Here is a 111,320-nt window from a genome sequence, read left to right as displayed (position 1 = left end):
GCGACGGCGGTGAGCGCGATCTTGCGCTTTCCGTTACGGATCATTCTTCTGTTTCCTCTCGGTGCTGCACTGCAGGAGGGATTTCTCCGGATGGAGCTGAACCCCGACGTGGGGTCCGGGCAAACCCGGGAAGAATCGGTGGCCGACCTCGCAGGGTTTGTTAGGACAGTAACCTAACAAACCCCGTCGCGGTGAACAACCCTCCTCGAGGCCGCGAGATAACGTTTCGGACTCGGCGAGAGAAAACGTCATCTGCGCGCACTAAGGGTCAGGAGGACACTAAGATCGATCTCGGAGGTTAAGGTACTCATGACTCGAAGCAGTGGCATCCGGGTGGCCGTCTCGACGGCGATCCTCACGCTGCGCCGCGGAGACGACGGCGACGCGGGTCTCGCCCTGCCTCTGGTACGGCGCACCCGCGAGCCCTTCGCCGATCAATGGGCGCTCCCCGGCGGCTGGCTTACCGAGACCGAATCACCCGTCGACGCCGCCGCCCGTACGCTCGCCGAGACGACCGGTCTCGCGCCCAGCTACCTCGAGCAGCTGTACGCCTTCGGCGCCGTCGACCGCTCCCCCACGCGCGTCGTCTCGATCGTCTACTGGGCGCTGCTGCGTCAGGACGACGTCATGGCGCAGAGCGCCGCGCACCTGGCATCCGGCCACGCGCCCGAGAACGTGCAGTGGTTCGACATCGATGCGCTTCCGGCACTCGCCTTCGACCACGCGAAGATCATCGAGTACGCGCTCTGGCGGCTGCGGAACAAGGTCGGCTACAGCCGCGTCGCACACGGCTTCCTCCCCGCCGAGTTCACGCTCGCCGACCTCCGCGAGGCGTACGAGGCGATCCTCGCCAAGCACCTCGACCCCGCCAACTTCCGACGTCAGGTCGAGGCGACGGGAAACCTCCTCCCCACCGAGCGCTTCCGCACCGGAAACCACCGACCTGCACGTCTGTACCGCTACAACACCGATGTCGAGTTGGCCGACCGCGGCCCGCTCGGTTCCGAAGAAACGAGCATCCGATGAGCACCACCTTCGTCCCCACCCCCGCGGTTCCGTCGCTGGACCCGTCGGTCGATCACGCGATCCAGGCGATCGTCGGCGGTACGTCGACCGACGCCACCTGCGCGACCGATCTCGCGGCCGGCCCCTGGGATTTCGACACCCGCCCGGGCTACGGTCCCGGGTCGTCGATGGGCGACGTCATCCCGACCGGCGCTCCGCGTCAGGGCGAGCTCCCGGCCGCGTACCGCGAAGCCGATGAGGACGAACTGCACGCGCGCATCATCGCCGCGAAGGCCGCTCTCGGCGACCGCGTCGTCATCCTCGGCCACTTCTACCAGCGCGAAGAGGTCGTGCGGCACGCGGACTACGTCGGCGACTCCTTCCAGCTCGCGACGGCGGCCAAGGGACGGACGGATGCCGAGGCGATCGTGTTCTGCGGCGTGCACTTCATGGCCGAGACCGCCGATCTGCTCTCCCAGCCGGAGCAGGCAGTGATCCTCCCGAACCTCGCCGCCGGATGCTCGATGGCCGACATGGCCGACATCGATCAGGTCGAGGAGTGCTGGGAACAGCTCGCGGATGTCCTGGGCGACCTCGACACACCGGATGCCGACGGCCGAGTGCCCGTCATCCCGGTCACCTATATGAACTCGTCCGCGGCGATCAAGGGTTTCGTCGGGCGACACGGCGGCATCGTCTGCACGTCCTCGAACGCCGAGACCGTGCTCGAGTGGGCGTTCGAGCGCGGGCAGCGCGTGCTCTTCTTCCCCGATCAGCACCTCGGCCGCAACACGGCGAAGGCGATGGGCGTGCCGCTGGAGCAGATGCCGATGTGGAACCCTCGCCGTCCGCTCGGCGGTTCCTCCGAGGCGGAACTCGTCGACTCCCGTGTGATCCTGTGGCACGGGTTCTGCTCGGTGCACCGGCGCTTCACGGTCGCGCAGATCGATCAGGCGCGCGCCGAGCACCCCGGCGTGCGCGTCATCGTGCACCCGGAGTGCCCGATGGAGGTCGTGGATGCCGCGGACGAGGCCGGCTCGACCGAGTACATCCGTCGCGCGATCGACTCGGCCGCGGAGCCCACGACGTTCGCGATCGGCACCGAGATCAACCTGGTCCGCCGGCTTGCGGCCCAGTACCCGCAGCACGAGATCTTCTGTCTCGACCCGGTCGTGTGCCCCTGCTCCACCATGTACCGCATCCACCCCGGATACCTGGCCTGGGTGCTCGAAGAGCTCGTGGTGGGGCGCACGCCCAACCGGATCACGGTCTCCGACGATGTCGCCGAGCCCGCGCGCCTGGCACTGGAGCGGATGCTGGCGACGAAGCCGCCGGTGAGGGCCGGAGCGCGATGAACGTCCTCGTGGTCGGCTCGGGCATCGCCGGGCTCACCGCCGCTCTCCACGCGCACGAGGCCGGGCACGCGGTCACGGTCGTCACGAAGGGCGAGCTCGGCGACGGCAGCACGGGATACGCGCAGGGCGGCGTCGCCGGGATGTACGGCATCGGCGATTCGAAGGAGCAGCACGCGGCCGACACGCTGACCGCGGGCGCCGGTCTGTCCGAAGCCGACGCCGTCGACGCCCTCGTCACGGACGGCGTCGACCGCATCGCCGAGCTGATCGCGCGCGGCGTCGCCTTCGACCGCGACGCCGAGGGCTCGCTGCTGCTCGGTCGTGAGGCAGCGCACAGCCACGCCCGCATCGTGCATGCCGGCGGAGACGCGACGGGCGCCGCGATCGCCCGTGCTCTCGTCGCGGCGGTGCGTCGGGCATCGATCGAGGTCATCGACCATGCGCTGCTCACCGACCTCGTGGTGGTCGAGGGCGCGGTGCGCGGCATCCGCCTGCTGCGCGGGGACCACGTGTCGGAACTCTCCGCGGATGCCGTCATTCTCGCGACCGGCGGCGCAGGGCACCTGTACGCGCACACGACCAATCCGGCGGGGACGACCGGAGACGGGATCGCCGCCGCCCTTCGCGCGGGCGCAGCCGTCGCGGACCTGGAGTTCGTCCAGTTCCACCCGACGATCCTCTCGGCCGGTCCCGCCTTCCTGATCTCGGAAGCCGTGCGCGGAGAGGGCGCCACTCTGCTCGATGAGCAAGGCCGACGCTTCGTGTTCGACAGCCACCCCGACGGCGAGCTCGCGCCGCGCGACGTCGTCTCCCGAGCGATCGTCCGACGAGCAGCGGTGCAGGGAACGCCCGCGCGCCTGGATGCCACGATGCTGGGGCGGACGACGCTGACGAGGCGATTCCCGACCATCGACCGGGTCACACGCGAACGCGGCTTCGACTGGTCGACCGAGCCCATCCCGGTGACACCTGCTGCGCACTATCTGATGGGCGGCATCGTCACCGACCTGCACGGCCGCAGCACGATCCCCGGGCTCTTCGCGGTCGGCGAGGTCGCACGCACCGGCGTGCACGGCGCCAATCGGCTCGCCTCGAACTCCCTGCTCGAGGGTGCGGTCTTCGGGGCAAGGGCGGCCGCGGCGCTCGGTGAGCCCTGGCGTTTCGTCTCGCTCCGCTCGCTCAACGAACGAGCTGCCCCGGTCGTTGAGCGAGGAGCGCACCGACGAGGTGAAACGCCTCGCCTCTCCTCGCACTTCTCACGCGCGGCCCTGCAGCAGCTGATGTGGGACCACGTCGGGCTGCTGCGTTCCGAGGAGGGCCTGCGGCACGCGCTGCGGACCGTACGAGCCTGGCGCGCACGCGCCGTGGCACCGGCGACGCTCGCTGAGCATGAAGACGCGAACCTGCTGCTGCTGGCCGAGGCGACGGCATCCGCCGCCCTCGCCCGCCCGGGTTCCGTCGGCGCGCACTACCGCCTCTCGGATGCCGAGACCCGCACCCCTGCACCGATCCTGGAGACCGTCTGATGCTCACCCCCGCCATCCTCACGCGTGTCGTCGGCGCGGCCCTGGAGGAGGACGCTCCCTGGGGAGACCTCACCAGCACGACCCTGCTTCCCGTCGAGGCGACGGCCACTGCCGACCTCGTCGCGAGGGAACCCGGCGTGTTCAGCGGCGGCGAGGTCTTCGCCACCGCGTTCGCCCTCACCGACGCCGCCCTCATCGTCGACCTGCACGTCGGCGACGGCGATGAGTTCTCCCCCGGCGACGTGCTCGCCTCGGTCTCAGGCTCGGCGCGCAGCATCCTCACCGCCGAGCGCGTAGCCCTGAACTTCACGCAGCGGATGAGCGGGATCGCAACACTGACCGCCGCCTATGTGCACGCGGTCGAGGGCACGGGCGCGCGCATCGCCGACACCCGCAAGACGACCCCCGGCCTGCGGGCGTTCGAGCGGCACGCCGTGGCATCCGGCGGGGCGCGCAACCACCGGTACTCCCTGTCCGATGCGGTGATGGCAAAGGACAACCATCTCGCCGTGCTGAAGCGCTCGGGCGCCGACCTCGCCACCGCGCTCCGCGACGCGCTCTCGCTCCTGCCGCACACCACCCACGTCGTGGTCGAGGTCGATCGCCTCGATCAGATCCCCGCCGTGCTCGACGGGGGCGCCCACACCGTGCTGCTCGACAACTTCTCGCTCGATGAGCTGCGGGAGGGCGTCGCCCTGATCGGGGACCGTGCGACAGTCGAGGCCTCCGGCGGGGTGAACCTCGACACGGTGCGCCACATCGCGGAGACCGGTGTCGACGTGATCTCCGTCGGCGCTCTCACCCACTCCGCTCGCGCTCTCGACCTGGGCCTCGATCTGCGGATCGACTAAACGCCGTGCTCTACCTCGACCACGCGGCCACATCTCCCGTCCGACCGGAGGCGCTCGAGGCGATGCGCCCCTACCTCACCGGAGTCTTCGGCAACCCCTCCAGCCACCACACGGCGGGTGAGGCTGCGGCGAGCGCTCTCGACGACGCCCGCACGCGGGTCGCGTCTGTGCTCGGTATGCGCCGAAGCGACGTGGTGTTCGCGGCCGGGGGCACGGAGGCGAACAACCTCGCGGTCAAGGGCATCGTTCTCGCCGCTCTCGAACGGGACAGACGTCATCTCGTCGTGTCGCCCATCGAGCATGAGTCGATCCTCGAGTCAGCCAGGTACCTGCGGCGCTTCCACGGCGTCTCGGTGACCATGCTGGTGGTCGACGCCGCAGGGCGCATCGATCCGGCTGCCCTGGCCGAGGCGCTCCGCGGCGATACGGCCCTCGTCTCCGTCGGGCACGCGAACAACGAGATCGGCACGATCCAGGACGCCGCCGCGCTGGCCGAGGTCGCCCACGCGGCCGGAGTTCCCCTGCACCTCGATGCGGTGCAGTCCGCAGGTTGGCTGCCGCTGCGCGATCTCGGCGCCGACGCCATCTCGATCGCCGGACACAAACTCGGCGCCCCGAAGGGGATCGGTGCGCTCGCGGTGCGCGGACGCGTGCCACTCGAACCTCTCCTGCACGGCGGCGGCCAGGAACGCGGACGCCGCTCGGGTACCGAGAACGTCGCGGGTGCGGTGGCCCTGGCGACGGCGCTGGAACTCGCCGAGGCGGCGCGGCAGGCCACGTTCGCCGGCGTCGGTGACGCGACAGCCCGCTTCATCGCCGCCGTGCTGCGGGCCGTCCCTGTGGCCGCACTCACCGGCGACCCCGTGCATCGCCTCCCCGGGACCGCGAGCTTCACCTTCGCCGGTACGAGCGGCGAGTCGGTGCTGCTGGAACTCGAGCGCAGGGGCGTCATCTCGTCGAGCGGCTCAGCCTGCGCGGCCGGCAGCGATGAGCCGTCCCACGTGCTCCTCGCCTGCGGAGTGCCGCCCGAGGTCGCACAGACGTCGGTGCGCTTCACGTTCGGCAGGGAGCCGCTGTCGGATCAAGCGCCGGAGCATCTCGCCCGGCTGGTCGCGGACGCGGTGCGGGCGATCTCCGGCTGACGGCTGCAGAGCGGCGGGGCTCAGCGACAGACGTGGCGCTGCCTACGGCTCCTCCGACTGCATGGCGAGCCCGGCGAGCGTGTGCCCGGCACCCTCATAGATGTTGAGCACCCCGTTCACGCCGTTGGCGGCGAGGTGTTCCACCTGATCCGGATGCTGCGCCACGGCGACCACCCGACCGTCGAAGCCCGCCTCGTGCAGTCGGTCTAGCGCGTAGGTGTTGGAGCCGTGGAATGCCATCGCCAGCACGACGGTCTTGACGAACCCGCCGGAGACCAAGCGGCTCCAGAAGTCTAGGTCGGTCGCGTCGCCCTCCACGACGTGGAGCCCCTGCGCTTCCAGCCGAGAGATGACCGCATGGTCGTTGTCGATGCCGAGTACCCGCATCCCTCCCTCATTCACGAGCCGCTCGTACGCGGCACGGCCGACGCGCCCCATCCCGAGCACGACGACATCCGAGCCACTGGTGTCGATCGGCCGGTCGGCGGGGCGCAGCCGCGAGGGCTCGCGCTGCGGGAGCCACTTCCGCATGGAGGTGACGAGAACCGAGGCGTAGGTGTTGGCCACAGAGGAGATGACCATGCTCAGGGCCACGGCGATCGTGATGATCGTGAGCCAGCGATCGCTCAGCAGGCCGGACGTGACGCCGAAGGCCGCCACGATGATCGAGAACTCCGAGAAATTGCTCAGCACGAGTGCGGTTCTGATCGCCGTGCGGTTGCGGAGCCCGAAGAGTCGGCAGAGCCAGACGAACCCGATGAAGGTGAGCGGCAGCAGGACGACGCAGAGCCCCAGGGCGAGACCCGCGTCCGACCAGGTCGGAGAGGCGCTCATGCCGATCACCAGGAAGAATCCGACGAGGAAGAGCTCCTTGACGCTGAACAGCGACTTCGACATCTCGATCGCTCGGGGATGACCGGCGAAGAGGAGTCCCAGCACCAGGGCCCCCAGGTCGCCCTTGATCCCCACTGCCTCGAACGCGAAGTAACCGGGGCCCAGTGCCATCACCACGCCGAAGAGCACGAGCAGTTCGCCGTGCCCGATCAGTGCCAGCAACTTGCGCAGCAGCCACACGAGTGGGAGCACGAGCACCAGCGCGAACGCCCACGGACTCGGAGGCTCGTCCTCGCTGACCGTGATGAAGACGACAGCCGCGAGATCCTGGATGACGAGGATCGCGATCGCCGTCTGCCCGTACAGCGACCCGTCGTCCGAACGCCCCTCCAGCACCTTGACGCACAGGACGGTCGAGGAGAACGACAGAGCGAATCCGACCAGTGCCAGAGTGCGCCATCCTTCGATAGAGGCGAGGCCGATCACGCCGGCCAGTCCGACCGTTCCCGCGATGACCAGCACGCTGAGCACCATGTGGATGACGGCGGTTCCGTACGCCTCCCGTCGCAGCAGGGCACGCATGTCGAACTTCAGCCCGATCGTGAACAGCAGCAGGGTCACGCCGATGCTGGCGATGCGCTCGAGGCCGGTGAAGGGTTCGACCTGCAGGGCGCCGAGAACGAAGCCTGCGCCGAGGAAGCCCACCAGCGCGGGAACGCGCAGCAGATGCGCGACCGTTCCGAAACCGGCGGCGACCATCAGAGTCAGCGCGATGTCGTCCATGGCACCTCATCTCGCGGTCTGAGACAACTCTACTGAGGCCGGATCCTCGGTCACCCGGGTGTGCAGACGCCGATCGGTCTGCGACGCCGCAACGCGCATTCACGGCCATAGACTCGGCTGGTGCCCGCCCCCGCCCCGATCGTGACCATGATCGTTCCCGGACGCGACATCGCCGCGTTCGCCCCGGCCGCCCTCGACTCCCTCCGCGCGCAGACCGAGTCGCGCTGGCGGGCGATCCTCATCGACGACGGCTCGACCGATGCGACCGGCGCGATCTTCGCCGAGGCCGCTGCGGGCGACCCGAGGTTCACGGTGATCCGGCACGAGGCCTCGCGCGGGCTGGGCGCTGCACGCAACATCGGCGTTGCGCTGGTCGACACGCCCTTCCTGGGCTTTCTCGACGGCGACGACGAGCTCTCCCCCGAAGCGCTCGCCCGCCTGACCGCGACCCTCATCGAGACCGGGAGCGATTTCGCCGCGGGTGCCTACGTCCGTCTGCGCCCGCATGGTCACTCCTACAACGCGGGACGGGTGCAGCCGTGGATCGCTGCAGCCACGGATCCGGCACGGCTCGGCACGACGCTCGATCAGCATCCACGTGTGGTGTCGAACATCGTCGCCTGGTCGAAGATCAGTCGCACCGGCTTCTGGACCGACCTCCGGTTCCCGGAGGGCGTCGCCTACGAGGACCAGATCGTCGCTCAGCAGATGTACACGCGAACGCAGGCGTTCGACGTGATCCCCGACGTCATCGTGCGCTGGCGCGTCCGCCCCGACGGAACCTCCATCACGCAGGGCAAGTCGCAGCTGCCGGTGCTGCGGGATTACCTCTCCGCCCTGCGTGGCGGCATCCGCGTTCTGCAGGATGCCGGGGCGCGCGCCGCCGTCACCGCTCGGCTCGATCTGATCCTGGCGATGGACATGCCCTCGCTCCTCGACATCGCCGCGACCCACGACGACCCCGCCTACGCCGCAGAGGTTGCAGCGTTCATCGCCGAGCTGCGTGCGCTTCCCGAGTTCGCGGACGCCTCCCCCGACGAGGCCATCGCGGCCGCTCTCTCCTGGTGATCGACACAGATGGGTGAATCCATGACCGACTACCTCGCCTCGCTGTTCTCGCTCGAGGGCCGCACGGCCGTCGTGACCGGCGGGAGTTCCGGTATCGGTCGCGGTATCGCGACCGCGCTCGCCCATGCCGGGGCGTCGACCGTCATCGTCGCGCGCGGCGCCGACCGCATCGACGAGACGGTGCAGGACCTGAAGGACAGCGGATGCCGCGCCGCCGGCGTCGTCGGAGATCTCGGCACCCGGGACGGCATCCACGCCCTCGTGGAGGCGGCGGCCGAACCCTTCGGCCAGCCCGACATCCTGGTGAACTCGGCCGGCATCAACATCCGTCCGCCCTATGCCGACATCACCGAGGCGGACTGGGACGCCACCATGACGGTGAACGCGCTCGCCCCGTTCCTGCTCGGACAGCGGTATGCGCAGGGCATGGCCCGGCGCGGGTACGGCCGGCTCATCCACGTCAGCTCGCAGCAGGCGCACCGTGCCTTCGTCGGCAGCGGAATCTACGGTGCATCCAAGGGAGCCGTGGAGTCCCTGATGCGGTCAGAGGCCGAGGCCTGGGGCGGGACCGGTGTGACGAGCAACACGCTCGTTCCGGGATTCGTGCTCACCCCGCTCAACGCTCGACTGCAGCAGGATCCGGAGAAGGTCGCAGAGCTGGCCGCGCGCACGATGATCGGACGCAACGGACTGCCGAGCGACTTCGCCGGTGCCGCGGTGTTCCTCGCGGGAGCAGGCTCGGGGTACATCACCGGTCAATCGCTCTTCGTCGACGGCGGCCTCTCGGTCCACTGAGCCGCGACCAATCGATGCCGAACCGGCCCCTTCTGCGCGAGCCACCCTTCGAGATCGATCAAACAGGGGCGGCTCGCGCAGAGAGGGGCCGGTCGGCGGAGAAAGATCAGGTCTCGGGCGGATACACCCGCTCGTCGACCCGCTGCTCGGCCAGCAGCGGCACCGCCGCGGTGAGCGCGGCGACAGCGTCCGCGCCGGCGGAGTCGACCGGCGCACGGTCGGCACGACGATCGGCGAGCGCCGCCCCGACGCCGCCGGTGACCGCTTCCTCGACGACCGCCTCGGTCGCCAGCACGCGCGAGGCGGCGACCTGCTGAGCGGCGAGTTCGGCGTAGAGGCCGTCGTGGGCGAGCAGTTCGGCGTGCGTGCCCGATTCGACGATCTTGCCGGCCTCGACCACGTGGATCACGTCGGCACCCATGACGGTCGAGAGGCGGTGGGCGATCGACAGGGTCGTCCGGCCCTTCGCCGCCTCGTCGAGCGCCTCCTGCACGACACGCTCCGACACCGTGTCGAGGGCGGAAGTCGCCTCGTCGAGCAGCAGCACCGGCGGATCCTTCAGCAGCACGCGCGCGATCGCGATGCGCTGCTTCTCGCCCCCGGAGAGGCGATAGCCGCGCTCGCCGACCACTGTGTCGTAGCCGTTCTCGAATCCCTCGATGATGTGATGGATGTTCGCGGCCTTGCAGGCCTCGATCACCTCCTCCGCCGAGGCGTCGGGCCGTGCGTACAGCAGGTTGTCGCGGATCGTCGCGTGAAACAGATATGTCTCCTGGGAGACGATGCCGACGTGGTCGATGATCGACTCCTGCGTCAGCGTGCGCACGTCCGCACCGGCGAACAGCACAGCCCCTTCCTTCGCTTCGTAAAGCCGCGGCGCCAGGTAGAGGATCGTCGTCTTGCCAGCTCCGGACGGCCCCACGAAGGCGACGTGCTGCCCTGGCTCGGCGACGAATGACACGCCGTCGAGCGTCGGCCGGGCATCCGTCGACGCGTCGGGGTAGCGGAAGACGACGTCGGCGAACTCGATGCGTCCGCGCGGACCCGGTGCCTGATCGACCGAGATCGCATCCGGAGCATCCGCGATCTCGGGAACCAGGTCGAGATACTCGAAGATGCGCGCGAACAGCGCGGAAGATGTCTGCAGGTCGAGGGAGACCCGCATGAGTCCCATCAGCGGCATCAGCAGTCGCGCCTGGACCGTCGTGAACGCCACGACCGTGCCCGCCGTGATCGCATCCGTGCCGCCCGTGATCAGGTAGCCGGAGACGAGGTAGATGACCGCGGGGACACTCGCCATGAGCACCTGCACCACGGCGAAGAACCCCTGCCCGCTCATGGCCCTGCGCACCTGCAGCATGACCTGGTTGCGGTTCTCGGCCTGATAGCGCGCCGACTCGGTGCGCTGCCGGTTGAAGGCTTTGGACAGCAGCATCCCCGACACGCTCAGCGTCTCCTGAGTGATCGACGTCAGCTCCGACAGCGATTCCTGGGTCTCTCCCGCGATGCGGGCGCGCACCTGCCCCACGCGTCGCTGCACGAAGATCAGGAACGGCATCAGGACCACCGCGATGAGGGTCAGCCGCCAGTCGATGATGATCATCGCGACGAGTGAGGCGACGACCGTCACCACGTTGCCCAGGATGCTGGTGACCGTGTTGGTCAGGACGCCCGAGACGCCACCGACGTCGTTCTGCAGCCGCGACTGGATGACACCGGTCTTGGTGCGGGTGAAGAATCCGAGCTCCATCGCCTGCAGATGCTCGAACAGGCGCACCCTCAGGTCGCCGGTCACGCTGTTGCCCACCGTCGCCGTCAGCCAGGTCTGTGCCACGCCCAGCACGGCGGAGAACAGGAACAGCGCAACCATGACGCCCACGAGCCAGGCGAGCAGCTCGAGCCGAGGGCTGCCGCCGTCGACCGGGAAGAGGGCGTCGTCGAAGATGCGCTGCACGATCAGCGGCGGGATCACGGCGATGCCGGCGCCCGCCACCACGAGGATGCCGGTGAAGAAGATGCGCCATCGGTACGGCCGGAACAGGGCGACCACTCGCGCGCCGAGCCCGGTGATCCGAGGCGCCTCGGCGTTCTGCCGACGCTGCGCGTCTTCGTCGACACCGCGGAACCCGCCGCCGCGGTGTCCGCCGCTCATCCCACCGCCCATGCTCATGGCGCCAGCGTACCCAGCGCAGCCGACACCGAGGGCCGGGGCATCCGCTCTCGGCGGATTTCCGATCGGTTCGGAATGAAATGTCGGATGCTGTGGTTACGCTGAGAGACTCGCGCGATCTCTCGCACATCCCCCCATCTCATCGCCCAGGAGGCCGCCCATGTCTGCCGTCGATACCGGCTCCATCCGGACAACCGATTCCGCGCCCGCACTCGCGCCCGGCGAGATCTCGCGCAGCGACATGCGCGTGATCTGGCTGCTTCTCGTCGCCGCCTTCGTCGCCATCCTCAACGAGACGACGATGGGGATCGCGATCCCGCATCTGAACGCCGACCTGGGCATCCCGCCGGAGCTCGGTCAGTGGCTGACCAGCGCGTTCATGCTCACCATGGCCGTCGTCATCCCGACGACGGGCTTCATCCTGCAGCGCTTCACCACGCGCCAGGTCTTCATCGCGGCGATGGTCGCCTTCTCGCTCGGCACCCTCGTCGCACTCGTCGCGCCCGGGTTCGGCGTACTGCTGATCGGCCGCGTGATCCAGGCCGCAGGTACCGGCATCATGATGCCGCTGCTGATGACGACCATCATGAACGTCGTCCCGCCGCAGTCCCGCGGTCGCATGATGGGCCGCGTCGGCATGGTGATCTCACTCGCGCCGGCTATCGGACCGACGATCGCCGGTGCCCTCCTCGAGGCCTTCAGCTGGCGCGCGCTGTTCGCGGTCGTCCTCCCGATCGCGCTCATCGCCCTCGGCATGGGCGCCAAGTGGATGACCAACCTCGGCGAGACGCGTCGCGTTCCGCTGGACGTTCTCTCGATCCCGCTCGCCGCGCTCGGCTTCGGCGGCATCGTGTTCGGCCTCAGCCAGTTCGGCGGCGAAGGCGGCTCCGGCGAGACGACGGGCATCATCGCCCTGGTCGTCGGCGCAGTGACGCTCGGCCTGTTCGTCTGGCGGCAGCTCCTCCTGCAGCGCGTCGATGACGCACTGCTCGATCTGCGCGTCTTCCGGGCCGGCAACTTCACCTTCTCGGTCATCATCATGACGATCCTGGCGCTGTCGATGTTCGGCACGCTGACGCTGCTGCCTCAGTACCTGCAGAACGTCGCAGGACTGAACGCGCTGCAGGCTGGGCTGATCCTGCTGCCCGGCTCCGTGCTGATGGGTCTTCTCGGCCCGATCATGGGCCGCGTCTACGACGCCCGCGGCACGCGCCCGCTGCTGATCCCCGGCACGATCCTCGTCTCCGCCGCACTGTTCTACTACTCGACAGTCGGCGAGCACACCGTGTGGTGGGTCCTGATCATCGTGCAGGCCGCGATGTCGGTCGGACTCGCGATGTCGTTCACGCCGCTGTTCTCGGCGTCGCTCGGGTCGCTCCACCGCTCGCTGTACTCGCACGGCTCCGCCGTCTTGAACACGCTGCAGCAGGTCGGCGGCGCTGCGGGAGTCGCGCTCCTCACCGTCACCTACTCGGCGATCCTGCACGCCGGCGAGACCGAGGGTCTGACGACGGCTGCCGCCGGGGCACCGGGCGCGCGGATGGCCTTCCTCATCGCCGCGATCATCTCGCTCGCCGCGGTGGCGCTCAGCCCGTTCGTGCGCAAGCCCGCCGACGACGCAGGAGGAGATTTCCACGGCGGTCACTGACCGTCGGGAATCGACCTCGGTGGCGTCTGCCCGCTACTGCGTCTTTGTCGCAGGAATGTGGCAGACGCCACCACTGCAGTAGCCGGCGGCATCCGCCTCGAGCAGGTTCAGGCCGTCCGCGAGCGGCAGCGGCGCGAGGGACGCATCCTGCTCTGTGGAGTCCTGCTGCGTTTTCGTCATCCTTCGATCGTACGCCTGCCGGATGCCGGTGGCGCCGCTTGCTCTTTCCCGCGTGATCGTCGCGGCGTATCGTTCCCGCATGATCATCACTCCCCCGGATCCGAACGGTGCAGAGGGCCACGTCGCTGAGATCTACGCGGACGACATCGACCATGACGGCTTCGTCTTCGCCCACACGCAGGCGATGGCGGTGAACCCCGAAGCCCATGCTGCCTTCGAGTCCCTGATCCGAGCGATCGTCCCCTCGATCGGCCTCCGCGTGTACGAGGCCGCGACGCTCGGCGCGGCCCGCGCGCTGGGTTCGACCCACTGCCTGCTCGCGCACGGCAGGAAGTCCCTGCGGGCGGGCGTTCTCGACGACGACGGCCTCCGAGCTTTCGCCGAGGGAGACGACCACGGATTCACGTCTGCAGAGCAGGCCGTGGTCGACTACGCGGCCCGGATGTCGAGCGATCCCGGTTCGATGACCGACGACCACGCACGGTCGCTGCGCGATGCGGGATACTCCGACCGGCAGATCGTCGACATCACGCTCGCGGCTGCGGCGAGGAACTACTTCAGTCGAGCCCTCCTGGCTCTCGCAGTACCGGTGGACGTCATGCCCGGACTCGACCCGGCCATCGCCGCGGCGCTGATGCACGCAGGCTCGGGCGGATCGCACCCCACACCGGATCGACAGCGCACTCCCCTACGGTTGAGCCATGCTCAAACGACTCCTCGCCCGCACGTTCTGGGCGCTCAGCCGCTGGAAGCTCGTGAGCGAACCGGCGCCGACACGACCGACCGTGCTCGTCGGGGCACCGCACACGTCCAACTGGGACTTCGTCCTGATGCTCGCCATCGCGTGGCGACTGGGGATCGACGTGCATTGGCTCGGGAAGAACAGCCTCTTCCGAGGATGGCGGGGGCCGATCATGCGCCGTATCGGGGGCATTCCTGTCGACCGTGCCGATCCTGCCCGGGTGGTGAACGACGTCGTCGGGCAGGTGCACGCCGGGAAGGTCTTCGGCCTGGTCGTCACTCCTGACGGGACCCGCGGCGGAAACGAGTACTGGAAGTCGGGCTTCTACCGGATCGCCCGCGAGACCGGGATGCCGGTGACTCTCGGATACGTGGACCGCACGACCATGACCTCGGGTCTCGGACCCACGCTCGACCTGACCGGAGACGTGGCGGCGGACATGGACCGGATCAGGGCGTTCTACGCCGACAAGTCCGGTGCCCGACCGGAGCGACGCACGGAGCCGCGTCTGCGCGAAGAGATCCCCTCTCCCGACGCCGTCTGACGGGCACGCCGCCGCTCAGTCGTCGTCCGACGGCGGATGTGCCCGCGCGTACTTCAGGTCCTTGTCGGAGAGCGTCTCGATCATCCCGACCACGGCACCCGTGATCTCTCGGATCTCCTCCCGCACGCTCTCGTCGAGATGATGAGAGTCGCTGTCCAGCACGGCGCGCTGCGCGTCGTCGGACAATTCCGACCACCAGTCGCCTATCGGGGGAAGAGTCATCGTCACCTTCTTTCGAACAGGCCGGGCCTGATGCTGGACAGCACCGGATCACGGGCAGGACACTGAGATCATGACAGCGGATCTGCCCGAGGACGAGCCCCACGTCGACGATCGCGCCGACGGACGCGACGAGACGCGGAACGAGCGGGCGGACCGGAACTGGCTCGAACTCCTTCAGGAGCTTCGGGTAATGCAGACGGGCACCCAGATCCTCACGGGTTTCCTTCTCGCAGTGGCGTTTCAGCCGCGGTTCACCGACATGGACCAATTCCAGCGCGACCTCTATGTGATCCTGGTAGCGCTCTCGGCGATCGCCACGATTCTGGCGCTCGCCCCCGTCGGGATGCACCGGGCACTCTTCGGCCACCAGCGCAAACCCGAATTGGTGCGCATGGCCGCCCGGATCGTGCGGATCAACCTCGCGGTGATCGGAGCGCTGACCATCGGCGTGACGACCTTGATCGTCGACTTCACCGTCAATCGGACGGCGGGGGTCATCGCGCTGATCGCGGCGCTGATCCTCGTCGTGGTCCTGTGGCTCGCCCTGCCCCGACTGATCCGTGGTCGTCCCCGGTTCGGTGGAGCCGGGGACGGCCAGGAGCGGATCAGCGACCCGCAGGGCTCCGGTTCTCCGCGCTGACCATCCAGGCGAACTGCTCGAGCCGTTCGATCACCGCGTGCAGGATGTCCGCCGACGTCGGGTCTTCCTCGTCGACCTCGTCGTGCACATCCCGCATGGTCGAGACGACATCTTCGAGCCGCTCGGTGATGAGATCGATCGTCTCCGACGTCGACACCTCGCCGGCCGGGAAGTTCGGCAGCGAGGTCGATTCCGCGATCGTGGCGCTGCGTCCGTCGGGCACAGCGTGCAGGGCGCGCATCCGCTCGGCGACCGTGTCGCTGAACGCCCGCGTCTCATCGATGATCTCGTCGAGCTGCCGGTGCGTGTCGCGGAAGTTGCGTCCGACGACGTTCCAGTGCGCCTGCTTGCCCTGAAGAGCCAGCTCGAGCAGGTCGACGAGCACCTTCTGCAGGTTCGCGGCGAGCGTCGGGGACGCTGTGAAGCCCTTCTCAGCATTCTGCCGCCGAGTGGTCTTCGCGCCGCGACTCGTCGTGCTTGCGGTCTTCTTCGTGGTCTTGCTTTCAGCCATGGTGTGACCTCCTCGCGCCGACCATAGTCCGCCGCGACCCCGGCGCCCGAGGGGGTTGACAGCAGTCGGGCCGAACCCCGAATGTGACGGGAGAACGAGAGGGGCGACATGGTGTCGGAAGACCAGCAGGAGCGACGGACAGAGATGGAGATCAGCCCGATCAGTGACAGCGACGCGGGCGAGGTGCTGACCGTGCAGCGAGCCGCCTTCGTGTCCGAGGCGGCGATCTACGGGAGCGTCGACATGCCGCCGCTCACCCAGACGCTGAGCGAGCTGGAGGCCGAGCTCCGCTCCGAGTCCGGATTCACCGCACGGATCGGGGGGCGCCTGGTCGGGGCGATCCGCTTCGTCGAGCACGACGAGCTGCTGCTGATCGGCCGGATCGCCATCGCTCCGGACATGCAGGGGGAAGGGATCGGACGGATGCTGCTCGACGCGGCGGAGGAAGCCTCCTCAGCCGACGTTGCCGAGCTGTTCACGGGGAGTCTCAGCGAGGCCAACCTGCGGCTCTACGAGTCCTGCGGATACGTAGAGCACGAGCGGGTTCCCGACGGCGACGGGACGGCGCAGGTCTTCATGCGCAAGAAGCTGCGACCTTGAGAGCCTCCTGACAATCGCCGCCCGGGGGTTGAGTCGACAGCCGAGGTTCGGCATCGTGGCCCGGACGTGTCGCGACCGCGGCATGCCCCGAACGGAAGGAGAGTCTCGTGCTCACCCTCACCGACAACGCCACCGCCATCGTCTCGACCCTTGTGAGTCGTCAGACCGAAGCGCCCGATGCGGGTCTCCGCATCCACTCCACCGCCACCCCGGACGCGGACGGCGGTGCTCGCCTCGCGGTGCTCGTGACCGCCGACCCGGAGCCGCAGGACCAGGTCGTGGAGGTCTCCGGCACCCGTCTGTTCCTCGACGAGGAAGCCGCAACGGCCCTCGACGACAAGGTGCTCGACGCCGGTGTCGACGAGGAGGGCGCGGTGTCCTTCGCCGTGATGCCCCAGGCTCAGGTCGCCTGACGACCTCACCGGAACACAGGACTCCCGGATGCCGCGGCCCTCAGGGTCGCGGCATCCGCCGTTTCCGACGCAGTGACATCAGAGCTCGGTCACCCGACCGGCATCCACTCGCCAGCGCCGGTCGGTCGTCACCGTGTCGAGCATCCGTCGATCGTGCGTCACCAGCAGCAGCGTCCCGTCGTACGATTCGAGCGCCTGCTCCAGCTGCTCGATGGCGGCGAGATCGAGGTGGTTCGTCGGCTCGTCGAGCACGAGCACGTTCGTGCCACGGGCCTGCAGGAGCGCCAGCCCCGCGCGGGTCCGTTCACCGGGCGAGAGCTCGTCCACCGGGCGGCTCACATGGTCGGCCTTGAGTCCGAACTTGGCCAGGAGCGTACGCACCTCGGCGCTCGCCATCTCCGGAACGAGCTCCTCGAAGGATGCCGCGAGCGGCCGCGGGCCGGCGAGCAGAGAGCGCGCCTGGTCGATCTCGCCGATCTGCACGCTGGCCCCCAGAGCCGCCGTTCCCTCGTCCGGATGCTGCTGCCCGAGCAGCGCTCGCAGGAGGGTGGACTTGCCGGCGCCGTTGGGACCGGTGATACCGATGCGCTCGCCCGCGTTCACCTGCAGAGACACAGGCCCGAGGGTGAACGAGCCCTGGCGGAAGACGGCGGAGCTCAGGGTCGAGACGACGGAGCTGGATCGCGGTGCGGAGGCGATGGTGAACTCGAGCTGCCACTCCTTGCGCGGCTCATCGACCTCTTCGAGCCGCGCGATGCGACTCTCCATCTGACGCACTTTCTGCGCCTGCTTCTCACTCGACTCGGTCGATGCCTTGCGCCGGATCTTGTCGTTGTCCGGCGCCTTCTTCATCGCGTTGCGGACGCCCTGGCTCGACCATTCCCGCTGGGTGCGGGCCCGACCGACGAGATCGGCCTTCTTCTCGGCGAACTCGTCGTACTTCTCGCGCTGCTGGCGTCGCACCGTTGCCCGTTCTTCCAGGTAGGCGTCGTATCCCCCGCCGAAGACGCGGTTCGACCCCTGTGCCAGGTCGAGCGCCAGCACGCGGGTCACACAGCGAGCGAGGAACTCGCGATCATGGCTGACCAGCACCACGCCGCCGCGGAGCCCTCGCACGAACGCCTCCAATCGCTCGAGCCCGTCGAGGTCGAGGTCGTTGGTCGGCTCGTCCAGCAGCACGATGTCGAAGCGTGAGAGCAGCAGAGCTGCCAGCCCGACGCGTGCCGCCTGTCCGCCCGAAAGCGAGGTCATGAGGATCTCGTCGGCGTGGCCGCCGAGCTCGAGCCCCAGGTCGGCGAGCACGGACGGGAGTCTCTCGTCCAGATCGGCGGCACCGCTGGCGAGCCAACGATCGAGGGCAGTCGAGTAGGTGTCGGCAGGATCGACACCGGGGATCGCGAGCGAGGGGTCGCCGAGTGCGGATGCCGCGGCATCCATCTCGGCAGTTGCGGCGCCGCACCCCGTGCGGCGGGCGATGTAAGCGGTGATCGTCTCGCCGTCGACACTCTCGTGTTCCTGCGGGAGCCAGCCGACGAAGGCGTCAGCGGGCGCCAGAGCGATCGTCCCGGCCTGCGGCTCGTCGATGCCGGCGAGCAGCCGGAGCAGCGTGGACTTCCCCGCACCGTTCGCGCCGACCACGCCGACGACATCGCCCGGCGTGACGGTCAGGTCGAGTGAATCGAAGAGGGTGCGGTGACCGTACCCTCCGGCCAGACCCTGGGCCACGAGTGTTGCGGTCACGAGTCGTGGCTGCTGTGGTCGCCCAGATCGGGCTCCGCGCGGAGGACGTCGGCGATCTCCTCCTCCGGTCGCGGAGCGATCGTCTCGTCGGCTTCGAGCTCCGGAACAGACGCCTCATCCGGTCCGGGGATGTGCTCCGGAGTGGACTGGTCGTGGTGGTCGGACACGGTGAACCCTTCGATCGGTGTCCCGCCAGCGTACGCTGAACAGGTGCCGCAATCCGTGCGGGAAAGGACGGCTCCACCCGTGAAGATCTCGTTGCTCCGCCGTTTCATCGTCGTCGCGGAGGAACTGCACTTCCCCCGGGCAGCCGAGACCCTGGGCATCCCGCTGGCGTCGCTGTACACCTCGATCGAGAAGCTCGAGGACGAGGTCGGGCAGCCGCTGATCCATCGCGGTGATCCGACGCGCCTTACCTCGGTCGGCGAACAGTTCCTCGCCGTGGCTCGGCAAGAGGTCGCTGCGGCCCCGGCGCCCGTGAAGAACGCACCCGCGCCGCGAGGCGGCAAGGCGAAGGCGTCCAAGGGCAAGGGACGCACACCGGCGGTCAAGGGGCAGCCGAAGCCGTACAAGAAGCGGCAGGGGCGCTAGGAGCGCGGAGCGGCGCGCGTCAATCCCAGTCGAGGTACTCCTCGATGTCGACCGCTGTCTCGATCGGATGCGTCATCGGGAACAGGTGGTCTCCCCCGGCGATGCTCTTCACACTCGCGCGCTCGGGCGCGGTGGCCTGAAGACGCTCTCCGTTGACCGGCGGCGTCGAGGCGTCGTCCGAGCCCTGGATGATGAGCACGGGGATCACGGGCGCGAGCGGAGTCTCGTCTTCCTCGACGCCGAGCAGGAGCAGACCGTTCACGCGCTCGTGGTGAGATGCGGCGAGCGCACGGGCGATGGTGCCGCCGAAACCGTGTCCGCCGATCCAGGTGTCCGACAGACCGACGTGCTCGATCACCGCGAGGACATCGTCGACGCGGTCTTCCACCGAGACATCCGCGTCGCCGGCGCGATAGCCGACCCGCAGCACGTGGAATCCGGCCTCCTCTGCGAGGTAGTGCCCGACGACTCCCAGCACATCCGCCGGGAGACCCTGCTCCTGGATCAGTACCAGCTTGACCGGACCGTCGCCCTCGTCGACGAAGGGGACAGCGCGTCCCTCGGGCTCGAAAATCTGGGTGTCGGTCATCGGCGTCGTCTCCTCGTGCCGTCGGTGTCGGATGCACAGGCGGAACGAACTCGGCGGACGCCTGTGGCCGGACCGCGGCTCGCGCCGCCTCCGTCCAGCGTATCTAGTCCTGGTCGTTCCCGGGACCGGCGCCGGCGACCGCGGAGAGCGAGGAAAAGTATCGAAGGCCGACCTCGACGCTGGTGACGGCCTTCACGCGATATCCCAACGGCGCAGGATGCCACGTGCCATTCGTCTCCTCTGGACTCTCGAGATTCACGCCACGCGCAACGGCGTGATGGCGTCGATCTGATCGGCTGTCCGATCCGCGGCGACGTCGAGGTCGAACTGCGTCTGAAGGTTGAGCCAGAACTGAGCCGTCGTCCCGAAGTACTTGGCGAGACGGAGCGCGGTGTCAGCGGTCACGGCCCGCTTGCGGTGCACAATCTCGTTGATGCGCCGCGGCGGCACGCCGATCGAAACCGCGAGCTTGTTCTGAGTGATCCCGAATCCCTGGATGAAGTCCTCCATGAGAACCTCCCCGGGGTGAATAGGCTCGAGGCTGTCAGTGATAGTCAATGATCTCCACCTCCTCTGGTCCTGCGTCGGTCCACACGAAGCAGATCCGCCACTGGCCGTTGATCCTGATGCGGTACTGCCCGGCTCGATCGCCTCTCAGCGCTTCCAACCGGTTGCCTGGGGGCACTCGAAGGTCATCGAGCGCCTCCGCCGAACCCACTTGGCGGAGTTTCCGCAAGGCGGTGCGGAGGATCCGCGGATCGATCGATCGGACTCGTTCACGACGGCACAAACGCTCGGTCTCCTTGTTGCCGAACGATCGGATCACCTTCCGAGTGTATAACGCGAAGCGTTAATAACGCCAGCCGTTATCCTGAATTCGCCACGGCGCGAACTCAGCTCCTGGTGTTCCCTGACAACGATGGGACGCTCGGAACGATCATCGTTCGTTCTTCGCTGGCACCTCGTCACGCATCGGCGAACAGGGAGTGGATGGTCCCTTCGGGATCGGCGAAGAAGCCGGCGAACTGCCCCCATTCTCGAAGCTCCGGCCGTCCTGCCGGCGTGGCCCCGGCAGCGATGACCTCGTCGTACCGACGCGCGACCTCGACAGGATCGTCACACTGGAAGTTCAGCTCGAACGCCTGACCGGTGAATCGAGTTCGGTATGACGAATGATCGTCGGTGTTGCCGCTCATGAGCTGCCGGGAGAAGATCGCAAGCCGAATGCCTTCATCACCGAAGGCGACGTACGCCTCTTCGCGCGTGACGACCCGCAGGCCGAGCGCTCGTTCGTAGAATGCGACGAGCGCGGCGACGTCATCAGCGAGCACCGTTATTCCTTCGAGGCGAACAGTCACATCGTCAGGTTACAGACGAGGGACAAGCGCGCTCGTGATCATGACGAGAGCGGCGAGGGCCGGCGCCGTCAGATCTGCCGTTTCAATCCCACGTGGGCGGTTCTATATCCGAGTCGCGTGTAGAAGACGCGAGTCCGGTCCCGCGCCTCGTCGGTCGTCACCTGTGCCAGTTGCGCACCCCGCGCACGACCGAAATCGTGTGCCCACTCGAGCATCGCTGCGCCCAGGCCCTGTGACCGCTCCCCCGACGCGACTCGCAGTCCCTCGATCTGCAATCGGCTGGAACCACCGCGGGAAAGACCCGGGATGACGGTCAATTGCATCGTGGCGACGATGCGGTCGGCAGTGTCGCGGACAACCCCCAGATAGTTGGAACTGTCGCGAGCGACCGCACCGAAGGCTGCCTCGTATCGCTCGAGGCCGACGCTCTCACGGTCCGGGCCGAATTGATCGTCGTGCAGCAACGCTGCGATCGCTTCGATGTCATCGCGGCTCGCACGCTCGAGCCGGAACGTTCGGCCTGCCACCTGCAACCGACCACGAACCGAGGACCGCGCGTCCGTCTGCAACCTCGCGACGAGAAGGTCCAGCCATCCGCCGACGCTTGCGCGAGCCTCAGCGGTGTCGGGATAGCGGCATCTCAGATGCAGACCCGACTCATCCAGGATGAACCAGAGCATGACGGCGTCGGTGTCGGTCGCCGCGCTGACATACTGCGCGTCGAGACCGACGGAGTCGATGCGCACGGGTAACCTGCGCAGGTCCAGCCAGGAGATCGCGAACATCCCGGGCGCCACGGGCATGCCGCCCCACGGAGCGAGGACGTCCGCCAGCGGCCACGAGCCGAGTTGTACCGCCTCTCTCACCGCTGCCGCCGCCGCGTGCGGTTCGGCGACGTCCGACTCGAGGACGGAGTTGGTGATGAACCAGCCCACCGAGTCATGCCAGTTGTCTTCGAAGCGGCTGTGCACCGGAAAGACGGCTCGCAGCGCGGTACCCGCCAGTTCGCGGGTCACCGCGGTCATCGCCACCACCGCGCGCGCGAGAGTCGAGACGCCGTCGTCACGGGCCTGTGCAGCGAATGCGGCAGCATCGTCGACGTCGAACACATCGCGCACTTCCACGCGCTCCCGATGCGGCTCTGGCGTGCCGAGGGGCAGCGGGAACTGCGGCATCACACCGCCGCTGTCCTCGATGATCGTTTCCCATCGCTGACGGACGTGGTCCGGTGCAGCATCCCGATCCAGCAGCGCCTGCGTGTGCTCGACGAAAGCCGGCGCCGGCCCCGGCAACGATTTCGAGCCTGCGCTCCCTGCATCGAGCGCACTCAGCAGGTCGCGCGCGATCACCAGCATCGACCACATGTCGACGTGCGCATGATCCGCGGCGATCACGACCGTGTGCCCGGCAGCGGTCTCCAACACGCACAACCGGTGAGAAGGATGCCGGTACGGCGAACACGCCGCATCGAGGATGTCCCGCAACGCGTCGTTGACAGCCTGACCCGGAGCAACCTGATGCTCGACCCAGCTTCCGGGCCCGATCTCGATCTCGTGAAGCACCGGATCACCATCGGGGCCGGGTGCGAAAGCCGATCGCAGCGTTCCATGGCGAGCGATCACAGCCAGCCAGGCATCCGCGATCGACTCCCGACGGGTCGATGTAGGCAGCCGGAAGGACAGCGCCATCCAGGAGCCGGGACGATCGCCCACCCCGACATGGAGTCGCTGATCGAATGACACGGGAAGGCGTCGCCCGAGCGCGGACGCACTGACGTCATAACCCCAGAGCCGTCCGAACGGGAGGCGGAGGTGCGTGACGTTGGTCAGTCGCATGGGCAGTACCTTATCGCCACGGATAATCTGAAACTCAACGTGACTGCCCGACCCGACGCGGTCAGCCACCGATCGAGGAGCCTGATGCCCACTTTCGAGGTACCCGGAGCGGAGCTGGCTGTCGCCCTGAGCGATGAAGGCGGACACCCGGTCGTCCAGCTGCATGGCCTCACGTCGAGCCGCGCCCGCGATCGGGTGCTCAATCTCGACCTCGGCCGAGGGCTCAGCGGAACACGACTGCTGCGCTACGACGCGCGCGGCCATGGCAGGTCGACCGGGCGAAAGGTGCCCGAGGACTATCGCTGGCAGAACCTTGCCGAGGATCTCCTGCGGTTGCTCGACCACTGGTTCCCGGGCGAACGCGTCCACGGAGTCGGTCCTTCCATGGGTGCCGCCACTCTTCTGCACGCTGCGTCGCTCGAGCCGGACCGCTTCACCGGGCTCACGCTCATGGTGCCACCCACCGCGTGGAAGACCAGACCGGCACAGGCCACGAACTACCGAGCTGCGGCGGCGCTCATCGAATCCGACGGTGTCGAGGCGTTCCTCGCTGCCACGAGCGAATCACCGCCGCCCCCGGCCACCGTCGGCGCGCCCGAGACGTCGCCCGACGTCGCCGACGCTCTCCTGCCGTCGTTGCTGCGTGGCGCGGCGCTCAGCGACCTGCCTGCTCCGGAGGCCGTCGCCCGGGTCGAGGTGCAGACGACGATCTTGGCGTGGGTGGACGATCCGGGCCATCCACTGTCGACCGCGGAATCTCTCGCCGTGTTGCTTCCGCATTCAACACTGACGGTCGCGCACACCCCGGAAGATGTCCAAGCATGGCCAGAGGTGTTGAGCGGGGACGTCGACCGGCGGGGATAGACGTCACGCCGCCCACGGGTTGATCAGGTCGACTCCGGTGTGCAAGAAGTCGCTGGTGTTGCGAGTGGCGCACGTCGCTTCATTCGCGAGGCAGATGGCAGCGATCTGCGCGTCCGCCGTACTGATCGGAAGCCCGGCGGATTCTCGCGCGAGCAGGACATCCGCGTAGTGAGTCGCGGCGATGTCATCGAAGGCCAGAATCGAACGGCCGCCACGGAAAGGCTCAATCGCCTCTGCAATGCGAGCGGACAACTCGTCCTTTCGCCGACCATCAGGGAGTCGGCCCACTCCCGCCAGTAGCTCGGCCAGGGTCACCGCGGTGATCGCGACGTCGCCGGCGAGTGATTCAAGCCAAGCCAGAACCCCGCCGTTCGGGGTCGACCGAAAGACTTCAGAGATGACGTTCGTGTCGAGGACTATCACTCGAAGGCAACCGCTCGCGCGCTGTCACTGCGCTCCGGGATCGTGAGATCTCCAGCGCCGCCCACCTGTTGAGCAGCCCGCGCGAGTGCCAAGCCGATGTGCGGTCCGGTCGCTGCCTTGGTCAGAATGTCACGAACCTCGGCCTCCATGGAACGCCCGTGGCTCCGTGCCTTCGCGGCGAGCTGTTCCTTGACCGAGTCGTCGAGTCCGCGGACGATGATGGACGCCATCGCCTGATCACCTCCTCGCGTGATATCAAGCACGATATCACGCGATCGTTGTCGAGGTTCAGCATCTCGGTCTGACGTCCCCGCCCGCTCAGTTGTTGAAGCGGAACTCCACGACATCGCCGTCTTTCATGACGTAGTCCTTGCCTTCGAGGCGCGCCTTGCCCTTGGCACGGGCCTCGACGACGGAACCCGTCTCGACGAGATCCTCGAAGGAGACGATCTCCGCCTTGATGAAGCCCTTCTCGAAGTCGGTGTGGATGACGCCGGCGGCCTGCGGTGCCTTCGATCCCTGGGGGATCGTCCACGCGCGGGCCTCCTTGGGCCCTGCGGTCAGGTACGTCTGCAGTCCCAGCGTGTCGAAGCCGATTCGCGCGAGCTGATCGAGGCCCGACTCATCCTGGCCGGTCGATGCCAGCAGCTCCGCGGCATCCTCCGGGTCGAGGTCGATCAGTTCGGACTCGATCTTCGCGTCGAGGAAGATCGCCTTCGCGGGCGCGACGAGAGCAGCGAGCTCCGCCTTGCGCGCAGCATCCGTCAGCACGCCCTCATCGACGTTGAAGACGAAGATGACGGGCTTGGCGGTGAGCAATCCGAGCTCGCGGATCGGCGTGAGGTCGATGCCGGCGACCGAGAGCAGCACACCGCGCTCCAGAGCATCCTTCGCGGCGATCGCCGTCTCGAGCACGACCGGCTCGATCTTCTTGCCGCGCACTTCCTTCTCGTAACGGCTGATCGCCTTCTCGACGGTCTCGAGGTCGGCGAGCATGAGCTCGGCGTTGATCGTCTCCATGTCGGACGCCGGATTCACCGCGCCGTCCACGTGCACCACGTCGTCGTCGGAGAAACCGCGGACGACCTGCGCGATGGCATCCGCTTCACGAATGTTCGCGAGGAACTTGTTGCCCAGCCCCTCGCCCTCGCTCGCGCCGCGGACGATGCCGGCGATGTCGACGAAGGAGACCGCCGCGGGGAGGATCCGCTCACTGCCGAAGATCTCCGCGAGCGTGTCGAGACGCGGATCGGGCAGGTTCACCACGCCGACGTTCGGCTCGATCGTCGCGAACGGATAGTTCGCCGCGAGCACGTCGTTCTTGGTGAGTGCGTTGAAGAGGGTGGACTTGCCGACGTTGGGCAGGCCGACGATGCCGATAGTGAGAGCCACGGAGGACGAGTCTACCTGTCGCGCGCTGCCCGGAACCGTGGGCGGTTCAGTCGCGCACCGCGCGGAACGCGCGCGTCACGTACGGCAGGTCGATGGTGTCGTCGCCGTGCAGGCCGAGATCGTCGAAGAGCGCGTCCATGTCGCGTCGGATGCGCGCCTTCTCTTCATGGGATGCCGTGATCACGTAGCTCCGCGACGCCGCCATGACGTGCAGCAGCTCGCGGGTGATCGGACGCACCCACTCCCAGCGCTCCTGCGCGAGCGGGCCGAACGGCGCCGAGACGACGGGATCGCCCGCGGCGAGCATGACCTCGGCATTGCTGCCGTGCATGATCTCGGTCAGCTTCTTCACCCAGTCGATCCGCTCGTCGCGGATGTTCCAGATCAGTCCGAGCACTCCCCCGTGCCGGACGACTCGTCCGATCTCCGCGGATGCCGCGACCGGCTCGACCCAGTGCCACGCCTGCCCGAGCACGACGGCGTCGACGCTGTCATCCGGCAGCGGGAGGCGCTCTGCCGTCCCCACGAACGCGGGGACCCCGGGAACAGCGGTGCGCAGGGTCGCGAGCATGGCGGGGTCGGGGTCGACCGCGACGACCTCGGCATCCGGGGCGCCGAGCAGCGTGCGCGTGAGCTTGCCGGTTCCGGCGCCTACGTCCGCGATGCGGCGGGATCCGTGCGGCAGGGCGTCGAGCATCCAGGCCACCGCGTCGAACGGGTACTCGGGCCGTCCGACCTCGTAGCTGTGAGCCTGCACGCCGAAGGATGTCGCCTGCTCGTCCGTCATATCGCCAGCCTACGGCGAGCCTGAGATCCGATGACGAGATCGCGAGGGACAGTGGACCCGTGCCACTGGACTTCACTGCGATCGACTTCGAGACCGCGAACTCCAGCCCTGCTTCTGCCTGTTCCGTCGGACTCGTCCGCGTGCGCGGCGGGGAGGTCGTCGCCACGGCCGGCTGGCTGATCCAGCCGCCGCCCGGCCACGACGAGTTCCAGGAGTGGAACGTGCGGATCCACGGCATCCGTCCGACCGATGTGCTGTCTGCTGCGACCTGGGTGGACCAGTTCGACCGGCTGTGCGGCTTCGCCGGCGCCGACGTCCTCGTCGCGCACAACGCGGGATTCGACCTGAACGTGCTCCGTCGGGCTGCCGAAGCCACCGGCCTGCTGTGCCCGCCATACCGGTCGCTGTGCAGCCTGCAGGTCGCGCGCAAGACCTATCAGCTCGACTCGTACCGCCTGCCAATGGCAGCGGCCGCTGCGGGCTTCGCGGAGTTCTCGCACCACGATGCCCTCGCCGATGCCCGCGCGTGCGCGCAGATCGTCATCGATGCGGCACGCCGCTTCGAGGCGTCCGACGTGTTCGCCCTGGCCGACGCCCTCAGCGTGCGCGTGACGGAACCCGCCGTCCCCGGGCTGGAACGCGCCGTCGCCTGACCGGGATCGCCCCGTTCGAGCGGGGCGGCATCGCAATGTCGGATGCCGGCCGCATCATGAGACACATGGATGCACTCTCGCTCGTTCTGATCCTCGTCGCTCTTGCGGTGGGTGCGGCCGTGGGCTGGTTCCTGCGGGCAGGCCGCGGGGCAGCAGATCTCGCGCGCGCCGAGGCAGAGCTCGCCGCGGCCCGCGACGACCGCGACCGCCAGTACGACCTCTACCGGGACGCGGTCGAGCACGCCCGCACCGAACAGCGCGCCGAGGCCTTGCGGGTACAGCAGCAGAACGCCGTACTCACGGCACTCGCTCCGGTCCGCGAGAGCCTGCAACAGATGCAGTCGAAGGTCACGGCGATCGAGCAGGAGCGGCAGGCGCAGTTCGGAACGCTCGCCGAGCAGCTGCGGCGGGCACAGGAATCCGACGAGGCGCTGCGCACGACGACCGAGACGCTGGCCGGCGCCCTCCGCTCCACCGCGACACGCGGCGTCTGGGGTGAGACGCAGCTGCGTCGGGTGGTCGAGGCCGCAGGTCTCACGCGGCACGTCGATTTCGACCTCCAGTCGACCATCTCGTCGGACCACGGCATCGGGCGTCCCGACATGGTCGTGCGGCTGGCGGGCGGGACTTCGATCGCGGTCGACGCCAAGGTTCCGCTCGATGCGTACCTCGAGGCGTCCGCTCTGCCCACCGGCGACGCGCACGAACTGCAACGGCGTGCCCACATGCAGAAGCACGTCAGGGCCGTCCGCGCTCATATCGACGCACTCGCCAAGAAGTCCTACTGGTCGGGTCTCGACGCCAGCCCCGAATTCGTGATCTGCTTCCTGCCGAGCGAATCGCTGCTGGCCGCGGCGCTCGACGAAGACCCCACGCTGCTCGACTACGCCTTCACTCGCCGTGTCGCGCTGGCGTCACCGGTGAACCTCTTCGCTGTGCTGAAGACCGTCGCCTACACCTGGACTCAGCAGGAGGTGTCGACCGAGGCTCGTGCGCTCCTCAATCTCGGAACGCAGCTCTACGAGCGACTCGGCACCCTCGCCGGACACGCCGACGATCTGCGACGTGCGCTCGAGCGCACGGTCGACAGCTACAACAAGTTCGCCGGCTCCCTCGAGAACCGCGTGCTCGTGACAGCGCGGCAGTTCCCGGGGATCGACGCGGCTGGTCTCGCGACCGCGCCCGCAGTGACTGCAGGGACCACCCGTCGGTTCAGCGCACCGGAGCTCATCAGCGTCGACGACGAACGGCCCGTCCACGAAGAATTCACACTCGACGAGAAGTCAGAGATCACCGTGCGCGCCGATGTCGGCAACGTGCGCGCACGACTGGACGACGGGCAGATCAGGCGAGACGCGTAGGCCAGTCGAGAAGCAGCGCAGGCGAAGAAAGTTCAGGCAGCGCCCGGGACGCCGCTCAGCAGCACGATGACGAGGCCGCTCGTCGCGAGGAAGGCCCCGATCATCCACCAGGCGCTGATCTCGTGGCCGGCATCACGCCGAACGCGGAAGAGAACATCGGCTCGTCGGGCCGGGTCACTGACCGAAGTCTGAGGCGGAGCGCTCGGAGCCGGAGCGACGACCTCGGAATCAGCGCTCACTCGAAGGATGCGCCCCGTGTTCGTCGTCACGATCTTCGTCGGAGCGGCCTTGGAGCCACTCGTGTGCTGCGTCGTCATCTGTTCGCCCTCCTGTGCCTGCGGTGCCTGGCGGCTCCGTCGACGGCGACAAACCCAGTGACAATTGTGACACGGCACTCACCGGAACCGGGGATCACGACGTCATCGACCCGGTACCGGGTCGATAACGATGACTTTCGCGTCAGGGGTTCAGAGCCACTTGGAGACGAGGTGCTCCGAGGCGATACGGCGGAGTGTGCCCGAGGCCCCGCGCAGCACGACGCTCTCGGTGTAGACGAAGCCGCGCTCACGACGCACGCCCGCGACGAGCTGGCCGTCGGTGACGCCGGTCGCCACGAAGATCGTGTTCTTGCCCTGCACCAGGTCGTCGGCCTCATAGACCTTGTCCATGTCGAGACCGGCGTCGATCCCCCGCTGGCGCTCGTCATCGTCGCGCGGCCAGAGGCGACCCTGAATGTGCCCCCCGAGCGCCTTGATAGCGCATGCGGTCACAATGCCCTCGGGGCTGCCGCCGACGCCCACGCACATGTCGGTGCGCGCATCGTGACGCGCCGCATTGATCCCGCCGGCGACGTCGCCATCGCTCATCAGACGTGTGCCGGCACCGGCATCCCGGATCTCCTGGATGAGCTTCTCGTGACGCGGACGGTTGAGCACCGAGACGACGATCTCGTCGACCGGCTTGCCGAGTGCGCCCGCGAGCTTGCGGATGTTCTCTCCGATGGGAAGGCGGATGTCGACGACTCCGACGCCCGCAGGCCCGGTGACGAGCTTGTCCATGTAGAACACGGAGGATGCGTCGAGCATCGTGCCGCGGTCAGAGACGGCGATCACCGAGAGCGCGTTCTGGCGACCCGCCGCGGTGAGAGAGGTGCCGTCGATGGGATCCACAGCGATGTCGCACAGCGGTCCGCGTCCCGTGCCCACGATCTCACCGTTGAAGAGCATCGGGGCGTTGTCCTTCTCGCCCTCGCCGATGACGACGCGCCCTTGGAAGTCGACCGTGCCGAGGAACGCCCTCATCGCGTCGACCGCGGCTCCGTCCGCCGCCTCCTTCGCGCCACGACCGATGAACGGCACGGCACGGATGGCCGCAGCCTCCGTGGAGCGCACCAGCTCCATCGCGAGGTTACGGTCGGGATGAAGAGGGCTCAGATCCGCTGTCAGACTCACCATGCGGCCAGCCTAGCCAGCGTCCGTCGCGAACAGCCGGGCTTTACGGTCATTCCGTGCGAAGGAATCGCGATTCTTAACCGATTCGTAGGGGAAGCGTGCTCCGGGCGACCACGAGCCGGCGGCATCCGCTCACGCACCCCGATAGAGTGACAGCTGTCCCGGCTTCCCCTATCGCAGGAGTTCTCATGCCCGTCGCCACCCCGGATCAGTACGCCGAAATGCTCGACCGCGCGAAGGCCGGCGGCTTCGCGTACCCCGCTTTCAACGTCTCCAGCTCGCAGACGATCAACTCCGTCCTGCAGGGTCTCACCGAGGCCGGCTCCGACGGCATCATCCAGGTGACGACCGGTGGCGCCGACTACTTCGCCGGTCACACCGTCAAGGCGCGCGCCACCGGTGCCCTCGCCTTCGCCCGCTACGCCACCGAGGTCGCCAAGAACTACCCGGTCACCGTCGCGCTGCACACGGACCACTGCCCGAAGGACGCGCTGGCCGGGTTCGTCGAGCCGCTGATCGCCGCCTCCGAAGAAGAGGTCAAGGCCGGTCGCAACCCGATCTTCCAGTCCCACATGTGGGACGGCTCGGCTGTTCCCCTCGCAGAGAACATCGAGATCGCCAAGGACATCCTGCCCCGCATGAAGGCCATCAACGCCATCCTCGAGGTCGAGATCGGCGTCGTCGGCGGCGAAGAGGACGGCGTCCAGCACGAGGGCTCGAACGAAGCGCTCTACACGACGTTCGCCGATGTCGACCAGGCCGTCCAGGCGCTCGGTCTCGGTGAGCAGGGCCGCTACATCGCCGCCCTGACCTTCGGCAACGTGCACGGTGTGTACAAGCCGGGCGGCGTGAAGCTGCGTCCGGAACTGCTGGGCGAGATCCAGCAGCAGGTCGCCGCGAAGTACAACACGGGTGCCAAGCCGCTCGACCTCGTCTTCCACGGCGGCTCCGGCTCGACCGACGACGAGATCGCGGTCGCGGTCGCGAACGGCGTCATCAAGATGAACATCGACACCGACACACAGTACGCCTACACGCGTGCGATCGCCGACTACATGTTCAAGAACTACGACGGCGTCCTGAAGGTCGACGGGGAGGTCGGCAACAAGAAGCAGTACGACCCCCGCGCCTGGGGCAAGGTCGCGGAGACGGCGATGGCCGCCCGCGTCGTCCAGTCCACCCGCCAGCTCGGATCGTACGGCCAGTCCCAGAGCTGACCCACTCCAGCTGACACAGAAGAAGCCCCGCCATTCGGCGGGGCTTCTTCTGTGTCACGGCTCCGGATCTCAGCTGCCGCTCATGCCGCCGACGTAGGCCATGAAGGCGGGATCGCCGAACATCGGCACCGCCAGGCACATCGACGCGATCAGCATCGTCACGGCAGCGCCGACCAGCGGCACCCACCACGCGATCTTCGCCCTGCGAAGTCGCCGGATCGACACCCATGCGGTGAGCGACCAGCCGACGACGAGCACGACGGCGGCGATGGCGCCCCACAGCCTCCCCTGCGCGAAGTTCGTGAACTCGCCCTCGATCCCGAGGATCTTCATGCTCTCGTTCATCACGCGCGTGAGGTCCAGGTAGGACAGAGCCGTCACGATCACGTTGATCAGGCCGTAAGCCAGCAACCCGATCGTCACGAAACGATCGGCGGGGTGCGGCCGCCGAGGAGCGGCATCCGCCACTGGCTCCGGAGCGGGAGCCGTGATGACCGGCTCTGCCACCATTTCACCGAGCGGCGGAAGACCTGCCGCCCGTCGCTGCTCCTCGGGGGTCGCGAGTTCGCCGTACTGAGGACGCTGATCGGTCATCCCGCCATGCTAATCGCCCAGGCTAGGGGCGGCTCACAGCCGAAGGGGCCCGGAAACGATGGCGGCCCCGGAGAAGTGGGGACTCCTCGGGGCCGCGGATTCGGAACGCTGGGGACGCTCGTCATCCAAGTCAGTCCACGCAGAGCTGGGGACCCTCCGCGAACCAGTAGGGCCGTTTGCACAGACGCCTACTTTTCCGATCGTAGGGAAGCCTCCGTCGACACGCCAGAGCGAAGACTTCAGATAGTGAACCCGCCGGCCGACTACGCCCCACCGAACGAATCCGCGCCGAGCTGCAGGGACAGCCTCCGTGCGATCCCCTGAAGCCGCGTCACGAGCTCCCGATCCACGACAGCCCGCTCGGACGGCAACGAAATCGCCAGCGAAGCGGTGAGGTTCGGAGCGATCACCGGCACGGCGACACAGGTGGCGCCGATGACGTACTCCTCCTGATCGACGACCCAGCCGGGAGCATGCTCGAGCTGGGTCAGCAGCGTCTGCCGATCACTGATCGTGCGGGGCGTCAACTCCTCGAGGCGATGCCGGGAGAGGTAGTCGAGGCGGTCCTCGTCGGAGAGCTCCGCGAGGATCTGCTTGCCCAGCGCGGTGGCATGAGCGCTCGACTGCAACCCCACCCAGAGTTCCACTCGCGGATTGCTCACGGCATCGACGATGTCGACGAGGTGCATCTCCCCGTCGTCGAAGCGCGAGAGGTAGGCCGTCGCGCCGATCTCCTCGGTGACGTCACGCAGGGCGGAGCGCACCCGGGCGAGGAACACGCCCCGGGAATCGATCTCCTGCTGGAACGACGGGAACCGGGAGCCGAGCACCAGGCCGTCCGGCTCAGAGGCCAGATATCCCTCGTGGATGAGGGTGCGGACCAGGTTGTAGGTGGTCCCCGGAGTGAGTCCGGTGGTCGCCGCCAGCATCTTGGCGGGCAGTGGCCGTGGAGAGTTCGCGACGATGTCGACGAGGCGGAGCGCGCGCTGCACCGACCCGATGAGGGTGGGCTCGCCCTCCGCAGGGCTCACCGCTACGCGCCTCCTCCTGTGGCACGGCCGCCGAGCGCCCGCGCATCGCGCTGGCCGGCGGAATCCTGGCGCAGCTCCTTGGGAAGAGAGAACATCAGATCCTCCTCGGCCGTCTTGACCTCTTCGACGTCGCGGTAGCCCGCGTCGCTCAGCGCATCGAGGACCTCACGGACCAGCACTTCGGGAACGGATGCTCCGCTGGTCACACCGACGGTCTCCACGCCGTCGAGCCATTCCTGCTGGACCTCTTCGGCGTAGTCGACACGATACGCCGCCTTCGCGCCGTATTCGAGGGCGACTTCGACGAGGCGGACGGAGTTGGAGGAGTTCGAGGAGCCGACCACGATCACGAGGTCGGCGTTGGTCGCCACCTTCTTGATCGCGACCTGGCGGTTCTGCGTGGCGTAGCAGATGTCATCGGAGGGCGGGCTGTGGAGTTCGGGGAACCGCAGCCGCAGCCGGTTGACGGTCTCCATGGTCTCGTCGACCGAGAGCGTGGTCTGCGAGAGCCAGACGACCTTCGACGGATCCTTCACCTGGACGGTGTCGGCTTCCTCCGGCGAGTTGACGACGGTCACGTGATCGGGCGCCTCACCGGCCGTTCCCTCGACCTCTTCGTGACCCTCGTGACCGATGAGGAGGATCTCGAAATCGTCGCGTGCGAATCGCACGGCCTCGCGGTGCACCTTCGTGACCAGAGGACAGGTCGCGTCGATGGCGTGCAGCCCTCGATCGGATGCCGCGTTCACCACCGCCGGCGAGACACCGTGGGCGCTGAACACGACGTGTGCTCCCTCGGGGACCTCGTCGACCTCCTCGACGAAGATCGCGCCCTTGGCCTCGAGCTCGGTGACGACGTGGATGTTGTGCACGATCTGCTTGCGCACGTAGACCGGTGCGCCGTAGCGCTCCAGCGCCTTCTCGACGGCGACCACGGCACGGTCGACGCCGGCGCAGTAGCCGCGGGGTGCGGCCAGCAGAATCCGCTTGTGTCCGACGATCGGGTTATCCTGAAGCCGCCCGGCCGCGGCACGCACTCGTGGGACGCGCGGGACAGGGAGATGAACGGCAGTCGAAGTCACCCCTCGATTCTACCGGCGCCTGCCTGTGGAAGGCCGGGATGCCGCCATCCGGTGAGACGCCACGGAACGGGAGCACATGACAGTCTTCGAAGCGACGGCAGGCCCCGGCGAGACACCACCGGCAGACGCCGTCGCCCCACGCGATTCGACCTCCGACGCACCGACCTCGGTCGCACGACTGAATGCGACGATCCGCGACTTCATCGCGCGCTGGAACACGGTGTGGGTCGAGGGTGAGATCACCTCCTGGAACGTTCGGGCGGGCAACATCTTCGCGAGGCTGAAGGACACGCAGTCCGACGCGCAGATCTCCATCCGGATCTGGTCGAGCGTCCGTGGTCGCATCCCCGCAGATCTGGCGGTCGGGGATCATGTGGTCGCCGCGGTCAAGGCCGATTACTTCGTCAAGTCCGGCGATTTCAGCTTCGCGGTGTCGGCGATGAAGCACGTGGGCCTCGGCGACCAGCTCGAGCGCCTGGAGAAGCTGCGCATCCAGCTGCGTCAGGAGGGGCTGTTCGACTCGTCGCGCAAGAGGCGCCTGCCGTTCCTCCCCCACGTGATCGGCCTGATCACCGGCGAGAAGTCGGATGCCGAGAAAGACGTGCATCGGAACGCCGAACTGCGCTGGCCCCAGGTGCGATTCCGCACCGAATATGCGGCCGTGCAGGGCGATCGATGCGTTCCGGAGACCCTGGCCGCCCTGAAGCGACTCGACGCCGATCCCGAGGTCGACGTCATCATCATCGCCCGCGGCGGTGGCGATCCGCAGACTCTGCTCGGGTTCAGCGACGAGCGGCTCGTGCGGGCCGTGGCCGCGGCCACCACCCCGATCGTGAGCGCGATCGGCCATGAGAACGACCACCCGCTCCTCGACGATGTCGCGGACCTCCGAGCGTCGACCCCGACGGATGCCGCCAAGCGCGTCGTGCCCGATGTCGGCGAGCAGCGCGCGCTGATCGCGCAACTCCGGTCGCGGGCGACGACGCGCCTCACGCAGCGGCTCTCCCACGACATCGCCCAGCTCGAGCAGTTGCGTTCCCGCCCCGTGCTGCGCTCCCCCGCCCCCATCATCGATTCGCGCGCGCAGGAGCTCTTCCTGCTGCAGTCCCGCGGCCGCGACACGCTCACGCGACAGCTGGATACGGCCGGCCGCCGCACGAGCGAGCTGCGCGCGTCGTTGCGTGCCCTGTCACCGGCGGCGACCCTGGCCCGCGGCTACGCGATCGCCCACCTCGAAGGCGGCGTGATCCTGCGTGATGCGGCGGATGCTCCGGCCGGAAGCGCCCTCACGATCACGGTCGACCGGGGCTCGGTCGCGGCCCGGTCTGAGGGCGAGATCGAGGAAGGCTCCTGAGCGGAGCACCCGCATCGCACGCCGTAAGATGGAGGAGTGAGCGCTCTGAACGAGATCCCGGTCGAGACGCTGTCGTTCGAGGCAGCCCGCGATGAACTCGTCACCGTGGTCGCCGAACTCGAGCAGGGGTCCCCCACGCTCGAGCACTCGCTCGCACTGTGGGAGCGCGGCGAAGCACTCGCGGCCCGCTGCGAGGAGTGGCTGCTCGGCGCGAAGCGCCGCCTCGATGCCGCCCGGAACGCGGCATCCGACTCCGCCGGCGGCGCGTCGTGAGCAAGCAGGCGCCGATCGTCGCCGAGCTCGGTCGACCTGAGACTCCCGACGAGACCGCGGCGCGCAAGGCGGCTTCCAGCAAGGCGTACCGCGGCAGCCAGACCTTCCGGAACCTCGTCGCCGCGCTCCTGGTCACCGTCGCCGTCGTCGCCGTGATCATCTTCGCCGTGCCGCGTGGTGAGCCCGTGACCGCGGAGAAGATCGACGTGGCAGGCATCGCCGCCGGCGTCGAGTCCACCATGGATAGCCCTGCGATCGTCCCGGAGCTCGACGGATTCTGGCGTGTGAACGACGCGGAGCTGCAGAGCGGTGCGACCGTCGTCTGGGAGATCACTCTGGCTCCGGCCGCTGACGACGAGCGCGGCTTCATCAAGCTCGCTCAGGCGTTCGACGCCGACTCCTCGTGGGCCCCGCAGCGGCTCAACGGCAATGCCCCGACCGACGAGACGCGTATCGGCGGACTCGACTGGGACGTGTACGAGCTCGGCGACGCGACTGCGAACGCCAACATCAGCTACGCCATCGGCACGCAGGCCGGCGATGATTACGTGCTCCTCTACGGCTCTCGCTCGGCGGACTCGACCGCCGAGCTCGCCGAATCCCTCGTCCCGCAGATCCGTGCCCTCTCGGAGGCTCCATGACGAACACCCTCACCCCCGCCGCAGCCTGGCAGCAGATGCGCGAGGGGAACGCCCGTTTCGTGCACGATGAGCCCCAGCATCCCAACCAGGACGGTGCCCGCCGGCAGAACCTCGCAGCGGCGCAGCATCCGGTCGCCACGCTGTTCGGATGCTCCGACTCGCGCCTGGCCGCCGAGATCATCTTCGACCTCGGGCTGGGCGATCTGTTCGTCGTCCGCAACGCCGGTCAGGTGCTGGGCGAGTCGATCGTCGCGAGTCTCGAGTACGCCGTCGCCGTCCTGGAGGTTCCGCTCATCGTCGTGCTCGCGCATGACTCCTGCGGCGCCGTGCGCGCGGCGATCGACGGCACCGCCATCGATGCCGCCCCGCTTCCGCCGCACATCTGGCGACTGATCGCGCCGATCGTCCCCGCGGCGCGGAAGGTGCTGGCTGAGAACGGCGGCACCACCGTCGCGGAGATCGACGCCGAACTCGTCGGCGAAGAGCACCTGCGCAACACCGTGCGCGATCTGCTGCAGTCGTCCGAACTGATCAGCAGCGCCGTCGCCGAGGGCCGACTGGGCATCGTCGGCGCCAACTACCGTCTGGCCGAGGGCACCGCGACGCCGGTGATCACGGTCGGGATCGACACCGAGGACGACGCCATCGAGGGGTCCGCCCCCGCAACCAAGGAAGGTTCGGAATGACCGAGACTGAGTACCGCATCGAGCACGACACCATGGGCGAGGTGCGGGTGCCCGTGAACGCGCTCTACGGCGCGCAGACGCAGCGCGCGGTGGAGAACTTCCCGATCTCGGGCAAGGGGCTGGAGTCGACGCAGATCGCCGCCCTCGCACGCATCAAGAAGGCCGCCGCGCTCGCTAACAAGGAACTCGGCACCCTCGACGGCGCCATCGCCGACGCCATCGCCCAGGCCGCCGACCAGGTCGCTTCCGGCGCGCACGACGGCGAGTTCCCGGTCGACACGTACCAGACCGGCTCCGGCACGTCATCGAACATGAACATGAACGAGGTGCTCGCGACGCTCGCGACCCGCATCCTCGGTGCGAACGTGCATCCGAACGACCACGTGAACGCGTCGCAGTCGTCGAACGACGTGTTCCCGACCTCGGTGCACATCGCTGTCACCCAGGCCCTCATCGACACCCTGATCCCCGCGCTCGACCACCTCGCCGTCGCCCTCGAGGCGAAGGCGGAGCTCTGGAAAGACGCCGTCAAGTCCGGCCGCACCCACCTCATGGACGCGACGCCGGTGACGCTCGGACAGGAGTTCGGCGGCTACGCCCGCCAGATCCGTCTGGGCATCGAGCGTGTGCAGTCGGCCCTCCCCCGGGTCGCCGAGGTCCCGCTGGGCGGCACCGCCGTCGGCACCGGCATCAACACCCCGCTCGGCTTCCCCCAGAAGGTCATCGCGCTGCTCGCGGCCGAGACCGAGCTGCCCATCACCGAGGCGAAGGATCATTTCGAGGCGCAGGCCAACCGCGACGGACTCGTCGAGGCCTCTGGCGCGCTGCGCACGATCGCGGTCTCGCTGACCAAGATCAACAACGACCTGCGCTGGATGGGCTCCGGTCCGAACACGGGCCTCGGCGAGCTGCACATCCCCGACCTGCAGCCCGGTTCGTCGATCATGCCCGGCAAGGTCAACCCGGTCGTCCCCGAAGCCGTGTTGATGGTGTGCGCGCGCGTGATCGGCAACGACGCGACGGTCGCCTGGGCCGGAGCATCCGGTTCCTTCGAGCTGAACGTCGCGATCCCGGTGATGGGCACCGCACTGCTGGAGTCGATTCGCCTGCTGTCGAACGCCTCGCGAGTCCTGGCCGACAAGACCATCGACGGCCTGCGGGCGAACGTCGAGCGCGCCGCGGCCTTCGCCGGCATGAGCCCGTCGATCGTGACCCCGCTCAACAAGCTCATCGGCTACGAGGCTGCGGCGAAGATCGCCAAGCACTCGGTCGCCAAGGGCATCACCGTGCGCGACGCCGTGATCGACCTCGGCTACGTCGAGCGCGGAGACCTCACGCTCGAGCAGCTCGACGAGAAGCTCGACCTGCTCTCGATGACGCACCCCGGCTGAGCCCGGACACAGTACGGCGGATGCCGCGGGGCCCTGGGCCTCGCGGCATCCGCCATTCTTCTGTCGTGGCGGCGTCCTCATCTGCAGGATGGATCGACAGTTGCAGGTCGATTCCGCCGATATCGACCTGCAGACCGCATTCGCGCCTGCAGAACGTGCCGAGACCCGCGCGCGGTACGCAAGAGAGCGGATGCCGGTGCGAACCGGCATCCGCTCCTTTGCAACTCGTCAGCTGAGCTCTCCGCCCTCCAGGAGCTCGGTGACGAGAGCTGCGATCGCCGATCGCTCGGAGCGCATCAGGGTCACGTGTCCGAACAGGTCGTGCCCCTTCAGCGTCTCGATCACGCTGGCGATGCCGTCGTGCCGCCCCACGCGGAGGTTGTCGCGCTGGCCGACGTCGTGCGTCAGGATCACCCGGGAGTTCTGACCCATGCGGCTGAGCACGGTCAGCAGCACGTTGCGCTCCAGCGACTGCGCCTCGTCGACGATCACGAACGCGTCGTGCAGGGAGCGGCCGCGGATGTGCGTCAGCGGAAGCACCTCGAGCAGTCCGCGCTCGATGACCTCTTCGACGACGTTGCCCGACACGACCGAGCCGAGCGTGTCGAACACGGCCTGACCCCACGGGCCCATCTTCTCGCCCTGGTCGCCGGGAAGGTAGCCGAGCTCCTGCCCGCCGACCGCGAACAGCGGGCGGAACACGATGATCTTCTTCTGCTGCTGCCGTTCGAGCACCGCTTCGAGTCCGGCGCACAGCGCGAGCGCCGACTTCCCGGTGCCGGCGCGGCCGCCGAGCGAGACGATCCCGACCTCCTGGTCGAGCAGCAGATCGATCGCGATGCGCTGCTCGGCGGAACGTCCGTGCATGCCGAAGATGTCTCGGTCACCGCGGACGAGGCGGTACTCGCCGTCACCGGTGATCCTGCCGAGCGCCGAACCGCGCTCCGAATGGATGATGAGTCCGGTGTTCACCGGGATTCCCCTGGCATCCTCGCTGATCCCGACTTCGCTCTCGTAGAGATCGCTGATGTCATCGCCCGAGAGATCGAGGGTCGAGATACCGGTCCACCCGGAGTCCACGGCCTGCTCGGCGAGATACTCCTCGGCACGGATGCCCAGGGATGCCGCCTTCACGCGCATCGGGAGGTCCTTCGAGACGATCGTGACGTCCTGTCCGTCCTGCGCGAGGTGCATGGCGACCGAGAGGATGCGGGTGTCGTTGTCGCTCAGCCGGATCCCGGCCGGCAGCACCGACGGATCGGTGTTGGCGAGTTCGACGCGAAGCGTTCCACCCTCGCCGACCTCCACCGGGAAGTCGAGACGGCCGTGCTCGATGCGCAGGTCGTCGAGGTGCCGCAGCGCCTGGCGGGCGAAGTAGCCGATCTCGGGATCGTGGCGCTTGCCCTCGAGTTCGGTGATCACGACCACGGGCACCACCACCGAGTGCTCGGCGAACCGGAAGAACGCCTGCGGATCACTCAGCAGCACCGAGGTGTCGAGCACATAGGTGCGCAGGTCCTGGTCCGGTTCGAGGGACGAGGCACCCCTCGTCGTCTTGCGCGTGGACTGCTGCGCGGTGCTGATGGACTGCTGCGCTGTACGTGTGGTCACGACCCACTCCCGACCCGGGGATGATCCCCGCCAGAGTACGAGTCGACCTGGGGCCACGAGTCGTCAACCGGAAGGCCGACTCGACCGGGCTCCTTGCCCGATGCCTAGAACGTACGACCACGCGGCGACTTAAGCGTGCGTCGACACGCGGACGATTCTTACGCGTTGATGAACGTCTCGTTTCCGAATGCGCCGAGCGCATCGTCCAGCTGCTGGAGTGTGGCGTCATCCGTCCCGGCATGAGCCGCGACCCGCACGGCGGAACCCCGCGCCGTCACGACGACTCCGGCGTTCGCGAGCGCCGCCGCCAGGCGGGCGGGCTCCTCCGGCGAGAGCGCGACGATGCCCGCCCTGGACGCGTGCTCGCGCGGCGAGCTCACCGCGATCGCGTGGCGGTCGGCGATCTCGAGGATTGTGTCGACGTGCTCGGCGATCCGCCCTTCGATGTGCGCGACGCCGGCGTCGCGCACATCGCGCACGCCGATCGCGAGCCGCCCGGCGGCGAGCGTGTCGGGCTGGCTCACGGTGAACGCCTGAGCGGATGCCGTCGGCACCTGCAGCTCGTCGATGGAAAGCGCCCGGGTCCCGGCGATGCCGGACAGCACCGGCACGATCCGCTCCCTGGCCCGCGGCGCGAACCACGCGAACGCACTGCCGCGGCCGGCCCGCAGCCACTTGTACCCGTGACCGACCACGATGTCGGCCGCGGTGTAGTCCTCGTCGACGACGCCGAACGACTGCACCGCGTCGACGATGAGCAGCCGATCGGGTCCGATCAGCTCGCGCAGGGCCGCGAGGTCCGCACGGAAGCCGGTGCGGAAGTCGACGTGGCTGACGACGAGCGCCGTGACCTCGTCGTCGAGGGCCCCGGCGACGGCATCCGGGGTCATGCGGCCATCGGCGGGGGTCACCCATCGCGGAGTCAGCGCGCGGTTCGACGCCGCCGCCGCACGGTCGAGGGTCAGGCTCACACTCGGGAACTCAGCGGCGCTCGCGATGACCGTGCCCGACAACCCGTAGAACGCGTGCATGAGCCCCTGCGTGGAAGAAGGCTGCAGGGTGACATCCGCCGCCTCGGCGCCGAGCAGCTCTCCGACGAGCTCCTGCGCCTGCCCGACCCGCTCCCGCACCAGAGACAGGGATGAGGGCCGCCCGCTGCCCAGCAGGTCGGCGTCGGCGAAGACCTCTGCACGCACGGAGGGCGAGAGCGGACCGAATGCGGCCCAGTTCAAGTAGCCGGATTCATTGTCGAACGTGGCGACGTAGTCCTCGAAAGTGCTCACCGCGTCATTGTGGCACGGGCCAAGACGGCGCGGCGGCGCCCGACCGCGAGGTCAGCGGCCGAAGCGGCGGTCGCGATCCGCGAAGTCGCGGATGGCGCGAAGGAAGTCGACCTGACGGAGGTCCGGCCCGAGGGCCTCGACGAAGTAGAACTCGCTGTGCGCGCTCTGCCACAGCAGGAAATCGCTGAGCCGCTGCTCACCGCTGGTACGGATCACGAGGTCGGGGTCCGGCTGGCCCCCGGTGTAGAGGTGCTCGCCGATCATCTCCGGCGTCAGGTGTGCCGCGAGGTCTTCCAGCGTGCCGCCGGAGGCCTCGTGCTTCGCGACGATGCTGCGCACGGCGTCGACGATCTCGTGGCGCCCGCCGTAACCGACAGCCAGGTTCACGTGGAGTCCGGTGTGGCTCCGGGTGCGCTCCTCGGCATCCGCGAGCACACGGGCGAGCTCCTGCGGCAGGATGTCGGATCGCCCCACGTGCTGCACGCGCCAGTTCTCCTCGCGCGACACCGCCTCCGCGAGCTCGGCGATGATCTCGATGAGGTCGGCGAGCTCCGCCGAGTCGCGCTTGCGCAGATTGTCGCTGGACAGCAGATAGAGCGACACGACCCGCACGCCCAGCTCGTCGCACCAGCCGAGGAACTCGCGCATCTTGGCGGCGCCTGCTCGGTGCCCCTCTGCGGGCGTCTCGTAGCCGAGCTGCCGTGCCCACCGCCGGTTGCCGTCGATCATCATCGCCACATGGTGCGGCACGGACGCCGGATCCAGATGGCGTCGCAGCCGGCTGGTGTAGAGCCGATACAGCGGTCCGCGCCCCGGGCTCTCGCGTGACATCACTCACCTACGCTACAGCGTCGGACCCTCGCGCACGGTGTGGGGCGGCTGAGCGTATGTGCCCGTCACAGCATGCGCGCGCGTTTAGAGTGAGCACGTGAGCACTTCCGACCCTTCCGAAGACGACCTCCCCCAGCTGCCGCTCCTCGACGAGGCGGAATCAGAGGCGGGCGCCGAGATCCGGCCGACCTGGCGTGGATGGATCCACGCCGGCATCTTCCCGGTGGCGCTGGTCGCGGGAATCGTGCTGATCCTCGTCGCGCAGGGCGGGGCGGCGAAGTGGGCGGCGGCGGTGTTCATGACGAGCTCCCTGCTGCTGTTCGGCAATTCCGCGCTCTACCACCGCTTCGACTGGTCGCCGAAGGTCAAGCTCACCCTGAAGCGCATCGACCACGCCAACATCTTCCTGCTGATCGCCGGAACCTACACGCCGCTCGCGGTACTGGCGCTCCCGCCCGCGAAGGGCAGTCTGCTGCTCGCGCTGGTCTGGGGTGGGACCGTGGTCGGGATCCTGTTCCGCGTCTTCTGGATCCATGCCCCGCGCTGGCTCTACGTCGCGCTGTACCTGCTGATGGGGTGGGCGGCCGTGATGTTCATGGCGGATCTGTTCGTGGCGAACGCCACGATGATGGTCCTCGTGATCGTCGGCGGCCTGCTGTACACGGGCGGGGCCATCGTCTACGCCATGAAGAAGCCCAATCCGTGGCCGGGCCGTTTCGGCTTCCATGAGATCTTCCACGCGTGCACGGTGCTCGCGTTCCTGAGCCACTGGTTCGCCTGCCTGCTGATCACGCTCGAGCCGCTCAGCCCTTCGCTGGGCGCCTGACCAGCGCTCAGGTCGGGCGCGGGTCGTCGTCGCCTTCGCGGGTGATCGGCAGATCGGCGTCGGCCTCCGTCGCCTGGTCAGCGGCACGCGCGGCCTCTTCGGCATCCAGTTCGTCGCGCACCTCTTCGCGGTAGCGGACGCGACGAATGCGGCGGTTCATGTCCCAGATGAGGAGGATCACCGCGATGACGATGACGATGATCACGGCGAAGCCGATGAAGCCGGGAGACACGGCCTCGGGCGCCACCGTCATGGTGGGCGTCGGCATCGGAGTCTCGGACAGAGAACGCATGTGTCGGCCTTTCCTACGCAGGTCGCATAACCTGGTAGCACCAGCCTAACGACCGGAAGACCGCCCCGTGACGACAGCAGAAGAGCTCGACGAACGTTATGGACGAACGCGCACGCGCCGGACGCCGTGGATCATCGCGGGTGTCGTCGCGCTGCTCGCCGTCGGGGCGTTCGGCTGGATGATCGCCGCTCAGTCGATGAACTCGGCGGGCGCCGACGATCTGGGATTCGTGCTCGTCGACGAGCACACCGTCGACGTCCGATTCCAGGTCAGCGGCGTGCAGGGCAAGGACGTCGTGTGCGTGGTCGAGGCGCTCGATGAGGAGTTCGGCGTCGTGGGTTGGAAGGTCGTCGAGATCCCCGCCGGAGACAGCCACGCGCAGGCGCTTTCCGTTTCTGTTCCCACGGTCGCCGCCGCCACCACAGGTTTGGTGAACACCTGCTGGGTCGCCTAGACTCGTCGCAGACAGACGACGCCCTGGCAACGTGCCGGGGCGTCTTGGCATATCCCCCGCAGTACGCCGGTGGGACCGAAAGAAGGAGCTTCGTCATGTCCACCGACGCTCAGGTTCCCTTCCTCACGCAGGAAGCATATGACCGGCTCGTCGCCGAGCTGGAGCACCTGTCCACCACCGGCCGCGATGAGATCGCCAAACGCATCGAGGCCGCCCGTGAAGAGGGCGACCTCAAGGAGAACGGCGGCTATCACGCCGCCAAAGACGAGCAGGGCAAGCAGGAGGCTCGCATCCGCACCCTCGAAGGTCTGCTGAAGACCGCGAAGGTCGGCGAGGCCCCCGCGAGCCGCGGCATCGTCGAGCCCGGCACGGTCGTGACGGCGCTCGTCGCCGGCGGCGAAGAGGTCTTCCTCCTCGGCAGCCGCGAGATCGCGGCAGGCGGCAGCGACCTCGACGTGTACAGCGAAGCGAGCCCCCTCGGCCAGGCCATCCTCGGACTCAAAGTCGGCGAGAAGTCGTCCTACGAGGCGCCCAACGGCCGCTCCATCGCCGTGGAGATCGTGAACGTCGAGACGTACACGGGCTGACCCTCCCGACACCTGAAGCGCCCCGGTATCCGAGGAGCGGATGCCGGGGCGCTTCAGGTGTGCCCGAGTCAGTCGGGAACGACGAGGGGTTCGAAGCCCGCGCGACGCAGGGTGTCGAGGGTGTGCTCCGAGTGCTCCGGGCCGCGGGTCTCGACGCTCAGCTCGAGGATGACCTCGCTGATCTGCAGTCCATGACCGTGCCGGGTGTGCATCGCTTCGATGACGTTGGCACCGGCCTCGGCGATGAGCTCGGAGACGCGGGCGAGCTGGCCCGGCCGGTCGGGCAGCGGCACGCGGATCGTGAGATAGCGTCCGGAGGCCGCGAGCCCGTGCGAGACGACGCGCTGCAGCAGGAGCGGGTCGATGTTCCCGCCGGACAGGACCGCCATGGTCGTTCCGGTTCCCGTGATCTTGCCGGCGAGGATCGCGGCCACGCCGGCGGCACCCGCAGGCTCCACGACGACCTTCGCCTGCTCGAGCAGCACGAGGATCGCCCGGGCGAGGTCGTCGTCGGACACCGTGACAACCTCGTCGACCAGGTCCTTGATGATGTCGAACGGGATGGCGCCGGGGCGCGCGACGAGGATGCCGTCGGCGATGGTCGGGCGGGTCACGATGTCGACGGGCTCACCTGCAGCGAGCGACGGCGGCATCGCAGCGGCATTCTCGGCCTGCACCCCGACGACCCGGACCGTGCGTCCGAGTTCGGCGGCCCGTGCCTTGACCGCGGCAGCGACGCCGGCGATGAGGCCTCCCCCGCCGATGCCGAGGACGATCGTGTCGACATCCGGTGCGTCCTCGAGCAGCTCGAGACCCAGCGTGCCCTGCCCGATGATGACGTCGCGGTGGTCGAACGGGTGGATCAGCATCGCACCCGTGCGCTCCGAGAACTCCGCCGCGAGGCGCAGTGAGGTCGCGACCGTCTCGCCTTCCAGGACGACCTCGGCGCCGTACCCGCGAGTGGCGAGGAGCTTCGGCACCGGTACGCCCAGCGGCATGAAGATGGTGGCCGGGATGCCGAGCGCCTGAGCGGCGAGCGCGACGCCCTGGGCGTGGTTCCCGGCGGATGCCGCCACGACGCCGCGAGACCGCTCCTCGGCGCTGAGCTTCGAGAGCCGGTAGGCCGCGCCGCGGATCTTGAACGAGCCGGTCCGCTGCAGGTTCTCCATCTTCAGCAGCACGGGGGCGCCGAGCACGTCGGACAGTGCGCGTGAAGGCAGCGTCGGCGTGTGGGAGATCACCTCAGCCAGGCTCTGAGCCGCGTCCTCGAACTCGGAAAGGCTGGGGACTGTGCTCATCGATTCCTCCGCTGCCGCTCGCGCGGCACTGTGCTCCAGATCAAGTCTCCGCGTGGGACGTCGCCCGTGCGCCACGATCCCGAACTCAGGGTCACGGCGGCCACGTTCACGAACGCCGCCAGCGGCACGGCGAAGAGCGCACCGGGGATGCCGGCGATCATCGCGCCACCGGCGACGACCAGCACGACGGCCAGCGGGTGGACCTTCACGGCCGAGCCCATCATGATCGGCTGGAGGATGTGGCCCTCGATCTGCTGCACGGCCAGCACGACGAGAAGCATGAACAGCGCGATCAGCGGCCCGTTGTAGACGAGCGCGAGGAAGACGGCGACGGCGCCCGTGGCGACCGCACCGACGATCGGGATGAACGAGCCGAGGAAGACGAGAACAGCGACCGGGAGGGCGAGCGGCACCTGCAGCAGGAAGGCGCCGAGCCCGATGCCGATGGCGTCGATGGTCGCGACGAACAGTTGCGTCCTGGCGTAGTTGACGATCGTCCGCCAGCCGTTGCGGGCTGCGCCGTCGACGGCCGGCCGCGCGTCGCGCGGGAACAGCTTGACCGTCCAGCGCCAGATACCTCCGCCGTCCGCCAGCAGGCAGATGAGGCTGAACAGCGCGAGGAGGGCTCCGGTCAGGACATGACCCAGGGTGGTGCCGATCGCCAGCGCTCCGGAGAGCAGCGCCTGCGTCTGCTCTTCGATCATGGCGAGACCCTGATCGATGTAGTCGGCGATCTGCTTGTCGGACAGCTGCAGGGGACCTTCGTGGAGCCAGACCTGGAAGTCATCGATGGCGGTGGCGGTGCTCGCCTGCACGGCAGGCAGCTCCAACCGGACCTGCCAGACCACGAGCCAGACGAGCCCGGCGACGATCGCGGCGGTGCCGATGAGAGACAGGGCGATCGCTGACCAGCGCGGGAACCGGTGGCGCAGCATCCACTCGAACGCCGGCCACAGCAGCGCCGTGATGAGGATGGCTACCATGAGCGGGATCACGAGCAGCTTCAGCAGCATCACCAGCCAGATGAAGACGCCGATGGCCGCCGCGATGAGGAGCAGACGCCACGCGTATGCGGCGGTGATCCGGAGTCGGGGAGGCACGGCTTCGTCGGCCTGGGTCGTGACGGTGCGGTCGGTGGAGACCGGGCGCGGGCGGAACAGGTCTCGCAGCCGGGGTCGCTGGTCCTCGCTCATCGCCCAAGTCTATTGCGGTCGCCGGTCTCCTCTCGACGCGATGTCGTAGGCCGGGGATACGCTGACGACGTGACAGACACCCTCAGTCCCGCCCAGGCACGCCGCATCGCCCTGGCCGCTCAGGGGTTCGGTCGTGCACGCCCGACAACCGTGTCCTCACGCCATGTCCATCGGGTGATGGAGCGCCTCGGCGTGCTGCAGATCGACTCGGTCAACGTGTTCGCGCGCTCGCACTATCTCCCACTGTTCTCGCGGCTCGGCGCCTACGAGCCCGCTCTGCTCGATCGCGTCTTCCTCGCACGCACCACGCATTATGTCGAGTACCTCGCCCACGAGGCCACGTTCATCCCGATCGAGGACTGGCCGCTGTGGCGGTTCCGCATGGACGACTTCCGTCGCCGGTGGGCCGGCCCCGATTCCTGGCTGAGTTCCAACGCCCGCACCGTCCAGTGGGTGCAAGACGAGTTGCGCACCCGCGGCCCGCTCCGCCCGGCCGATCTGCGGGCGGACGCACCGAGAGAGCGCGGCACCTGGTGGGACTGGGACGAGGTCAAGCTGGCACTCGAACATCTCTGGAGGATCGGCGATGTGGCGGTGAGCGGCCGCCGACGTTTCGAGCGGTCGTATGCGCTCGCCGAGCACGTGATCCCCGAAGCGATCCTGTCTCGAGAGGTCTCGCGGACAGATGCGATCCGCGAGCTCACGCGGCGTGCGGCGCGGTCGAGCGGCGTCGCGACGCAGTCCGACCTCGCCGACTACTACCGCATCAGGGATCGCGGCGCCGTCGCGCAGTCGATCGCCGACCTCGCCGATGCGGGGGAGCTCGAACCTGTACAGGTCCGCGGGTGGGAGCGCGGCGGTCGCCCGATACCCGCCTGGCGGCACCGCGATGCCGTCCTCCCCCGGAAGATCGATGCCGCCGCGATCCTGACGCCGTTCGATCCGGTGGTCTGGTTCCGTGATCGCGCCCTCCGCGCCTTCGACCTGGACTACCGCATCGAGATCTACGTTCCCGCGGAGAAGCGCCGGTTCGGGTACTACTCGCTTCCGGTCCTGGTCGGCGACCGCATCGTCGCACGAGTCGACCTGAAGGCGGAGCGCGTGACGTCCACGTTGCAGGTGCAGTCGGCGTGGTGGGAGCCGCAGGCGCGGCCCGACGACGCCGAGAGGATCGCGGCCGAACTCGCTCTCGCCGCGTCGTGGCAGGGACTGCAGCGCATCTCGGTCTCGGGATGGGGAGACGCGACCGGTGCGATCCATGACGCCCTGCGCGCTCGCGCCGATTCGTCGACCCTCCGCCACCTGCACGCCAGAGAGACCGTGACATGACACGGCGGCGATGGTGGCTGATCGGAGTGACCGCGGCGCTCGTGGTCGCTGCGGTCATCGGAGTGGTGATCTGGCAGACCGCGAGCCGCCCGGCCACGGCGGAAGACGCGGTGGTCGCCTACCTTCGCGCGCTCGCCTCCGGCGATGCCGCGGCTGTCGAGGCCACGCGAATGGAGGTGTCGGCGACAGCGCTCGACGCGTTCACGGCGGCGAGCGAGCTCATCGAAGATCCCGAGGTCACCTCCGTGCGCGAGGTCACCCCCGGCGAGGCGACCGCCGACGTCTCGTTCACACTCGGCGAGGAAGAACGGACGGCGGAACTCGCGCTCGAGCGCGTCGACGGACGGTGGATCGTCGATCCTTCCGCGCTCGGCACGATGACGGCGACGGCCGCGATCGGGTCGTTCGTCGGCATCGGCGCAGCGACGTTCGCCGTCGGCGAGGCGACGTCGCTCCTCCCCGCCGAGTATGCGGTGACCGCGGCCCCCTCCTCGATCCTCGATGGAAAGAGCACGCTGCTTGTCCTTCCCGGCGAGAGCGCCGAGATCACCGTCGACGCCACGCTTGGACCTGAGGCGACGGACGCCGCGCAGCAGCAGCTCGACGAGCACCTCGAAGCCTGCACGGCTCCGGCGAGCACGATGCCCGATACGTGCGGCATCCGGATCCCCTGGGGCACGGAGTTCCGCGCGGTTTCCGACATCCGCTACCGCATCGAGCAGACGCCCTCGATCGCTCTCACCGCAGATGCGTTCATGGCCGCAGGGGGCGTGCTCGTCGCCACGGTGACCGGAACCGGGCAGGACGGATCAGCGCGGACGACGACTTACCGCACGGAAGACTGGGGACTGCGAGGTGATGTCCGGTTCACGGAAGACGGGCTGACGCTCTCGGTGTGGTGAGGGCGGAGTCCGTGTCAGGTTTCGACTCGCTGCTCTCGCTCGACCCTGATGCGCAGAGCGCATCAGAACTGGACGCGCGGCGGTTCGGAGATGGCGCCGCTGTCGGCGACCTCGAAGAACTCGCGCTCGGTGAAACCGAGGCCCTTGGCGAAGAGGTTGTTCGGGAACACCTTGATCTTGGTGTTCAGCTCGCGCACGCCACCGTTGTAGAAACGGCGCGCAGCCTGGATCTTGTCTTCGGTGTCGACGATCGACTGCTGCAGCTGAAGGAAGTTCTGGCTCGCCTGCAACTGGGGATACGCCTCGGCCACGGCGAAGAGGCTGCGCAGCGCCTGCTGCAGGTGCCCTTCCGCAATACCCGCCTCGCCAGGGCCGCCCGCAGACAGGGTCTCCGCGCGCGCACGGGTGACGTTCTCGAACACGGCCTTCTCATGTGAGGCGTAGCCCTTGACCGTCTCGATGAGGTTGGGAATGAGGTCGGCTCGTCGCTTGAGCTGCACCGTGATGCCGCTCCATGCCTCATCGACGCGGACGTTCAGCTGCACCAGTGAGTTGTACGTGGCCCAGAGATAGATGCCGACGAGCAGGATCACTCCGACGACGATCAGCACTGGCACGAGCCATTCCATCAGAGGCCCACCCTTCCTCGTGTTTCTCTCATCCTAGACGGGCTGTCTGCACGTGTACTGGGGATGGCGCGGGTTCGCGCACGCCGATCCGGTCTCAGTCGCCGAGGACGCGCTCGAGGTAGCGGTTGCCGAACCGGCGGTCGGGGTCGAGCCGGTCGCGCACGGCGAGGAAGTCGTCGAATCGCGGGTACCGCTCACGCAGCGTCTCCGCGCTCTGAGTGTGCAGCTTCCCCCAGTGCGGGCGCCCGTAGTGCTCGCGCATGATCGCCTCGACTGCCTCGAAGTACTCCGTCGGGTCGGCGCGCCAGTAACGGTGCACGGCGATGTACGCGCTGTCTCGACCGTGGGCGGTGGACAGCCAACGGTCGTCTGCGGCAGCGAAGCGCACCTCGACGGGGAACTCGATGCGCCAGCCGCGCCGATCGATGAGCGCGCGCACGGCTCGGAAGGCCGCGACGGCGTTCTCGGCGGGGATCGCGTACTCCGACTCACGGAAGCGCACCGTGCGGCTCTGGGTGAGCACGCGATGCGACCGGTCCGTGTACTCGCGGTCACCCGTGAGCTTGACCGCCAATCTGCTGAAGGGCGGAGTGACGGCAGGAACGATCTGCCCGGCGGCGCACACGGCCCGGTAGACGCCGTTGGAGAGCAGTGTCTCGTCGATCCACTTCCCCAACAACGGCAGCGGCTTGCGCACGGCCGACTCCGGCAGCCGCGTCTGTCTTTTCGTGAGGGCGACCTCGGTGTGCGGGAACCAGTAGAACTCGAAATGATCGGATGCCGCGACGTGATCTTCGATGCCCTCCAGCACGTCCTCCAGCGGCAGCGGCTCGTCGACGGCATGCATGACGAATGCGGGGACGCACTGGAGGGTGACCTCGACGATGATGCCGAGGGCGCCGAGCCCGAGCGCCGCGGCAGGCAGGAGTTCGCTGTTCTGGTGCTCATCGATGCGCAGGAACTCGCCGGCTGCAGTGACCATCGTGACTCCGACGACCTGGGTCGCGAGGCCCCCGAAGCCCGCACCAGTACCGTGTGTCCCCGTGGAGATCGCACCGGAGATCGACTGCCGATCGATGTCTCCGAGGTTCTGCATCGCGAGCCCGTAGGGGGCGAGGAGCGCCGGAATCCGATGCAGCCGGGTGCCGGCGAGCAGGTTGGCGCGTCCGGTGACGGCATCCGCGGAGATCAGCCCCTGCATGTCGTCGAGTTCCAGCAGCACGCCGGGCGCGACCGCGATGCCGGTGAAGCTGTGCCCGGCCCCGACGGCTTTCACCGTGAGTCCGTGCGTCACAGCGGCGATGACCGCGCGCTGCACGCCCTCCGGACTTCGAGGACGCTCCACGCGCACGGGACGGACGGATGCCGAGCGCGCCCAGTTCTGCCAGGTGCCGCCGATCCTCGTCACAGGAAGGCCTTCCCCTCGCCGCGGTAGGTCGGCAGCTCGTCGACGATCTCGTCTCCGGACACCAGGTGATACCTCTCGATACGCTCCGCCGGCTCGCCGCTCTTCGCGTGCCGGAACCAGACCCGGTCCCCCACCCCGAGACTGGCCGCCGCCGATCCCTGCAAGGGTGTCTGCACCTCGCCGGCGGCTTCGCGCGGCAGCGTGTGCAGGCCCTGTGGCCACACGGGCTTCGGCTGCCGCAAGGCCACGGCAGGACCGGAGGCGATCCAGCCGCCGCCGAGCACGGTCGCGATATCCGCAGCGGGCCGCCGCACGACGTCGAACGCGAAAGCCGACGCCGGAGCCGGCTGGAAGGATCGGTACCCGTCGAACAGGTGCCCGCCGAGGAGTCCGCTGCCCGCGCTCGCCTCGGTGAGGGATTCGTCGCTTCCGGTGAACTCGAGCGATCCGGTGCCGCCGCCGTTGAGGAACTCCATCGGTGCGAGCGCCGTGACCGCATCGACGATCGCCGCCCGGCGTTCCCGCAGTTCGGTGCGCGAGCGCGCCTGCACCATGCGGATGAGGGGCGCGTCGGAGCCGGCGTCGTCGCCCTGCCCGGCGATCTGCGCGTCATACATCTGCAAGCCGACGAGCCGGAAGCCGGGTCGCGAGATGACCTTGCGGGCGAAGGCCGCGACCTCGCCCGCGGTGTAGAGCGCGGAGCGACGAACACCGATGTGGCCGAGGAGTGAGGACTTCCACGACGCGTCCACGTCGATGGCGACACGGATCTCCGGTCGGCGCCCGGGCGCGGTCACACTGTCGATCAGGTCGAGGTGCGCGAGATCGTCGACCATGAGCGTGATGCGCCCTGCTGCCTGCTCGTCCGCGAACAGCGCCTCGAGGCTGGCCCTGTCGACGGTCGGGTAGGCGAGGACGATGTCGTCGTGGGCCTCGGCCAGCCAGAGCGCTTCCGCCAGCGTGAAGGCCAGGATGCCGCGATACCCCGGGAGTTCGAGCACGGCATCCAGCACCGCGCGCACGCGCAACGACTTCGAGGCGACCCGGATGGGCAGACCGCCCGAGCGCACCAGCATGTCCATGGCGTTGTACCGCAGCGCCTCCAGGTCGATCACCGCGACCGGGGCAGAAAGATGTTGCGTGGCAGCCGACAGCCTCGGCCAGTACCGAGCCGGATCCTGCCACTCGGGAGCGACCGCGGGGGCACCCGCAACGGGGCTCAGTTCTTCAGTGAGGTCGAGCACTCCCCCACCTTAGAGCTTCGATGCACTCAGGATCACGCCCGACGGCACCCCGTCGCACGAGTCGGTCTCGGTAGGCTGACAACCAGGGCCCCCGTAGCCCAATGGCAGAGGCAGGCGACTTAAAATCGCTTCAGTCTGGGTTCGAGTCCCAGCGGGGGCACCACGACGCGCCGGATGCCGTCGGCTCACCCCTCCTGCTCGTCGGGCGAGCGCCGGGCACCCGCCGCCTCGCGCACCCGCCGCACGATCAGCACCGCGAGCGCGACGGCGATGGCGGTGTAGACCACGTAGTCGAGGTAGCCGAGGTACTGCTCCAACCGCTCGTGCTGGGTACCGAGTGCGGCGCCGACACCGAGCAGCAGGGTGTTCCAGAGGCCGCTTCCGATGATCGTGCAGATGCTGAACCTCAGGATGCCCATGCGCGACGCACCGGCCGGGATCGAGATGAGGCTGCGCACCCCCGGCACCATCCGCCCGACGAGCACCGTCCAGCCACCGCTCCGCGCGAACCAGGCAGAACCGCGTTCCAGATCAATCCGGCTGACCAGCCTCGTCGCGGCGAGCAGACGGATGGCCCGCTCCATGCCGATCGCCGCACCCAGCCAGTAGAGCAGCATCGCGCCGAGCCACGACGCCAGCGTGCTCCAGAAGACGAGCCAACCGAGCGTGAGCTCGCCGCTCTGACTGAGGTATCCCGCGAACGGCAGGATCACTTCGCTCGGGATCGGAGGTACGAGCACCTCGAGGAAGACGAGCACGCCGACCCCGATGTCGCCGAGAGAAGTGAGGAGATCGGCGGCGAAGCCGGTGAGGCCGCTGAAGCCGCTGTCTGAAGCCATCCGCACGCCTTGCTCAGCGCCCGAAGATGTCGCCGAGTCCCGGGATGCCGAGATCGCCGAGCTGCTCTCCCCAGCCGGTGGCGGTCTCGCCGACTCCGGACACCGTCTCGCCGGCTGATCCGAGCAACTCCTCCGCACCGCCCGAGATGCCCTCGACGTCCACACCCGAGGCGATGGCCTCGAGGTCCACGCCTTCGGCCAGCGCGGTGAAGTCGACCCCGAGCCCCGCAGCCTGTTCCAGCAGCGGGCCGGCCACCGTGCTGAGCACCGCTCCCCCGGCGACCGCACCGAGGACGCCGACGGCGGCGCCTCCGGCCATGACCGCCGCGCCGCCGGCACCGCCGCCCCGCACGCGCGAGAGCAGTCCGCGCATCCGTCCAGGGCGCATCGCCTCGGCACGCCCGGCCGCCCGCGCGAGGTCGTCCGGCGACGACGAACGCGGGCGCTCCCCCGGCTCGAGCTCGGCGCGCATCCGCTCTTCCACCAGCGTCCGCTGCGTAGGCGTCAGACGCGCGAAGGCGTCGCGGTGGATCTGCTCGACGCGCTGCGGGTCCGCGGTCTTCAGCAGGTAGTCGTAGCGGGCGATCGCGGCGCGATCCGCGTCGCTCGTTGCGGTTCGAGCAGACGATCCGGCCTGCGATCCCGACCCGGGAGGGGGCGGCGGCGCGTACGGATCCGCGGCATCTGACGGCGACGCGGGAACGGTCGCGGGTGCCCCGGTGGCGCGAGGCGCAGCATCCGACGGTCCTCTGACAGCGCCGACGGCACCCCGCAGCATTCCGCTCCAGTCGGTCGACCCCTGGCGGTCGGAAGGACGGTCGGCGGGGCGATCGCCGCGCCCTGACCCGGCGTTCTTCTCGAGAGCGTCGGACGCGATGCTGATCAGGCGGGAGAGCTTTCCCATGGGTGGTCCTTTCGTGGAGCGGTGCGGACCACCCGGGTTCCACGACGTCGGACGACGGCAAGGACGAGGCAGCCCGCGGAGCGGGCGCCAAGGTCTCCTCCACCCTCACGGGCCGACGGGCCGGGACACGACTTCATATCCGTAATGACGACACCGCCGCAGACGGGAGTACTCCCCTTGCGCGCTCGACACTATCGACCGCGCCTATGCGTCCCCTCCATGCGAACAGCCCTCCCGGGAAACGGAAGGGCTGTTCGATGCGGCGGGCACGACGCGTTACTTGGCGGCGACCTTCTCAGCGGTCGGCTTCTTCGCGGCAGGCTTCTTCGCGGCGGGCTTCTTCGCGGGAGCGTCGTCCGTGACCGGCTCGTCAGCATCCGGGGTCTTCTCGGCGGCGGCGATCGTCGTCGCCGGCTCCGACGAGTGGGATCCGGGCAAGGCGGGAGCAGCGGGTGCCGCAGGGGCTGCGGCGCGCGGACGAGCGGCGAACTCCTCGAAGACGTAGCGCGGGTTCTGCACCGTCTCGAGGTTCACCAGGTCGCGGCCGAGCCACAGGTTGTTCCACCAGCCCCAGACGACGCGGAACTTGCGCTCCCACGTCGGCATCGCGAGGCCGTGGTAACCGCGGTGAGCCACCCAGGCCACGAAGCCCTTGAGCGCGATCTTGCCGGACTGGAAGACGCCGTTGTAGAGGCCGAGACCGGCTACGGCGCCCAGGTTCTTGTGGAAGTATTCGCGGGGCTCCTCGCCGCGGAGCACCGCGACGATGTTCTTCGCGAGCAGCTTCGCCTGGCGCACGGCGTGCTGTGCGTTCGGCACGCAGAAGCCGCCGACACCGCCACCGGAGAGGTCGGGCACGGCGGAGACGTCGCCGGCCGCCCAGGCGCCCTCGACGAAGGCCTCGGGGGTGCCGACGCGCAGGTCGGCGCGGGTCTGGATGCGACCGCGCTCCTCGACGGGCAGGTCACCGCCGCGGACGACGGTCGGGTTGGCCATGACACCGGCGGTCCACACGATCAGGTCGGTCGGGAGGACCTCGCCGCTCGAGAGCTCGACGTTGCCGTCGACCGCGCTGGTCAGCTGCGTGTCGAGGTGCACGAAGGCACCGCGCTTGGCGAGATCCTTCAGAACCCACTCGCTGGTCTTCAGCGACACCTCGGGCATGATGCGGCCCATCGCCTCGATGAGGTGGAAGTGCGTGTCGTCGAACGTCAGCTGCGGGTACTTCGAGACCAGCGACGAGGCGAGCGAGCGCAGCTCGGCGAACACCTCGATGCCGGCGAAGCCGCCGCCGACCACGATGACCGTGAGCAGGCGGTCGCGCTCGGGGCCGGCCGGCAGGGACGCCGCCTTGTCGAAGTTCGACATGAGACGGTCGCGGATCGCGACGGCCTCTTCGATGGTCTTGAGCCCGATGGCGTTGTCGGCGATGCCCGGGATCGGGAAGGTGCGCGACACGGCGCCTGCGGTCACGACGATCTGGTCGTACGCGAACTCGTACGGCTCGCCGAGCGGCGGGGTGATGGTCGCGGTCTTCTGCGCGTGGTTGATGTTGGTCACCTTCGCGGTGACCACGTTCGTGCGCTTCAGATGGCGGCGGTGCGCGACCACGGAGTGGCGTGCCTCGATCGAGCCGGCGGCGACCTCGGGGAGGAACGGCTGGTACGTCATGTACGGCAGCGGGTCGACCATGGTCACCTCGGCCTCGCCCTTGCGCAGGTGCTTTTCGAGCTTCCACGCGCTGTAGAAGCCCGCGTAACCTCCACCGACGATCAGGATCTTGGGCACAGTGGTGTTCTGAGGCACAGGGGAACTACTCCTCGGAGTCAGGAATTTGGCGTACGAGATACGCGCGCCGATCGGATGCGCCGGGCAGCTGCGGTGACGCCAAGCGCTATCAGGATACCAGGGACCGTGAGCGCGATCAGCGGAAGGGTACCGTAGCGCAGTGAATCAGCGCTGGGAAGCAGCGGGGAACCGGCTTCGGTCGGCGCATCGGCATCCGGAAGCGGCGGAACGGCCACCGGAGTCAGGGTCGGCTCGGGCTGCGGCTCGCTCTTCGCGCGACGGAAGTAGTGGATCCACTCGGCCAGGTCGCCCATGGGATTCTTGTCCACCGATGGGATGTCGGCGGAGATCGCCGCAGCCGCGTCGATGAGCCCATAGCCGTAGAGAGGGTCCTTCGGCTTCACTGCGTCCTGCACCGGAATCGCGGTCTTGATGATGCGGTTGATCACGTCGATCGCCTTGATGTCCGGGTGGGCGGACCGGATGAGGGCCGCGACACCCGCGACGATCGGGGCCGCGCCGCTCGTCCCGCTCCACGAGACGACCTCGCCGTCGGCGGAGACGCCGAGCAGTCCCTCGCTGGGCGCCGAGATGCCGATCGTGATGCCCTGCGTCGAGGCTTCGATGCTCGCCGTGCCGGTCTGGTCGACGCCGCCCACGGTCAGAACACCCGGAATGGTGGCAGGGGCGCCGATGATGTTCGTCCCGCTCCCCCGGTTGCCCGCAGCCACCACGACCACGACGTCGTTCTCGAAGGCGTAGAGGAACGCGTCGTCCCAGCTCTCGTCCCAGTCGAGGGTGTTGGTGGTGAAGGAGAGGTTGATGACATCGGCGCCGTTGTCGACCGCCCAGCGCATCGCCTTCGCGACCTGCTCCGTGAACGGCACCGCGGCGGCCGCGCCGAAGCCCACCGAGATCGAGAGAAGGTTCGCCTCGGGGGCGACGCCGATCATGCCCGTCCCGTCCGGCGCTCCTCGTCCCGCGGCGAGCGACGCCACCCAGGAGCCGTGGTTGCCGTCGACCGCGCCGACCGGCGTGCGTCCGTCGGAGGTACCTGTTCCGGAGACGTCCGTTCCCCCGACGACGGCATCGCCGAACGTCTGCGGCACCTTCCCGATGCCGGTGTCGATCACGGCGATCGTGACGCCGTCGCCGCGCGTCGTCTGCCAGGCATCGCGGATGCGGGCGCCGTCGAGCCAGTACTCCGACGCGCGCACCGGATCGGACGGATCATCCGGAACCGGAACCGGCGCCGGCGGCGCCGTCGCCCCCAGGAGCAGGACGGATGCCGCCACCACCGCGAGTGCGGTGACGCTCCGCAGCATCCGACGCGTGGTCATGCCGATCGCGTCGCCTCTTCGCGGGTCGCCGCGCCGGGGTCTTCGCAGCGACAGACCGACGGCGTCCAGGTCGACCGCTCGAGAGCCGCGTCCCCGATCGGATTCACCCCGGGACCGGCGGCGAGCGCGTGACCGGCGAGCGCATGCAGGCACTTGACGCGCGTGGGCATGCCGCCGGCCGAGATGCCGTCGATCTCCGGCACTTCGCCGAACAGACCGCGATCGGCCAGGTAGGCCTCATGCGCTGCGAGGTAGGCGGCGGCCACGTCGTCGTCGTCAGCGAGGAGACCAGCCAGCTCCGGCATCACCTGGGTGGCCTCGAGCGTAGACATCGCCGCCGTCGCTGCCGGGTGCGTCAGGTAGTAGAAGGTCGGGAAGGGCGTGCCGTCCGCAAGGCGCGGCGTCGTGGCGACCACCGTGGGATTGCCGCACGCGCACCGGGCTGCGATGCCGACCACTCCGCGTGCGGGCCGGCCGAGCTGAGCCGACACGACGGCGAGCTCGGCGGGCGTGGGAGCGGGGAACGGCGGCGTGGTCACCCCACCAGCGTAGGGGAGCCGCCAGGGAGGATGCTCGGAGCGATCACTCCGGAACGACGGCCGCCGTGTCGCTCAGGCCTGCCGAGACGATGGTGCGCAGCAGCTGCGGCATCCAATCCGCCGGCTTCTCCTCGAGCGTGTCGCTGACTGGCTCCTGCTCCCGCGGAAGCGCCGAGGGGTCGAGGTCGTTGTCGATCAGGTACACGACCTCGCCCGGCTTCACGTAGTACAGGCGCTCGCGGGCTTGCGTGGTGATGTAGGCCGGGTCGCTCCAGCGTTCACGTTCGGCGATGAGCGCATCGATCTCGTCTTCGCTGACCTGCACCGACGCCTCCAGCGCGGCGATCTTCTGGCGCTGGTCGATGAAGGTCCCGAGCGTCGGGACGAGCACCCAGGCACCCAGCACGACGAGCGACAACATGATGACGGAGAAGGCGGAGAGACGGATGCCGGTGGCCCACTCGCGCACATCGACGCGCTGTGCGCTTCCTCGGGTCCCGGCCGGAGCCGCGGCGCCCGCGGGCTTCGTCTTCGCGCGCCCCTTCTTCGACGCCGCAGGCGGAGGCGCCGTCGGCTTCCGAGACGCCGAAGGAGGAGCCGGTCGTCGTGCCACGGCTCCTCCTTCGGTCACCGCTCGGAGGCGGTGAGAATCTGTCTCTGCGTGTCTCAGCCCTGGTAGCGCGGGAAGGCCGAACGGCCGGCGAAGACTGCAGCGTCGCCCAGTTCTTCCTCGATGCGCAGAAGCTGATTGTACTTCGCGACGCGCTCGCTGCGAGCAGGCGCACCCGCCTTGATCTGACCCGAGTTCGTCGCGACGACGAGGTCGGCGATCGTGGTGTCCTCGGTCTCACCCGAACGGTGCGACAGCATCGCGGTGTAGCCCGAGCGCTGCGCCAGGCTGACCGCGTCGAAGGTCTCGGTGAGCGTGCCGATCTGGTTGACCTTCACCAGCAGCGAGTTCGCGACGCCGCGCTTGATGCCGTCGGCCAGACGCGCCGGGTTGGTGACGAACAGGTCGTCGCCGACGAGCTGGACACGCGTGCCGAGGGCGTCGGTGAGGTGCTTCCAGTTGTCCCAGTCGTCCTCGGCGAGAGCGTCCTCGATCGTGACGATCGGGAAGTCGTTCACGAGGCCGACGTAGTACTCGGTCAGCGCGGCGGCATCCCAGTCCTTGTTGTCGAGACGGTAGACGCCGTCCGTGAAGAACTCGGTGGCGGCGACGTCGAGGCCGAGTGCGATGTCGGTTCCCGGCGTGAAGCCGGCCTTCTCGATCGCCTTCACCAGGAAGTCGAGGCCCTCGCGGTTGCTGGGCAGGTCGGGAGCGAAGCCGCCCTCGTCGCCGAGCCCCGTCGCGTAGCCGGCGGCCTTCAGCTCGGCGCGCAGCACGTGGTAGGTCTCGACACCCCAGCGCAGCGCCTCCGAGTAGGACTCGGCACCGATCGGCGCGAGGAAGAACTCCTGCATGTCGATGCCGTTGTCGGCGTGCTCTCCGCCGTTGATGACGTTGAACAGCGGAACGGGCAGCAGGTGCGCGTTCGGACCGCCGAGGTAGCGGAACAGGGGCAGGTCTGCCGAATCGGCAGCGGCCTTGGCGGTCGCGAGGCTGACGCCGAGGATCGCGTTCGCGCCGACGCGCTTCTTGTTCTCGGTGCCGTCGACCTCGATGAGGATCTCGTCGACGATGCGCTGCTCGCTCGCCTCGATACCCTCGAGGGCCGGGCCCAGCTCGTCGATGACGGCCTCGACGGCCTTGCGGACACCCTTGCCGCCGTAGCGGCTCTTGTCTCCGTCGCGGAGCTCGTACGCCTCGAATGCACCCGTGGATGCACCGGAGGGGACGGCCGCCCGCTGGACGATGCCGTCGTCGAGGAGGACCTCCACCTCGACGGTCGGGTTTCCGCGCGAGTCGAGAATCTCGCGTGCGCCTACAGCCTCGATCAGTGCCACTGATGTGCTCCTTGTTCAGAGAGAAGGTGTGTGTGGAGCGTCGTCGGTCCGCGCTCAGTCTAGCCCGGGGGTGGTGTCACACCACGAGGGCGAGCGCGACGCCGTCCCAGCCCTTCGCGCCGACCGTCTGCAGCGCTGTCGCGTCGAACCGCGGGTCGTCGCCGAGCATCCGCAGCCCGTCCCGGGTGCCGTCGACCTTGGAATCGGTCGAGTCCTCGCGCACGATCTCACCCTCGCGTCCGATGTTGTCAAGGACGATCACGGTGCCGGGACGCCCGAGCCTCGCCGCCCAGTCGAGATAGATCGTGTTGGACTCCTTGTCGGCGTCGATGAAGACCAGGTCGAACTCGCCGTCCAGGGTGGGGAGCACGTCGGCACCGCGGCCGACGCGGATGTCGACGCGGTCACCCACGCCGGCTGCGTCGATGCTGGCGCGGGCGACTGCAGCGTTGTCCGCTTCGGCCTCGATCGTGACGACCCGACCGTGCGGCCCGACGGCGCGGGCCATCCAGATCGTGGAGTACCCGCCGAGCGTGCCGATCTCGAGCACCCGGCGGGCGCCGCTGATGCGCACGAGCAGGTCGAGCAGCTTGCCCGCCACGGGCGCGACCTCGATCTCGGGGAGTCCGGCCTCGCGCTGCGCGGTGAGTGCCGCCTCCAGCGCGGGGTCGTGCCCGACGAGGGTCTCGGCGAGGAAGGCGTCGGTCTGCGACCAGGCTGCGGGGGTGGATTCCATGACCTCAGCCAACCCTCGCCCCGCCAGCGCGTCAAGAGCGCGTCAGGAGCGCGGTGCGGACAGCAGTCTGCCGGATGCTCCGGCGAGCTCCGGCTGCTGACGGAACTGCCCCGTGAGCGCGAGGACCGCGATGACGACGGCGAGGACGATCCAGCCCGCCACTCCGAGCGGACCGGCGAGCCCCAGGTCGGGCTTCGCCGCAGCGAAGAGGACGATGAGCCCGCCGGCGGCATTGAGTGAGCCGTGCGCGATGACCGCCGGCCAGACGGATGCCGAGCGCAGGCGCAGCCAACCGAGCAGGATGCCCCAGGCGATGCATCCGCCGATCATCAGCAGCACGCCGCTGATGTCGGTGCGGCCGAAGTTGTACCCGAGCAGGATGATCGGGCTGTGCCAGAACCCCCAGATCGCGCCGCTGATCAGCAGCGCCGGCCAGGTGCCGAGCGGCCGGAGAGCGGGGACGAGCCATCCCCGCCAGCCCAGCTCCTCGCCGAACGCCGGGATCGCGTTGATGAGGGCCCCGAGCGGGATCATCGCGATCTGGGCGAAGACGACGACCTCGACCGGCGGAACCGGAGTTCCTGCGGGCAGCGCTTTCTGAAGTTCGACGGCGAAGGCCGCGAACGTGAGGTCGAGCTGCACGAATCCGAGCGCGGCGGAGAGCAGGATGCTCAGCGCGACGAGCACCGGGGGAACCAGCCAGGCGGCGACCATCAGCCAGACGATCCGCTTCGCGGGACGCAGCGGCCACAGCCCGAGGAAGCGAACCCGCTCTCCCCGCGCCGGGACCCGGAGGACGAAGGTCACGATGAGCGCCGCGATCGCCGGGGTGAGCATCATCACCGGCAGCAGCACGCCCGCGAACGGCTCTGCGAGCCCCTCGCCCAGCCAGAGCGGCAGGGCGACGAGCCAGGCCAGCGCACAGGCGAGCACCCAGAACACGATCACGGCTACCCAGGGCACCCGTCGTGCGGAGGAAGAGCGGAAGTCGGTCATGAGCTTGCCTTTCTGGTGTCGACGAAGGCTTGCAGCAGGGCCGCTGCTTCCTCCGCCCCGTCGATCGTGACGATGAACGGACGCCGGGTGCTGTGGGAGATCTCGACGGCGGCGCCGCGGCGCATGATGATCCCGCTCCGGCCGTCCGGGGCGATGCGCCATCCCCAGCCGCCGAACTCGCCGAACGGCGAGATGTCGACGGCCCGCACCGACTCGATCTCGTCGAGCGGAATCGTGATGCGCGGCCAGCCCAGCGTGGCCCGGGCGGTGAACCCCTCCGGAGTCACCCTCACCCGGAAAGCGGTGGTCGCAGCCATCGCGAAGGCCAGGATCACCACCGCGGCTGCGACGATCCACCCGCCCTGAACACCGGTGAGAAGCATGAACGCAGCGAGGGCCATGAGCCCGAGCAGCAGCGCCACCAGGGAGAGCACCGCCACGCGGGGCATGGTCGTCGTCGCGACCCAGACGACGCGCTCCCCCGCCGCGATGCGCAGGATCTGCCGCGGTTCGAGCGTGCGTCCGACCTCTGGGAGCACCCGGGGTTGCACGGCCCAGGCCACGGCGCCCACGATCAGGAGCGTCGCGAAGCTCACGGCCAGGACGCCGCCGATCCCCGGCACGGCGGCCGCGTCGGCGAGGTCGCGCTGGATGGCGAGCGAGCCGAGGCCGATGGTGGCGGCAAAAGCGGCGAGCCCGGCGGCGAGCGCACCCATCAGACGCGCGGCCCCACCCCAGTGCGCTCCGACCGCGGCGAGGGTCGTGACCGCCAGGATCGCCGGCAGGCCGAGGCCGACGGCGAGGAGGATCCAGAGGTACACGGATGGCGGTCCGAACGCGTCCGCACCGTCGACACCCCAGTGCGTCACGACCTGGGCGGGCAGAGAGGGCAGCCAGGCAAGAATCGTGATCAGGGCGATCACCGTGATCACGAGCGGCACGATGACCGCGACGAGGAAGAACGTCAGGCGCGCGCGCCTGAGCAGCGACGGGGGCGTGCGGGTCAGGTCATGAGTGGTCATGGCGCTTCCTCCTCGGATCGCGGACTGCGGTGCGCGTGGACGATACCTGCGAGCGTCTCGGGCGATACTCCGAGTGCGCCCGCCCGTCGCACCAGGGCGTCGATCTCCTGGGCGAGCTCGGCGAGTGGCGCGGCCGATGCTCCGATCACGGCTCCTCGGCCGCGGCGAAGATCGACGAGCCCTTCGTCGCGCAGCCGCTGGTACGCGTGCAGCACAGTGTGCTGGTTGATGTCGAGGGCGTCGGCGACGTCGCGCGCTGCGGGAAGGCGATCTCCCGGCACGAGCGCGCCGGCCAGGATGTCGGAGCGGATGGATGCCGCGACCTGGTCGTACAGCGGTCGAGGACTGTCGGCATCGACGCGGATCAGCATGTGAGCTCCTTCCTCTCGAATCTCTTACTTATTCTACTCGAACTATAACAAAGGGGACAGCCTTCCTGTCGCGTCCCTTCGCCCGCAACGCCGTCCGTTCACCTGCCCGTGGCACGATGACCTCATGCCCCTCGCCCGCCGACTGACGCTCGGAGACGCCGTCGCGATCGGCCTGGGATCCATGATCGGCGCCGGCGTGTTCGCCGTGTGGGCGCCGGCGGTCGCGGTGGCCGGCAGCGGCATCCTCGTGGCGCTCGCGATCGCCGCCGTCGTGGCGTACTGCAACGCGACGGCATCCGCTCAACTCGCGGCGGCGCACCCGGTCGCCGGCGGCACCTACTCGTACGCGCGCGCCGAGATCGGACCGTGGTGGGGATTCATCGCCGGGTGGAGCTTCGTCATCGGCAAGATCGCGAGCTGCGCCGCCATGGCGATGACCTTCGCGGCCTATGCCGCCCCCGCAGGGTGGCAGGTCCCGGTCGCCGTGCTCGCCGTGGCGGCACTCGCAACCGTGAACTGCTTCGGTGTGACGCGCACAGCGCTGGTCACCCGCATCCTCGTGGCATGTTCGCTCCTCGGTCTCGCGATCGTCGTGGCAGTGGGCTTCGGCTCGGCATCCGCGGCGACGCCCGCGCCGCTTCCCGACGTCTCGGCATACGGGATCCTGCAGGGCGCGGGGCTGCTGTTCTTCGCGTTCGCCGGCTATGCGCGCATCGCCACCATGGGTGAAGAGGTCGTCGATCCCGCGAAGACCATCCCGCGGGCGATCGTCCTCGCCCTCGGCGGCGCCGTGATCGTCTACGCGCTTGTCGGTGTCGCGGTCGTACAGGTGCTCGGAGCCGAGGTCGTCGACTCCACCGCACCTCTCGCCGATCTGCTCGTCACAGCGGGTTGGCCCGCTCTGGCACCCGTCATCCGGGTGGCTGCCGCGGCAGCATCGCTCGGCGCTCTCCTCGCCCTGCTGACCGGAATCGGACGGACGACGCTGGCGATGGCACGCGAGAGCGACGTGCCGCGCTTCCTTGCGAAGGTCAGCGCACGTTTCCAGGTGCCGCAGCGGGCCGAGATCGCGATCGCCGCGGTCGTCATCGTGATCGTGCTGGTCGCCGACCTCCGCGGTGCGATCGGGTTCTCGTCCTTCGGAGTGCTGCTGTACTACCTGATCGCGAATGCCGCGGCGTTCCGGCAGACGACGGCCGCTCGCCGCTATCCGCGCGTCCTGCAGGTCGTCGGAGCGCTCGGCTGTCTGGTGCTGGTGAACAGTCTCCCTGTCATCGCCTCACTCGCCGGCACGGCCGTCGTCGTGCTCGGCGTCGGGTACCGGATGCTGCGCCTGCGACTCGCCCGCCGCTGAACTGGCCCCGACGGAGAACTCGGCGGAGGATTCGGAGCGATACGTTTGCGGTGCGATGCCGAGCACGGCCTGGAAGTCGCGGGTCAGATGCGCGTGGTCGGCGTAGCCGAACTCCGCCGCGATCGTGGCCAGGTCCGTGCCGGGCTTCTCGCGCACGAGCTGAGCCGCTTCCTGCAGCCGACGGCGGCGGATCATCGCCGCGGGCGACAGGCCGATGTGCCGATGGGTCATTCGTTGCAGCGTGCGCATCGACACCGAGAGTCGCGTCGCGGCCTCCTCGGGAGTGAGGGCCGCGCCCTCCCCCATCAGCACGTCGAACAGCGCGTTGGCGTGATGCGCCGCATCGTCGAGCGCGCCCACCCTCTCGCGCAGCCACCGCGCGAACGATGCGACCGCGCGCTCCCGGTGGCCGTCACCCGAACCCATGCCGGCCGTCACCGCAGCGAGCAGTTCGGGCGCGTCGACCGGTTCTTCCGTATCGATAAGCGCGGCCGGCTCGGTCACGAGCTCTGCCACGGCAGCCGGGCGCAGCAGCGCGCCGACCGCCCAGCCGCGTCCGCGCAGATCGCGGTGCGAGGCGCGCGTCGTCGCGCCGGCGAGCGACACCCCGTGGGGCTCCACGACCAGGTTGAGCGACGGGTAGGAGACGACCTCCTGCCGCGACGAGCGCCCTGGCTCGATGTCCCACTCCGGGATCCAGAACCAGGCGACCAGGTCGGCGACCTCGGCGGGCGGGGGCAGCCGATGAAACTCCGGCAGCCTCGCCGGATACAGGATGCCGCGGGTCGGATTCACCATGCGCCCAGCGTAGGGTCCAGCCCCGACACCGTGGGGCTCGCGAGGTTGGCGCGGATCTTCAAGCCCCCGGCATCCGCCCCGCCGTACCGTGAGGGCATGACCATGGATGAGAACCCCACCACCGGCGCCACCGGCGCTCACACGACCGATGGACGACCGCACGGCGCGACCTCGCTCACCCCATTCCTGGCGATTCCCGGAGCGAGGCAGGCGATCGAGTTCTACCGCGACGTCTTCGGCGCGCGCGTCGTCGACGTCACGGAGTTCGACGGCGTCGTCGCCCACGCCGACCTCGACTTCGGGCATGGGCTCCTTCAGCTCGGCGAGCCGAACCCCGAGTACCACCTCGTACCCTCCCCCGAGGGTGATGACGACTGCTATTCGATGGGCCTGTACGTGTCCGACGTCGACTCGGTGGTCGAGAAGGCCGTCGCGGCAGGAGCGACGGTGCGCGAGGCGCCGGCGCTGTTCGTGTCGGGCGACCGGTTCGCCAGCATCCGCGATCCGTTCGGCGTGCGCTGGTCGGTGATGACCCGCGTCGAGGACATCTCCGACGAGGAGAGCAGCCGCCGCGTCGCGGAGTGGGCCGCGTCGTTCAGCTCGGCTCCGACCGACGCGGCGAGCTGACCGCCTCCTCGGCAGCGCGGCAGACGGCGGGGAGCAGCGCCTCGGCCGTGCGCCGGTAGCCGAGAGGGCTCGGATGGAAACGATCGAGGCTGAACATCGCCTCCGGCTCGTCGAAGAACATCGGACCGACCGCCCTGCGCAGGTCGACGGCCTCCGCCCCCGAGTGTCGCGCCGTCTCGGCCTGGATGTCGGCGAGCCGGCGCGACATGCTCGACGCCAGTCGCCGCAGCGGCTGCGGCACCGGACGCAGGGCGCCGAGGTCGGGGCACGTCCCGACGACGACCTGCGTGCCCGCTTCGCGCAGGCGCCGGATCGTCTCGTGGAGATGCTGCGCCGACAACGACGGCGGCAGCCGGTGCGTCACGTCGTTGCCGCCGACCACGATCACCGCGACGTCCGGGCGATATCCCTCCGGCAGCGTGTCGAGCTGCGCCGGAAGATCCGGGGACTCGGACCCCACGACAGCCGCGGTGTGCAGGCGCACGGGCCGTCGCATCCGACGTGCCGTGCCCTTGGCGAGCCGTCCGCCGAGGGTCTCCTTGCGTTTCTCAGCGCCGAGCCCTGCCGCGATCGAGTCGCCGAGGATCAGCAGGTCGATGGGCTCGCCGTCGAGAGCCGACCGCCACACGCGATCCGCGTCCAGGGAATCCGCGCCGAGCGGCTTCCCGATCCGCTTCCGCGCAAGCGCCGCCTGACGAGTGAGGACGAGACGGATGCCGACGAGCGCGGTCGCCACGACCAGGCCCGCGACGATGACGAGACGGATACGGCGCACACGCCGATTCGACACGATCGGCGTGAACGCCGCGTGAACGGGCGTCGCCTCGGGAGCGGGAACCCTGTCAGCGGGGATCCCGCGGTACACCTGTCGGGAGAAAGTACTGATGCCGGGCCGATTCGGCCGTTTCTCCCGACATCCGGGCATTCTCCCGACAGATGTACCAGGCCGATCAGCTCAGCGGCTTGAGCTCCAGCTCCGCGGAACCGGCGCGCACGCTCGCGAAGTGCGTGTAGCCGTCGGCGGCCGAGCGCTCGAGCAGTGCCTTCAGGTTCTTCGTCCGTCGCTCCAGACGCACGCGGGCACCGGTCGCGATGAGGCGAGCCTTGTGCGCGACGAGTTCGGCGACCGGGGCGTCGGCGTCGTGGATCAGCACGACGGCCTGCGCCGCGGCATCCGATTCGGTGGTGACGAGATCGACGAGGCGCTCGAAGCCGAGCGAGAAGCCGACAGCGGGCACGTCCTGCCCGAGGAAGCGGCCGATCATCCCGTCGTAGCGACCGCCTCCGCCGAGCGAGTAGGCGACAGAGGGGTGCGCGAGTTCGAAGATCGTGCCCGTGTAGTAGCCCATCCCCCGCACGAGGAACGGGTCGAACACGAGCGGGATCTCGACGGGCTCCTGGGCCCCCGAGCCTGTCGAAGGGCGCCCGGCTGCCACGGCCTCGCCGATGCCGACCAGGTGCGCCACGATGTCGTCGGGTGCGTTCTCGGGCAGCGCCTTGCGGATCTGCGCCTCGCCGTACGGGTGGTACTCCATGGTCTGCGGCCGGCGCAGGAACTCCTCGAACGCGTCGACGGGTGCGGTGCTGCTCCCCTGTCGCAGCGCCCGCTCGCGGAGTTCCGCACCGACTCCCTCGGCACCGATCTTGTCGAGCTTGTCGATCGTGATGAGGACGCCGGGGCGCTCCTCGGCCGTGAAGCCGAAGCTGTCGAGCATCCAGTCGAGCACGCGCCGGTCGTTGATGCGCACCGAGGCGCCGTCGAGGCCGAGACGGTCGACGGCGTCGAGCGACGCGACCATGAGCTCGGCTTCGGCGCGGGAAGAGTCGTCGCCGATGATGTCGATGTCGCACTGCACGAACTGGCGGTAGCGACCCTTCTGCGGGCGCTCGGCGCGCCAGACCGGCCCGATCTGGATCGAGCGGAACACGCCGGGGAGTTGCCCGCGGTTGCTCGCGTAGAAGCGCGCGAGCGGCACGGTCAGGTCGTAGCGGAGACCGAGGTCGGAGAGCGCGGCCGGATCGTCGGCCGCCTCGCGGATGGCATCGGCGTCGAGACCACGGCGCAGGATATTGAAGGAGAGCTTCTCGTTGTCGCCGCCGATGCCGGCATGCAGCCGGTCGTACTCCTCGACCACGGGCGTCTCGATCTCGTCGAATCCGTGCGAGAGATACCGGTCGCGGATGACGGAGAGCACGCGCTCACGGCGGGCCTTGTCGGCGGGGAGGATGTCGCGCATGCCGCGCGGCGGGTTCACAGTAGCCACGGTTCCATCTTCCCAGGTCCGGTGCCGCGGGCGTGCCCGCCCGGGTTCAGGACGCCGCTTCCGCGTCGCGGACCTCGTGCTCCAGCAGCCGCAGCCGCTCGCGCAGCGCGCGTTCCGCATCCCACCCTTGGGTCCGCGCGGTCGCGACGAGCGCCAGGAGCGCGTCACCGAACTCGGCTTCGGATGCCGGTGCGGCGACGACGACCGCAGGCGGGGTCACTCCGGCTCCCGCAGCGCGACCCACGAGCTTCTGCGCGAGCGCGAGCGCCGGCATCCCGCGCGGCACGCCGTCCAGCACGCTCGTGCGGGTGCGCTTCTCGGCCGCCTTCGCGGCGTTCCAGTGCACGAGGACCTCTTCGGGAGTCGTCGCGACCTCTCCGGCGAAGACGTGCGGATGCCGGCGCACCATCTTCTCGGTCAGGGTCGCGGCCACATCGTCGATGCCGAACGGGTCATCGGGATCCTGCGCGGCGATCGCCGCATGGAACAGCACCTGCCAGAGCAGATCGCCGAGCTCTTCGCGCAGATCGTCGCGCGTGCCGCTCTCGACGGCATCGATGACCTCGTGCGACTCCTCGATCAGATACGGCACGAGATCGCGGTGCGTGATCTGCTGAGACCAGACACAGCGTTCCCGGACGGCGCGCATCGTCTCTGCCGCGACGCGCAGCGGGTCGCTGTCCGTCCGCTCCTCGTCGCTCATGACGTCACCGCCGCGGTCCGGCGGTACCAGCGCGCACGCAGCGACACGATGATGCCGGAGAGCACGAGCGCGATGAGCGAGCCGACCAGCACGCCGAGGATCGCCTCGTCGCGGATCCCGTCGTCCGTGGCGAACGCGAGATTGGCGAGCAGCAGCGAGACCGTGAATCCGATTCCGCCGAGCGCGCCCGCCGCCACGATGTCCGCGAACGGCAGGGCGGGCGGGGCCCCCTTCGGGCGGATGCGCATGCCGACCCAGCCGAACAGCGAGATGCCGACGATCTTGCCGACCGGGAGGGCGACGACGATCGCCCAGAAAGCCGGCGACAGCTCTCCCGGAGACACGGCCGGAATCACCACGAAGGCGGCGACGAACGCGAACACCGGCAGGATGACGCCGTTCACGGCCGGTTCGAGCGCGTGCCGGGTGCGACCGGCGGGCACGGGCGACATCACCAGCCCGAGGAGGACGCCCGCGATCGTCGCGTGGATGCCGGATGCCGCGACCAGACCCCAGGTCACGACGGCGACGACGACCATCGCCACGGCGATCGCGAAGTGGCCGTGCTCGTGGAGCAGTCGGCTGAGCAACCAGAACGCCGCCACGCCGACGACGGCGAGGGCGAGGAGCACCCACTGCACGTCATGCGCGAAGAGCACGGCGATGAAGATGATGCCGACGATGTCGTCGAGGATCGCCAGGGCCAGCAGGAAGACGCGGACGCTCGACGGCAGACCCCGTCCGAACATCGCCAGCACCCCGAGGGCGAAGGCGATGTCGGTGGCGGTCGGGATCGGCCAGCCCATCGCCGTGTCGCCGCTCCCGGCGATCAACAGATACACCGCGATCGGTACCAGCACGCCACCGGCGGCAGCGATGGCGGGCTGCAGCGCCTTCCGCGGAGAGTCGAGCTCGCCGTGGGTCAGCTCGTGCCGCAGCTCGATGGCCACGACGAGGAAGAAGACGGCCAGGAGTCCGTCGGACACCCAGTGCGCCACCGACAGGTCGAGCCCGGTGCCCGGCACCGCGATGCGGAAGTCCAGCACGGCGGCGAGTGCATCGTGGGTCGGCAGGTTCGCCAGCAGCAGTCCGAGACCTGCGGCGACGAGCAGGAGGACGGCGGGGAACTGCTGACCGCGGAGGGGGTTCGCTGAGATGCGCATCGCCTCCATCGTAGATCGCGCGCGTCGGATGCTGCCGGGCGTCATGCGTGCAGGACACCCCGACCGACGGCGATACTCTCGAAGCGTGACCCCCGCACACGAATTTCCCGAGCCCACGAACACCGAGGCCATCCGCGTGATCGGCCGCTTCGAAGCCGGCCAGGGCATCCCCGACGCGATGCGCTCCGACGTGCGCATGCTCGGCGCGCTGCTCGGCCAGGTGCTGCGCGAAGCCGGCGGAGACGACCTCTTCGAGGACGTCGAGCGCCTGCGGCTCGCGACGATCCAGGCCTATGACGAGGAGACGTCCGGCGCCTTCGAGCGGGCGGCGGCCATCGCCGAGTCGTTCACGGTCGCTCGGGCCGACGAGGTCGCCCGCGCCTTCACCTGCTACTTCCATCTGGTGAACCTCGCCGAGGAGCACCAGCGCGTGCGTGTGCTCCGCGAACGGGCCGGCCAGCCCGGCCCTTCGACGGGCTCAGGGGCCCAGGGTCGGGCGGCCGACACCGTCGCCACGGCATACGCGCGACTGCGCACCGAGGTCGGCGACGACGAGGCGCGACGCCGCCTGGACGGCCTGCGCTTCCACCCGGTCTTCACCGCCCACCCGACCGAGGCGCGCCGTCGCGCCGTGTCGTCCAGCATCCGCCGCCTGTCCGAGCTGCTCACGCAGCACGACTCCGCGAGCGAGAGCGGTGCCGAGCAGCATCGCGCCCGGCGCCGCATGCTCGAGGAGATCGACACCCTGTGGCGCACCGCGCCGCTGCGTGCACAGAAGCCGTCGCCGACCGACGAGGTCCGCACCGTCATGGGCGTGTTCGACGAGACGCTCTTCACCACGGTCCCGCACGTCTATCGGCGCATCGACGATGCGCTGCGCGGCGAGGAGTCCGGCTCCAGCGCCCCGATCGTGCCCGCCTTCGTGCGCATCGGCTCCTGGGTCGGCGGCGACCGCGACGGAAACCCCTTCGTGACGGCATCCGTCACGCGCGAGGCGTCGCAGATCGCCGCGGACCACGTGCTCCGCGGCCTGGAGCGCGCCCTCGACCGCATCGGTCGCACCCTCACGCTCGCCGCCGACGACACACCGCCCAGCGCCGAGGTCACCGCTCTCTGGGATGCTTTCGCGGCCACCGAGCCGGACGTCGCCGGTGAACTCGCCGCGCGCTCCCCCGACGAACCGCACCGCCGTGTGCTGCTGGTGTTCGCGCGCCGCGTCGCGGCGACGCGCCACGGTGACGCCGAGCGCGGCTACACGCGTCCCGAACAGCTGCTGGCGGATCTCCGCGCCGTGCAGACGTCGCTGGCGGACGCCGGAGCGAAGCGCCACGCGTTCGGCGGGGTGCAGCATCTCATCTGGCAGGTCGAGACCTATGGCTTCCACCTGACCGAGCTCGAGGTGCGCCAGCACTCCCAGGTGCATGCGAAGGCCCTGGCCGAGCTGGAGGCGGGCGAGGTGCTCAGCGCGCAGACCGAGGAGGTTCTGGAGCTGTTCCGCGTGATCGCGGAGATCCAGCGCGATCGCGGCACCCGCGCGGCAGGTCGTTACGTGGTGTCGTTCACGCAGTCGGCATCCGACCTCGCGAACGTGCACCGCCTCGCGCGGCACGCACTCGGCGACGACGTACCCGTGCTCGATGTCGTTCCGCTGTTCGAGACCTTCGCCGATCTGCAGGCCGCCCCCGAGATCCTCGCCGAGGTCGTCACGTTCCCCGAGTTCCGGGAGCGCATGGCCACGACCGGGAACAAGCTCGAGGTCATGCTCGGCTACTCCGACTCGTCGAAGGACGTCGGCCCCGTCGCCGCGAACCTCGCGCTCTACGAAGCGCAGGAGAAGATCGCCCGCTGGGCGAAGGACTCCGACATCGAGTTGACCCTCTTCCACGGCCGCGGCGGTGCTCTCGGTCGTGGTGGCGGACCCGCGAACTCCGCGATCCTCGCGCAGCCGCCGCACTCGGTCGACGGCCGATTCAAGCTCACCGAGCAGGGCGAGGTCATCTTCGCCCGCTACGGCGAGCCGGCCATCGCGATGCGGCACATCGACCAGGTCGCCGCGGCCACGCTCCTCGCCTCGTCGCCCTCGGAGGAGGCGCGCACCAGCAGCGCCGCCGCCCGCTACGCCGAGGTCGCCTCAATCATGGACAGGACGTCGCGCGAGCGGTTCTTCTCGCTGGTCAAGGCTGACGGCTTCGCCCCGTGGTTCGCCACGGTCACCCCGCTCGAAGAGATCGGTCTGCTGGCGCTCGGCTCACGGCCGGCACGCCGCGGCCTCTCGGTCGAGTCGCTCGAGGACCTCCGTGCGATCCCGTGGGTGTTCGCGTGGACGCAGGCGCGTATCAACCTCGCCGGCTGGTTCGGCCTCGGCACCGCACTGGACGCCGTCGGCGACGCCGAACTGCTCACCGAGGCGTACCGCGAATGGCCGCTGCTGCGCACGATGATCGACAACGTCGCGATGAGCCTGGCGAAGACCGACGAGCGCATCGCGCGGCAGTACCTCGCCCTCGGTGACCGCGACGACCTCGCAGCCCTGGTGCTCGACGAGCTCGCGCTCACCCGGCAGTGGGTGATCCGGCTCACGGGCGGCGAGGGACTGCTCGAGAACAAGCCGGTGCTGCAGCGCGCCGTGCAGCTGCGGAGCCCGTACGTCGATGCGCTCTCGTTGCTGCAGCTGCGTGCGCTGCGGGCCCTGCGCTCCGCCGTCGAGGAGCCGGGCGGGTCGGGCGCGGATGCCGAACAGCAGCGACTGCTCCTGCTGTCGGTGAGCGGCGTCGCCGCCGGCCTGCAGAACACCGGGTGAGTCGCGCCGCCGCACGTCCCCCCATCCCCCCACAGAGAGCTCTCTTCGTGACCACTACGCCTTCCACCGTCTTCCACCCGCTCGCCCCGGCCGTCCAGCCCGTCTTCGACACGGTGCTGTCGCGGAGCCCGCACGAGGCGGAGTTCCACCAGGCCGTGCACGAGGTGCTGAACTCGATCACGCCGGTGCTGGAGCGGCATCCGGAGTACGTCGACGGCGGTATCCTCGAGCGGCTGGTCGAGCCCGAGCGGCAGATCCTGTTCCGGGTGCCGTGGGTGGATGACGCGAGCCGGCTGCAGGTCAACCGCGGTTACCGCATCCAGTTCTCCTCGGTGCTCGGCCCGTACAAGGGCGGACTGCGCTTCCACCCGTCCGTGAACCTGTCGATCATCAAGTTCCTCGGGTTCGAGCAGATCTTCAAGAACGCGCTGACGGGCCAGGGAATCGGCGGCGGCAAGGGCGGGTCCGACTTCGACCCGCACGGCCGGTCGGATGCCGAGGTCATGCGCTTCTGCCAGTCGTTCATGAACGAGCTGTACCGGCACCTCGGCGAACACACCGACGTTCCCGCCGGCGACATCGGCGTGGGCGGACGCGAGATCGGCTACCTGTTCGGCCAGTACCGGAAGGTGACCAACCGTCACGAGTCCGGCATGTTCACGGGTAAGGGCACCGGCTGGGGCGGCGCGGAGGTGCGCACCGAAGCGACCGGCTACGGCGCGGTGTTCTTCGCGCAGGAGATGCTCGCCGTGCACGACGATTCCCTCGCGGGCAAGCGCGTCGCCATCTCGGGTTCGGGCAACGTCGCGATCTACGCGATTCAGAAGGCCACGCAGCTGGGCGCGACCCCGGTGACGGCATCCGACTCCTCCGGCTACGTCGTCGACGACGCGGGCATCGACGTCGACCTGCTCCGCCAGCTCAAGGAGGTCGAGCGTGCCCGCATCGTCGAGTACGCGAACCGCCGCCCGAGCGCGCGCTTCGTCGAGGGCGGCAGCGTGTGGGAGGTGCCGGTCGACATCGCGGTGCCCTCCGCCACGCAGAACGAGGTGAGCCTCGCCGACGCCGAGGCTCTGATCGCGAACGGCGTGCGCGCGGTGTCCGAGGGCGCGAACATGCCGTGCGTGCCGGCCGCGGTCGACGCGTTCCAGAACGCCAGGGTGTTGTTCGCTCCGGGCAAGGCGGCCAACGCGGGAGGCGTCGCGACGTCGGCGCTCGAGATGAGCCAGAACGCGTCGCGCCAGCGCTGGACGTTCCACGACAGCGAGAACAAGCTCCGCGAGATCATGGGCGACATCCACCGTGCCGCCTTCGACGCCGCCGAGCGTCATGGCCGGCCGGGAGACTACGTCGCCGGTGCGAACATCGCCGGGTTCGAGCGCGTGGCTGCGGCGATGCTCGCGCAGGGCGTCATCTGAGGCGGATGCCCTCGAGGTCGGGAGCGTCGCGCCTGACTCGGCACGCCTGACTCGGCACGCCTGACTCGGCAGGTGGCGCATCTGGCCGCAACCCACGCGGCGAAGCGACGATATGTGACACCTCCGCGCCGGGCGGGAGCGTCGCCGATTCGGCAGGTGGCACATATGGCCGGCTCCCCCGCCTCGACGCGACGTTTCGCGCCACCTTCCGCTGACGACGACGGATGCGGGAGAGCGGATGCTGCTACCGGGCAACCTCGCGATCGTGGGCGTGCCGTGCGAGCGAGCGGCCGTAGCGCTCGGTGAGCTGCACCATCAGGTCGGGGGTGTCGCGGTCGACGCCGAAGACATGGCCGGGGAAGTCGAGCTCGGGCTGCGCGGCCGTGATCTCGGCCTCGCGGTCGGGTGAGAACAGTTGCATCGGATGGCCCACGGCCACCCAGCCGATCGGCACCACCGTGCCTTCGGGCAGCACGGCACGGCGATGCACGATGGCGTTGACCCGCACCTCGCAGCGATCGCCGATCAGCGCGCCGTTGAAGATGCGGGCTCCGGACGCGAGGAACACCTCTTCGCCGACGGTCGCTCCGGCGATGCTCGTCAGCGTGCCGACCAGGGTGTGCGCCCCGATGTGCACGGCGTTCGCGGCGGTGGCACGGATCAGCGCGTTCTCCATCACGATCACGTTCTCGCCGAGGGTGATCGGTCCACCCTCCGCGGTGATCACGGCGCCGTGCAGCACCTGGCAGTCGGGACCGATCTCCACGTCGCCGGAGATCACGGCGGTGGGAGCGATGACGGCGGTGTCATGGATCCGGGGCCGAGCCCCGAGGTGCTCGTACAACATGCGGCCAGACTAGTCCCGCGGCGGGACCGGCGGTGGACGCTTTGTCGGGACGGCGTGCGGTTGTCCCGGCGATTCGCACTGACACCTCCCGACGAACGCACATTCTCCCGACGAAGTGAACAGGGCCGGTCGTTGACTACGCCGCCGAGCCGACCTACTCTCCCGGCATGACGGTCACCAGCCTCTTCCCCGTCCTCCGTACGGCCGACCTGCCCCGGCTCCGTGGCTTCTACGAGGCCGCGCTCGGCGCGGAACTCACATATTGCTACGACCAGGACGGCATCGATGTGTACGTGTCGCTCGCCGTCGGCGGTGGATCTCTCGGCATCGGATTCGAGGCGGACGTGCCCCGCGGAGAAGCGATCGCCGTCTGGTTCTACTCCGACGACGTCGACGCCGCCTACGGCTCCGCTCTCGCCGCCGGCGCGGCATCCGTCCTCCCACCGGAGGACATGCCGTGGGGCGAGCGGGTCGCGCAGGTTCGGGATCCCGACGGCAATCTGCTCTACCTCGCGACGGCTACTCCGTCTTGACCGGCTCCGGGAAGATCGCTGTGAACAGCTGCCCGACCCACTCGAGCAGCTGCGCGTCGGGCAGGGGCTCGAGACCGACGCCCACCGCCGCGGCGACCGTCGGCATCGGCACCACGAGTGCCTCTCCCCCGGCCACGAGCTTCGCCTTCGGGTAGAGCCGCTGCAGCCGCACCTTGATCGAGTCCTCGAGGCGCGCCGGCGCGATGCGCAGGTTCGACCCCATCACGACGACATCCGTCAGACCTGCCCGCGCGGCTCTGCGGCGCAGACGCGAGATCGCCAGCAGTCCCTCCACCTCTTCGGGCGGCGTGCCGTAGCGGTCGACCAGTTCTTCGATCACCAGGTCGATCGCGTCGTCCTTGGCCGTCGCAGCCGAGGCCGCCGAGAGCTTCTGGTATGCCTCGAGACGCAGCCGCTCGCTGTCGATGTAGTACTCGGGAATTCGGGCGTCGAGCGGCAGCTCCAGTCGCAGCTCCTGCCCGGTCTCGACCTCGTCCCCGCGGAACGTCGCCACGGCCTCGCCGATCATGCGCAGGTACAGGTCGAATCCGACCCCCGCGATGTGCCCGGCCTGCTCCGCGCCGAGCATGTTGCCCGCGCCGCGCAGCTCGAGGTCCTTCAGCGCCACCTGCATGCCCGAGCCGAGCTCGTTGTTCACCGCGATGGTCTGCAGTCGATCGGCGGCGGTCTCGGACAGCGGCTTCATCTCGTCGTACAGGAAGTAGGCGTAGGCGCGCTCACGTCCGCGCCCCACACGACCACGCAGCTGGTGCAGCTGGCTGAGGCCGTACTTGTCGGCGCGGTCGATGATGATGGTGTTCGCGTTGGAGATGTCGAGGCCGGTCTCGATGATGGTCGTCGACACGAGCACGTCGAACTTGCGCTCCCAGAAGTCGTCGACCACCTGCTCGAGCTGGTGCTCCCCGAGCTGACCGTGGGCGACCGCGATGCGCGCCTCCGGGACGATCTCGGCGAGCTGAGCGGCGACCCGCTGAATCGACTGCACCCGGTTGTGCACGAAGAACACCTGGCCTTCGCGCAGGATCTCCCGTCGGATCGCCGCCGCGATCTGCTTGTCGCTTCGGGGGCCGACGAACGACAGGATCGGATGCCGGTCCTCCGGCGGCGTCGCGAGCGTCGACATCTCGCGGATGCCGGTGACCGCCATCTCGAGCGTGCGCGGGATGGGCGTCGCGCTCATCGCGAGGATGTCGACGTTCGTCTTCATCTTCTTGAGGGTGTCCTTGTGCTCGACGCCGAACCGCTGCTCCTCGTCGATGATCATGAGGCCGAGATCCTTGAACAGGACCCCCTCCGTCAGGATGCGGTGGGTGCCGATGACCATGTCGACCGAGCCCTCGAGCAGCCCCTGGAGGGTGAGCCTGACTTCCTTGTCACTCTGGAAGCGGGACAGCGCACGGACCTTCACGGGGAAGCCTGCGAACCTTTCGGTGAACGTCTCCATGTGCTGCTTGACCAGCAGAGTGGTCGGCACCAGCATCGCGACCTGCTTGCCGTCCTGAATGGCCTTGAACGCCGCCCGCACGGCGACCTCGGTCTTGCCGAAGCCGACGTCGCCCGAGAGCAGGCGGTCCATCGGGATGGGCCGTTCCATATCGGCCTTGATCTCGTCGATCGTCTGCAGCTGGTCGGGCGTCTCCGCGAAGGGGAAAGCCTCTTCCAGCTCGCGCTGCCACGGCGTGTCAGGGCCGAAGGCGTGGCCCTTCGCGCTCATCCGCGCGGAGTAGAGCTTCACGAGCTCGACGGCGATGTCGCGGACGGCCTTGCGCGCCTTGCCCTTGGCCTGCGACCAGTCGCTGCCGCCCATCTTCGAGAGCGTCGGAGCCTCGCCGCCCACATACTTCGAGAGCGAGTCGAGCTGATCCGTGGGCACGAAGAGCTTGTCGCCCGGGTAGCCGCGCTTGGAGGGCGCGTACTCCAGGACGAGGTAGTCGCGGGTCGACTTGGTCGCGTTGCGTCCGCCGGTCGAGACCTCGCGCTTGGTCATCTCGACGAAGCGGCCGATGCCATGGGTCGCGTGCACGACGAAGTCGCCGGGCTTGAGCTGCAGCGGGTCGACGACGTTCTTGCGCCGCGAGGCGAGCTTGCGGACGACGCGCTGGTCGCCGCCGATCGTGCGCCCGTAGAACTCGTTGTCGGTGAGGACGGCGAGCTTCGCCTCGGGCACCTGGAAGCCCGACTCGACGGATCCGGTGACCAGGGTCGCGACGCCGGTGTCCGGAGCCTCGGCCAGCTGCTCGACGATGCGGGCGGCGACTCCACGATCGGAGAGCACATCACGAGCACGGTCGACGAGACCATGACCGGCCGCGATCACCACGACGCGCCATCCGTCGGCGACCTTCGCGTCGACGAATGAGATCGCGCCGTCGACGTTGCCGTGGAACGAGGGGATGACGGCGGACTCGACGGTCTCGGCATCCATGTCGCCGATGCTGAACGGGCTCAGCCGCCACCAGACGCCGCCGCGATCGCGCACGACCTCGCGCAGCTGCGCGATCGTGCGGAAGTCGCCGGCGCCGAGATCGATCGGGGCGGATGCTCCCGAGGTCGCGGCGCTCCACGCCGCGTCGAGGAACTCGCGGTTGGTCTCACCGAGGGTGAGCGCGCGCGCTGTCGAGCGCTCCGGGTCGACGACGGCGGTGGCGCTGCCCTCCGGCAGGTACTCGGCGAGCGACTTGAGGGGTCCGGAGACCGCCGGCAGCAGCGACTCCATACCCTCGACCGGGATGCCCTCGGCCATCTTCTCCAGCATCCCGGAGATCGCCGGGAAGCCGCCGATCAGCGCGCGGGCGCGATCGCGGACGTCGGGTGTGAGCAGCAGCTCGCGGCTCGGCGGAAGGTCGACGCCGGCGACATCGCCGGGCAGGGAACGCTGGTCTGCGACCGAGAACGCCCGGATCTGGTCGATCTCGTCGCCGAAGAACTCGACGCGGAACGGATGCTCCGAGGTCGGCGGGAACACATCGAGGATGCCGCCGCGCACCGCGAACTCTCCGCGGCGCGACACCATGTCGACGCGGGAGTACGCCCGTTCCACGAGCTGCTCCGCGACGTGGTCGAGCTCGTTGCCTCGGCTTCCGGTCGTGAGCTCGAGCGGTGCGATCTCACCGAGGTTGCCCGCGATCGGCTGCAGGGCGGCGCGGACGGAGGCGACGACGATGAGCGGATGTGAGCCTGACCAGTCGGCGATCCGCCGGAGGGTCTGCAGTCGCTGGCCGACCGTGTCGGGGCTGGGACTCAGGCGCTCGTGGGGCAGGGTCTCCCACGCCGGGAACTGGAGGATGTCGGCATCCGGCAGATACGCGCCCAGCGCCGCGGCCACGCTCTCCGCCCGACGGCCGGTGGGTACCACGACGAGCAGCGCCGCGGGGTGGCCGGCAGCAGCGCGCTTCTGGAGCAGGCCGGCGAGCACCGGTGCATCGAGTCCGTCGACCATTCCGAGGTCGGCGTCGGTGTGCGCCCAGCCGAGGGCGTCACGGTACAGAGACGCCTCTTCCAAGGCGCGCAGAATCCCCGGAACAGTCACCGGACAAGACTAGCCGCGCCCACCGACATGGCGGCGCGCTGGTTAGGCTGTCGGGATGGAAACCGTCGCGCTCATCACGGAACGGCTCGTGCTGCGTGCACCGACCTCGGCCGACGTCGAGGCGATCGAGGCGGCGTGCCAGGATCCGGAGATCCCGCGCTGGACGACCGTGCCGAGCCCGTACACCCGCGCGGACGCGGAGGACTTCGTGCGGCTCGTCGAGGGATGGTGGGCCGACGGCAAGGAGACCGTCTGGGGGATCTTCGCCGACGGCCGCCTCATCGGCATGATCGGGCTGCACGACATCGAGGACCATCACACCGGCGGGCACGCCGAGATCGGGTTCTGGGTCGTGGCATCCGCCCGCGGCAAGGGCTACATCCTCGAGGCGGCCCGCGCCGTGATCGACTGGGGCTTCGCCGAACTCGGACTGGTCCGCATCACGTGGCGAGCAGTCGCGGGAAACGTGCCCTCTGCCCGCACCGCTCGGGCCCTCGGGTTCCGGTACGAGGGCCTCCAGCGTCAGGCGCTGACGAGTCCGCGGGGACGCGACGACGGCTGGTTCGCCGGTCTCCTGCCGAGCGACGACCGCACGCCGGTCGATTGGCCCGTGCTCTGACCGGCGCCCGGGCCGACACGTGACAGTGTCGGATGCCGGTGGCAGGATGACAGCATGCCTGAGATGCCGGAGGTCCAGGGGCTCACTGCGTTCCTCGGCGAGCGCACGGTCGGCCGCACGATCACACGTGCGACCGTGTCGGCGATCGCCGCGCTGAAGACGTATGACCCGCCTATCACGGCGCTGCAGAGTGCCGAGATCACAGCATCCGCTCGCCTCGGCAAGTTCATCGTGCTGTCCTGCGGCGACGACCTGCACCTCGTGTTCCACTTGGCCAAGGCCGGGTGGCTGCGCTGGTACGAGGCGCTGCCCGCGACGCTGATCAAGCCGGGCAAGTCGCCGATCGCCCTGCGCATCGCGCTCGACGACGGCAGCGGCTTCGACCTGACGGAGGCCGGCACCAAGAAGTCGCTGGCGGTCTACGTCGTCCGCGACGTGCAGGAGGTGCCGGGGATCGCCCGCCTCGGCCCCGACCCGCTCGACTCCGCCTTCACCCGTGACACCTTCGCCGCGCTCCTCGAAGACCGGCGGATGCAGATCAAGGGACTCTTGCGCGATCAGGCGGTGATCGCAGGCATCGGCAACGCCTACTCCGACGAGATCCTGCACGCCGCGAAGATGTCGCCGTACGCCATCGCCGGAAAGCTCGACGACGCCGAGATCGATCGGCTGTTCGCGGCCATGCAGGAGACGCTGACGGATGCCGTCGCCGAGGCATCCGGCAAGCCACCCGCCGACCTGAAGGACGCCAAGCGCCGCGGTATGCAGGTTCACGCGCGCCGGGGCGAGACGTGCCCGGTCTGCGGCGACACGGTGCGCAGCGTGTTCTTCGCCGACCGCTCGCTGGAGTACTGCCCGACCTGCCAGACCGGCGGCAAGATCCTCGCCGACCGGCGGCTGTCGAGGCTGCTGAAATGACCGGTGTGCCGCCCCCGTCGTGACGCGGAATGAAATGTCCGCAGACGCGTTGAGTACACTCAGAGCATTGAACGTGCTCCGGGGTCGGTGAGAATCCGAACCGGCGGTGACAGTCCGCGAGCGTCTCGGTACTTCCGGGATGCCGATCCGGTGGAATTCCGGGACCGACGGTGATGTGAGGGAGACCTCGCTAGTCCGGAAGGGAGGCAGCACGGGGCGACGCCTGTGCGCGCGCCTACTGTCTCCCTCTCCGATCAGGAGAAGCTCCGGAGCCTCACAGGAGGACGACGGATGGCAGTCAACGGGACGGAGCGCGAGGCGATGAGCCGCGCGCTCGAGCTCGCCGCCCGCGGCCCGCGCGGAGTGAACCCGCAGGTCGGCGCCGTCATCCTCTCCCCCGACGGCGAGATCCTGGCCGAGGGCTGGCACCACGGCGCCGGCACCCCCCACGCCGAAGTCGACGCGCTGTCGAAGCTCGCTCCCGGTGCGGCGCACGGCGCGACCGCCGTCGTCACGCTCGAACCCTGCAACCACACCGGACGCACCGGTCCCTGCGCCGTCGCCCTGATCGAGGCGGGCGTCTCTCGGGTGGTCTACGCACTCGACGATCCCGGCGTCGCGTCGGGCGGCGGGGCGGAGCGCCTGCAGGATGCCGGCGTGAGCGTCGAGTCCGGGGAGCAGGCGGATGCCGCGCACGCCCTGATCGACGGGTGGCTCACCGCTCAGCGCCTCGGCCGCCCGCACATCACGGTGAAATGGGCACAGAGCCTCGACGGTCGCGCGGCCGCCGCCGACGGTTCGAGTCAATGGATCACCGGGCCCGCCGCACGCGCCGATGTGCACCGCCGTCGCGCAGCGTCCGACGCGATCGCCGTCGGCACAGGCACCGTGCTCGCGGATGACCCGGCGCTCACGGCTCGGGATGGCGATGCCCTGTTCCCGGATCAGCCCGTCCCGGTGATCATCGGAGCCCGCCCGACTCCCCCTGATGCCGCGGTGCACCGGCATCCGCACGCTCCTCTCTTCTTCGACACCCACGATCTGCCCGCGGTCGCGGCCGACCTGCACGCCCGCGGCATCCAGCGCCTGTTCGTGGAGGGCGGTCCGACGCTCGCCAGCGCGTTCATCGCGGCCGGGCTCGCCGACCGGGTGCTCGCCTACATCGCCCCGGTACTGCTCGGCGGAGACCGCCTCGCACTGACCGACATCGGCGTCGCATCGATCGGCGAGGCTCGACGCCTCGCCGTGGACGAATGGGTGCCGCTCGGACCCGACCTGCTCGCGATCGCACACCCCGTGATCGACGACCGCCCTCAGAACGAAGGAGCCGCCTGATGTTCACCGGAATCATCGAGGAGATCGGCGAGATCACCGCCATCGCGCCGTCCGGCGACGGCTGGCGCCTGACCGTGCGCGCGCCGAAGGCCGCGTCGGATGCCGTGCACGGCGAGTCGATCGCCGTCTCCGGCGTGTGCCTCACGGTGGTCGGTTCGACCGCCGACACGTTCGACACCGACGTGATGAAGCAGACGCTCGACGTCGCCGCGATCGGCGGAGCGAGCGTCGGCACGCGGGTCAACATCGAGAAGGCCATGCCCGTCGGCGCACGCCTGGGCGGACACATCGTCCAGGGTCACGTCGACGGTGTCGGCGAGGTGCTCGAGGTGCGACCCGGCGCCCAGTGGAGCGTGCTGCGCGTGAGCCTTCCGGCCGACCTCGCACCGCTCGTCGTCGACAAGGGCTCGATCTCGGTCGACGGCACCTCGCTCACCGTGAGTGCGGTCAGCGCCCCTTCGACAGGCTCAGGGACCCAGCGAGGCTCAGGGACCGAACCGGGGCACTGGTTCGAGATCTCGCTGATCCCGGAGACCCTGGCCGCGACCACCCTCGGCACTCGCGCGGTCGGCGACCGCGTGAACCTCGAGACCGACATCCTCGCCCGTCACGTCGAGCGCCTGCTCGCATTCAGAGCGACCACCGACGCAGCACCGGAAGGAGGCTCGCGATGAGCCTTTCCACCATCCCCGAAGCCCTCGAGGCGCTGCGCGCCGGACGACCGGTCCTCGTCGCCGACGACGAGAACCGCGAGAACGAGGGCGACGTCATCATCTCGGCCGAGCTCGCCACCCCGGAATGGGTCGCGTGGACCGTGCGCTGGTCGTCGGGCTTCATCTGCGCCCCGATGCCCGCCGACCTCGCCGACAGCCTCAACCTGCCGCCGATGGTCGCGGCCAGCGAGGATGCGCGTTCGACGGCCTACACGGTGAGCGTCGACGCCGCCGAGGGAGTGACCACGGGCATCAGCGCGCACGACCGCGCCCACACGCTCAACGTGCTGGCGAATCCCTCGTCCACCGCGACGAGCATCATCCGTCCGGGGCACGTGCTGCCCCTCCGCGCCGTCGACGGCGGCGTGCGCGAGCGCAGCGGCCACACCGAGGCGGCGGTCGAGCTGATGAAGCTCGCCGGGCTCCAGCCCGTCGGCGGCATCGCCGAGGTCGTGGCCGAGGACGGCAGCATGATGCGACTGCCCGGACTCATGGAGCTGGGCGCCCGCGACGGCGTCCCGGTGATCACGATCGAGCAGTTGATCGCGCACCTCAACGAGATCGATCCGGAGGGGTCGACGCCGAAGGCGGTTCGCGGACGCCGCGTGAGTCTGCGCGCCGACGCCACCGTGCCGACCACGCACGGCGTCTTCCGCTTCCTCGCATACAAGGACCGCGTCACCGGCACCGATCACCTCGCGGTCGTCTCGGGCGAGCTCACCGACACGGCGCTCGTGCGGGTGCACTCCGAGTGCCTGACCGGCGAGGCGTTCGGCTCGCTCAAGTGCGAGTGCGGGCCCCAGCTCGACGCGGCGCTCGACGCGATCGAGCAGGAGGGCGGCGTCGTCGTCTACATGCGCGGCCACGAAGGACGCGGGATCGGCCTCATCAACAAGCTCCGCGCGTACGCGTTGCAGGAGGAGGGCCTCGACACGGTCGACGCGAACCTCGCGCTCGGCCTCCCCGCCGATGCCCGCGAATACGCCGCGGCGGCCGGCATCCTGAGCGATCTCGGCATCTCGAAGGTGCGCCTGCTGACCAACAACACCGACAAGGTCAACCAGCTGCGCGAACTCGGCCTCGACATCATCGAGCAGGTGCCGCTGATCGTCGGCGTCGGCCCGAACAATCACCAGTACCTGGAGACCAAGCGTGACCGGATGGGTCACATCATCGGTGCGGAGGAGCTCGCAGAGGCCCTCGCCCATGGAGAGGACGCGAAATGAGCGGCGCAGGAGCACCGAAGACCGAGAAGATCGACGGCAGCGGCCTGAACGTCGTCGTCATCGCCGGCACCTGGCATGAGGTCATCTCGAACGGATTGATCGCGGGCGCTGAGCGCGTGCTGAACGACGCCGGGGCCACCCACCGCGTGGTGCGCGTTCCGGGTTCATTCGAGCTGGCGCTCGCGGCGCAGGCCGCGTTCGCGGGTGGAGCGGATGCCGTGGTCGCCCTCGGCGTCATCATCCGCGGCGGCACTCCGCACTTCGAGTACGTGGCGGCAGCGACGACCGACGGCCTCACGCGCGTCGCGCTGGATGCCGGCAAGCCGGTCGGCTTCGGCGTGCTGACCCTCGACGACGAGAAGCAGGGCCTCGACCGCGCCGGTCTCGAGGGCTCGAAGGAGGACAAGGGTGCCGAGGCTGCGGATGCCGCGCTGCGCACCGCGCTCCTGACACGGGAGCTGCGCGGCTGAGCACGGCCTCGCACGCGCCGGGACGGCACAGTTGCCGGGAGAATTCACGGATGCAGGGAGAAGTCACCGATTTCGTCCTACATCCGTTCTTCGGTACGACATCTGTGCCGACGCGGCCGGCACGCGAGGTGAGGACCGCCTTGCTGGCGGTATATCGGCCGAGGTGGATAGCGTGACCGCATGGAGACCCTGCGCCTGATCGTCGTGCTCGTCCACCTCATCGGCTTCGCCGTGCTGTTCGGATCGTGGGCGGTGCAGGCCTTCGGCGGCGAGCGCAAGATCACCCGCATCATGGACTACGGCCTGCTGATCGCCGGAGTCGCGGGCCTCGCGCTGGCGGCTCCGTGGGGCATCGACGGTCCGCTGAACTACGCGAAGATCGGCACCAAGCTCGTCGTCCTGCTGATCATCGGCGCGATGCTGGGCATCGGCAGCGCCCGTCAGAAGCGCGGGCAGGCCGTGCCCTCCGCGGTGTTCTGGCTCATCGGCATCCTGACGGTCACGAACGCGGCGATCGCACTCCTCTGGCGCTGAGCCGCGGAATCCGGCGTCCCCCGTCCGGCATCCCGCGTCCCGCATCATTGCGGAGGACATCCGCATCGCGGAGGGTGCTCTCGGCGTATCCGGCCCTCCGGAGTGCAGATCTCCTCCGAAACGCCGGCTTCCTGAGCCGCGGCTCGCCGCGTGAGCCGCGGAATCCGGCGTCAGCGCGCCCGCGGGGGTGCGGTGCTCTCCCGCACGACGAGCTCGGTGCCGACGAGGGGCGTGTGCACGCGCTCGGCTCCGTCGAGCTCGCCGAGCAGCGCATCGACCGCGAGGGCACCGACCCGCTCCGGATGCTGCTGCACCGTGGTCAGCGGAGGCCAGAGCTGCGCGGCATCCGGCAGTCCGTCGAAGCCGACGATGCTGACGTCCTCCGGCACCTCGCGGCCCGCCTCGCGGAACGCGCGCAGCACCCCGATCGCCATCTGGTCGTTCGCCGCGAACACCGCGGTGACGTCGTCGATCTCACGCAGCCGGAGACCTGCCCCATAGCCCGACTCGGCTGACCAGTCCCCCTGCAGCACCTCGGGGATCGTCAACCCGCGCCCGTCGAGCGTCGCCCGCCAGGCCTCACGTCGCCGCTCGGCGGAGTACGACTTCGCCGGGCCGGCGACATGCCAGACCGTGGCGTGGCCGAGGTCGAGCAGGTGCTCGGTCGCGAGCCGTGCTCCCTGCGCCTGATCCGTGTCGACGAACGGATGCAGGTCGCCGCGGTTGGAATCGACGAACACGACCGGAAGCGCCTGCGGGATCTCGATGTCGGCCTCATCGAGCTGGTGAGCCTCGATCACGATGATGATGCCGTCGACCGCGTGCTCCTCGAGCCGGCGGAAGGCTCCCGCGACGGTCTCCCCCGCGCTGGACTCGACCGGGATGAGCGTGAGGGCGTAGCCGAGCTGCGCCGCACGCACGGCGATCGCGTCGAGCGTGCGCTGGTTTCCATAGGAGCTGAACGAGAACATCACGACGCCGATGGTGCGGAACCGCCCGGATCGCAGGGCGCGGGCGGCACTGTTCGGCCGGTAGCCGAGGCTCTGCATCGCAGTTTCCACGCGTTCGCGCGTCGCGGCGCCGACGTAGCCGCGGGCGTTCACGACGCGGGAGACGGTCTGGCCGGAGACACCCGCTTCGCGCGCCACGTCCTCCATCGAGGGCTCGCGGCGACGCTGCGTGGGCTCTGCCAGAGGTTCGGACGACACGATCACCCATCCATTCATATGTTGACGTTGACACACTAGCAGCGCATCGCATATGTTGACGTTGACACATGGCGCCCCGAGCGCTCCCACCCGAAGAAGGTCTCGTCGATGACGACTGATTACTCCGCAGCTCTCGGTGCCCCCGGCATCCGACGCCGCGACAAGCGCGACTGGAAGGGATGGGCCTTCGTCGGCCCGTTCATGGTCGTGTTCGCCCTGGTGTTCCTGACACCGCTCGCCTACGCGCTCTACCTGAGCTTCTTCCAGGAGAGGCTCATCGGCGGCACCGCATTCGTGGGGCTGGACAACTACGCCCGCGCGCTGAGCGATCCGCAGTTCTGGGAGGCGTTCGGCCGCGTCGTGGTCTTCCTGGTGGTGCAGGTGCCGATCATGCTCGTGCTCGCGCTCGGCGCGGCACTCGCCCTCGACAGCGCACGGCTGCGCGGAGCATCCTTCTTCCGCATCATCATCTTCCTGCCGTACGCCGTTCCCGCCGTGGTCGCGGTGCTCATGTGGGGCTACATCTACGGCGACCAGTTCGGTCTCGCCAGCAACGTCAACGACTTCCTCGGCATCGACGCCATCACGCCGTTCGCGAAGGAATGGATGCTGGTCTCGATCGGCAACATCGTGACGTGGGAGTTCGTCGGCTACAACATGCTGATCTTCTACTCGTCACTCAAGACCATCCCCACCGACATGTACGAGGCGGCGTCGCTCGACGGTGCGGGCGCGTGGCGCACGATCTTCTCGATCAAGATCCCCTCCGTCCGCGGAGCGCTCGTGATCGCCACGATCTTCTCGATCATCGGCAGCTTCCAGCTCTTCAACGAGCCGAACATCCTCCGCCCGCTGGCACCCAACGTGATCACCACGTTCTTCACCCCGAACATGTACGCGTACAACCTGTCGTTCGCGGGCCAGCAGTTCAACTACGCCGCGACCATCGCCATCATCATGGGCGTCATCACCGCGGTCATCGCCTACGTCGTGCAGCTGCGCGGCTCGAAGTCTGAGGTGCGCTGACATGGCACTCCCCCTCGCCCGCGCTTCCCGCAAGCGTCACGACCTGATGAATCCGCGGAAGTCGAACACGTTGCTGATCGTCATGGTCGTCTACGCCCTGTACACACTCGTGCCGCTCGTCTGGCTGCTGTTCAGCTCGACCAAGACCCAGTCGGGGCTCTTCAGCTCGTTCGGCCTCTGGTTCGCCGACGACTTCGCGTGCTTCGACAACCTCGTCGCCACGTTCGCCTATCGCGACGGCATCTTCCTGCGGTGGCTCGGCAACACACTCCTCTACGTCGTGGTGGGCGCCGGCGGTGCGACGCTGCTCGCGACGATGGCGGGCTACGGACTCGCGAAGTACAAATTCCCCGGCCGTCGGGCGGTCTTCGCCGTCGTGCTCGGCGCGGTCGCCGTGCCGGGAACGGCACTCGCCGTCCCGACCTTCCTGCTCTTCAGCGAGCTCGGACTCACCAACACTCCGTGGGCGGTCATCATCCCGTCGCTGATCAGCCCGTTCGGGCTGTATCTGATCTGGGTGTTCGCGACCGAATCGGTGCCGACCGAGCTGCTGGAGGCCGCGCGCATCGACGGCGCCGGCGAGTTCCGCACGTTCTTCACCATCTCGATGCGGCTGCTCGCTCCCGGCATCGTCACGGTGGCGCTGTTCACGGTCGTCGCGACCTGGAACAACTACTTCCTGCCGTTGATCATGCTCTCCGACCCCGCCTGGTACCCGCTGACCGTGGGCCTCAACCAGTGGAGTGCGCAGGCCATCGGCGCCGGATCACAGCCCATCTACAACCTCGTCATCATGGGCTCCCTCCTCACGATCATCCCGATCGTCATCGCCTTCCTGCTGCTGCAGCGGTTCTGGCAGTCAGGTCTCACCGCGGGAAGCGTCAAGCAGTAGCTCCCTGCATCCCCTGCATCACCACCGCGGCCCGACGTCGGACCGCACCTCCCGAAAGGACACAGCAATGAAGCACCTTCCCTCCTTCTCGCGGCGCACCCTCACGGTGCTCGCCGCGGGCACCGTGGCAGCGCTGGCGCTGGCCGGATGCAGCGCCGGCGGCAGCGGATCCGGTGGCGGCTCGGGCACCGGATCGTTCGACTCCGTCGAGGCCGCTCTCGAGAAGGGCGGCGAGATCACGTACTGGTCGTGGACCCCCTCCGCCGAGGCGCAGGTCGAGGCGTTCCAGAAGGAATACCCGAATGTGAAGGTCAACCTCGTCAACGCCGGCACCAACAACGAGGAGTACACCAAGTTGCAGAACGCCATCAAGGCGGGCTCCGGCGCTCCCGACGTGGTGCAGGTCGAGTACTACGCACTCCCCCAGTTCGCCCTGACCGACGCGTTCGTCGATCTCTCGCAGTACGGCTTCGCCGACTTCGAGGACGACTACACCGCGTCGACCTGGAACTCGGTCACCGACGGTGACGCGATCTACGGTCTGCCGCAGGACTCGGGACCCATGGCGCTGTTCTACAACAAGACCGTGTTCGACGCGGCGGGCGTCGCCGTGCCCACGACCTGGGACGAGTACTACGAGGCCGCCAAGACGATCAACGCGGCGAACCCCGACGCGTACATCACCAACGACACCGGCGACGCCGGCTTCGCGACCTCGATGATCTGGCAGGCCGGCGGCAAGCCGTTCGAGACCTCGGGCACCGACGTCACCCTCGACCTCGAGGATGCCGGCACGAAGAAGTGGACCGAGAACTGGAACCGCCTCGTCGAGGAGGATCTGGTCGCGCCGTACTCCAGCTGGAGCGACGAGTGGTTCCGTGCCCTCGGCGACGGCAGCCTCGCCACCCTCGTGATCGGCGCCTGGATGCCCGGCAACCTCATCTCGGGCGCCCCCGACGGTGCCGGCGACTGGCGCGTCGCGCCGATGCCGACCTATGACGGCTCGCCCGCGAGCGCGGAGAACGGCGGCGGCGGTCAGGCCGTGACCACGCAGAGCAAGAACCCGGAACTCGCTGCGGGCTTCCTGTGGTGGCTGAACAACTCCGAGGAGAGCATCTCGATCTTCCTCGAGTCCGGCGGCTTCCCGTCGACGACCGCCGAGCTGTCGAGCGAGGAGTTCCTCGCCGACGCGCCGGAGTACTTCGGCGGACAGAAGATCAACGAGGTGCTGGCCGGAGCGGCCGATGACGTGGTCGAGGGCTGGAGCTACCTCCCCTACCAGGTGTACGCGAACAGCATCTTCGGCGACACCGTGGGCCAGTCGTACCAGAACAGCTCGGACCTGAACGAGGGCCTGACGGCCTGGCAGGACGCGCTGGTCGAGTACGGCGACTCGCAGGGCTTCGCCGTCAACAAATAGCACGCCGGCCGGATTGGGCCCCACTGGGTCCCTGAGCCTGTCGAAGGGCCCAGTGGGACCCAATCCGGCCTTCCTCTTCACCGAAAGCACCGCGACACGTGACCTCTTTCTCCATCGGCGACGCCGACTTCCTCCGCGACGGCGCGCCCCACCGGGTGATCTCCGGCGCCATCCATTACTTCCGGGTGCACCCCGACCAGTGGCAGGACCGCATCCACAAGGCGCGGCTCATGGGCCTGAACACCATCGAGACCTACGTCGCCTGGAACGCGCACGAACCACGACGCGGCGAGTGGGACGCGAGCGGGTGGAACGACCTCGGCCGCTTCCTCGACCTCGTGCACGCGGAAGGGATGGATGCCATCGTGCGCCCTGGGCCCTACATCTGCGCCGAGTGGCACAACGGCGGCCTCCCCGTGTGGCTGACCGGCGGCGAGCGCGCACTGCGCTCCTCGGAGCCGTCGTTCCTGATCGATGTCAGCGCCTACCTGCGTCGGGTCTACGAGATCGTCGCCCCGCGTCAGATCGATCGCGGCGGTCCGGTCGTGCTGGTGCAGATCGAGAACGAGTACGGCGCGTACGGCGCCGACAAGGCGTACCTCGAGACCCTGGTCGCGGTGACGCGGGACGCCGGCATCACGGTGCCGCTCACGACCGTCGATCAGCCCACCGACCGGATGCTGGCCGACGGCAGTCTCCCCGAACTCCATAAGACCGCTTCCTTCGGCTCGCGCAGCGCCGAGCGCCTCGCGACGCTCCGCACGCATCAGCCAACCGGTCCGCTGATGTGCTCCGAGTTCTGGGACGGGTGGTTCGACTGGTGGGGCGGCGTGCACCACACGACGGAGGTCGCCGCCGCGGCATCCGATCTCGATGCTCTGCTCGCCGCAGGCGCCTCGGTGAACATCTACATGTTCCACGGCGGCACGAACTTCGGCCTGACGAACGGCGCGAACGACAAGGGCCGCTATCTGCCGCTCGTCACCTCGTACGACTACGACGCTCCGCTCGATGAGGCAGGCGAACCGACCGAGAAGTTCTTCGCGTTCCGGGAAGTCATCTCGCGGTACGCCCCGGTGCCCGATGAGCTGCCGGTGCGCGCGACTCCGGCACCGACCTTCGAGGTCGCACTCGCGCCCGTCGGTCCGTGGACGGATGCCGCGGCATCCGGCTCCGCCACCGACGAGCCGCAGACCTTCGACCAGCTCGGCCACCTCAGTGCGCTGGTCCGCTACGACGTCGAGCTGCCGGATGCCGCGGGCGGACTGCTCGAGATCGGCGACGTCCGTGACCTCGCCTGGGTGAGTGTCGACGGGCAGCGGGTCGGAACTCTCGCCCGCACCCGACACGACAGTGCGCTGCGGATTCCCGCCGGCCGCACCCTGAGCATCCTCGTGGAGGACCAGGGAAGGGTGAACTACGCCCACCGTCTGGGCGAGGAGAAGGGGCTGGTAGGTTCCGTCGCGCTCGATGGCGATGAGCTCACCGGATGGCGTTCGACGCCGCTCGACGTCGCAGCGATCGCCGCCTCGATCGACGAGAAGGTCGACGGTGCAGCATCCGACGTCCCCGAGCGGGGACCGGCAGCCTGGGCTGCCGGCTTCACCCTCGAGGCCGCGTCCGACCTCTTCCTCGACACCGCGTCGTGGAGCAAGGGCTACGCCTTCGTCAACGGATTCTTCCTCGGCCGCTACTGGCGCAACGGACCGCAGCGCACGCTGTATGTTCCGGCACCCGCGACGCGAGAAGGCGCGAACCGGCTTGTCTTGCTGGAGCTTGAGCACGTGCTGGCGCCGCGGGCATCGTTCGTCGACGCGCTGGCGCTCGGCGACACGGAGGAGTGAGTCGGCGTTCAGTCGCGGTGCGTGTGCCAGAGCCCGGCGGACAACCGCTCGGCATCGTCGTCATGGATGCGCTGCCAATTCCGACCGCCACGGGCGAAGGTGGCTCGCACACCGCCCGGCACCTGCGCCTGGTCGATCGGTTCAGCGAGCCACTCGCAGGGCCGCACGTGCACGAGGTCCGCGGCGGCGGCGTCCTCTCCGGGGTCATACGCCCAGGGGCCGGCGATGCGTCCGAGATAGGTCAGGCCGTCGACATCCCTCGTCCACACGAACGCACCGATCGGCGCCTTCGCGAACCGTTCGATGCGCCACGCCAACCGGATGCCGGACTGCGCGTCTGCCGTGACCAACGCCTCAGCCAGTGAGCCGGGAGCCGGCTCCAGCCTGCCCCCGATGCCGCAGATGCCGAGCTCGAGCGCCCGCTCCGGCCCCACCCCGCGGGGCACCGCATCGTCACGCGAGCGCATCGGTGCGCGATAGACCGGCATCTCGCTCATCGAACGTGCACCAGCGTCGCCTCGATGTCGGCGCCGTCGATCGTGGCCCACATCATCGTGCAGACCGGCTGCCGTCGTCGATCCGTGGGCGACCCGGGGTTCAGCAGGCGCATTCCCGCGGGAGACACGGTGTCCCACGGGATGTGCGAGTGTCCGAAGACCAGGAGGTCGACCCCGGGAAACGCGGCATCCATCCGATCCTCGCGTCGCGTCGCTGCTCCCGTCTCGTGGATGACCGCGATCTCGACGTCCTCCACGCTCAATCGGGCGATCTCGGGCAGCCGCGCCCGCAGCTCGGGACCGTCGTTGTTGCCGAAGACGCCGTGGAACGCGCGCGAGCGCGACTCGAACAGGTCGAGGGTGGCCGCGTCCACCCAGTCCCCCGCATGGATCACGATGTCGGCCTCATCGATCGCCGTGAGCACCTCGTCGGGCAGGCGGCGCGCGCGCTTCGGCACATGCGTGTCCGCGAGCAGCAGCATCCTCGTCGTCATGCTCGCCACGGTATCCGATACGCCCAGCGCACACAGCGAACACTCAGGAAGGCGTAAACTCGCCCGAGTCCCCCGGCACGACGGGGACTGATCGGAGAAAGCACCTTGAGCACTGCACCTGCGCCCGCGAATCCGCGCTCGCGCGTCATCACGGCGAGCCTCGTCGGCACCACGATCGAGTTCTACGACTTCTACGCGTATGCGACAGCGGCCGTGCTCGTCTTCCCCGCCCTGTTCTTCCCCACCGGGAACGACACCACCTCGCTGCTGTCGTCGTTCGCGGTGTTCGGCGCCGCGATGGTGGCGCGTCCGATCGGCGCTATCGTCTTCGGACACTTCGGTGACAAGTTCGGACGGAAGGCGACGCTCGTCGCCTCGCTCCTCACGATGGGTATCGCGACGTTCGTGATCGGCCTGCTGCCCACGTACCAGGACATCGGCTGGTGGGCGGCCCTCCTGCTGCTCATCCTGCGTCTCGCGCAGGGCTTCGCGCTCGGCGGCGAGTGGTCGGGGGCGGCGCTGGTCGCCACCGAGAACGCCCCGAAGGGCCAGCGCGCCTGGTACGGCACGTTCCCTCAGCTCGGCGCCCCGCTCGGTTTCATCATCGCGAACCTGCTGTTCCTCAGCATCAACTGGCTGCTCCCGCACGGCGAGAACCCGCTGCTGAAGTCGGAGGCGTTCCTCTCGTGGGGCTGGCGCATCCCGTTCCTGTTCTCCGCCGTGATGGTCATCGTCGGCCTGTGGGTGCGGCTCAAGCTGGTCGAGTCCGACACGTTCAAGAACGCCGAGAAGAAGGGCGCGATCCGCAAGCTGCCCCTCGCCACGGTGTTCCGTCACCACTGGAAGCAGCTGATCCTCGGCACGTTCATCATGCTGGCGACGTACGTGCTGTTCTACCTGATGACGAACTTCACGCTCGCCTACGGCACCAAGGCCGCCTCGCTCGAGACGGCATCCGCCGCCGCCCAGTCCGCCGCAGAAGCCGCGGGCAAGGACTTCGACGCCTCGGCCTTCGCCGCCCAGTTCTACCCGGGACTCGGGTTCGGCTACACCGACTTCGTGCTCATGCAGATCATCGGCGTGGTTTTCTTCGGCATCTTCACGCTGCTCTCCGGTCCGATCGCCGACAAGGTCGGCCGTCGTAAGCTGCTGCTCTGGGTGACCGGGCTCATCATCGTCTTCGGTCTGCTGTTCAACACGTTCCTGCTTCCGGCCGCGGACCCGAAGTTCACGGGCGCGCTCGTGCAGGCGTTCCTCGTGTTCGGCTTCATGCTCATGGGTGCGACGTTCGGCCCGATGGGTGCGTTGCTGCCTGAGCTCTTCCCGACGAACGTCCGGTACACCGGGTCTGCCATCTCGTACAACGTGTCGTCGATCCTCGGAGCAGCCGTGGCCCCGCTGATCGCAGTGGGGTTGTGGGAACTCGGCGACGGCGCGCCCTGGCTCGTCGGCGTGTACCTCTCGGCGATGGGCGTGCTGACGTTCATCGCGCTGATCCTCTCGCCCGAGACGAAGGATCACGACTACGAGGACGACCTCGGGGTGGCTGCGCTCTCACAGCGCTGAACCGTCCCGTCCCCGCGGTTCCGGTCGCAGAAAGGCACGCATCTCCCTCCGAGATGCGTGCCTCTCTGCGACGGGAGCGGGGTCAGGCGGAGTCGCTGGCGGCCAGGAACGCCTCGATCGCGGCGATCGTCTCGGCGTTGTCGCGGTGGAGGATCCCGCGGATGCCGACATCCGCCGCTCCCGCGATCGACACGGCGTGATCGTCGATGAAGAAGACGTCCTCCGGAGCGGCGCCGAGACGCTCGAGCGCACGGAGGTAGGCCCGCGGGTCAGGCTTGTTCACGCCCTGCTCGTGGCTGTAGCAGATCGGATCGAAGATCTCCGAGAAGCCGAAGCGTCGCTCCTCCTCCTCGCGGGCGCCGTCGGCCGAGTTCGACAGGATGGCGAGCCCTGCGCGATCGCGGAGCGATCGGGCGTACTCGATCAGCTCGGTGTTGCCGGTGCCGCAGTAGGCGTCCCAGAAGTCGGCGCGCATCGCGCCGCGCTGCTCGGTGTCGAGCTCGAGAGCCGTGCTGAGGCGATTCCAGAACTCGGCTTCCGTGCCGGAGGTCACATCGATCGGCGGCAGGTTCGCCGCCGATACGCGCGCGTCGAAGTCCTCCGTCTCGAGCCCCGAACGCTCGCGCCAGCGCTGCCGCCACTGCTCCTGCCACGTGTCGTCGTCGACGACTTCGAGCACGCCGCCGATGTCGAAGAGGATCCATTTCGCGTCGGTCATCCGGACACCCTAGGACAGCGGCCTGAACGCTCTCGGGCGCGGGGCTAGTACTCGGCGGTGACCGTGCGGGTCGCGCCGTCCAGTGTCATGGTGCCGCCGTAGGGCACGATCCACTGCGGGCGGGTGTGTCCGAAGGGGACGCCGACGCAGACCACTGCCTCGGAGTTGTACCGCACGACCTGCTCGATCACGGCATCCGCCTGCGCGGAGCGGAGTGCAGCCGCCTCGACAGGCGACGGGTGGAACTCGAAGTCGCTCACCGGAGGACGCGCGACCACCACTCCGGCGACCGCGCCCAGGATGCCGCGCTCGCCCAAGCCCCGCAACCATCGCGCCACCCAGCCGGCGGGCGGCCGCTCCTCACTGGTCTCGAGCAGCAGGATCGCTCCCTCGAGCGCAGCCACGGGCGGCAGCCGGTCTGCGAGCGCGAGCCCGTCGATGACCTCGAGGCAGCCGCCCCAGGTGCGCCCTTTCACGCTCTTCGCCGACCCTGCCCACGTCCACTCCTCGGTCGGCGTGCGATCGCCGAACTCGGTGAGCGCGCGCGGGTCCGCCCAGCGCCTGCCCACGTCTTCCGACTCCCCCGGCTCGGTGATCTCGAGCACGCCGCCGTCGAGCAGCAGCGCGCGCAACGACCGCAGGTGGATGTCGTCGACGAACGGTCCGGGTCCGAGATGCACGGCGGTCGAGCCGCCGTAGTAGCCGCGGACGCCGAGGCCCCAGAGCCAGTTGAGGATGTTGGTGTTGTCGCTGTATCCGATGAACGGCTTGGGATCGGCGACCGGGAGCGCCGGGTCGAGATGCGGCACCACGAGCATCTGATCGTCGCCGCCGATCGTGGCGAGGATGGCGCGGATGCCGGGATCGGCGAGAGCCGCGTTCACGTCGGCCGCGCGAGCCTCGGGAGTCGCGTCGAGCTGCCGGGTCGTCGGGTACTCGACCGGCACGAGGCCCGTGAGCTCGCGCAGTCGCCGCAGCGCCTGCTCGTGCAGGGCGGGCGCGACTGCGGGGGCCGCGAATGCGGGCGAGAGCACGGCGACGCGGTCTCCGGGGATGAGCTTCGGTGCGGACAGCATCCGTCCAGTGTGTCATCGGGCGGCGGGCCGACAGTTCGGAGGAGATCCGCGTTTCGGAGGTCTGGAAACAAGGTTCCTGTCCTCCGAAACGCAGATCTCCTCCGTATTGCGCGCGGCCGGTCCGCCGGCCGCTCAGGTACGTGCACGGTGCAGCCCCTGCGCGACAGCCCGCATGATCACGTCCTGAACGTCGGGCCAGTCGTCCACGATCTGGCTGTATCCGATCCGGATGACATGGAATCCCATCAGCATGAGCCGAGCATCGTGGGCGATGTCCTCCGAGCGCTGGTCGCCGACGTGGTGCCCACCGTCGATCTGCACGACCAGACGGTCACCGATGAGCAGGTCGACTCGGTGACCGGCCAGCCAGATCTGGCGCCGAAGCGGGAGCTTCAACCACCGAAGGCGCGGCACGACGATCGTCTCGAGCCCCGAGTCCGCGAACGGCGTGAGCTCGGCGAAGAGGTGACGCGCTTCGGTCGCCAGAGGCAGACCATGAAGCACCTCGATCGTCGTCTTCTGCGTCTGGAGGGCCGAGTTCCAGATGGCCAGAGCCTTCTCGCGGGGTTGGCAGCGAGCGACGATGGCGAGCACGTTCTCGATCGGGTCCTCCAGTGCCGAGGGTTCACGCGGGACGACCGGCCGTTCCCAGTGCACGTGCGCACGGACGGCGATGCGCCCGGCGTGGCGCGGCGCTGCGACGTGGGTGCTGCCATCCTTCAGCACCCAGAGCCCGAGCCTGTGCGCCTGCGTGATGCAGGTGAGGACGACTCCGGTCTTCGCCGCAGCGACGAGCATGGGGTCAGCCCCAGGGAGGGTTACCCACCCTCGACGAACGCGAACCACGTCGCCACGCTGGACCGCTCTATCCACCATGTGCCGTGTGATGCCTTCGGATCGCAAGGCCGAAACCGGAGCCACGCCATTCGCCGCCTGCATGATCTCGAGAAGTCGCATCGCCCCAGGCTCTCGAATCTGCTGCGACGCGCGGTGGTCAGAGCGCTCGGCGCCCAAGGCGTCTGGACACCCCGCGACACAGCGGCGATGTGGAGGAACAGTGGATGCACATGGGCTCGGCACACCGGAGGGGATCCACGCTTCGGAGGGCCGAATCAGCGGACACGCCCCTCCGCACTGCAGATCCCCTCCGATCCGCCACGTCAATTGATGTTGACAACCCGCCCCGCGTCAACGAAGATTGACGCAGGAGGTCCACCATGACGACACCGACCGCGATCGCGGAAGACGACGGAGGCGAACCGCTGGCCGAGCTGCACCGGCTCGCCGGCATCCGCAAGGAGATCTCGCGCGCCGAGGAGGGGCAGGTGCGCCGAGCACGCAATGCCGGGTACTCGTGGCAGGCGATCGCCAGCGCCCTCGGTGTGAGCAAGCAGGCCGCGCACCGCAAGTACGGCCGCCAATAGATCCTGGGCTTACAGCCCATCCACAGAATCCGGACGTGCACGAAGTACGTTCTAAGTACCCTTCTCAGATCGAGGTCCCGCATGTCCAGCACGGCGACACCACGCCGCCGCGGACGCGGTGCGCAGCCCGAAGGCCCCCGCGCCACGTTCCGCCAGCTCCTCCCCTTCCTCTTCGAACACAAGCGCACACTCATCGTCGTCGCCGTGCTCAGCATCGTCGGCGCCGCGACGTCGCTCGTGCAGCCGCTGCTCGTCGGTCAGGTCATCGAGGCGGTGCAGTCCGGAGGCACGCTCGGCATCCTCGTCTGGCTCCTCGTCGGCTTCGTGATCGTGTCGTCGATCATCTCCGGGTTCCAGCACTACCTGCTGCAGCGCACCGGAACCGCGGTCGTGTACTCGAGCCGGCGCAAGCTCATCTCGCGCATCCTGCACCTGCCGATCTCGGAGTTCGACGCGCGCCGCACCGGCGACCTCGTCTCCCGCGTCGGCACCGACACGACGCTCCTCTATGCCGTGCTCACCCAGGGACTGGCGGATGCCGTCGGCAGCGCCGTCCTGTTCCTCGGGGCCCTCATCGCGATGCTCGTGATCGACCCGATCCTGCTTCTCCTCATCGTCATCGTGATCGGCGTCTCGGTCGTCACGGTCGTGCTGCTCAGCGGTCGCATCCGCACGGCATCCACGCAGCAGCAGGAGAAGGTCGGTGCGCTGGCATCCGGCGTCGAACGCGCGATCGGCTCGATCCGCACGGTGCGCGCGTCGGGCGCGACCGAGCGCGAGACCGCCGCGGTGTCTGAGCTCGCATCCGACGCCTACGGGATCGGAGTGCGGATCGCCAAGATCTCGTCGCTGGTGGTCCCCGTCTCGGGCATCGCGCTGCAGCTCTCGTTGCTCGTCGTGCTGGGCGTCGGCGGATTCCGCGTCGCGGCCGGCGCGATCACAATCGCCTCGCTGATCGCGTTCATCATGTTCCTGTTCCTGCTGGTGATGCCCCTCGCCACGACGTTCGGCGCGATCACCTCGGTGAACCAAGCGCTCGGCGCCCTCGGCCGCATCCAGGAAGTGCTCGACCTGCCCACCGAGACGCAGGACGACGATCGCATCGCGGCCTCCCTCCGCGGAGAGGCGGCCTCGGACGCGGCATCCGGCGCAGCTGCGGCCATCGAGTTCCGCGACGTGCGCTTCCACTACCCGGCGAACGTCGTCGCCGCCCGCGAGGCGGCGGCCAAGGAGGCACGGAACCTCCTGGCCGACGCGCACGTCGAAGCGGCGGATGCCGATGCGAGCGCGGTCCCCGACCACGAGGTGCTGCGCGGCGTGTCGTTCACGGTGCCCCGTGGCTCCCGCGTGGCGCTGGTGGGCCCGAGTGGTGCCGGCAAGAGCACGATCCTGTCACTGATCGAGCGGTTCTACGACCCGACGGGTGGTTCCATCCGGCTGCACGGGCACGACGCTCGCACCTACCCGCGCGACGAGCTCCGCGCCCAGTTCGGCTACGTCGAGCAGGACGCGCCCACCCTTGCGGGAACTCTGGCCGAGAACCTCCGGCTCGCGGCGCCCGATGCTTCCGACGCCGACTGCGAGCGCGTGCTGCGTGCCGTGAACCTCGGCGACGTGCTCGAGCGCAACCCGCTCGGGCTCGCGGCTCCCGTCGGCGAGGACGGCGTGATGCTCTCCGGCGGCGAGCGCCAGCGCCTCGCGATCGCCCGCGCGCTGCTGACGAACGCTCCGATCCTGCTGCTCGACGAGTCGACGTCGTCGCTCGACGGCGTCAACGAGCAGCGGATGCGCGAGGCGATCGACGCCGTCTCGACCGACCGGACCCTCATCGTGATCGCCCACCGACTGTCGACCGTGGTCGACAGCGACCTGATCGTCGTGCTGCAGGACGGCGTGGTGGTCGGCCAGGGAACCCACGCCGAACTCGTGGAGTCGACGCCGCTCTACCGCGACCTCGCGCGGCACCAGCTGCTGGCCTGACTTCCCCTCCCCCTCCGTCTTCCTCCGAGACCCCGGCTTCGCGTCGAGACCCCGCCCTGCGGACGTCCACAACGCGGGGTTTCGACCGCAACCCGGGGTCTCGGCGAAGAATGCGGACATACGCGAAGGCGGGACACCGGAGACCACTCAGCCATGGGTTTGTCTCCGGGGTCCCGCCTTCGCGGGTAAGAGGTGCCGACTCCCCCGAGTCGGCACCGGTCTGGGGGCTACGCCTTCGCGAGGCGGTAGCGGAGCGAGGCGAGCTCGGCGCGCAGCGCCGCCGGAACCTTGTCGCCGAAGGTGTCGTAGAACTCCTCGGTGAGATCGGCCTCGGTCTTCCACGCCTCGGCGTCGACGGAGAACAGCTCGTCGAGGTCGGCGGCGGGGATGTCGAGTCCGTCGAGGTTCAGATCCTCAGTGCGCGGCAGACGTCCGATCGGGCTGTCGACGGCGGGCACCTGACCCGCGATGCGGCGGATGATCCAGTCGACGACGCGCGAGTTGTCGCCGAAGCCGGGCCACAGGAACCGGCCGTCGTCGCCTCGGCGGAACCAGTTCACCTGGAAGATGCGCGGTGCACGGTCGAAGCGCAGGCCACGGCCGACCTTGAGCCAGTGCGCGAAGTAGTCGGCCATGTTGTAGCCGCAGAACGGCAGCATCGCGAAGGGGTCGCGACGGAGCTCGCCGACCTTGCCCTCGGCGGCAGCAGTGCGCTCGGACGAGATGTTGGAGCCGAGGAACACGCCGTGGGTCCAGTCGGTCGCCTCGACCACGAGCGGGACGTTGCTCGCACGTCGTCCGCCGAAGAGGATGACGTCGAGCGGCACGGCCTGCTCCCAGTCCTCGGAGATCTGCGGGCACTGAGACGCCGACACGGTGAAGCGCGAGTTCGGGTGCGCGGCAGGCCGGTCGGAGTCGGGAGTCCAGTCGTTGCCCTCCCAGTCGATCAGGTGCGCCGGCGCCTGGTCGGTCAGACCCTCCCACCACACGTCGCCGTCGGGGCGGAGCGCGACGTTGGTGAAGATCGTGTTGCCCCACAGCGTCTCGACCGCGGTGACGTTGGTCGACTCGCCGGTGCCGGGAGCGACGCCGAAGAATCCGGCCTCGGGGTTGATGGCCCACATGCGGCCGTCCTCACCGGGGCGGATCCACGCGATGTCGTCGCCGAGGGTCTCGACCTTCCAGCCCGGGATCGTCGGCCGCAGCATCGCGAGGTTCGTCTTGCCGCACGCCGAGGGGAACGCGGCCGCGACATGGTACGCCTTGCCCTGCGGATCGATCACACGGATGAGCAGCATGTGCTCGGCGAGCCAGCCCTCGTCGCGGGCGATCACCGAGGCGATGCGCAGCGCGAAGCACTTCTTCGCGAGGATCGCGTTGCCGCCGTAGCCGGAGCCGAACGAGTAGACCTCGAGAGTCTCGGGGAAGTGCACGATGTACTTGTCGTCGTTGCAGGGCCACTCGACGTCCGGCTCGCCCGTGGCGAGCGGTGCGCCGACGCTGTGCACGGTCTTGACCCAGGGCGCGCCCCCGGCGATCCGGCTCGTGACGGCTTCGCCGACACGGGTCATGATGCCGATCGAGGCGACCGCGTAGGCACTGTCGGTGACCTGCACCCCGATGTGGGAGAGGGGTCCGCCGACCGGGCCCATGGAGAACGGCACGACGTACATCGTGCGCCCGCGCATGGAGCCCTCGAAGATCTCGGTCATCTTGGCGCGCATGTCGGCGGGAGCGGCCCAGTTGTTGGTGGGGCCGGCATCCTCTTCCCGCTCCGACGCGATGTACGTGCGTCCCTCGGTGCGAGCGACATCGCTCGGGTGCGAGCGGGCGAGGTAGGAGCCGGGACGCCATTCCGGGTTGAGCTTGATGAGCTTGCCCTCGGAGACGAGGCCGCGCAGGAGCCAGTCGTTCTCGGCGCGGGAGCCGTCGACCCAGTGCACGGAGTCGGGCTGCGTGAGGGTGCTGATCTCGTCGACCCAGGCGACCAGCTCAGCCATCGCGGGAGTGTCATACGTCGGTGCGGCACCGAAGGTGCGCGTCGTTGCGACGGGGGACGTGCGAGGGGTGATGACTTCGGCCATGGCCATGACTGCTCCTTTGAAGTGTGGGGCGTTAGACCCATCTTCTTCCGACTCGCGAGGTATTTTCGGACGAATCGGGGAGTAAGAATTCGAGTTCTTTCGCTAAGATCAAGGAATGGCGTCCTCCGGCATCCACCTCACGACTCTCGGCCACCGCATCCGTCATCACCGACTGGAGAACGGCTTCACTCTCGACGAACTCGGCGCGCTGGTCGGCGTGGCCGGATCCCAGCTGAGCCTGATCGAGAACGGTAAGCGCGAGCCGAAGCTGTCGCTGCTGCAGGCGATCGCGCAGGCGACGAGCACGCAGGTGACCGATCTCATCTCCGGCGAACCGCCGAACCGTCGCGCCGCCCTCGAGATCGAGCTCGAGCGCGCGCAGGAGAGTCCGGTCTTCCGCCAGCTCGGTGTCGCGCCGATACGGGTGACCAAGGGCACGAGCGACGAGACCATCGAATCGATCCTCGGTCTGCACCGTGAGCTGCAGCGTCGCGAGCGCGAGGCCATCGCGACGCCGGAGGAGGCCCGTCGCGGGAACACCGAGCTGCGGCTGCGCATGCGCGAGCAGAACAACTACCTGCCGGAGATCGACAAGCTCGCCGAGAAGCAGCTGAAATCCGCCGGGCACGTGCAGGGCGCGCTGACCCACCGCACGGTGAGCATCATGGCCGAGAAGCTCGGCTTCGAGCTGATCTACGTGAACGACCTCCCCCACTCCACCCGTTCGGTCACCGACCTCGAGAACGGGCGGATCTACCTGCCACCGGCATCCATCCCCGGAGGTCACGGACTCCGCTCGATGGCGCTGCAGGCCATGGCGCACCGCCTGCTCGGGCACACTCCGCCGACGGACTACGCCGACTTCCTGCAGCAGCGGCTCGAGATCAACTACTTCGCCGCGTCCTGCCTCATGCCGGAGACGGCGTCGGTCGCCTTCCTGCAGCAGGCGAAGAAGGACCGCAACCTCGCGGTGGAGGACTTCCGTGATGCGTTCGGTGTGACGCACGAGGCCGCGGGCATGCGGATGACGAACCTGGTCACGCACCACCTGGGGATGCCGCTGCACTTCCTGCGCGTGGACGCCACCGGGGCGATCACCCGGGTCTACGAGAACGACGACCTGCCGCTGCCGATGGACGTGACGGGCGCCGTCGAGGGGCAGCGCGTCTGCCGCAAGTTCCAGGCGCGCGCGGCGTTCACGCAGCAGAACCGCACGACCGAGCACCACCAGTACACCGACACTCAGTCGGGCACGTTCTGGTGCTCGACGCAGACGGGATCGTCGAGCGACGGGGAGTTCTCGATCACGGTGGGAGTCCCGTTCGACGACGCACGCTGGTGGCGCGGGCGCGAGACGGCCGATCGTGCGGTGTCGACCTGCCCGGACGAGGCGTGCTGCCGCCGCCCCTCGAGCGACCTCGCGGACCGCTGGAACGGCAAGGCGTGGCCGAGCGCCCGCGTGCACACGCACATGTTCTCGCCGCTCCCCCGGGGTGCGTTCCCCGGCGTGGACGACAACGAGGTGTACAACTTCCTCGCGCGGCACGCGAGCGAGTAGGGCGCTCAGGCACTCAGCCGCTCAGTCGCTCAGCCTGCGATGAAGTTCTCGAAGCGGGCGAGGGCGGCGGCCACGGCATCCGGATCAGCGGGCTCGGTGAACAGCTCGGGCGGAGCCTCGCGGTTCGCGGCCGCGTGCGTCCAGCATCCGATCACCCGGCCGTCCTGGATGAGCGTGGCGCGCACCATGCCGTTCTTGCCCGGGCCGACCGCGGCGAGGTGCTCCGGCGCGCAGACGGTCGTGCGGTCGGCGTAGGAGATGTAGTACTCGTCGAAGGCGCCGAGGGCGAGGACGGATGCCCCACCTGACGCGCGTCGCGGACGCTCGGGAGCCAGGAACAGGCCGTCATCGACCTCGTCCACGCGGTGGCGGGCTCGTTCGAGCGCGTCGCGGGACTGACCGAGCGTGAGGCCCGACCACCACGCGAAGTCGGCGACGCCGGCCGGGCCGTGGCCGGTGATGTAGCGCACGAACAACTCGGCCAGCGGGTCATCGGGCCGGGCGTGCTCGCGGATGTGCTCCTCCACCAGGACGAAGCGCTGCTCGCGCGTCACCCCGTCGCGGGCGACCACAGGTCCCTGGCAGATCAGTCCATCGATCGTGAGTTCGAAGAGCAGGTGCAGTCCGCGCTGGCCGGTGGGGTCGATGCCCACACCCCCGAGGAGTTCGAAGACCTCGGTGCGGGTGCGGCCGCCGTCGCGCAGCGCAGGCGTGAGCGTGTCGACCGCGAGAGCGACCATGTCGTCGTCGATCCCGAGGTCGCGCCGCCTTCCCACCGCCTGCTGTCGCTGCCGCGGAGCCGTGACCGACAGCATCCACCCGAGGTCCCGCGCCGGAACGGTGTGCAGGGTGCCGCGCATCGTCCACGCCCGCACCAGCTCGCCGCGGTCGAACGCCCGATCGACGTCGTGCAGCCGCAGCTTCCCGCGGGTGCGGAGGGTGAGTGCCCATCGCCCGGCGGTGAAGTCCTGACTCTGTAGGGCGAGCAGGTGCGCCGCCGCATCGACGACCGTGCGGGCCGGAGCCGTGAGACGGTGCGATCGGAGGCGCTCGGCCAGCAGGGTCGCGGTCTTCATGCCCCCCATCATGCCGGGGACCACCCCCATGCGCACCTGCGACGCGTCAGGCCTGCAGCGTCACCTCGCGGCGGGCGGGGAGCACGACGGGGTGCGACCCGGCCATGACCTCGAGCACGCGAATGACCTGGCAGGAGTACCCGTACTCGTTGTCGTACCAGACGTAGAGCACCACGTCATGGTCGTTCGCGATCGTGGCGAGGCCGTCGACGATGCCCGCGCGATGCGAGCCGACGAAGTCGGTGGAGACGACATCCGGGCTCTCGACGTAGTCGATCTGCTGGCGCAGCTTCGAGTGCAGCGAGACACGGCGCAGGTAGTCGTTGAGCTGGTTCCTCTCGGCGGGGCGCTCCAGGCTCAGGTGCAGCACGGCGAGCGAGACGTCGGGAGTGGGGACGCGGATCGCGGATCCCGTGAGCTTGCCTTCGAGTTCGGGCAGAGCCCGGGCGACGGCGTTCGCTGCACCGGTCTCGGTGATGACCATGTTCAGCACGGCCGAGCGGCCGCGACGGTCGCCGCTGTGGAAGTTGTCGATCAGGTTCTGGTCGTTCGTGAACGAGTGCACGGTCTCGACGTGCCCGCGGACGATGCCGTACGCCTCGTCGATCGCCTTCAGCACCGGCGTGATCGCGTTGGTCGTGCAGGACGCGGCGGTGATGATGCGATCGTCCGGCGCGATCGTGTCGTCGTTGATGCCGTGCACGATGTTCTTGAGTGCGCCTTTGCCCGGCGCCGTGAGCAGCACGCGGGCCACGCCTTGCGCCTCGAGGTGGTGACTCAGACCCTGCTCGTCGCGCCAGCGTCCGGTGTTGTCGACGACGATCGCGTCGCGGATGCCGTAGGCGGTGTAGTCGATGGATGCCGGGTCGTCGGAGTAGATGACCTGGATGCGGGTGCCGTTGGCGATGATCTGCTCAGCGTCTTCGTCGACCGTGACAGAGCCGGCGAATCGGCCGTGCACCGAGTCGCGGAGAAGCAGCGATGCACGTTTGACGAGGTCGTCCGCCGAGCCGCGTCGCACGACGATCGCGCGTAGACGCAGTCCGCTGCCCCCACCGGTGTGCGCGATGAGGATGCGCGCGAGGAGGCGTCCGATGCGTCCGAAGCCGTACAGCACCACGTCGGTCGGCTCGGCGGCGGTCGCACCGAAGGCCGGCGCAAGGGTCTCGGCCAGGTAGTCACCCAGCGATGCGTCGCTCTCGGCGTGGCCGGCGACCAGCCGTGCGACGTCGAGAGAAGAGGCTCCGGGCGCGAGGGCGTGGACCGCCTCCAGCACCGCGAGGGTGTCGTCGAGCGCGAGCTGCTCGTGACCGAGCTGCGCGACGCGTTCATGCACCTCGACCAGGCCGGTGGTCGAGAGCCCGAGCAGCCGGTGCCCGTGGAGGGAGGTCACGACGTCGTGCTCGCGCTTGAGCGCACCGATGAGCGGGATCATCCGCTCGGCCAGCTCTTCTCGCGCGGTCCAGTCGTCGTGGCGTGCGGCGGAATCGTTCATCTGCGTCCTTGCATGTGTGAGCGCGCGCCGAGATCGCCGGCGCGCAGAGTTGCCGGGTGAGCTTCGGGGGATGCATCCAGCGTACGCGGCCGGGCGGGCGGCCTCCGAATCGGATGCTGGCGCGAATTTCCGCGTCGTTCAGGGAATCATGCGGGCATCCGACACGTTCTCTCGGTCGACCCCTCCGAAAGGCACCTCCATGACAGACCGCTCCCGGCCGTCGGCCTGGCCCCCACTGCTGATCGCGATCGCCCTGGAGGTGTCCGCGACACTGTCGCTCCGCGCGGCGGAGGGTTTCACGTATCCGTTCTGGCTCATCCCGGTCGTCATCGGATACACCGGATCCTTGTGGCTGCTGTCGGTCGTGCTGGATCGCGGGATGCCGGTGGGCGTCGCATACGGCATCTGGTCGGCGATCGGCGTGGTGCTGACGGCCGTGCTCGGCACCGTGCTGTTCGACGAGCTTCTGGGACCGGTGCAGATCGTGGGTGTGGGAGTGATCGTGCTCGGCGTGCTGCTGGTCGAGCTGGGCTCGCACAAGCGTGAGTCCGCACCCGCGACGGAGGTCGTGTCGTGACGTGGGTGCTGCTCGCTCTCGCGATCGCGAGTGAGGTCACCGCGACCCTCAGCCTGCGCGCATCCGAAGGGCTGCGTCGCCGCCGTTGGATCCCGATCATCGTCGTCGGATACCTCGCGGCGTTCGTGCTGTTGGGCACGATCCTCGCGATGGGAATGCCAGTGGGCGTCGCCTACGGCATCTGGGCCGCGGCAGGGGTCGCTGTGACCGCGGTGCTGGGCCGCGTCATCTTCAAGGATCACTTCTCGGTCATGATGGCGATCGGAGTCGCGCTCATCGCGGCCGGCGTGGCACTGATCGAATTCGGGGGCGGGCACTGACCGACCCCGATGTGGATGTCCCACCCGTTGTCGTGATGCGGTGCGGGCGGAGGGTGTGCGGGTGGTGTTGTATGTGAGGATCAGCAGCGATCCCGGCGGGTCAAAGAAGGGCGTGGACAGGCAAGAGAAGGACTGCCGAGAGCGTCAGCTCGGGCTCTGGCGCTGAAGGCTGGCCAGGTAGTCGTTGTAGCGCTGTCGTTCGACCTCCTCCTGGACGTCATTTCTCCGGGAGAGGCGGATGTCACGAGAACGCCATCTCGAGAGCGTGACGACCAGCACGATGAGAAGCGGAAGTTCACCGTAGGTCCAGACCAACATCCCGGCAATCGACTGGTCTACCGTGGCCGGGACGTCCGGAAACGGCGTTTGCGAATAGGCGGAGAAGAGGGCGCTGCCACTCAGCAGGAGCACGAGACCGAACGCGGCGTGCACCTGGATCTCGACAACGACGTCCGCCAACCTCGCCACGTATGAAGGCGAACGGGGCAACGGGTCGTTGGACCAGAGGGGTGCCCCAGCAATGATCCCGGCTAGGAGAAAGACCGCGAGGAGGAGCTCGTGCCCGAAGGGCAGTCCGATCACAGCGCTGACCAGGTCGGTGAAGTAGAGCCCGGGAAAAAGAGCGATGACCACGGTCGGAGCGACGAGCGGGTGGAGGAGAGCTCGGGCGAGGGGAGCACGCCGAGCACCATGAGCCGCACGCAGAACGACTCTTCCGACGCCGCGGTGCGGCGTAGCTCGAAGGAGGAGTGTCCCCGGCGACCCCAGGAGCAGCAGTGGAGGGATGACGGTCATCAGCGTGATCTGCTGAAAGACGAGAACGGAGACGAGGACGTCAGCCTGCCCGTTCCCTGCCGCGCTCGTGACATAGATGAGCGTGGCGCATCCGAGGACGAAGGAGACAGTCCTCATCGGATGCCACCTGCGACGCAGCACACGCATCCGCAGGTCGCCGGAGAGATACACGATCGCGGCGAAGGCGCCGACGAGCGCGAGAGGAGAAGCCACCGTCAGGTCGATGCGCAACATGTCGCCGACCATGTCGTTCACCATTCTGCTTCGCCCCCCTGGGCTGAACCCCGGTAGATCACTCCCCGCTCGCGGTTCACCGCCGCGATCAGCGCCTCGGGGCCGTCGACCGTTGCGAGATCGGCGACGTGGTCGGCGTCGTGGAGAGCGGGGGGCATCCACCCACGCTACCGGAGCACCCGATCACGCGCTCAGACCAGGGAACCGATCGCCTCGCGCAGGATGCCGTCGGCATCCCGAAGAGCGGATGCAGCGGCATCCGGTCCCGCTCCGGTGGCCAGCATGAGCAGAGCGAGCTTCACGGACCCGTCCGCGGCCGAGAGTGCCGCCGCCGCCTCATCGACGCCGACCCCCGCCAACTGCGTCACGGTGCGGATCGATCGGGCATGCAGCTTCTCGTTCGTCGCGAGCAGATCGACCATGACGCCGCGATACGTCTTGCCCAGCTTGATCATCGACAGCGTGGTGAGCATGTTCACGACGAGCTTCTGCGCCGTGCCGGACTTCAACCGGGTCGATCCCGAGATGAACTCGGGTCCGGTCTCGACCTCGATCGCGATGTCGGCCTCGGCGCCGATGGCCGACGAGGCGTTCGACGCGATCGCGACCGTCAGCGCACCGACGCCTCGGGCGAAGCGGAGTCCACCGACGACGTAGGGCGTGCGACCGGATGCCGAGATCCCCACGACCGTGTCACGATCGGAGAGTCCGAGCTCGCGGAGGGAGTCGGCCGCTGCCCGGTCATCATCTTCCGCGTTCTCGACGGCAGCCCGGATCGCGGTCTCGCCGCCGGCGATCAGCCCGACGACCATCGCCGGGTCGGTGCCGAACGTCGGCGGGCACTCGCTCGCGTCGAGCACGCCGATGCGGCCGGCCGTGCCCGCGCCGATGTAGATGAGGCGACCGCCGCGCCGGAAGCGCTCGGTGATGCCGTCGACCGCCGCCGCGATCTCGGCGGCGCGCTTTCCGACGGCTTCGGGAACCCGATGGTCCTCCTGATTCATCCGTCGCACCAGTTCATCGGTGCTGAGCAGGTCGAGGTCGCCGCGTTCGGTCGACGATGCCTCGGTGCCGAGGCTGGAGAGCTCGGCGAGAAGCGCGGTGAGTCGGTCGTCATGCGGCACGGTGCACGAACCTTTCGTGGGGAAGATCAACGCGGCGCGCAAGCAGCAGCGCACCGTCGAGAGCGTCGCCGCCGGCGACCCCCGCGCGACGTTCGGCGCGGTGCAGCGACGACGTCAGTACAGTGCGGAACCAGGAGTGTTCGGTGAGCCCGCCGTGCAGGACGACCTCGGCGGAGAGGTTCGACGCGGCGACGGCGGAGCGGGTGAGGAGCCGGATGCCCTCGTCGATGATCTGGCGCGAGACCGGGTCTCCCTCCTCGGCGGCGTCGAGCACCAGCGGAGCCAGCGCGGCCAGTCGAGCCGGCAGCGGCCCGCTCGCCGCGAGCCACGCGGGAATATCGGATGCCGAACCGACGCGCTTCGCGAGGACCTCGGCGAGAGCGGTCGTCGGCGCCAGCCCGTTCGCCGCGCGGAGAACGGCGCGGAGCGCCTCTCTTCCGAGCCAGGACCCACTCCCGAAGTCGCCGAGCTCCGGACCCCACCCGTCGATGAGCCGGGCCCCCTGCGCGTCGATGCCGAGCGCTGCGGCACCGGTGCCGGCGATCAGCAGAACGCCCATGCCGCCGCCGAGGGCACCCGCGTGCGCGGTGACGACGTCGGACGCGACCATCGTCGCGACGCCGAACTCGTCGGCGAGTCGTCGCGACAGCTCGGATGCCGCATCCGGTGCCGCCCACGCCCCGGCCGCTCCGACGCCGATCGCATCGATCGAGGAGATGCCGACGTCGACGAGCAGCGGCCGAATGGATTCTAAAGCCGCTGCGACGCCTCCCGCTGCCGCGAGGCCCGGTGCGCCGACGCCCTCGCGCGAGGTACGGGCGCCCGTGTCCACGACGACGCGGCAGCGGGATTTGCCGAGGTCGACGGCGATGGCAGCGGGAGAGACAGGCATGAAAATACTCTACACATCAGGCTATCCATGTGAAACAATTATCCAACTCAGCAGTGCACAGAGACGGAGCGCATGAGCATCCAGACGACGATCGCGACCGCGGCCGAGACGTTGCCCCCGTCCCTCGCTCGGATCGCCCGAAGGGTCGGCGACGATCCGAACGCGGTCATCGAGAGCACCATCACAGAACTCGCCGCGGCCTGCCACACCTCGGTCGCCTCGGTGGTGCGTTTCTGTCGCTCCATCGGTCTCAGTGGCTACCCCGCCCTGCGGATGACGCTCGCGAGGGAACTCGGGCGCGAATCCGTGCAGCTCAGCGCCTCATCCCGATTCGGGTCCGAGATCTCCCTCGGCGATTCGCTGCGAGACGCCACCGCGAAGGTCGCCGCACTGGAAGCGCTGGCGATAGAGGAGACGGTCGGGAACCTCGACTTCGGCGTGCTCGAAGCGGCCGTCGGGGCTGTGGACCACGCGCACCGGATCCTTCTGTTCGGCGTCGGAGCGAGTCGTCTGGTGGCCGACGACCTCGGGCACAAGCTCCTTCGCATCGGTCGAACGGCCATCGTGCTCTCCGATGCGCACGAAGCCAGCGCAGCCGCCGCGCTCGGGGCGACCAGATCCGTCGCGATCGGGTTCTCGAACTCCGGCACGACCATGGAGACCGTGCGCTTTCTCCAGACCGCCCGGACCGCTGGCACCACGACGATCGGGGTGACGAGCGCCGCCGCGACGCCGCTCTCCGACGCCGCTGATCACACGCTGCTCACCCATGCCAGAGAGCCGCGCTTCCGGGCCGGGGCGATGGTGAGTCGCATCGCGCAGCTCGCGGTCGTCGACTGTCTTTTCATCGGAGTCGCGCAGCGTCGGCATGCGCACACGGTGCACGCGCTCGAGCGCACGGTCGAGGCGACCCGAGCCCTCCGAGGCGACTGAGGACGATCTCACGGGACCGCGCCGCGGCTACTCTGGAGAGGTGACCGAAACGATTCGTGCCCGCGCCGTCCTGCTCGACATGGACGGCACCCTCGTCGATTCGACAGCCGTCGTGGAGCGGCTCTGGCTCGCCTGGGCCGAGCCCCACGGACTCGAGCCCGAGACGGTGCTGAGCGTCGTGCACGGTCGCCAGGGCCACCAGAGCATGGCGATCATGCTCCCCGAGCGGGACCACGCGATCAACCTGCAGGAGAACGATCAGATGCTGGCCACGGAGGCGCGCGACGTGGACGGCGTCATTGCGATCACCGGCGCCGACGCGCTGCTCGACGCGCTGTCGGGCCACCCGCACGCGATCGTGACCTCGGCGAACGTCGCTCTGATGACCGCGCGGATGCGGGCGGCCGGCCTCACCGTCCCCACCCTGGCCGTCACTGCCGAGAACGTCTCGGCATCCAAGCCCGACCCGGAGGGGTTCCTCCTCGGTGCGAGCCTGCTCGGCGTCGACCCCGCGGACTGCGTCGTGTTCGAGGACTCCGGTGCCGGCATCCAGGCGGGTCTCGCCGCCGGCATGCGCGTGATCGGGGTGGGCGCACACGCGGCAGCGCATTCCCCCACGTACCGTGTCGACGATCTCTCGCAGATCTCCATCGGCCCCACGGACGACGGGTTCGACCTCATCATCGACTGAACCGTCCGGAGCGCTCAGCGCGTCCGGAGCCCGTCGAGCGCGACCGTGAGCACATCGCGGGCGAGGGCGTCGGCATCCTCAGCTCCGCCCGGGCGGTACCACTCGACGAGCGAGTTCACCATGCCGAACAGCAGGCGGGTGGCGACGGAGGCGTCGACGTCGGGTCGCACGGCACCGTCGTCCTGCGCGGCGCGGACGATGCCGGTGACCTCCTGGTCGAAGGCGCGGCGTCGCTCGAGCGCGCGGCGCTCGACCTCGCTGTTGCCGCGGACGCGCAGCAGCAGGGTGACCGATGGCAGGTGCGCGGCGAGCACACGGACGGCCCCCTCCAGGACCGCGGCCAGTCGCTCGCTCGGGACGACCGTCCGGGTGTCGGCGAGCACCCCCTCGAGGCCGTCGAGCGCTTCTCCGAGCGCGGTCTCGAGGATCTCCTCCTTCGAGGAGAAGTGGTGATACAGGGCCGCTTTCGACAGGCCGAGCCGCGTCGCGAGCGCAGCGACGGAAGTGGCGTCGTAGCCCGATTCGTTGAACACGGCGACGGCGGCATCGAGCAGGCCGCGGCGGTCATAGCCCGGCCGGCCGCGCCTCACCGGCTCGCCGTCTCTGCGTGCTGCGTCTGTCACACGGTCAGTCTGTCACGCGTGCGAGCGGGGCTAGATGCTGACGGCGACCTCAGCCGGCCCGAGCGGTTCAGCCTGCGCGGGCGCGAGAGGGACGAGCGAAGTGAGAGGCGGTGTGGAGGTGGTGGGGCGTGCGCCATCTGCGGTGGGGGTCCCACCAGGCCGGGCCGCGGACCTGCGGGATGCCGTTGTT

At 68.9% G+C, this 111,320-nt stretch carries 114 protein-coding genes, 1 tRNA gene, 1 pseudogene and 1 riboswitch (1 of these 117 running past the window's edge); of the genes and pseudogenes, 53 read left to right on the top strand and 63 right to left on the bottom strand.

Going from position 1 to position 111,320, the window contains the following annotated elements; translation table 11 throughout:
* A protein-coding gene (locus RS85_RS12875) for an ABC transporter substrate-binding protein (RefSeq protein WP_046013861.1) crosses the window boundary here: on the bottom strand, positions 1-44 show its 5' end (the start). It extends 1,648 nt beyond the left edge of the window; only the first 44 of its 1,692 coding nucleotides appear in the window; the start codon lies at positions 42-44; the stop codon falls past the left edge of the window.
* Between the two features lie 265 nt (positions 45-309).
* On the opposite strand from RS85_RS12875, the gene RS85_RS12870 reads away from it, so the two are divergent.
* From RS85_RS12870 to RS85_RS12850, 5 genes are read left to right on the top strand one after another with little or no spacing between them, the layout of a single operon-like run.
* Positions 310-1,026, top strand: coding sequence for an NUDIX hydrolase (locus tag RS85_RS12870; RefSeq protein WP_046013860.1), 717 nt, complete (start codon positions 310-312; stop codon positions 1,024-1,026).
* Positions 1,023-2,360: a quinolinate synthase NadA gene (gene nadA / locus RS85_RS12865; RefSeq protein WP_046013859.1), complete on the top strand. Its 1,338-nt coding sequence runs from the start codon at positions 1,023-1,025 to the stop codon at positions 2,358-2,360. Before RS85_RS12870 ends, nadA begins: the two co-directional genes overlap by 4 nt.
* Positions 2,357-3,886, top strand: coding sequence for an L-aspartate oxidase (gene nadB / locus RS85_RS12860; RefSeq protein ID WP_046013858.1), 1,530 nt, complete (start codon positions 2,357-2,359; stop codon positions 3,884-3,886). The genes nadA and nadB overlap by 4 nt, the downstream gene beginning before the upstream one ends.
* Complete coding sequence (gene nadC / locus RS85_RS12855; RefSeq protein ID WP_046013857.1) at positions 3,886-4,737, top strand: carboxylating nicotinate-nucleotide diphosphorylase; 852 nt, start codon at positions 3,886-3,888, stop codon at positions 4,735-4,737. Before nadB ends, nadC begins: the two co-directional genes overlap by 1 nt.
* 5 nt (positions 4,738-4,742) lie before the next feature.
* The gene (locus tag RS85_RS12850; protein ID WP_046013856.1) at positions 4,743-5,879 is read left to right on the top strand and encodes a cysteine desulfurase family protein; all 1,137 of its coding nucleotides are present in this window, start codon (positions 4,743-4,745) and stop codon (positions 5,877-5,879) included.
* Positions 5,880-5,921: 42 nt separating this feature from the next.
* Here the strand turns inward: RS85_RS12850 and RS85_RS12845 are convergent, their stop codons facing one another.
* Positions 5,922-7,496: a cation:proton antiporter family protein gene (locus RS85_RS12845; protein ID WP_046013855.1), complete on the bottom strand. Its 1,575-nt coding sequence runs from the start codon at positions 7,494-7,496 to the stop codon at positions 5,922-5,924.
* Between the two features lie 120 nt (positions 7,497-7,616).
* On the opposite strand from RS85_RS12845, the gene RS85_RS12840 reads away from it, so the two are divergent.
* Positions 7,617-8,564, top strand: a complete 948-nt coding sequence (locus tag RS85_RS12840; protein ID WP_235282433.1) for a glycosyltransferase family 2 protein — start codon at positions 7,617-7,619, stop codon at positions 8,562-8,564.
* A gap of 21 nt (positions 8,565-8,585) precedes the next feature.
* On the top strand, positions 8,586-9,359 hold the full coding sequence (locus tag RS85_RS12835; RefSeq protein WP_046013975.1) for an SDR family NAD(P)-dependent oxidoreductase: 774 nt from the start codon (positions 8,586-8,588) through the stop codon (positions 9,357-9,359).
* Between the two features lie 106 nt (positions 9,360-9,465).
* Here RS85_RS12835 and RS85_RS12830 read toward each other — a convergent pair whose 3' ends face one another.
* On the bottom strand, positions 9,466-11,529 hold the full coding sequence (locus RS85_RS12830; protein ID WP_442921964.1) for an ABC transporter ATP-binding protein: 2,064 nt from the start codon (positions 11,527-11,529) through the stop codon (positions 9,466-9,468).
* A 160-nt stretch (positions 11,530-11,689) separates the two neighbouring features.
* Between RS85_RS12830 and RS85_RS12825 the strand changes: the two genes are divergently transcribed.
* Complete coding sequence (locus RS85_RS12825; RefSeq protein WP_046013852.1) at positions 11,690-13,177, top strand: MDR family MFS transporter; 1,488 nt, start codon at positions 11,690-11,692, stop codon at positions 13,175-13,177.
* Between the two features lie 33 nt (positions 13,178-13,210).
* Here RS85_RS12825 and RS85_RS19835 read toward each other — a convergent pair whose 3' ends face one another.
* Positions 13,211-13,357: a hypothetical protein gene (locus RS85_RS19835; RefSeq protein WP_162836775.1), complete on the bottom strand. Its 147-nt coding sequence runs from the start codon at positions 13,355-13,357 to the stop codon at positions 13,211-13,213.
* Between the two features lie 22 nt (positions 13,358-13,379).
* On the opposite strand from RS85_RS19835, the pseudogene RS85_RS20215 reads away from it, so the two are divergent.
* Positions 13,380-13,781 (top strand): annotated as a pseudogene (locus RS85_RS20215) (carboxymuconolactone decarboxylase family protein); the annotation flags it as partial.
* A 277-nt stretch (positions 13,782-14,058) separates the two neighbouring features.
* Entirely contained in the window at positions 14,059-14,643 is a 585-nt protein-coding gene (locus tag RS85_RS12815; protein ID WP_046013850.1) for a 1-acyl-sn-glycerol-3-phosphate acyltransferase, read from the top strand.
* A 15-nt stretch (positions 14,644-14,658) separates the two neighbouring features.
* Here RS85_RS12815 and RS85_RS19530 read toward each other — a convergent pair whose 3' ends face one another.
* On the bottom strand, positions 14,659-14,865 hold the full coding sequence (locus tag RS85_RS19530; RefSeq protein WP_152642418.1) for a hypothetical protein: 207 nt from the start codon (positions 14,863-14,865) through the stop codon (positions 14,659-14,661).
* A 70-nt stretch (positions 14,866-14,935) separates the two neighbouring features.
* Between RS85_RS19530 and RS85_RS12810 the strand changes: the two genes are divergently transcribed.
* Positions 14,936-15,505 carry a DUF6328 family protein gene (locus RS85_RS12810; RefSeq protein ID WP_046013849.1) on the top strand — a complete coding sequence of 190 codons (570 nt, stop codon included), beginning with the start codon at positions 14,936-14,938 and terminating at the stop codon, positions 15,503-15,505.
* Here the strand turns inward: RS85_RS12810 and RS85_RS12805 are convergent.
* Positions 15,471-16,016: a Dps family protein gene (locus RS85_RS12805; protein WP_046013848.1), complete on the bottom strand. Its 546-nt coding sequence runs from the start codon at positions 16,014-16,016 to the stop codon at positions 15,471-15,473. The genes RS85_RS12810 and RS85_RS12805 overlap by 35 nt on opposite strands.
* Positions 16,017-16,124: 108 nt before the next feature.
* Here RS85_RS12805 and RS85_RS12800 point away from each other — a divergent pair, with 108 nt between their 5' ends.
* Both RS85_RS12800 and RS85_RS12795 read left to right on the top strand, forming a co-directional pair.
* The gene (locus RS85_RS12800; RefSeq protein ID WP_200894833.1) at positions 16,125-16,616 is read left to right on the top strand and encodes a GNAT family N-acetyltransferase; all 492 of its coding nucleotides are present in this window, start codon (positions 16,125-16,127) and stop codon (positions 16,614-16,616) included.
* A gap of 107 nt (positions 16,617-16,723) precedes the next feature.
* The gene (locus RS85_RS12795) at positions 16,724-17,029 is read left to right on the top strand and encodes a Fe-S cluster assembly protein HesB (RefSeq protein WP_046013847.1); all 306 of its coding nucleotides are present in this window, start codon (positions 16,724-16,726) and stop codon (positions 17,027-17,029) included.
* A gap of 78 nt (positions 17,030-17,107) precedes the next feature.
* Here RS85_RS12795 and RS85_RS12790 read toward each other — a convergent pair whose 3' ends face one another.
* Positions 17,108-18,769 (bottom strand): ABC-F family ATP-binding cassette domain-containing protein, encoded by a 1,662-nt coding sequence (locus RS85_RS12790; protein WP_046013846.1) that lies wholly within the window; start codon positions 18,767-18,769, stop codon positions 17,108-17,110.
* A complete protein-coding gene (locus tag RS85_RS19730; RefSeq protein WP_160298629.1) occupies positions 18,766-18,936 on the bottom strand; it encodes a hypothetical protein in 171 nt (56 codons plus the stop codon). Before RS85_RS19730 ends, RS85_RS12790 begins: the two co-directional genes overlap by 4 nt.
* Positions 18,937-19,015: 79 nt before the next feature.
* Here RS85_RS19730 and RS85_RS12785 point away from each other — a divergent pair, with 79 nt between their 5' ends.
* Positions 19,016-19,360, top strand: a complete 345-nt coding sequence (locus tag RS85_RS12785; RefSeq protein ID WP_046013845.1) for a LysR family transcriptional regulator — start codon at positions 19,016-19,018, stop codon at positions 19,358-19,360.
* A 19-nt stretch (positions 19,361-19,379) separates the two neighbouring features.
* Here RS85_RS12785 and RS85_RS12780 read toward each other — a convergent pair whose 3' ends face one another.
* From RS85_RS12780 to RS85_RS12760, 5 genes are all read right to left on the bottom strand, one after another.
* The gene (locus RS85_RS12780; RefSeq protein WP_046013844.1) at positions 19,380-19,949 is read right to left on the bottom strand and encodes an alpha/beta fold hydrolase; all 570 of its coding nucleotides are present in this window, start codon (positions 19,947-19,949) and stop codon (positions 19,380-19,382) included.
* A gap of 255 nt (positions 19,950-20,204) precedes the next feature.
* A complete protein-coding gene (locus RS85_RS12775; RefSeq protein ID WP_046013843.1) occupies positions 20,205-20,507 on the bottom strand; it encodes a HigA family addiction module antitoxin in 303 nt (100 codons plus the stop codon).
* Positions 20,494-20,775 carry a type II toxin-antitoxin system RelE/ParE family toxin gene (locus RS85_RS12770; protein WP_046013842.1) on the bottom strand — a complete coding sequence of 94 codons (282 nt, stop codon included), beginning with the start codon at positions 20,773-20,775 and terminating at the stop codon, positions 20,494-20,496. Before RS85_RS12770 ends, RS85_RS12775 begins: the two co-directional genes overlap by 14 nt.
* Positions 20,776-20,914: 139 nt before the next feature.
* Positions 20,915-21,280, bottom strand: coding sequence for a VOC family protein (locus tag RS85_RS12765; protein ID WP_082087616.1), 366 nt, complete (start codon positions 21,278-21,280; stop codon positions 20,915-20,917).
* A 95-nt stretch (positions 21,281-21,375) separates the two neighbouring features.
* The gene (locus tag RS85_RS12760) at positions 21,376-23,142 is read right to left on the bottom strand and encodes a GNAT family N-acetyltransferase (protein WP_046013840.1); all 1,767 of its coding nucleotides are present in this window, start codon (positions 23,140-23,142) and stop codon (positions 21,376-21,378) included.
* An 84-nt stretch (positions 23,143-23,226) separates the two neighbouring features.
* On the opposite strand from RS85_RS12760, the gene RS85_RS12755 reads away from it, so the two are divergent.
* Positions 23,227-24,006 (top strand): alpha/beta fold hydrolase, encoded by a 780-nt coding sequence (locus RS85_RS12755; RefSeq protein WP_046013839.1) that lies wholly within the window; start codon positions 23,227-23,229, stop codon positions 24,004-24,006.
* 3 nt (positions 24,007-24,009) lie between these two features.
* Here RS85_RS12755 and RS85_RS12750 read toward each other — a convergent pair whose 3' ends face one another.
* The 4 genes from RS85_RS12750 to RS85_RS12735 all read right to left on the bottom strand — a co-directional run bounded on the left by RS85_RS12750 (position 24,010) and on the right by RS85_RS12735 (position 26,608).
* Positions 24,010-24,429 carry a type II toxin-antitoxin system VapC family toxin gene (locus tag RS85_RS12750; RefSeq protein ID WP_046013838.1) on the bottom strand — a complete coding sequence of 140 codons (420 nt, stop codon included), beginning with the start codon at positions 24,427-24,429 and terminating at the stop codon, positions 24,010-24,012.
* Positions 24,426-24,659 carry a FitA-like ribbon-helix-helix domain-containing protein gene (locus tag RS85_RS12745; RefSeq protein WP_046013837.1) on the bottom strand — a complete coding sequence of 78 codons (234 nt, stop codon included), beginning with the start codon at positions 24,657-24,659 and terminating at the stop codon, positions 24,426-24,428. Before RS85_RS12745 ends, RS85_RS12750 begins: the two co-directional genes overlap by 4 nt.
* A gap of 88 nt (positions 24,660-24,747) precedes the next feature.
* Positions 24,748-25,821 carry a redox-regulated ATPase YchF gene (gene ychF, locus RS85_RS12740; protein ID WP_046013836.1) on the bottom strand — a complete coding sequence of 358 codons (1,074 nt, stop codon included), beginning with the start codon at positions 25,819-25,821 and terminating at the stop codon, positions 24,748-24,750.
* Positions 25,822-25,867: 46 nt separating this feature from the next.
* The gene (locus RS85_RS12735; protein WP_046013835.1) at positions 25,868-26,608 is read right to left on the bottom strand and encodes a class I SAM-dependent methyltransferase; all 741 of its coding nucleotides are present in this window, start codon (positions 26,606-26,608) and stop codon (positions 25,868-25,870) included.
* A 59-nt stretch (positions 26,609-26,667) separates the two neighbouring features.
* Here RS85_RS12735 and RS85_RS12730 point away from each other — a divergent pair, with 59 nt between their 5' ends.
* Both RS85_RS12730 and RS85_RS12725 read left to right on the top strand, forming a co-directional pair.
* Complete coding sequence (locus RS85_RS12730; protein ID WP_046013834.1) at positions 26,668-27,261, top strand: 3'-5' exonuclease; 594 nt, start codon at positions 26,668-26,670, stop codon at positions 27,259-27,261.
* A gap of 65 nt (positions 27,262-27,326) precedes the next feature.
* On the top strand, positions 27,327-28,622 hold the full coding sequence (locus RS85_RS12725) for a DNA recombination protein RmuC (protein ID WP_046013833.1): 1,296 nt from the start codon (positions 27,327-27,329) through the stop codon (positions 28,620-28,622).
* Positions 28,623-28,654: 32 nt separating this feature from the next.
* Here RS85_RS12725 and RS85_RS12720 read toward each other — a convergent pair whose 3' ends face one another.
* Positions 28,655-28,939 (bottom strand): hypothetical protein, encoded by a 285-nt coding sequence (locus tag RS85_RS12720; RefSeq protein WP_052703553.1) that lies wholly within the window; start codon positions 28,937-28,939, stop codon positions 28,655-28,657.
* Between the two features lie 150 nt (positions 28,940-29,089).
* The gene (glpX, locus tag RS85_RS12715; RefSeq protein WP_046013832.1) at positions 29,090-30,076 is read right to left on the bottom strand and encodes a class II fructose-bisphosphatase; all 987 of its coding nucleotides are present in this window, start codon (positions 30,074-30,076) and stop codon (positions 29,090-29,092) included.
* A 185-nt stretch (positions 30,077-30,261) separates the two neighbouring features.
* On the opposite strand from glpX, the gene fbaA reads away from it, so the two are divergent.
* Positions 30,262-31,290, top strand: a complete 1,029-nt coding sequence (gene fbaA / locus RS85_RS12710) for a class II fructose-bisphosphate aldolase (RefSeq protein WP_046013831.1) — start codon at positions 30,262-30,264, stop codon at positions 31,288-31,290.
* 69 nt (positions 31,291-31,359) lie between these two features.
* Here the strand turns inward: fbaA and RS85_RS12705 are convergent, their stop codons facing one another.
* The 3 genes from RS85_RS12705 to RS85_RS12695 all read right to left on the bottom strand — a co-directional run bounded on the left by RS85_RS12705 (position 31,360) and on the right by RS85_RS12695 (position 33,997).
* Entirely contained in the window at positions 31,360-31,884 is a 525-nt protein-coding gene (locus RS85_RS12705; RefSeq protein WP_046013830.1) for a DUF6264 family protein, read from the bottom strand.
* A gap of 263 nt (positions 31,885-32,147) precedes the next feature.
* Positions 32,148-32,915 (bottom strand): IclR family transcriptional regulator, encoded by a 768-nt coding sequence (locus RS85_RS12700; protein WP_046013829.1) that lies wholly within the window; start codon positions 32,913-32,915, stop codon positions 32,148-32,150.
* A 2-nt stretch (positions 32,916-32,917) separates the two neighbouring features.
* Positions 32,918-33,997 carry a 4-hydroxy-3-methylbut-2-enyl diphosphate reductase gene (locus RS85_RS12695; RefSeq protein ID WP_200894832.1) on the bottom strand — a complete coding sequence of 360 codons (1,080 nt, stop codon included), beginning with the start codon at positions 33,995-33,997 and terminating at the stop codon, positions 32,918-32,920.
* Positions 33,998-34,073: 76 nt separating this feature from the next.
* Here RS85_RS12695 and xseA point away from each other — a divergent pair, with 76 nt between their 5' ends.
* The 5 genes from xseA to RS85_RS12670 are packed head-to-tail and all read left to right on the top strand — an operon-like array spanning position 34,074 to position 38,342.
* Positions 34,074-35,351 carry an exodeoxyribonuclease VII large subunit gene (gene xseA, locus RS85_RS12690; protein WP_046013828.1) on the top strand — a complete coding sequence of 426 codons (1,278 nt, stop codon included), beginning with the start codon at positions 34,074-34,076 and terminating at the stop codon, positions 35,349-35,351.
* Positions 35,352-35,387: 36 nt separating this feature from the next.
* Complete coding sequence (locus RS85_RS12685; RefSeq protein ID WP_046013827.1) at positions 35,388-35,624, top strand: exodeoxyribonuclease VII small subunit; 237 nt, start codon at positions 35,388-35,390, stop codon at positions 35,622-35,624.
* Positions 35,621-36,265, top strand: a complete 645-nt coding sequence (locus RS85_RS12680) for a DUF4245 family protein (protein WP_046013826.1) — start codon at positions 35,621-35,623, stop codon at positions 36,263-36,265. The genes RS85_RS12685 and RS85_RS12680 overlap by 4 nt, the downstream gene beginning before the upstream one ends.
* Positions 36,262-36,951 carry a carbonic anhydrase gene (locus tag RS85_RS12675; RefSeq protein ID WP_046013825.1) on the top strand — a complete coding sequence of 230 codons (690 nt, stop codon included), beginning with the start codon at positions 36,262-36,264 and terminating at the stop codon, positions 36,949-36,951. Before RS85_RS12680 ends, RS85_RS12675 begins: the two co-directional genes overlap by 4 nt.
* Positions 36,948-38,342, top strand: a complete 1,395-nt coding sequence (locus tag RS85_RS12670; protein ID WP_046013824.1) for a class II fumarate hydratase — start codon at positions 36,948-36,950, stop codon at positions 38,340-38,342. Before RS85_RS12675 ends, RS85_RS12670 begins: the two co-directional genes overlap by 4 nt.
* 228 nt (positions 38,343-38,570) lie before the next feature.
* Here the strand turns inward: RS85_RS12670 and RS85_RS12665 are convergent, their stop codons facing one another.
* From RS85_RS12665 to RS85_RS12655, 3 genes are all read right to left on the bottom strand, one after another.
* Complete coding sequence (locus RS85_RS12665) at positions 38,571-39,953, bottom strand: PhoH family protein (RefSeq protein WP_046013823.1); 1,383 nt, start codon at positions 39,951-39,953, stop codon at positions 38,571-38,573.
* Between the two features lie 158 nt (positions 39,954-40,111).
* A complete protein-coding gene (locus RS85_RS12660; RefSeq protein WP_046013822.1) occupies positions 40,112-41,236 on the bottom strand; it encodes an aminotransferase class V-fold PLP-dependent enzyme in 1,125 nt (374 codons plus the stop codon).
* A 51-nt stretch (positions 41,237-41,287) separates the two neighbouring features.
* The gene (locus RS85_RS12655; RefSeq protein WP_046013821.1) at positions 41,288-42,067 is read right to left on the bottom strand and encodes an isoprenyl transferase; all 780 of its coding nucleotides are present in this window, start codon (positions 42,065-42,067) and stop codon (positions 41,288-41,290) included.
* Positions 42,068-42,164: 97 nt separating this feature from the next.
* Between RS85_RS12655 and trhA the strand changes: the two genes are divergently transcribed.
* The gene (trhA, locus tag RS85_RS12650) at positions 42,165-42,893 is read left to right on the top strand and encodes a PAQR family membrane homeostasis protein TrhA (RefSeq protein WP_046013820.1); all 729 of its coding nucleotides are present in this window, start codon (positions 42,165-42,167) and stop codon (positions 42,891-42,893) included.
* A gap of 7 nt (positions 42,894-42,900) precedes the next feature.
* Here the strand turns inward: trhA and RS85_RS12645 are convergent, their stop codons facing one another.
* On the bottom strand, positions 42,901-43,185 hold the full coding sequence (locus tag RS85_RS12645; RefSeq protein ID WP_046013819.1) for a hypothetical protein: 285 nt from the start codon (positions 43,183-43,185) through the stop codon (positions 42,901-42,903).
* 67 nt (positions 43,186-43,252) lie between these two features.
* Between RS85_RS12645 and RS85_RS12640 the strand changes: the two genes are divergently transcribed.
* Both RS85_RS12640 and greA read left to right on the top strand, forming a co-directional pair.
* On the top strand, positions 43,253-43,639 hold the full coding sequence (locus RS85_RS12640; RefSeq protein WP_046013818.1) for a DUF4307 domain-containing protein: 387 nt from the start codon (positions 43,253-43,255) through the stop codon (positions 43,637-43,639).
* Between the two features lie 95 nt (positions 43,640-43,734).
* Positions 43,735-44,226, top strand: coding sequence for a transcription elongation factor GreA (gene greA, locus RS85_RS12635; RefSeq protein WP_046013817.1), 492 nt, complete (start codon positions 43,735-43,737; stop codon positions 44,224-44,226).
* A gap of 68 nt (positions 44,227-44,294) precedes the next feature.
* Here the strand turns inward: greA and ilvA are convergent, their stop codons facing one another.
* Both ilvA and RS85_RS12625 read right to left on the bottom strand, forming a co-directional pair.
* Positions 44,295-45,524: a threonine ammonia-lyase gene (gene ilvA, locus RS85_RS12630; RefSeq protein ID WP_046013816.1), complete on the bottom strand. Its 1,230-nt coding sequence runs from the start codon at positions 45,522-45,524 to the stop codon at positions 44,295-44,297.
* On the bottom strand, positions 45,521-46,717 hold the full coding sequence (locus tag RS85_RS12625; protein ID WP_046013815.1) for an AI-2E family transporter: 1,197 nt from the start codon (positions 46,715-46,717) through the stop codon (positions 45,521-45,523). Before RS85_RS12625 ends, ilvA begins: the two co-directional genes overlap by 4 nt.
* 69 nt (positions 46,718-46,786) lie before the next feature.
* Here RS85_RS12625 and RS85_RS12620 point away from each other — a divergent pair, with 69 nt between their 5' ends.
* Positions 46,787-48,046: a winged helix-turn-helix domain-containing protein gene (locus RS85_RS12620; protein WP_046013814.1), complete on the top strand. Its 1,260-nt coding sequence runs from the start codon at positions 46,787-46,789 to the stop codon at positions 48,044-48,046.
* Positions 48,043-48,948, top strand: coding sequence for a hypothetical protein (locus RS85_RS12615; RefSeq protein ID WP_046013813.1), 906 nt, complete (start codon positions 48,043-48,045; stop codon positions 48,946-48,948). Before RS85_RS12620 ends, RS85_RS12615 begins: the two co-directional genes overlap by 4 nt.
* Before the next feature lie 62 nt (positions 48,949-49,010).
* Here RS85_RS12615 and RS85_RS12610 read toward each other — a convergent pair whose 3' ends face one another.
* The 3 genes from RS85_RS12610 to RS85_RS12600 all read right to left on the bottom strand — a co-directional run bounded on the left by RS85_RS12610 (position 49,011) and on the right by RS85_RS12600 (position 52,229).
* Positions 49,011-49,577 carry a LemA family protein gene (locus tag RS85_RS12610; protein WP_046013812.1) on the bottom strand — a complete coding sequence of 189 codons (567 nt, stop codon included), beginning with the start codon at positions 49,575-49,577 and terminating at the stop codon, positions 49,011-49,013.
* Positions 49,578-49,671: 94 nt separating this feature from the next.
* Positions 49,672-50,985 (bottom strand): D-arabinono-1,4-lactone oxidase, encoded by a 1,314-nt coding sequence (locus RS85_RS12605; RefSeq protein ID WP_046013811.1) that lies wholly within the window; start codon positions 50,983-50,985, stop codon positions 49,672-49,674.
* Positions 50,982-52,229, bottom strand: a complete 1,248-nt coding sequence (locus tag RS85_RS12600; protein WP_046013810.1) for an alanine racemase — start codon at positions 52,227-52,229, stop codon at positions 50,982-50,984. Before RS85_RS12600 ends, RS85_RS12605 begins: the two co-directional genes overlap by 4 nt.
* Before the next feature lie 87 nt (positions 52,230-52,316).
* Here RS85_RS12600 and RS85_RS12595 point away from each other — a divergent pair.
* Positions 52,317-52,392, top strand: a tRNA-Leu gene (locus RS85_RS12595).
* Between the two features lie 22 nt (positions 52,393-52,414).
* Here RS85_RS12595 and RS85_RS12590 read toward each other — a convergent pair.
* The 11 genes from RS85_RS12590 to RS85_RS12540 all read right to left on the bottom strand — a co-directional run bounded on the left by RS85_RS12590 (position 52,415) and on the right by RS85_RS12540 (position 62,711).
* Positions 52,415-53,068, bottom strand: a complete 654-nt coding sequence (locus tag RS85_RS12590; protein WP_046013809.1) for a DedA family protein — start codon at positions 53,066-53,068, stop codon at positions 52,415-52,417.
* 13 nt (positions 53,069-53,081) lie between these two features.
* Positions 53,082-53,972 (bottom strand): hypothetical protein, encoded by an 891-nt coding sequence (locus tag RS85_RS12585; protein ID WP_046013808.1) that lies wholly within the window; start codon positions 53,970-53,972, stop codon positions 53,082-53,084.
* Between the two features lie 276 nt (positions 53,973-54,248).
* A complete protein-coding gene (locus RS85_RS12580) occupies positions 54,249-55,760 on the bottom strand; it encodes an NAD(P)/FAD-dependent oxidoreductase (RefSeq protein ID WP_046013971.1) in 1,512 nt (503 codons plus the stop codon).
* Between the two features lie 38 nt (positions 55,761-55,798).
* On the bottom strand, positions 55,799-57,100 hold the full coding sequence (locus RS85_RS12575) for a S8 family peptidase (protein ID WP_235282432.1): 1,302 nt from the start codon (positions 57,098-57,100) through the stop codon (positions 55,799-55,801).
* The gene (locus RS85_RS12570) at positions 57,097-57,639 is read right to left on the bottom strand and encodes a DUF501 domain-containing protein (RefSeq protein WP_046013806.1); all 543 of its coding nucleotides are present in this window, start codon (positions 57,637-57,639) and stop codon (positions 57,097-57,099) included. The genes RS85_RS12575 and RS85_RS12570 overlap by 4 nt, the downstream gene beginning before the upstream one ends.
* A gap of 43 nt (positions 57,640-57,682) precedes the next feature.
* A complete protein-coding gene (locus RS85_RS19285; protein ID WP_200894831.1) occupies positions 57,683-58,252 on the bottom strand; it encodes an FtsB family cell division protein in 570 nt (189 codons plus the stop codon).
* Between the two features lie 53 nt (positions 58,253-58,305).
* The gene (eno, locus tag RS85_RS12560; RefSeq protein ID WP_046013805.1) at positions 58,306-59,586 is read right to left on the bottom strand and encodes a phosphopyruvate hydratase; all 1,281 of its coding nucleotides are present in this window, start codon (positions 59,584-59,586) and stop codon (positions 58,306-58,308) included.
* A gap of 76 nt (positions 59,587-59,662) precedes the next feature.
* Complete coding sequence (locus RS85_RS12555; protein ID WP_046013804.1) at positions 59,663-60,322, bottom strand: O-methyltransferase; 660 nt, start codon at positions 60,320-60,322, stop codon at positions 59,663-59,665.
* 42 nt (positions 60,323-60,364) lie between these two features.
* The gene (locus RS85_RS12550) at positions 60,365-61,318 is read right to left on the bottom strand and encodes a CPBP family intramembrane glutamic endopeptidase (RefSeq protein ID WP_046013803.1); all 954 of its coding nucleotides are present in this window, start codon (positions 61,316-61,318) and stop codon (positions 60,365-60,367) included.
* Positions 61,315-62,340 carry a DUF1648 domain-containing protein gene (locus tag RS85_RS12545; protein WP_046013802.1) on the bottom strand — a complete coding sequence of 342 codons (1,026 nt, stop codon included), beginning with the start codon at positions 62,338-62,340 and terminating at the stop codon, positions 61,315-61,317. Before RS85_RS12545 ends, RS85_RS12550 begins: the two co-directional genes overlap by 4 nt.
* On the bottom strand, positions 62,337-62,711 hold the full coding sequence (locus tag RS85_RS12540) for a GntR family transcriptional regulator (protein ID WP_046013801.1): 375 nt from the start codon (positions 62,709-62,711) through the stop codon (positions 62,337-62,339). The genes RS85_RS12545 and RS85_RS12540 overlap by 4 nt, the downstream gene beginning before the upstream one ends.
* A 124-nt stretch (positions 62,712-62,835) precedes the next feature.
* On the opposite strand from RS85_RS12540, the gene RS85_RS12535 reads away from it, so the two are divergent.
* Positions 62,836-64,065, top strand: coding sequence for an APC family permease (locus RS85_RS12535; protein WP_046013800.1), 1,230 nt, complete (start codon positions 62,836-62,838; stop codon positions 64,063-64,065).
* Here RS85_RS12535 and RS85_RS12530 read toward each other — a convergent pair.
* Positions 63,991-64,863, bottom strand: coding sequence for an AraC family transcriptional regulator (locus tag RS85_RS12530; RefSeq protein WP_082087614.1), 873 nt, complete (start codon positions 64,861-64,863; stop codon positions 63,991-63,993). The two genes, RS85_RS12535 and RS85_RS12530, sit on opposite strands and share 75 nt — an antisense overlap.
* Positions 64,864-64,959: 96 nt before the next feature.
* On the opposite strand from RS85_RS12530, the gene RS85_RS12525 reads away from it, so the two are divergent.
* Entirely contained in the window at positions 64,960-65,490 is a 531-nt protein-coding gene (locus RS85_RS12525; protein WP_046013968.1) for a VOC family protein, read from the top strand.
* Here RS85_RS12525 and RS85_RS12520 read toward each other — a convergent pair.
* The 4 genes from RS85_RS12520 to RS85_RS12505 all read right to left on the bottom strand — a co-directional run bounded on the left by RS85_RS12520 (position 65,459) and on the right by RS85_RS12505 (position 69,620).
* Positions 65,459-66,265, bottom strand: a complete 807-nt coding sequence (locus RS85_RS12520) for an SGNH/GDSL hydrolase family protein (protein ID WP_046013967.1) — start codon at positions 66,263-66,265, stop codon at positions 65,459-65,461. The two genes, RS85_RS12525 and RS85_RS12520, sit on opposite strands and share 32 nt — an antisense overlap.
* 175 nt (positions 66,266-66,440) lie before the next feature.
* Positions 66,441-67,727, bottom strand: coding sequence for a histidine--tRNA ligase (locus tag RS85_RS12515; protein ID WP_046013799.1), 1,287 nt, complete (start codon positions 67,725-67,727; stop codon positions 66,441-66,443).
* 73 nt (positions 67,728-67,800) lie between these two features.
* A complete protein-coding gene (locus RS85_RS12510) occupies positions 67,801-68,457 on the bottom strand; it encodes a MazG family protein (RefSeq protein WP_046013798.1) in 657 nt (218 codons plus the stop codon).
* Positions 68,454-69,620, bottom strand: a complete 1,167-nt coding sequence (locus RS85_RS12505; protein ID WP_046013966.1) for a Na+/H+ antiporter NhaA — start codon at positions 69,618-69,620, stop codon at positions 68,454-68,456. Before RS85_RS12505 ends, RS85_RS12510 begins: the two co-directional genes overlap by 4 nt.
* Positions 69,621-69,705: 85 nt before the next feature.
* Between RS85_RS12505 and RS85_RS12500 the strand changes: the two genes are divergently transcribed.
* Entirely contained in the window at positions 69,706-72,420 is a 2,715-nt protein-coding gene (locus tag RS85_RS12500; protein WP_046013797.1) for a phosphoenolpyruvate carboxylase, read from the top strand.
* A gap of 47 nt (positions 72,421-72,467) precedes the next feature.
* Positions 72,468-73,838 carry an NADP-specific glutamate dehydrogenase gene (gene gdhA, locus RS85_RS12495; protein WP_046013796.1) on the top strand — a complete coding sequence of 457 codons (1,371 nt, stop codon included), beginning with the start codon at positions 72,468-72,470 and terminating at the stop codon, positions 73,836-73,838.
* Positions 73,839-74,082: 244 nt separating this feature from the next.
* On the opposite strand, the gene RS85_RS12490 is transcribed toward gdhA, so the two are convergent.
* On the bottom strand, positions 74,083-74,685 hold the full coding sequence (locus RS85_RS12490) for a gamma carbonic anhydrase family protein (RefSeq protein WP_046013795.1): 603 nt from the start codon (positions 74,683-74,685) through the stop codon (positions 74,083-74,085).
* 167 nt (positions 74,686-74,852) lie between these two features.
* Here RS85_RS12490 and RS85_RS12485 point away from each other — a divergent pair, with 167 nt between their 5' ends.
* Entirely contained in the window at positions 74,853-75,218 is a 366-nt protein-coding gene (locus RS85_RS12485; protein ID WP_046013794.1) for a VOC family protein, read from the top strand.
* Here RS85_RS12485 and mfd read toward each other — a convergent pair.
* Complete coding sequence (mfd, locus tag RS85_RS12480) at positions 75,205-78,768, bottom strand: transcription-repair coupling factor (protein ID WP_162836774.1); 3,564 nt, start codon at positions 78,766-78,768, stop codon at positions 75,205-75,207. The two genes, RS85_RS12485 and mfd, sit on opposite strands and share 14 nt — an antisense overlap.
* 55 nt (positions 78,769-78,823) lie before the next feature.
* Between mfd and RS85_RS12475 the strand changes: the two genes are divergently transcribed.
* The 7 genes from RS85_RS12475 to RS85_RS12445 all read left to right on the top strand — a co-directional run bounded on the left by RS85_RS12475 (position 78,824) and on the right by RS85_RS12445 (position 84,583).
* Positions 78,824-79,387, top strand: a complete 564-nt coding sequence (locus RS85_RS12475) for a GNAT family N-acetyltransferase (RefSeq protein WP_046013793.1) — start codon at positions 78,824-78,826, stop codon at positions 79,385-79,387.
* Between the two features lie 54 nt (positions 79,388-79,441).
* Positions 79,442-80,305, top strand: coding sequence for an Fpg/Nei family DNA glycosylase (locus RS85_RS12470; RefSeq protein ID WP_046013792.1), 864 nt, complete (start codon positions 79,442-79,444; stop codon positions 80,303-80,305).
* 70 nt (positions 80,306-80,375) lie between these two features.
* A riboswitch (FMN riboswitch) is annotated at positions 80,376-80,521 on the top strand.
* Between the two features lie 75 nt (positions 80,522-80,596).
* On the top strand, positions 80,597-81,640 hold the full coding sequence (ribD, locus tag RS85_RS12465; RefSeq protein ID WP_046013791.1) for a bifunctional diaminohydroxyphosphoribosylaminopyrimidine deaminase/5-amino-6-(5-phosphoribosylamino)uracil reductase RibD: 1,044 nt from the start codon (positions 80,597-80,599) through the stop codon (positions 81,638-81,640).
* The gene (locus RS85_RS12460) at positions 81,640-82,314 is read left to right on the top strand and encodes a riboflavin synthase (RefSeq protein ID WP_046013790.1); all 675 of its coding nucleotides are present in this window, start codon (positions 81,640-81,642) and stop codon (positions 82,312-82,314) included. The genes ribD and RS85_RS12460 overlap by 1 nt, the downstream gene beginning before the upstream one ends.
* Positions 82,311-83,579 carry a bifunctional 3,4-dihydroxy-2-butanone-4-phosphate synthase/GTP cyclohydrolase II gene (locus RS85_RS12455; RefSeq protein WP_046013789.1) on the top strand — a complete coding sequence of 423 codons (1,269 nt, stop codon included), beginning with the start codon at positions 82,311-82,313 and terminating at the stop codon, positions 83,577-83,579. Before RS85_RS12460 ends, RS85_RS12455 begins: the two co-directional genes overlap by 4 nt.
* On the top strand, positions 83,576-84,049 hold the full coding sequence (gene ribH, locus RS85_RS12450) for a 6,7-dimethyl-8-ribityllumazine synthase (RefSeq protein WP_046013788.1): 474 nt from the start codon (positions 83,576-83,578) through the stop codon (positions 84,047-84,049). Before RS85_RS12455 ends, ribH begins: the two co-directional genes overlap by 4 nt.
* A gap of 180 nt (positions 84,050-84,229) precedes the next feature.
* Complete coding sequence (locus RS85_RS12445; protein ID WP_046013787.1) at positions 84,230-84,583, top strand: hypothetical protein; 354 nt, start codon at positions 84,230-84,232, stop codon at positions 84,581-84,583.
* Between the two features lie 170 nt (positions 84,584-84,753).
* Here RS85_RS12445 and RS85_RS12440 read toward each other — a convergent pair whose 3' ends face one another.
* Positions 84,754-85,740 carry a LacI family DNA-binding transcriptional regulator gene (locus RS85_RS12440; protein ID WP_082087626.1) on the bottom strand — a complete coding sequence of 329 codons (987 nt, stop codon included), beginning with the start codon at positions 85,738-85,740 and terminating at the stop codon, positions 84,754-84,756.
* A gap of 159 nt (positions 85,741-85,899) precedes the next feature.
* On the opposite strand from RS85_RS12440, the gene RS85_RS12435 reads away from it, so the two are divergent.
* From RS85_RS12435 to RS85_RS12420, 4 genes are all read left to right on the top strand, one after another.
* Positions 85,900-86,817 carry a carbohydrate ABC transporter permease gene (locus tag RS85_RS12435; RefSeq protein ID WP_046013785.1) on the top strand — a complete coding sequence of 306 codons (918 nt, stop codon included), beginning with the start codon at positions 85,900-85,902 and terminating at the stop codon, positions 86,815-86,817.
* 46 nt (positions 86,818-86,863) lie between these two features.
* Entirely contained in the window at positions 86,864-87,709 is an 846-nt protein-coding gene (locus RS85_RS12430) for a carbohydrate ABC transporter permease (RefSeq protein ID WP_046013964.1), read from the top strand.
* A 67-nt stretch (positions 87,710-87,776) separates the two neighbouring features.
* Positions 87,777-89,129 (top strand): ABC transporter substrate-binding protein, encoded by a 1,353-nt coding sequence (locus RS85_RS12425; RefSeq protein WP_046013784.1) that lies wholly within the window; start codon positions 87,777-87,779, stop codon positions 89,127-89,129.
* Between the two features lie 98 nt (positions 89,130-89,227).
* Entirely contained in the window at positions 89,228-90,973 is a 1,746-nt protein-coding gene (locus tag RS85_RS12420; RefSeq protein WP_046013783.1) for a glycoside hydrolase family 35 protein, read from the top strand.
* 8 nt (positions 90,974-90,981) lie between these two features.
* On the opposite strand, the gene RS85_RS12415 is transcribed toward RS85_RS12420, so the two are convergent.
* Positions 90,982-91,470, bottom strand: coding sequence for a hypothetical protein (locus RS85_RS12415; protein WP_046013782.1), 489 nt, complete (start codon positions 91,468-91,470; stop codon positions 90,982-90,984).
* Positions 91,467-91,964, bottom strand: a complete 498-nt coding sequence (locus RS85_RS12410; RefSeq protein WP_046013781.1) for a metallophosphoesterase family protein — start codon at positions 91,962-91,964, stop codon at positions 91,467-91,469. The genes RS85_RS12415 and RS85_RS12410 overlap by 4 nt, the downstream gene beginning before the upstream one ends.
* A 105-nt stretch (positions 91,965-92,069) precedes the next feature.
* Between RS85_RS12410 and RS85_RS12405 the strand changes: the two genes are divergently transcribed.
* Positions 92,070-93,530, top strand: a complete 1,461-nt coding sequence (locus tag RS85_RS12405) for an MFS transporter (RefSeq protein WP_200894830.1) — start codon at positions 92,070-92,072, stop codon at positions 93,528-93,530.
* A gap of 82 nt (positions 93,531-93,612) precedes the next feature.
* On the opposite strand, the gene RS85_RS12400 is transcribed toward RS85_RS12405, so the two are convergent.
* From RS85_RS12400 to RS85_RS12390, 3 genes are all read right to left on the bottom strand, one after another.
* Positions 93,613-94,248 carry an HAD family hydrolase gene (locus RS85_RS12400; protein ID WP_046013779.1) on the bottom strand — a complete coding sequence of 212 codons (636 nt, stop codon included), beginning with the start codon at positions 94,246-94,248 and terminating at the stop codon, positions 93,613-93,615.
* 44 nt (positions 94,249-94,292) lie between these two features.
* Entirely contained in the window at positions 94,293-95,324 is a 1,032-nt protein-coding gene (locus RS85_RS12395; protein ID WP_046013778.1) for a S66 family peptidase, read from the bottom strand.
* Positions 95,325-95,456: 132 nt separating this feature from the next.
* Positions 95,457-96,122, bottom strand: a complete 666-nt coding sequence (locus tag RS85_RS12390; RefSeq protein ID WP_235282431.1) for an endonuclease domain-containing protein — start codon at positions 96,120-96,122, stop codon at positions 95,457-95,459.
* Between the two features lie 419 nt (positions 96,123-96,541).
* On the opposite strand from RS85_RS12390, the gene RS85_RS12385 reads away from it, so the two are divergent.
* Both RS85_RS12385 and RS85_RS12380 read left to right on the top strand, forming a co-directional pair.
* Entirely contained in the window at positions 96,542-96,748 is a 207-nt protein-coding gene (locus RS85_RS12385; protein ID WP_046013776.1) for a hypothetical protein, read from the top strand.
* A gap of 81 nt (positions 96,749-96,829) precedes the next feature.
* The gene (locus tag RS85_RS12380) at positions 96,830-98,728 is read left to right on the top strand and encodes an ABC transporter ATP-binding protein (RefSeq protein WP_046013775.1); all 1,899 of its coding nucleotides are present in this window, start codon (positions 96,830-96,832) and stop codon (positions 98,726-98,728) included.
* Between the two features lie 227 nt (positions 98,729-98,955).
* Here the strand turns inward: RS85_RS12380 and RS85_RS12375 are convergent, their stop codons facing one another.
* Complete coding sequence (locus RS85_RS12375) at positions 98,956-100,818, bottom strand: phosphoenolpyruvate carboxykinase (GTP) (protein ID WP_046013774.1); 1,863 nt, start codon at positions 100,816-100,818, stop codon at positions 98,956-98,958.
* Between the two features lie 109 nt (positions 100,819-100,927).
* On the opposite strand from RS85_RS12375, the gene RS85_RS12370 reads away from it, so the two are divergent.
* Positions 100,928-102,370, top strand: a complete 1,443-nt coding sequence (locus RS85_RS12370) for an XRE family transcriptional regulator (protein ID WP_046013773.1) — start codon at positions 100,928-100,930, stop codon at positions 102,368-102,370.
* 29 nt (positions 102,371-102,399) lie between these two features.
* Here the strand turns inward: RS85_RS12370 and RS85_RS12365 are convergent, their stop codons facing one another.
* Positions 102,400-103,446: a winged helix DNA-binding domain-containing protein gene (locus RS85_RS12365; RefSeq protein ID WP_046013772.1), complete on the bottom strand. Its 1,047-nt coding sequence runs from the start codon at positions 103,444-103,446 to the stop codon at positions 102,400-102,402.
* Positions 103,447-103,492: 46 nt separating this feature from the next.
* Positions 103,493-104,941, bottom strand: coding sequence for a glyceraldehyde-3-phosphate dehydrogenase (locus RS85_RS12360; RefSeq protein WP_046013771.1), 1,449 nt, complete (start codon positions 104,939-104,941; stop codon positions 103,493-103,495).
* A 199-nt stretch (positions 104,942-105,140) separates the two neighbouring features.
* On the opposite strand from RS85_RS12360, the gene RS85_RS12355 reads away from it, so the two are divergent.
* Positions 105,141-105,518 carry a DMT family transporter gene (locus tag RS85_RS12355; protein ID WP_046013770.1) on the top strand — a complete coding sequence of 126 codons (378 nt, stop codon included), beginning with the start codon at positions 105,141-105,143 and terminating at the stop codon, positions 105,516-105,518.
* The gene (locus tag RS85_RS12350; protein ID WP_046013769.1) at positions 105,515-105,838 is read left to right on the top strand and encodes a DMT family transporter; all 324 of its coding nucleotides are present in this window, start codon (positions 105,515-105,517) and stop codon (positions 105,836-105,838) included. Before RS85_RS12355 ends, RS85_RS12350 begins: the two co-directional genes overlap by 4 nt.
* 144 nt (positions 105,839-105,982) lie before the next feature.
* On the opposite strand, the gene RS85_RS12345 is transcribed toward RS85_RS12350, so the two are convergent.
* From RS85_RS12345 to RS85_RS12335, 4 genes are read right to left on the bottom strand one after another with little or no spacing between them, the layout of a single operon-like run.
* A complete protein-coding gene (locus tag RS85_RS12345; RefSeq protein ID WP_235282440.1) occupies positions 105,983-106,879 on the bottom strand; it encodes a cytochrome c oxidase assembly protein in 897 nt (298 codons plus the stop codon).
* A gap of 5 nt (positions 106,880-106,884) precedes the next feature.
* Positions 106,885-107,025, bottom strand: a complete 141-nt coding sequence (locus tag RS85_RS19725) for a hypothetical protein (protein ID WP_160298628.1) — start codon at positions 107,023-107,025, stop codon at positions 106,885-106,887.
* A 33-nt stretch (positions 107,026-107,058) separates the two neighbouring features.
* On the bottom strand, positions 107,059-107,991 hold the full coding sequence (murQ, locus tag RS85_RS12340) for an N-acetylmuramic acid 6-phosphate etherase (protein WP_046013767.1): 933 nt from the start codon (positions 107,989-107,991) through the stop codon (positions 107,059-107,061).
* Positions 107,981-108,883 (bottom strand): N-acetylglucosamine kinase, encoded by a 903-nt coding sequence (locus RS85_RS12335; protein WP_046013766.1) that lies wholly within the window; start codon positions 108,881-108,883, stop codon positions 107,981-107,983. Before RS85_RS12335 ends, murQ begins: the two co-directional genes overlap by 11 nt.
* A gap of 72 nt (positions 108,884-108,955) precedes the next feature.
* Here RS85_RS12335 and RS85_RS12330 point away from each other — a divergent pair, with 72 nt between their 5' ends.
* Both RS85_RS12330 and RS85_RS12325 read left to right on the top strand, forming a co-directional pair.
* A complete protein-coding gene (locus RS85_RS12330) occupies positions 108,956-109,816 on the top strand; it encodes a MurR/RpiR family transcriptional regulator (protein ID WP_046013765.1) in 861 nt (286 codons plus the stop codon).
* 40 nt (positions 109,817-109,856) lie between these two features.
* Entirely contained in the window at positions 109,857-110,507 is a 651-nt protein-coding gene (locus RS85_RS12325; protein ID WP_200894829.1) for an HAD-IA family hydrolase, read from the top strand.
* 14 nt (positions 110,508-110,521) lie between these two features.
* Here the strand turns inward: RS85_RS12325 and RS85_RS12320 are convergent, their stop codons facing one another.
* Positions 110,522-111,130 carry a TetR/AcrR family transcriptional regulator gene (locus RS85_RS12320; RefSeq protein WP_046013764.1) on the bottom strand — a complete coding sequence of 203 codons (609 nt, stop codon included), beginning with the start codon at positions 111,128-111,130 and terminating at the stop codon, positions 110,522-110,524.
* Between the last annotated feature and the right edge of the window lie 190 nt (positions 111,131-111,320).

The organism is Microbacterium sp. SA39 (assembly GCF_000967865.1).
Taxonomy (GTDB): Bacteria; Actinomycetota; Actinomycetes; order Actinomycetales; family Microbacteriaceae; genus Microbacterium.
This window is presented reverse-complemented; position numbering and strand designations above follow the sequence as displayed.

What these genes read in the sequence shown, in the direction of transcription:
- RS85_RS19530 (WP_152642418.1), bottom strand. Translation starts at nt 14,865, where the DNA reads ATGACTCTTCCCCCGATAGGCGACTGGTGGTCGGAATTGTCCGACGAC.
- RS85_RS19725 (WP_160298628.1), bottom strand. Translation starts at nt 107,025, where the DNA reads ATGCCCCCCGCTCTCCACGACGCCGACCACGTCGCCGATCTCGCAACG.
- glpX (WP_046013832.1), bottom strand. Translation starts at nt 30,076, where the DNA reads ATGGTGAGTCTGACAGCGGATCTGAGCCCTCTTCATCCCGACCGTAAC.
- nadB (WP_046013858.1), top strand. Translation starts at nt 2,357, where the DNA reads ATGAACGTCCTCGTGGTCGGCTCGGGCATCGCCGGGCTCACCGCCGCT.
- RS85_RS12585 (WP_046013808.1), bottom strand. Translation starts at nt 53,972, where the DNA reads ATGGGAAAGCTCTCCCGCCTGATCAGCATCGCGTCCGACGCTCTCGAG.
- RS85_RS12335 (WP_046013766.1), bottom strand. Translation starts at nt 108,883, where the DNA reads ATGCCTGTCTCTCCCGCTGCCATCGCCGTCGACCTCGGCAAATCCCGC.
- RS85_RS12365 (WP_046013772.1), bottom strand. Translation starts at nt 103,446, where the DNA reads ATGAAGACCGCGACCCTGCTGGCCGAGCGCCTCCGATCGCACCGTCTC.
- RS85_RS12345 (WP_235282440.1), bottom strand. Translation starts at nt 106,879, where the DNA reads ATGGTCGGCGACATGTTGCGCATCGACCTGACGGTGGCTTCTCCTCTC.
- nadA (WP_046013859.1), top strand. Translation starts at nt 1,023, where the DNA reads ATGAGCACCACCTTCGTCCCCACCCCCGCGGTTCCGTCGCTGGACCCG.
- RS85_RS12400 (WP_046013779.1), bottom strand. Translation starts at nt 94,248, where the DNA reads ATGACCGACGCGAAATGGATCCTCTTCGACATCGGCGGCGTGCTCGAA.
- RS85_RS12810 (WP_046013849.1), top strand. Translation starts at nt 14,936, where the DNA reads ATGACAGCGGATCTGCCCGAGGACGAGCCCCACGTCGACGATCGCGCC.
- RS85_RS12825 (WP_046013852.1), top strand. Translation starts at nt 11,690, where the DNA reads ATGTCTGCCGTCGATACCGGCTCCATCCGGACAACCGATTCCGCGCCC.
- RS85_RS12735 (WP_046013835.1), bottom strand. Translation starts at nt 26,608, where the DNA reads ATGACGGACGAGCAGGCGACATCCTTCGGCGTGCAGGCTCACAGCTAC.
- RS85_RS12760 (WP_046013840.1), bottom strand. Translation starts at nt 23,142, where the DNA reads ATGCGACTGACCAACGTCACGCACCTCCGCCTCCCGTTCGGACGGCTC.
- greA (WP_046013817.1), top strand. Translation starts at nt 43,735, where the DNA reads ATGTCCACCGACGCTCAGGTTCCCTTCCTCACGCAGGAAGCATATGAC.
- RS85_RS12590 (WP_046013809.1), bottom strand. Translation starts at nt 53,068, where the DNA reads ATGGCTTCAGACAGCGGCTTCAGCGGCCTCACCGGCTTCGCCGCCGAT.
- RS85_RS12545 (WP_046013802.1), bottom strand. Translation starts at nt 62,340, where the DNA reads ATGACCACTCATGACCTGACCCGCACGCCCCCGTCGCTGCTCAGGCGC.
- RS85_RS12360 (WP_046013771.1), bottom strand. Translation starts at nt 104,941, where the DNA reads ATGAACGATTCCGCCGCACGCCACGACGACTGGACCGCGCGAGAAGAG.
- RS85_RS12550 (WP_046013803.1), bottom strand. Translation starts at nt 61,318, where the DNA reads ATGACCGACTTCCGCTCTTCCTCCGCACGACGGGTGCCCTGGGTAGCC.
- ribH (WP_046013788.1), top strand. Translation starts at nt 83,576, where the DNA reads ATGAGCGGCGCAGGAGCACCGAAGACCGAGAAGATCGACGGCAGCGGC.
- RS85_RS12675 (WP_046013825.1), top strand. Translation starts at nt 36,262, where the DNA reads ATGACGAACACCCTCACCCCCGCCGCAGCCTGGCAGCAGATGCGCGAG.
- RS85_RS12395 (WP_046013778.1), bottom strand. Translation starts at nt 95,324, where the DNA reads ATGCTGTCCGCACCGAAGCTCATCCCCGGAGACCGCGTCGCCGTGCTC.
- RS85_RS12435 (WP_046013785.1), top strand. Translation starts at nt 85,900, where the DNA reads ATGACGACTGATTACTCCGCAGCTCTCGGTGCCCCCGGCATCCGACGC.
- RS85_RS12415 (WP_046013782.1), bottom strand. Translation starts at nt 91,470, where the DNA reads ATGAGCGAGATGCCGGTCTATCGCGCACCGATGCGCTCGCGTGACGAT.
- nadC (WP_046013857.1), top strand. Translation starts at nt 3,886, where the DNA reads ATGCTCACCCCCGCCATCCTCACGCGTGTCGTCGGCGCGGCCCTGGAG.
- RS85_RS12370 (WP_046013773.1), top strand. Translation starts at nt 100,928, where the DNA reads ATGGCGTCCTCCGGCATCCACCTCACGACTCTCGGCCACCGCATCCGT.
- RS85_RS12530 (WP_082087614.1), bottom strand. Translation starts at nt 64,863, where the DNA reads ATGGTGAATCCGACCCGCGGCATCCTGTATCCGGCGAGGCTGCCGGAG.
- RS85_RS12390 (WP_235282431.1), bottom strand. Translation starts at nt 96,122, where the DNA reads ATGCTCGTCGCTGCGGCGAAGACCGGAGTCGTCCTCACCTGCATCACG.
- RS85_RS12720 (WP_052703553.1), bottom strand. Translation starts at nt 28,939, where the DNA reads ATGACGACGCAGCACACGAGTGGCTCCAAGGCCGCTCCGACGAAGATC.
- RS85_RS12515 (WP_046013799.1), bottom strand. Translation starts at nt 67,727, where the DNA reads ATGCGCGACATCCTCCCCGCCGACAAGGCCCGCCGTGAGCGCGTGCTC.
- RS85_RS12615 (WP_046013813.1), top strand. Translation starts at nt 48,043, where the DNA reads ATGACACGGCGGCGATGGTGGCTGATCGGAGTGACCGCGGCGCTCGTG.
- RS85_RS12425 (WP_046013784.1), top strand. Translation starts at nt 87,777, where the DNA reads ATGAAGCACCTTCCCTCCTTCTCGCGGCGCACCCTCACGGTGCTCGCC.
- RS85_RS12375 (WP_046013774.1), bottom strand. Translation starts at nt 100,818, where the DNA reads ATGGCCATGGCCGAAGTCATCACCCCTCGCACGTCCCCCGTCGCAACG.
- RS85_RS12470 (WP_046013792.1), top strand. Translation starts at nt 79,442, where the DNA reads ATGCCTGAGATGCCGGAGGTCCAGGGGCTCACTGCGTTCCTCGGCGAG.
- RS85_RS12780 (WP_046013844.1), bottom strand. Translation starts at nt 19,949, where the DNA reads ATGACCGACACCCAGATTTTCGAGCCCGAGGGACGCGCTGTCCCCTTC.
- RS85_RS12460 (WP_046013790.1), top strand. Translation starts at nt 81,640, where the DNA reads ATGTTCACCGGAATCATCGAGGAGATCGGCGAGATCACCGCCATCGCG.
- xseA (WP_046013828.1), top strand. Translation starts at nt 34,074, where the DNA reads ATGACAGTCTTCGAAGCGACGGCAGGCCCCGGCGAGACACCACCGGCA.
- RS85_RS12525 (WP_046013968.1), top strand. Translation starts at nt 64,960, where the DNA reads ATGACCATGGATGAGAACCCCACCACCGGCGCCACCGGCGCTCACACG.
- RS85_RS12575 (WP_235282432.1), bottom strand. Translation starts at nt 57,100, where the DNA reads ATGACCACGCGTCGGATGCTGCGGAGCGTCACCGCACTCGCGGTGGTG.
- RS85_RS12705 (WP_046013830.1), bottom strand. Translation starts at nt 31,884, where the DNA reads ATGACCGATCAGCGTCCTCAGTACGGCGAACTCGCGACCCCCGAGGAG.
- RS85_RS12845 (WP_046013855.1), bottom strand. Translation starts at nt 7,496, where the DNA reads ATGGACGACATCGCGCTGACTCTGATGGTCGCCGCCGGTTTCGGAACG.
- RS85_RS12655 (WP_046013821.1), bottom strand. Translation starts at nt 42,067, where the DNA reads ATGTCACGCGAGAGCCCGGGGCGCGGACCGCTGTATCGGCTCTACACC.
- RS85_RS12535 (WP_046013800.1), top strand. Translation starts at nt 62,836, where the DNA reads ATGCCCCTCGCCCGCCGACTGACGCTCGGAGACGCCGTCGCGATCGGC.
- RS85_RS12540 (WP_046013801.1), bottom strand. Translation starts at nt 62,711, where the DNA reads ATGCTGATCCGCGTCGATGCCGACAGTCCTCGACCGCTGTACGACCAG.
- RS85_RS12800 (WP_200894833.1), top strand. Translation starts at nt 16,125, where the DNA reads ATGGTGTCGGAAGACCAGCAGGAGCGACGGACAGAGATGGAGATCAGC.
- RS85_RS12330 (WP_046013765.1), top strand. Translation starts at nt 108,956, where the DNA reads ATGAGCATCCAGACGACGATCGCGACCGCGGCCGAGACGTTGCCCCCG.
- RS85_RS12430 (WP_046013964.1), top strand. Translation starts at nt 86,864, where the DNA reads ATGAATCCGCGGAAGTCGAACACGTTGCTGATCGTCATGGTCGTCTAC.
- RS85_RS19835 (WP_162836775.1), bottom strand. Translation starts at nt 13,357, where the DNA reads ATGACGAAAACGCAGCAGGACTCCACAGAGCAGGATGCGTCCCTCGCG.
- RS85_RS12830 (WP_442921964.1), bottom strand. Translation starts at nt 11,529, where the DNA reads ATGAGCATGGGCGGTGGGATGAGCGGCGGACACCGCGGCGGCGGGTTC.
- RS85_RS12505 (WP_046013966.1), bottom strand. Translation starts at nt 69,620, where the DNA reads ATGCGCATCTCAGCGAACCCCCTCCGCGGTCAGCAGTTCCCCGCCGTC.
- RS85_RS12610 (WP_046013812.1), bottom strand. Translation starts at nt 49,577, where the DNA reads ATGGAATGGCTCGTGCCAGTGCTGATCGTCGTCGGAGTGATCCTGCTC.
- fbaA (WP_046013831.1), top strand. Translation starts at nt 30,262, where the DNA reads ATGCCCGTCGCCACCCCGGATCAGTACGCCGAAATGCTCGACCGCGCG.
- RS85_RS12355 (WP_046013770.1), top strand. Translation starts at nt 105,141, where the DNA reads ATGACAGACCGCTCCCGGCCGTCGGCCTGGCCCCCACTGCTGATCGCG.
- RS85_RS12455 (WP_046013789.1), top strand. Translation starts at nt 82,311, where the DNA reads ATGAGCCTTTCCACCATCCCCGAAGCCCTCGAGGCGCTGCGCGCCGGA.
- RS85_RS12815 (WP_046013850.1), top strand. Translation starts at nt 14,059, where the DNA reads ATGCTCAAACGACTCCTCGCCCGCACGTTCTGGGCGCTCAGCCGCTGG.
- RS85_RS12625 (WP_046013815.1), bottom strand. Translation starts at nt 46,717, where the DNA reads ATGAGCGAGGACCAGCGACCCCGGCTGCGAGACCTGTTCCGCCCGCGC.
- RS85_RS12510 (WP_046013798.1), bottom strand. Translation starts at nt 68,457, where the DNA reads ATGAGCGACGAGGAGCGGACGGACAGCGACCCGCTGCGCGTCGCGGCA.
- RS85_RS12385 (WP_046013776.1), top strand. Translation starts at nt 96,542, where the DNA reads ATGACGACACCGACCGCGATCGCGGAAGACGACGGAGGCGAACCGCTG.
- RS85_RS12490 (WP_046013795.1), bottom strand. Translation starts at nt 74,685, where the DNA reads ATGTTGTACGAGCACCTCGGGGCTCGGCCCCGGATCCATGACACCGCC.
- RS85_RS12870 (WP_046013860.1), top strand. Translation starts at nt 310, where the DNA reads ATGACTCGAAGCAGTGGCATCCGGGTGGCCGTCTCGACGGCGATCCTC.
- ilvA (WP_046013816.1), bottom strand. Translation starts at nt 45,524, where the DNA reads ATGAGCACAGTCCCCAGCCTTTCCGAGTTCGAGGACGCGGCTCAGAGC.
- RS85_RS12755 (WP_046013839.1), top strand. Translation starts at nt 23,227, where the DNA reads ATGCCCACTTTCGAGGTACCCGGAGCGGAGCTGGCTGTCGCCCTGAGC.
- RS85_RS12380 (WP_046013775.1), top strand. Translation starts at nt 96,830, where the DNA reads ATGTCCAGCACGGCGACACCACGCCGCCGCGGACGCGGTGCGCAGCCC.
- RS85_RS12670 (WP_046013824.1), top strand. Translation starts at nt 36,948, where the DNA reads ATGACCGAGACTGAGTACCGCATCGAGCACGACACCATGGGCGAGGTG.
- RS85_RS12445 (WP_046013787.1), top strand. Translation starts at nt 84,230, where the DNA reads ATGGAGACCCTGCGCCTGATCGTCGTGCTCGTCCACCTCATCGGCTTC.
- RS85_RS12745 (WP_046013837.1), bottom strand. Translation starts at nt 24,659, where the DNA reads ATGGCGTCCATCATCGTCCGCGGACTCGACGACTCGGTCAAGGAACAG.
- RS85_RS12410 (WP_046013781.1), bottom strand. Translation starts at nt 91,964, where the DNA reads ATGACGACGAGGATGCTGCTGCTCGCGGACACGCATGTGCCGAAGCGC.
- RS85_RS12645 (WP_046013819.1), bottom strand. Translation starts at nt 43,185, where the DNA reads ATGCGTTCTCTGTCCGAGACTCCGATGCCGACGCCCACCATGACGGTG.
- RS85_RS12835 (WP_046013975.1), top strand. Translation starts at nt 8,586, where the DNA reads ATGACCGACTACCTCGCCTCGCTGTTCTCGCTCGAGGGCCGCACGGCC.
- RS85_RS12805 (WP_046013848.1), bottom strand. Translation starts at nt 16,016, where the DNA reads ATGGCTGAAAGCAAGACCACGAAGAAGACCGCAAGCACGACGAGTCGC.
- RS85_RS12440 (WP_082087626.1), bottom strand. Translation starts at nt 85,740, where the DNA reads ATGGAGGACGTGGCGCGCGAAGCGGGTGTCTCCGGCCAGACCGTCTCC.
- RS85_RS12725 (WP_046013833.1), top strand. Translation starts at nt 27,327, where the DNA reads ATGGATGCACTCTCGCTCGTTCTGATCCTCGTCGCTCTTGCGGTGGGT.
- RS85_RS12555 (WP_046013804.1), bottom strand. Translation starts at nt 60,322, where the DNA reads ATGGAATCCACCCCCGCAGCCTGGTCGCAGACCGACGCCTTCCTCGCC.
- ribD (WP_046013791.1), top strand. Translation starts at nt 80,597, where the DNA reads ATGGCAGTCAACGGGACGGAGCGCGAGGCGATGAGCCGCGCGCTCGAG.
- RS85_RS12485 (WP_046013794.1), top strand. Translation starts at nt 74,853, where the DNA reads ATGACGGTCACCAGCCTCTTCCCCGTCCTCCGTACGGCCGACCTGCCC.
- RS85_RS12475 (WP_046013793.1), top strand. Translation starts at nt 78,824, where the DNA reads ATGGAAACCGTCGCGCTCATCACGGAACGGCTCGTGCTGCGTGCACCG.